The sequence below is a fragment of the Streptomyces sp. CNB091 genome (genome assembly GCF_000377965.1).
The window spans coordinates 1,648-114,863 of sequence record NZ_KB899009.1; the positions used below are offsets into that span (position 1 = coordinate 1,648).

Below are 113,216 nucleotides of genomic sequence, written 5' to 3' on the forward strand. Positions count from 1 at the left end.
GGCGGGACCACCCCCGCACGCGCGGGGACCACACGATCAGCCCGGTGGTGTGGGCGTCTGAGGCGGGACCACCCCCGCACGCGCGGGGACCACTTGGTGTACCGCTGGCTGTGCCCGCATTCCTCGGGACCACCCCCGCACGCGCGGGGACCACCGCGAGTGGGACGACGCCCGGCCACCGGCGACGGGACCACCCCCGCACGCGCGGGGACCACGACACCCTCCTTCTCCGGTTCGTTCAGCGCCTGGGACCACCCCCGCACGCGCGGGGACCACAGCTTGGTGAACAGGATGTCGCCGGGCTTGGCGGGACCACCCCCGCACGCGCGGGGACCACTGGTGGGCGGTGGGCCTCTCGGAGCACGCCCAGGGACCACCCCCGCACGCGCGGGGACCACTGAGTGCGCCACTGGGCGATCGGCTCGGGCTGGGGACCACCCCCGCACGCGCGGGGACCACACGGCCGGTGTCGGGCCGCAGGAGCGGAGCGAGGGACCACCCCCGCACGCGCGGGGACCACGATGTAGACGAGGCAGCTACGACGCACGCCAAGGGACCACCCCCGCACGCGCGGGGACCACAGTTCGTGACCTGCGGGTTTACGTGGCGACGGGGCTGAATTTACCCACTTCTTTAGAAAAGGACATATCCCCCAACCCCGAAGGCGAATCGTGCTCGGAGAGCGCTGTGCGGCAACAGCCATTCTGCCTCTCTTCAGCCGTAGCAGGAGCCCCCCTGAGGGAGAGCCGTGGGCGCCGTGGCGACCACGAAGCGTGGCCGCGACGTTTCGTGGACGTCCAGGCCCGCGTCTTCCAGCAGCTTCACCGCGCGGTCGGCGATGACCTTGGTCGTGGGAATGACGGTGAGCCGGGAACGGAGTCGGCGCATGTGGTTCGTGGCATGTCCGGTGCGGCGGACTTCGGCGATGCTGACCGTGGAGATGGCGGCCGCGTACCCCTCGGCTTCGGCGACCTTGCGTGTCAGCGTCGTCCTGCGGTCCTGGTCGGCCGGGAGGGGAAGTCGCTGCGCGTCAAGGACGAGGAGGGGTGCGAGGGAACGCCGGGGCTACTCGCCGTGCCATGTTCGGCGGGCCTCCTCGATCTCCTCGGGAGTGAAGGGGCCGTGTTCGTCCTCGTACGCCTCGATGATCTCTCTGGTTTTGGTCAGGGCGAGGGCGTGTTCGGCGGGGTCGGAGGCGAAGTCAGAGAACCTCCGCGCGTCTGTGCGGGCTTCGATTTCGCCGACAAGTGATCGGGGGGTGGTGGCGGAATTCTTGACGGTGGTCTCGTCCGGAGGCGCGTGCTCGGTAGCCATACCTGCGTTATCTCATCAGCAGTAGGGCTACTGCCCCGTCGCGTTCTTGCGGCCGTGCGTCCCGGGGCACATGCAAAAACCCCCTTGATTGCGTCTCCGCAGATCAAGGGGGCTTTGTAAGAGCGGTAGCGGTGGGATTTGAACCCACGGTGACGGGTTACGCCACACTCGCTTTCGAGGCGAGCTCCTTCGGCCGCTCGGACACGCTACCGAGAGAGAGCTTAGACCATCCCGGGGCGTGGACAGAAATCGGTTCTCGGGAACGGGGCCTCGCTTGGTCGGGCAGCCGGGGCGTACCTGGTCAGGGGCGGTGCATCCGGGGCATTACCGGTCAGGGGCGGGGCCGTGCCGGTCAGAGCGTGCGGAAGAAGGCCGTCAGCTGTTCGGCGCACGTGGCCTCCAGTACGCCGCCGATCACCTCCGGGCGGTGGTTGAGGCGGCGGTCGCGGACGACGTCCCAGAGGGAGCCGGCCGCGCCCGCCTTCTCGTCGCGGGCTCCGTAGACGACCCGGGTGACGCGGGACTGGACCAGGGCGCCCGCGCACATCGTGCAGGGCTCCAGGGTGACCACCAGCGTGCAGCCGGTCAGGCGCCACTCGCCGTGGGCCTCGGCCGCCCGGCGCAGGGCCAGGATCTCGGCGTGTGCGGTCGGGTCGCCCGTGGCCTCGCGTTCGTTGTGGGCGGCGGCCAGCTCGGTGCCGTCGGGGCCGAGGACGATGGCGCCGACCGGCACATCGCCGGCCGACGCCGCCCGCCCGGCCTCGGCCAGGGCGCGGCGCATCGGTGCCTGCCAGGGGTCGCGTACGGGGTCGGGCTCGGGTACGCGTACGGGATCCGGGGCGGGCTCGGGTGAGGGGTCCGGCGGTCGTGCTGTCACCCGCGGACCCTAACGGACGGGACGGTACGGACGGGGCACGGGACAGGTGGTGAGGGAGGAGCGGGTGTACGGGGCCGGGCTAGCGGACCGACTCCAGGACCTCCGCCGCTCCCACGGCCTCCGCGATCTCGGAGAGTGCGTCGGTCTGCAGGGTGAGCAGCTCCTTCTCGGACAGCCCGAGGTCGGCGAGGATCCCGAGCTCGCCGATCGGTCCCGCCGGCACGGCGTCCGGGTCGGGGCCGTCCTCGTCCGGGTCGACGGCTGCGGGGGCGGGTCGTTCCGGTTCGCCGTCCTCGGTGCCGTCGAGGTCGACGAGCTCCTCCAGGGCGGCGATCTCGTCCTCGGCCCCTGGTTCGCGGCCGAGCACTTCGTCGGTGAGCAGGATCTCCCCGTACGAGGAGCGGGCGGCGGCGGACGCGTCCGAGACGTAGATTCGGGGGTCCTCCTCACCGTCCACCCGGACGACGCCGAACCAGGCGTCCTCCTGCTCGATGTAGACCAGGACCGTGTCCTCGTCCACCGAGACCTCCCGGGCCAGATCTGTCAGATCGGACAGGGTCTCCACATCGTCGAGCTCTGTATCGCTCGCTTCCCACCCGTCTTCGGTGCGCGCGAGCAGTGCGGCGAAGTACACCGTGACTCTCCCACTGGTCATAGGCGAATCGGTCCGGCGGGAGGGCGAACGGTGATCCGTCCGTCCTGCGCCCCGCCCAACCGGCATCGTGGCAGAAACAAGCGCTGTACGAGACCTCTTCGGCCGTTGCGTCGGCCATCAGTTCCAGGAGTGCCTGGTCGGCCGTCGCCCTGACGAGGCGATCGGCGGGGGGAGTGCGCCGGTGGAACGGGGAGTGGTACGAGGAGGATTCACCAACGGAACGTGCGCATCCGCATCTGTTGCCGCATACGGGCCGCACGGGCCCGGCGCGGCTGCACGCGGTCGCGCAGCTGCTTGGCCTCGTGGAGCTCACGGAGGAACTGGGCGCGGCGACGTCGGCGGGCGGCGTCACTCTCCTGCGCGTCCTCGACGTCACTCGCCGCGCCCTCCGCGTCGCGCCCGTCGCGCGGCCCGCGCGAGGCCGGGTCGCGCCGCAGTTCCCCGTCAGCCATCGACACACCACCCCAGTGCTGGGTCCGTATGCCCCCACCTTCCCCCCGAACAGGTGGTTGATGCCAGCGCAGAGTGCCGGGCGGGCGCGGTTACTGTTGACACATGCGGATCCACGTCGTCGACCACCCGCTGGTGGCGCACAAACTCACCACGCTGCGCGACAAGCGCACCGACTCCCCGACCTTCCGGCGGCTCGCCGACGAGCTGGTCACCCTTCTCGCCTACGAGGCCACCAGGGATGTGCGCACCGAGCTGGTCGACATCGAGACCCCGGTGACGCCCACGACCGGGGTGAAGCTCTCGCACCCCCGGCCCCTGGTCGTCCCGATCCTGCGGGCCGGTCTGGGCATGCTGGACGGCATGGTGCGGCTGCTGCCGACCGCCGAAGTGGGCTTCCTCGGCATGATCCGCAACGAGGAGACGCTCCAGGCGGAGACGTACGCGACCCGGATGCCCGAGGACCTCTCCGGTCGCCAGGTCTACGTCCTGGACCCGATGCTGGCCACCGGCGGCACCCTTGTCGCGGCCATCCGCGAGCTGATCAAGCGCGGGGCCGACGATGTCACCGCCGTCGTCCTCCTCGCGGCGCCCGAGGGCGTCGAGGTGATGGAGCGCGAGCTGGCCGGGACCCCCGTCACCGTCGTCACCGCCTCCGTCGACGAGCGCCTCGACGAGAACGGCTACATCGTGCCGGGCCTCGGCGACGCGGGCGACCGGATGTACGGCACGGCCGAATAGGTCACGGCCGAATAGGACACGGCCGCATAGGTACGGACGCCTCGCCGTACAGGTGCGGACGCCGCCGAACAGGTAGCTACGTCGCCGAGTGGATTCGGACGCCCGAGTGGGTTCGGACGCCGAATTAGCTCGGAGGGCAAGGGCCCGGCGGACAGGGCCATTCCCCGTTTCCCCGTTCCACAAATTCGCGCCCCGTGCCGGCACCGTACGGATACGTACGGTGCCGGCACGGGGCGTGAAACCGTGTGCGGGCTCAGACAGGAGCGCGCGTGTGCGGGGTTCAGCAGGAGGAGGACGGGGCCGGGGCCGGCTTCGTCAGGGCCGCCATCGCGGCGGTGGCCTCCTGCGGGGTGCTGAACGCCTTGAACTTCGTCCCGAGGATCAGGTCGACCTCGCCCGTCCTGCGGGTGTCGGTCTTCTGCACCGTGCCCGCCAACTGGGTGCCGAGCACCGTGAAGCTGCCGTTCGTCGCGGTCGGTGCGCCGAGAAGTACGCCCGTGCCGGGCACCTTCTTGTCGTACGCCTTCGTCGCGTTTCCTACCTCGCCGATGGTGAAACCGCGTTTCTTGAGCTCCTCGGCGGCGGACTTGGCCAGCCCGCTGCGCGTCGTCGCGTTGTAGACGTTGACCTTGATGGCGGCCGGCTTCGGCAGCACCTTGGCGGAGGCCGCCGACGGCTTCGGGGTGGGGCAGTCCCGCTTGTGGTCGGCCGCGCTGGCGCTCTTGTCGCCGCCGGTGAAGACGTCGATGAGCTGCAGCGTGCCCCAGCCGGCCAGGCCGAGGGCGACGACGGCTCCGATGCCCGCGAGGACCAGCCTGCGGCGGTGCGGGGGGCGGCGCATACGGGGATAGGCGTCGCCCGTGATGCGGTACTTTCCGCCCATGCCGGGGGGAGTGAGCATGCTCATGGAGGCAGCGTAATGCGGCCCCGTGTCCATGCGTACAAGATGATCAACGTACGACACCCGGATGAGCGTGAAACCACCCGAAAGGCCCGGATCGGGTAGCGGTGGGGTGCGAAACCCGGGTGGGGTGTGCGGGCGCCCCTCGCGGAGGTTGCTCGCGGGGGTGTGCTCAGGTAGCCGGGGGCGGCGTCAGCCCAGGTCGAGGACGCGGGCGTGCAGCACCTGGCGCTGCTGGAGCGCGGCCCGGACCGCCCGGTGCAGGCCGTCCTCCAGGTAGAGGTCGCCCTGCCACTTCACGACGTGGGCGAACAGGTCGCCGTAGAACGTGGAGTCCTCGGCGAGGAGGGTCTCCAGGTCCAGCTGGCCCTTGGTGGTCACGAGCTGGTCCAGGCGAACCGGACGCGGCGCGACATCCGCCCACTGTCGGGTGCTTTCCCGGCCGTGGTCGGGGTATGGCTTCCCATTTCCGATGCGCTTGAAGATCACACGGAAAGCCTACCGGGCAAGGGCCACCGGGCGCAGCCAGGGAAGCTCACCGCGATGACGTCGCAAAGGGTGCATAGCGCCGCATTGGGCTGGATAACCGGGCAGGTGACGTGGGAGCCGCGGGAGGCCCGCGGGCGGCGGAGGTCGCGGTAGTGGGCCCGGGGCGGAATCCGTGGGGATTCCGCCCCGGGCCCACTGGTGGTCCGTCGTGCGGGCTCGCTCGCGTTCCGTCGCCTACGGGACTGCCTTCGGGACTGCCTACGAGACGGCTTGTGGGACGGCTTGTGGGTCGGCTGTGGGCTGCTCGTGGGACGGGCCCGTTTCGGGGCGCCGCTCCTACTCCGCGACCCGGCCGTGACCCTCGCGCAGGCCGCCGCCGCTGCCGCCGCTGCCACCGCTGCCGGGCGTACCCGTGCCGGTGTCGGGGGTGACCGGGCGGGTCAGGGAACGCAGGTCGTGGGCGTACGTTCCGACCGCGTTGGCGATCACATCGATGTTGGTGTCGAAGTGACCCATGCCGATGTTGTCCAGGTCGTCACAGGCCGCGTGGTAGCAGGGGTCGTACGCGATCCCCGCCTCGCCGCCGAACACCTCGGCCTGGGCCGCCGTCTTGATGCCCTCCGCCCCGGTGTCCGTACCGCCGGACGGGATGCCGACCTCGATGAACGGTCCGTAGTCCGAGCGGCCGGTGAAGTCCGTGCCCTCGTGCGGCTTGCCCTTGCCGTCGAGGAACTCGTTGATGTCACGCTCCAGTTGGGCCGAGCCCTCCGGGCCCGGGCCCTCGCCGACCTCGTCGGAGTTGTCGCCGTCGAAGACGAACTGGACGCCGTTCGGCGAGGCGATCATGTCGAAGTTCAGATAGAGCGCGATCTGCTCGCGCTGCTTCTCGGAGAGCGCCGCGACGTACTTCTCCGAGCCGATCAGGCCGTTCTCCTCGGCCGACCACCAGGCGAACCGCACCTTGTTGGCGGGCTTGCTCTTCGACTTCGCCAGGTCCAGGGCGACTTCGAGCAGGCCGGCGGAGCCGGAGCCGTTGTCGTTGATGCCGGGGCCCTCGGTCACCGAGTCGAGGTGGGCTCCGAGCATCACCGTCCGGGCCGTGCTGCCGCCGGGCGTCTCGGCGATGACGTTGCGGGTGGGCCGGTCCTCCTGGAGCTCGCGGATCTCGAAGGAGACCGTGACCTCGCCGCCCGCGGCGTCGGCCGCCAGTTTCTCGCCCTCCGCCTGGGTGAGGCCCCCGGTCGGGATCCTGCCCGCCGCGACCTCGCCGAGCGTGCCGGACAGGACGCCCTCGACGTTGTTGTAGATGACCGCCCCGGCCGCGCCCGCGTCCGCGGCGGCCGCCTGCTTCTCGGCGAAGGAGCAGCCACCGCGCTTGATCAGCGCGATCTTGCCGGTGAAGGTCGTGGACGCGTAGTCGGTGGCCTCGCAGCCCGTCGTCCCGTCGACGGGCACCGCGACGAGCGCCGCCGTCAGGCCGCCGACCTCGGTCGACGGGGTGTACGTCATGGCCTTGATCGTGACGTCGCGGGGCGTCGGCGTCACCACGGCGAGCTTCTCGGCCAGCGTCTCGGTGTAGGTGAAGCGGAAGTTCTCGTACGAGACCTTGTACCCGGCCCGCTGGAGCTGGCGGTAGACGTACGCCGCCGAGGCGTCGTGGCCCAGCGAGCCGGCGGCGCGGTGGCCGTCGGTCGAGTCGGCTATCGCCTGGAACTGCTGGAGGTGGCGGTAGGCGTCGCGTGCGGACGCCTTCCGGACCAACTCCTTCGACAGCTTGGCCGCTTCCTTACCGGGGTCGTGCGGCGCGGGGCGTCCGGGGTGCGGGGACGCGGCCAGGAGGAGCGGTGTGGCCAGGGCGGTGGCGGCCACGACAGCGATGGCTCTGCGACGTGTTGCGTGCACAGGAGTCCTTCCGGTCTGAACGGCTGGTGCTCTGGGCGGCTCAGTACCTGAACCGCCGGTGCTCCGAGCGGCTCAGTACCTGAACGGCTGAACAAATGTGCTGCGAAAGCTAGCGAGTGGGGTGACCGCCTGTGAACAGATGTGGCCGGATTCGATCGGTGAGAGGGAGGTGTCGGCCTGATTCGGTGCTCGACCACGTCACTCGCCCGACCACGTCACTTCTCCGTCGAGCGCCGGATCAGGCCGACCGACTACCTGCCCGACTTCTCGTTCGGTGAGCCGCCCGGCTTCCTGGGCGAGGGCCCGCTCGGCTTCTTCGCCGGCCCTGCCGCTTTCTTCGCCGCTTTGGCCGCGGCCTTGGCCTCCTGCTTGTACGCGCGCACCTCGACGAGCGACTCCGGGCCCGTGATGTCGGCGACCGACCGGCGCGATCCGGCCTCCCCGTACGGGCCCGCCGCCTCCCGCCACCCCGCCGGCCGTACGCCGAGCTGCTTGCCGAGCAGCGCCAGGAAGATCCGCGCCTTCTGTTCGCCGAAGCCGGGCAGTGCGTTGAGGCGTTTCAGCAGCTCGTCGCCGGTCGCCGCGTCCCGCCACACGGCGCTCGCGTCACCGTCGTACTCCGCCACCAGGTAGCGGCACAGTTGCTGCACCCGCTGGGCCATGGAGCCGGGGTAGCGGTGCAGAGCCGGTTTCGTGGTGAACAGTTCGGTGAAGGCGTCCGGGTCGTAGGCGGCGATCCGCCCCGCGTCCAGGTCGTCGGAGCCCATGCGTTCCGCGAGGGTGTACGGGCCCGTGAACGCCCACTCCATCGGAACCTGTTGGTCCAGCAGCATGCCGACCAGAGCGGCCACCGGGCTGCGGCCGAGGAGCTCGTCGGCCTCCGGATTCTGGGCGATCCGCAGGGTGATGTCCTTGCCGCTGTCGCTCGTGGTCATGCTGCCGATCATCGCGAGCACGGCGGACGACGGCGACCGGTACTGCGCCGATGGCCTCTCCCTGTCGGCCGAAGGGAGTAGGGAGGCGCGCGGCGGCCGGGGTGTGCGCGTCCGTCCGTGTCGCCGCGCTGCCCGATGAGGCAGCTCCGGATGCCCCGGCCGGGCCGGGGCGCGGGCTGGACGGGCCGGGGGCCGCACCGTAATCGTGGAATGCCGAGGACAGCGCGGTCAGGGGAGAGATGAGCATGGACGCGCACGACATCGAGCAGGAACGCCACGAGCACCATGAGCACCACGGGCACGGTGGACACCATGGACACGGTGGGCGGGAACAGGGCCACGAGCGCGACGAACAGCGTGGCGAAACCGCCGCGGAGGCCTCCGGCGAGCAGGCCCACCACGTCTTCCGGGCCGCCGCCGCGGGCCGGGCCGATGTGGTCGGAGCGGCCGGGATGGGGCTGCTCCAGCGGACGGCCGGCAACGGGGCGATCGGGGCGATGGTCCAGCGTTCCCGGTCCGGGGCCGCCCAATCCACCGCCGAGCAGACCGAGCAGACAGGGCAGGCGGCGCAGACGGCGCAGTCGGCGCAGGCCGAGGCACAGCGGTCGCCGGTGCACGACGTGGTCTCCTCGGGCGGTTCGCCCCTGGACACCGACACCCGTACGGACATGGAGAGCCGGATGGGAGCGGACTTCTCCGACGTGCGCGTCCACCACGACTCCGCCGCGCACGAGTCGGCGAAGGGCGTCGGGGCGCACGCGTACACCGTGGGCAACAACGTGGTGTTCCAGCGCGACGCCTACGACCCCGGATCGCCGCAGGGCCGCACCACGCTGGCCCATGAGCTGACCCATGTGATCCAGCAGCGCAACGGCCCGGTGGAGGGTACGGAGGCCCCGGGCGGCATCCGGGTCAGCGACCCTTCGGACCGGTTCGAGCGTGAAGCCGTCGCGAACGCGGACCGAGTGCTGTCCGATCCCGCGCCGGAGGCCGCACCGGCCCCGGCCGACCCCGTGTCCGCCCCTGCGCCCGCCGCCTCTGTCTCCGCCCCCGCCTCCGCCTCCTCCGTGCAGCGGGCGGCCACGGAGGAAGAGGACGAGCAACCCGCCGACGTACAGGGGTCGTTCGTGCAGCGTGCGGAGGAGAAGAAGCCGGGGGAGGAGGAAGAAGAGGAGGAGAAGCCCCCGGCCTGAGGGGAGTCCGCTTCAGCCGGCTGGTGGGTCGGCTGGTCGCTCGGCCGGTGGGCCGGTGGGCCGGCGGGTCGGTGGGTCGGTGGGTCGGCAGGTCGGCGGGTCCGCGGGTCGGTGGGTCGGCCGGTCCCGGCGCGGGCTTCAGCCCGCCGGGGTGTCCGGGCGCATCGTCCCGCCCAGGAACATCGAGGACGAGCACCGCGAGGGGGCCGGGGCGCCCACCGGCTTGCCGACCCGCCTGCAGTCGATCGTCATCGTGACCTTGCCGCCCGCGGGCACCAGGATCGGGGTCACGAAGTGGTAGTCGGAGTCGCGGAAGTTCTCCAGACCGAGGCTCAGGACGCGGGTGTCCTCGCCGGCCGTGACGGTGACCGTACCCGCGTCACCCTGCGGGTTCTGCACCACGATGTCGGTGAGCTGGAAGGTGTGGCCGGCCGGTACCTCCAGGGCCGTGCCGGTGTTCGGGCCGCCGCCCACCCCGTCCCGCACCCGGACCTGCGCGCTGGTCGGGGCGCCCGCCGCCGCGTCACCGCCCCCGCCGCTGCCGTTGCCGTTGCCGCCCGAGGCGGACGGACCCGGCGACGGAGTGGGGCTTGCCGCGCCGCCGCCCGTGCCCGCACCGGCGGGGTCGCCGCCTCCGGAGCCCGCGCCGCCCTGCTCGCCGTCGTCCGGGGCCTTGCTCTTGTCGGCCGCGGCGGCCGACCGTACCGCCTCGGGAGTGACCGCCTCCCGGGCCGCGGACTTCACCGCCGGGCGCAGCAGCGCGTACCAGAGTCCCACCAGGACGAGGAGCAGCAGAGCGGCCGTGAGCAGGGCCCGGGGCAGCCAGCGCGGCAGGATCGGGTCCTGCTGGTAGGAGCCGTCCACCAGCACCGGGGCCGGCGCCTCCTCGCCCTCGGGCGGCTGCGGGGCGGCGAACACCTGGAAGGCGTGCGTCACCGGCGTACCGCGCCACATCCGCTGCGCCGGGCGGACCCGCAGCTTCGCGAACTCCGCGTGGCCCGGCTCGATCCGCAGCTCGGAGGCGGCGAACACGACCCGCGCCTGTTCCGTACCGGGCTGGGCCCCGAGCCGTACGGTCACCGGGGTGTTGCCGCGGTTGTCGACGGCGAACTGGTGCCGTCCGCCGCGCGAGCCGTTCGAGCCGCGCGGGACCAGCTCGGCGGTCGTCTCGGTGAACGGCATGACGGTCACCCGGCCCTCGGGCACCACGGTGTCGCTCCGGTCGCCGGTCGGCATCACCCGGATCCCGAACGTGCTCTCGCCCGCGAGGACCGTCGCTTCGCGCGGCGGCCGCATGACCAGGGAGACGGTTCCGGAGTCGCCGGGGTACAGGGAGAGGACCGCGGGCTCGATCGCCGACCAGGCGGCACAGGTCCCGACCACCTCGAAGTGGTACTCCTCGACGGTCCGGCCGGAGTTGAGGATCTGTAGGGGAAGGGTCGTCTCCTCGCCCGGTACGACGGTGACGGACGGCGCGTCGAGGCTTGCGGTAAGACTCATACGCGGACCGTAGGACCGGGCCGGAGGACGGGCACCGGTCACGGAGGAACACTTTCGGGCAGATGCGATGCCCGAGGTAACCTTCTAGTTTCCTCACGGGTAAGAACGGGAATCTCTAGACCGCCTCACAACGGCTGGGGCGGACGAGTACAGCTGTGGAGCTTGTGCCTGCAGTGTGATGCTTCCGGCTGGTGCCCAGGGGGAGCATTCGCATGGAGCGCATCACTGTCGTTTTACGCGCGCAGGACCCGATTTCCCAGGCCGGAGTGGCCAGCCAGCTGCGGGCCCGCCCCGAGGTCGCTGTCGTCGACCGGGACGACGGGGAGCCGGCGCCCCAGGTCGTGGTCATGGTGGTGGACGCCGTGGACGACGAGGTCCTGCGCGTCCTGCGCAACATCCAGCGCACCAGCACCTGCCGCACGGTGCTGGTGACCACGGACATCGACGAACAGAAGCTGGTGAGCGCGGCGGAGTGCGGGGTCGCGGGGGTCGTCAGGCGGTCCGACTCGACGCCGGACCATCTGGTGCAGGTCATCGGCACGGTGGCGCGGGGCGAGGGGCATCTCCCCTCCGACCTGCTCGGACGCCTCCTCGAAGAGGTGGGCAGGCTCCAGGGGCAGGTGCTCGGTCCGCGCGGTCTGCACTTCACCGGGCTGGCCGCGCGTGAGGTGGACGTGCTGCGGCTGGTGGCCGAGGGGTACGACACCGCGGACATCGCGACGAAGCTGGCGTACTCCGAGCGCACGATCAAGAACGTGCTGCACTCGGTGATGACCCGTCTGCAGCTGCGTAATCGCTCCCACGCGGTGGCGTACGCGATGCGTCAGGGGCTTATCTGACGGCTGGTCCGTCCGAGGGCCGCTCTACGAACGCCTCTGCACCATCGGGCAGTTCGGCCTTCCCGCGGAAGTGGCTCGTCTCTCTCCGCACGCGGCCTGCCGGTGCGCGACGGTGGCTTCCGGGTATCGGGCGTGGCGCGGGGAGGGGAACGCTGTGCGGTGGTTTCAGCCAGGAACGGGACCGCGGAGGCGAGCGGCCGGGCTCGTTCTCCTGCTGCTGGCCGCCGGTCTCGCGCCCGCGTCGGGCGTGAGCGGTGTGGCGTCCGCCGTGCCCGTGCCGCCGGAGCCGTGGGTCACTCCGGCGACGCTGGAGGAGGCGCTCGACCCGGGCGGTTCGACGGGCGTGGACAAGCGGGTGCGGACCCCGGCGATTCCGCCGAGGCCGGATGTGGTGCTGCTGGTGGACGGTACCGGAAGCATGAAAAAGCCGATCGAGGACGTGCAGACGGGCCTGAAAGACATCACCGAGACGGTTCTCGCGGAACAGCCGGACTCGCGTTTCGCTGTGGCCACATATGGCGACGAGATCGACGACCCGACGGCGGAGTTCGAAGTGCTCCAGGAACTGACGGACAACATGACGGACGTCCAGCTCGGGGTCGACCAGTTGGACACCTCGCGAGGATTCAAGAGCAAGGGGCCGTCCGAGGATTGGATCTACGCCCTGTGGAAGGTCGCGGGCGGCGCGGACGGCAAGACGGTCTTCCGCGAGGGGGCGAGCCCCGTGGTCGTCCTGGTCGGCGACGCGTCGAGCCACGACCCGAGTAACGGGATCCCGTTCCAGGAAGCGGTGTTCGCCCTTCAGGACGCAGGCGTACGCGTCATCGCCGTCGACGTGACGACGGAGGACGGCGATGGGCTCAACGGCGACGGTTACAGCAGCCCCACCTATCAGGATCCCTATCATGAGCCTGACCAGGCCAAGCGGATCGCCGCCGCCACCGACGGCCGCATGCTGAGCGGCATCCCGGACGACGGGGTGACCGAGGCCGTCATCGAGGGCTTCGAGAACCTGCCCACGTCTGTCGGCTATCGCTTGGACGCCTGCGACCCGCATCTGACCGTCGCCCTCGACCCGCCCACCCGGCAGCTCACCAGCGGGGAGACCGCACACTTCGCGGAGACCGTCGATGTGTCTGAGGACGCCCCGCAGGGCACGACGCTGACCTGCACCGTGCAGTTCCTGCTCGGCACCCAGGTGCCGGGGACGGACACGGTCGGGCCCGCCGCCGTACCCGACCCCGACTTCCAGCAGAAGATCAGCATCGCCGTGAACGACGTCGACGTGCCCGTCGTCACCGTGGACGACCGTACGGCCAGGGCGCCCGACGACGACGGCGTCCGCATCGACTACACGGCCACGGCGACGGACCCGCAGGACGGGGCACTGCCGGTGACCTGTACCCCGCCGTCCGGATCGCTCTTCCCGGTCGGAACGACGATGGTCACCTGTTCCGCGACGGACTCGGCGGGCAACACGGGTGCGGACACGGCCCGGTTCGAGGTGCTGGAACCCGTGGTCCCGCCGGACCCGCCCGCCCCGCCGCCGCCGCCCCCGCCCCCGGCCTCCGACCTCGCGGTACGGGCCGATGTCAGCCCGGACCGTACGTACGTGGGGCGGCCCGCCACCGCCCGGTTCACGATCACCAACGCGGGCCCGGACACGGCGACCGGTGTCGTCCTCGGGGCAGCTTGGCCGAGGACGGACGAGTCGAAGGACCGGAGCCTGCCCGGCCTGAGCCGGTGCACGGCGGCGCAGCCCTGCACGATCGCCGCCGGGGAGCGGGTCGTGGTGACGCAGACGGCGACCTACCGGGCGGCGGTCACCGGTGATGTACGGGCCACCGTGCGCGGCACCCTGCCCGACGGGCGGGCGGCGAACAACCGGGACGTGGACCGGCTGAGGGTCCTCAAGCCCTCGCTGACGGTCACCCCGCAGGTGGCGAAACCGGGGCAGCCGGTACTGGCCCGGGGCAAGGACTACCCGCCGGGCGAGACCGTACGTTTCACGTGGAACATCGGCATCACCGCGGACCGGTCCGGCGTACGGGTCGGCCGGGACGGCACCTTCGAGGTGCAGGTGCTGGTCCTGCGCAAGGACACGCTGGGCCCGCGCGTCCTGCGGGCGGAGGCCCGCGATCTGCCGCGCCTGCGGAAACCGGTGCTGGTCGTACAACACAACCTGCAACCACCGGACTTCGCGGGCCGCTCATGAGTTCATTCTTCGCGTCGGAGGCGGTCACCGGATGATCCATGAGGTGGACGACGTCCTGCGGGCCCTGATCCGGGCCGAGGTGCTGGAGGGCCGCCAGATCGCGGTGGTCTTCGACGCCCCGACCCGGGAGTGGGCGGCCAAGGTCAACGCCCCGATGGTCAACCTCTACCTCTACGACATCCGTGAGGACATGCGGCGGCGGGAGCGCGGCCTGCACAACGAGTACGACGAGCGCGGGGCGATCGTCGCCCGCCGTCGCCCGCCGCGCTTCTTCAAGCTGTCGTACCTGATCACGGCGTGGACGAAGCGCCCCGAGGACGAACACCGGCTGCTCTCCTCCCTGCTGGCCTGTCTGCTGCGGTACGAGGCGCTGCCGCCGGAGCGGCTGGCGGGCTCGCTGGCCGAGGTCGGGGCCGCCGTCCCGATGTCGATCGCGCTGCCGCCGCCGGAGGACCGGTCGTTCGCCGATGTGTGGAGCGCGCTCGGGGGCGAGCTGAAACCCTCGCTGGACCTGGTGATCAGCGTTCCGGTGACGGCCTCGCCGGTCTACGAGGCGGGCCCGCCGGTGGGCGACGAGGGGCTGCGGGCGCAGTTCGGGGACGTACCCGCGCCGGGTCCCGGGGAGGGGACGGGTGCGGGTACGGCGGAGGCGCAGCCGGGCCGGCCGGGGCTGCCGGTGTACGGGTCGCGTCCCGGGCGGCCGGTCCGGGAGCCTTCCTCCGCGCCCTCGGGCGGGGCGCACGGGCGGGCGGTATCACTGCGGATCACGGAGCGGCGGGGCACGCCACCTGAGGGGCGGGGCGCGCCACCTGAGAGACGTGAGAGACGGGGTACGCCCTCTGAGGATGGGGACGTATGACGGCGCCGGCCGGCGCCGGCCCGGACCTCCGCCATCTGCTCGCCCGGGCGGCGGCCGTGGAGCGGCGCATCCGGCATGCGGTGGAGCTGAGAAGGAGCAACGATCCGGACCCGGACGACGACTTCCGGGGGCTTTACCTGACGGACGAGAGCATCGTGCGGCTGCTGGACGAGGAGGGTGCGAGGGGGTTTCCGGCGCTGGACGGTGCCTTGGCCGAGGGTTCGCCGCCCGGGGAGGCGGCCGTCGAGACGGAGAAGGATTCCCGACTGGCGGTGCTCGCACAGGAGTTCGGGCTCACCCCGCTGGACACGGAGATCCTGCTCATCGCGCTCGTACCGGATCTGGACGACCGTTTCGAGGCGTTCTACGGCTATCTGAACGACGACGTGTCCCGGCGCCGCCCGTCCATCGGGCTGGCCCTGGGGCTGTGCGGCGCGGCGCTTTCCGACCCTGCGGCCCGTGCCCGGCTGGCAGCGGGGGCGCCGCTCCGGGCCGGTGGGCTACTGCTGGCGGAGGACCTGCACCGCCCGTTCCTGAGCCGGGCGCTGCGGGTGCCGGACCGGGTGGCCGCGCACCTGCTGGGCGACGACACCCCGGACCCGCGACTGGCGGACCTGCTGGCCCCGTGGCAGGCCGTGCCCGGGGTCGGCGACCCGGCCCCGCTCGCCGGAGTCCTCGCCGACGGCGTCCGGCTTGCCTACCTGAGCGAGGACCAGGGCGGCGCGGGCACGGCGCTCGCCGCGTCGGCGCTGACACGGGCGGGCCGGGGGGTCCTGGGCCTGGACCTGGCCCGGCTGGCGGAGGACCCGTCGCCCGCCGAGGCGGTGAACGCCCTGGTCCGGGAGGCGCGCCTGACGGGGGCCGGCCTGGTCTGCGCGCCGTTGGACGCGGTGTCCAGGGAGCGCCCGGGGCTGCTGAGGCTCCTCACGGCCACCCCGGTCCCCACCGTCCTGGTGGGCCGGGCGCCCTGGGACGCGTCCTGGTCGGTCGCCCCGCCCCTGCTGCTGCACGCGCCCCGGGTGGAGCCGTCGGCGCGGGGGGCGCTGTGGCGGGACGCGTACGAGCGGGTGTCCCCGCTTGGGCACGCGCCTGGCCACGCACTCGGTCAGGCGCCTGGCCACGCACTAGGTCAGGCACCTGGCCACGCACTCGGTCAGGAGCCCGACCGCGCATCTGGGGGCGGGGACGGTCACGGGGCCGGCCACACGCCTGGGACTTCCGCGCCGCTCCCGCCCACCATCGCCCCGGACCAGCTGCTTGCCCCGTTCCTCCTCACCCCGGAACAGATCACCGGAGCTGCCCGCTCAGCCGCCCAGGCGGCCCGGCTGGCGGGCGGCGAGCTCACCGCGGACCACGTACGGCGGGGGGCCCGCGCCCAGAACGCGGCGGGCCTGGACCGGCTGGCCCGCCGCATCGAACCCACGGTGACCTGGGACGACCTGGTCCTCCCGCCCGACACCCACACCCAGCTCCGCGAACTCACGGCCCGCGCCCGGCACCGCGACCGGGTGCTGGGGGAGTGGGGGATGCGGCCGGGCGGGGGCCGGGGCCGGGGGGTATCGGCACTGTTCGCCGGCGACTCCGGCACGGGCAAGACGATGTCGGCGGAGGTGATCGCCGCGGACCTGGGGCTGGACCTGTACACGGTCGACCTGGCGACGGTGATCGACAAGTACGTGGGCGAGACGGAGAAGAACCTGGAGCGGATCTTCACGGAGGCGGCGGGCGTGAACGGCGTGCTCCTCTTCGACGAGGCGGACGCGATCTTCGGCAAGCGCTCGGACGTGAAGGACGCGCACGACCGCTACGCGAACGTGGAGAGCGCTTATCTCCTGCAACGCATGGAGTCCTTCGACGGCCTGGCCATCCTCGCCACCAACCTCCGCGCCAACCTGGACGACGCCTTCACCCGCCGCCTGGACCTGGTCATCGACTTCCCGGTCCCGGACCCCGAACAACGCCTGCTCCTCTGGGACCGCTGCCTGGGCCCGACCCTCCCGCGCGGCACGGACCTGGACCTGCCGTTCTGCGCCGAGAACTTCGAGCTGGCGGGCGGCAACATCCGCTCGATCGCGGTGACTTCGGCGTACCTGGCGGCGGAGGCGGGGGGCGCGGTGACGATGGAGACGGTGATCCACGCGATCCAGCGGGAGTACCAGAAGCTGGGGCGGCTGACGCTGGCTTCGGAGTTCGGGCCGTATTTTGGGCTGGTGACCTGAGGCGGAATCGGAAGGTGGGGGCGGCCCCGGGGGCGGGGAATCAGACTTTGACGATGCGGACGCGGTCGCCGCAGAGCATGGTCAGGTCCTCGGGATCGGAGGTCAGGATCACGGCCGGCTTCGGAGCGTGGAGTGCGGTGGCCGCGACGACGGAGTCGATGGCGTACTTGTGCCCATGAAGGCCCGCGTCGACGAGCAGGGCCATCGCCGTGCGCCCGATCTCCTCGGTGACCGGTTCCACGTTCAGCCGTGACACGGCCCAGTTGAAGCGGGCTGAGTTCACCCGCGCGTGGTGTGCCTCGATGAGCGTGAGGATGCTGGTCACGACCCGCATGTCCTCCTGCTCGGCCCCGCGTACCAGGGCCATGACCTGGCGGTCATCGGCGACGACCTTCGACAGCCCTTCGCTGTCCAGGACAAGGGTGCCCGGCCGGTTCATCAAGCCGCGCTCCCTACGCCGCCGTTGGCATCCCCGCGCAGCAGGGCACGGGCGGCATCGATCTCCGCCGGGCTGAACTCGCCGTGCTCCGTCTCGTGAGCCGCGGTCAGCTCCGCGAGGTTGTCCCGCTCGATCTGGCGCTGCACGGCGGCGTCCACGTAGGCGGAGAACCCCCGCTTTCCAACGCGCGCGCGGACGGCGGCGATGTTGCCGGAGTGCAGGCTGACGGAGACGTTGGAGGTGGGGCCTTCACCGGGTCTGTAGGTGACCTCTTCACTCATGGGTCCATTCTAATACGTCTTCTAGTAGAAATAGTTCTGCGCACACGCATGGCGCGACTGGGCGGCAGGGGCGAGGGGGCCTGCCGCCCAGCCGCGGAGCACTCTGTGGCTTGCCGAAACGCGACGGGCGGGCGCTCATGCGAAGGGCACCAGTCTTTCGTCCTCGAAGTATCGGAGAACCCTCTCGGGGTTTCCGGAAAGCAGTGATGTCACGTCGCTCTCCTGGACAAGAGGGTGTGCGTACTCAGGTGAATCGGTCAGCCCCAACCCAGGACGACATAGGCGATATTCCTGTTTCTTCTTGTAACAAGAAACAGGAATCCCTTGGGCATGCAAATGATGAGTGAGCTTCCATTCCAGTTCGTCCGACCTCAGTACGCGACAGCCGCGTTCTATCAGGCTGGGAAGCAGTTTCCTGTAGGAGTGCTCGGACAAGGGGTTGCCCGTGACATCGAGGTTCTTGAGCCGGGGAGCGCTCATCAGCGGTGAGGTGTCAGTAATGAAGTTCCGTGGGATGTAGCAGCTGAGAAGAGGCAAGGTGGAAATGTCCGTGACCGACTTCAGTCCGCTGTCCCGAATGGTCAGGGTGTCCAGAGCTCGGAGGTCTTCAGCTTCGTTTAGTTTCACCGGATCACACCCGACCAGGATCAGCACTTCGATGTTGCGACACTGCTGCCATCCGGATAGATTCCTTGCGCCACGAATATGCAAGTCTGTGATGCTGTCGTACTCCTCTTCGGTGAAAGGTTCATCATGTCCGATGGCACGTACCAGTGACTTGCGCAGAGCGGGGTCCTGAATGGCGCTCATGCTATTTCCTCAGATCACGTGGTGTGGGCTTCTATGAGTTGGGTCAGCTTGCGACGGAGGCGCTCGAACGACTGCTCCTGCGCTGCCCCCAATTCGTCGATATCGAAAGGCTGGCGCTGCTGGTTGGCTTCGCCCACCCGATCGGCTTCGATGTTCACAGACTTGTAAGTTGCCATGATCTTGAGCTTCCTCTGGGCTGGAGTGAAGTCTGATGTGTCCCCATCCCACATAAGCTTTCCCTCTTCAAGTAGAGCGCGTAGCTTCTCAAGGAAAGCGACAGGCTCTCCCTGGGGGTTGTTGCCCATGAAGTCGGTAAAGTAACCCCGTAGGCTGTCATGCCACTTCTTGTCGCGCCCATTGAATATAGGGTTTCCGTCTTGTGTCATGAATGCACCCACGTGTGCATCCATGTCGTGACTTTCTACCGTATCTACGCTGTCGGTGAGGCGTACCTCCCAGATGACGTCGGTCGTGAGCGACCGCAAAGCGTCCTGCAGTTCAATCCAGCCGGACGAGGTCTGTGTACTGCCCCGCGCCATGTCGGCTTCGAGAATCTTGATCATGAGGTTGGTCGGTATCCATTCATGGTGGCCGTCCTCAAGGGCGCGGAACTCTCCCTTGAGCCACTTCCGATGTGGGTTCTCCCCTGGTCCGGGCTCATCCCAGAGGCGCTTGAGGTCGTCCCAGCTGACCCCTCCTGACCGACCTGATTTTGCCATGCCCTTGAGGAACGCGATGAGCTTTCCTCCTCCTGCTGCCACTTTGAGCTTTGGGTCCACTTCACGCTTCGGGGTGGGCAGAGAGGAGAACCTGCCGTACTGGATGTCCTCGTTGAATGTCAGCCTGTCGAGCTTGGCCTTGAGATCAGGATTTCCCTTGATCTCGTCCTTGGCCCCGGACTTGAGCTTTTCTTGCGCCCCCTTGCCTATTTTTTCATAGAAGGCGGAACGTGTTGAATGTAACGGATCCGGGTTCAGGGAATGGAGGGCGTATTGCTTAAAGGCGTCCGAGTCTGCCCCCTTCTTCCTGTTCTTGCCGCCATTCATTGACGGGGTGAAGTACCCCATAAGGTTTTGGTGTGTCGATTCTTCCTTCAGGTAGTTGATCGCTTCGGTTTCGAATCCGTTGAGTTTGGATTCTGATTCCCAGGCGGAAGTCGCGCTGAGTTGCGATTTCCACCAGTATTTCTTCAGCTCCTCGGCGAAGGTAATCCCGTATGCGGGAAGGTGTACGTCTATATTCGGTACGATCGCCTTTCCCGCCACGCTCTGCGGGCTGGCCTTCGCGATGATGGTCGTCTCACCCGCGCCGTCGGCGGAGTGTTTGGCGTGCAGAGATTTCAGCCCCTTCGGGCGAAGCTGCGTGGCAATTCCGGCGACGACATCGTCCAGCTCACTTCTTTTGGAGAAGGGAGATGAGGTCGGCTCCGCCAGCAGCCTGCGGGCCTCTCGTTTAACATCGAGGCTCTTCTTCGTCTCACCGGTGGGGTCGGAATCCTTGGAAGGCTTCTTCTTGTCTCCCTTCTTTCCTCTGAGCTTCGCCCACAGCGCCTTGCCCTTCTTGGCGATGAAGTCGACGATCTTGTCGATGGCTCGCGTGACCGGTCGTGATACCGACTGGAAGACCGACTTGACCTTGTTGGCCAGGCCGCCGATGCCCAGCAGGGCGGCGAGGAAGCCGATCAGGAGGGGGACGCTCGTGGCGAGGGCGGATTCGATGAGTTTGGGGACGCCGGCCTGGCCGCCGTTGGCGATGGCGATGACCGCGTCCAGGACCGCGTTGACGAAGTCCGCGATCTGGGCGCCCTGCGTCACGATGAACGTGACGATGTCGATGATTCCCTTGACTGCTCGGACGAACGCGGAGGCGGGGTTGAGCAGGGAGATGATCCAGGTGATGCCCGCGATGAGGACCGTGGGGATCAGGTAGGTCGTCAGCTTGCCGAGGATGGTGGCTTTGAGGTCGCCCGCCTCGGCCTGGATTTCCTTGACCGCGCCGGCCGGGCCTTCGGCGGCGAGGTTCTTTGCCACCGGGACCGAGGTTTCGACCGCGCTCATCGCTTCGTCGGGGACGCCCTTGCGGGTGACGCGGGTGCGGATGTTGTCCCAGGTCAGGCCGAGCATCGAGCCGATGAGCTGGATGATTCCCTTGAGGTCGAACTTGGCCGGGAGGTCCAGGCCCGCCTTTACCGCGGTGCCCAGCAGCCAGGAGACGACGCCGGTCTTCAGGTGGTCGGCGATGTTCGTGATGAAGAGGTTCAGGCCCGCGCCGACCGCTTTCACCAGGTTGCCCAGGAACCCGATCGGGTCCTGGATGATCTTCATGATCGCGGAGGCGGCCTTGGCGAGGATGCCCAGGAGCAGGTTCTTCAGCTCGTTGATCGTCTTGATGGCGCCGACGATGGCGTCCTTCGCCTTGTCGATGAGGCCCTTGTTGGCCTCCTGGAGCTTTTTGATCTCCTCGTCGATCTTGTTGAGGGCGGCTGTGTACTTCTGGGCCAGGTCCTGGACCAGCTGTTCCGACTTCTCGTCGACCGTGGCTTCCAGGTCGTCGAACTTGCCCGCGAAGTCCTTCGCCGCCTCCTCGCCGAACTGCTTCAGGTCGGCGGGGAGTCTGTCGACCTCGGCCTTCAGCTCCGTGCGGCCCTTGGCTATGCGGGCCTTCGCCTTGCCGAGTTCGGCGCCGATGATGTCGGCTACCGAGGAGATGACCGTCTGCATGCGGGAGACGTAGAGCTTGCGGGACTCCTGGTAGAGGTCGTTCGCCGCCTTCGGCAGGCCGGCGAACTTGTCCTTGACCCAGCGGACCTTGCCCCGTATGCCCGAGTACCGCTTGTCCTTGTACTTCTTCATCCGGCTCTTGTGGTCGGCCGTGAACGCGTCCCGCGCTGACTTCTCGCCCGACGTGAACGCCGAGTCCACCTTCTTGTCCAGGCCGGACAGGGTGTCCTCGACGTCCTTCTTCGTGCCGTCGTAGACCTTCTGGAGTTTCGCCGTGACCTCGGCGCGCTTCTTCTCGTCCTTCGACTTCGTGTCGTTCTTGCCGCCGTCCACCTGTTTGCCGGCGGTGGCCCGGGTCGCGGTGAGTCCCGCCATCGCCTGGGCTCCGGACGCGGCCGCGTTCTCCTTGGCGGTGGAGAGCTGCTGGTCCTCCGCCGCCTTTCCCTTCGCGGGGGCCTTCGCCGCGTCCGCCTCGGAGGTCTTCTTCGCCGACAGCGCCTCGTTGAACTCCGGTTCGTTGCCCTTGACCAGCTGTTCCTCGGTGACCTCGGCGTCCGCCATCGCCTTGTCGTTCTCGGCCGGCCCCTCGGAGAAGTCCGTGACGGCCGCCGGCTGCTTCTCGGGGACCGCGTCCGTGGCGGACGGTGCGCCCGGGTTGCCGGGAGCCTGGTCGGGGGAGAGCGGGGTGACCTGCTTGTCCTTGGCGGCCGAGGTGTCGGGCGGGGCCTTCGTCGCCGTGTCGATGTCCTTGGCGGACGAATCCTTGCCGTCGGTGACCTTGCCGTCGACCTCCGCCTTGACCTGGTCCGCCTTGCCGGACTTGGCGAACTTGTCGGCCTCGTCGAGGTTCTTGGGGGCCTGGGAGTCGATCGCCTTGTTCACCGCGTCGATGAACGCCTTCTTGTCGAACTCCCCGGGCTTCGCCGCGTTCATCTTCTCGGCGTTCGCCGCCTTGCCCTGGGCCTCCTTGTCGTCCGGCGGGGCCACCGCCGCGTCCTGCGAGGCCTTCGACTCACTGGCCGCCGGGGCGTGCGCGGCGAGCCGGGTCTTCTTCCCCGCCACATCGGCCTTCACCCTGCGGAACCCCGCCGCCTGCGCCGGGGACGGCTTCACCGGCGCCGTGTACCGCTGGGCGACCAGCCGCGACACCGCCCCGTTCCCCGCCATCCGCTGGAGCCGTTGGATCGAGCGGCGGTCGGGGCGGCGACCGGGGGGCGTGGCCGTGGCCGCCCGCTCCGTGCGCGGCGCTTCCGAGCGGGAGAGTTCGAGGGCCGGGGGGACCGAGGAGGAGGATGAGGATGAGGAGGAGGAGGAGTCCAGGGCCGGAGGGTGTGCCGCCGTCCCGTGGTCTGGAGCGTGTACGGCGTCGAGGGTCGGGGCGCGTACGGCGTCCTGACGCGGTGGCGTCGCGGACGGCTTCTCCGGAACCGCCTTCATCCGCCCTCCCGCCCCTCCCGCCCCCGCCGGCCAGGAGGCCGCCCGGATGGCCCGGGCGGCCCGGATGGGGGGCATGCGTGGTGGTCGCCACCGTGCCGGGGAATCCGGGGACGTACGCAGCGCGCGCGGACCGCGTACGGGGCAGAGAGGGGCGGCACTCGTGGCGCGGTGGCGTTGCCTCATCGGGCAGCCCTCGATGCGCGGCGGGGCGGCCGACCGTCCGTTCCCGGTGATCGCCGCAGTGGCGAGAATGGCCCGCGTCCCACGGTCGAGCAGTGCGTCCAGGAGTGTGTCGAGGAGAGGCCTTATGCCGTCGTACCTGTCCCCCGGCGTCTACGTCGAAGAGGTCGAGTCCGGATCCCGGCCGATCGAAGGGGTGGGCACCTCGGTCGCCGCCTTCGTCGGCTTCGCGCAGAAGGGGCCGTTCGACGAGGCGACGCTGATCACCAACTGGAGCCAGTTCGTCGCCACGTTCGGCGACTTCGTCGACGGCACCTACCTCGCGTCCTCCGTCTACGGCTTCTTCGCCAACGGTGGCGGCGTCTGTTACGTCGTGCGCGTCGACGACGGCACGACAGCGGCGCACGTCGGGGCCGAAGAGCGCGAAACCGGGCAGGCCGGGGAGGCCGGGCAGGCCGGGCAGGCCGGGCAGGCTGGCGAACTGCCCGTCGGCGCGGAGGTCCCGGTCGGGCCCTACGCCGTACGGCCCCGGCCCGGCGTGAGCGGGGAGATCAGCGTGGAGGTCGCCCCGGTGGAGGGCGACGACCCGCCCGCCGACGTCTTCCGTTTCCTGGTGAAGCGTGACGGCCAGGTCGTGGAGACGTACCCCGCCGTCACCACCAAGCGCAGCAAGGACAACGTCGCCACCCGCGTCAACGCCAAGTCCGAGCTGATCGAGGTACGGGAGTCCGGGCGCGGCGCGGCCCCCGCACCGCCCGCGCCGCAGACGGTGGTCCTGGCCCCGGCCGCCCCCGCCGCCGGCAGCTCCGGTGCGATGGCCCCCGAGGTGTACGTCGGGGACGCCGACCGCCGTACGGGGCTGGGCGGCCTGGAAGCGGTCGACGAGGTGACGATGATCGCCGTGCCCGACCTGATGAGCGCGTACGAACGCGGGCTGCTCGACCTGGAGTCGGTCATCGCCGTCCAGCAGGGGCTGATCACCCACTGCGAGCTGATGGGCGACCGGGTGGCCATCCTCGACCCGCCGCCCGGGCTCACCCCGCAGCAGATCCGCGGCTGGCGCACCGGGCAGGCCAACTTCGACTCCAAGTACGCCACGCTCTACTACCCCTGGATCAGCGTCGCCGACCCCGCGTCCGGCCGCGCCGCCCTCGTACCGCCCAGCGGGCACATCGCCGGGGTCTGGGCGCGCAACGACGATACGCGGGGCGTGCACAAGGCCCCCGCGAACGAGGTCGTCCGGGGAGCCGTCGCGCTGGCGACCCAGCTCACCAAGGGCGAGCACGACCTCCTCAACCCGATCGGGCTGAACTGCATCCGCGCCTTCCCCGGCCGGGGCATCCGGGTGTGGGGCGCACGGACGCTGGCCTCCGACCCCGCCTGGCGGTATCTGAACGTCCGGCGGCTCTTCAACTACCTGGAGGAGTCGATCCTCGCCGGTACGCAGTGGGTCGTCTTCGAGCCGAACGACGACGCCCTGTGGGCCCGTGTCCGGCGCACGGTCTCGGCGTTCCTCGTCAACGAGTGGCGCAAGGGTTCGCTGTTCGGGCTGACCCCCGAGGAGGCGTTCTACGTGAAGTGCGACCGCGAGACGAACCCGCCGGAGAGCATCGACGCGGGGCAGGTCATCTGCGAGATCGGGGTCGCCCCCGTCAAACCGGCCGAGTTCGTGGTGTTCCGGCTCTCCCAGCTGACCGGCGGCAGCGGTGGTGTCGACGAATGACCGGCCACCGCCCCCGTTGATCGCTGACAGCCCGTTCCTGAGTCCGGCGTAAGGAGTCTGCTGTGCCACTTCCCGATCTCGACAGTTCCGTCGGGCATTCCTTCGGCCTCGAATTCGACAGCGTCATCATCAAGCAGATCACCGAGGTCAGCGGTCTGAAGATGGAGCAGGACGTCATCGAGCTGAAGCAGAACACCTTCGACGGCAAGTACGCCATCAAGAAGCTGCCCGGCCGCCCCAAGGCGGGCGAGGTCACCGTGACGCGCGGCCTCACCGAGGACAACAGCTTCGAACGGTGGATCAAGGACTCGCGGTTCGGCCGCATGACGAACGCCCGCCGCAACGGCGCCGTCATCGTCTACGACTACGAGGGCCTGCCGATCAAGCGCTACAAGCTCATCAACGCCTGGCCGAAGTCCCTGGAGATCGGCACCCTGAAGGCCGGCGACACCTCGGTGCTGACCGAGAAGCTGGCGATCACCTACGAGGCCATGGAACTCGACTGATGCGCCGCTCGGTCCAGTTCCAGAGTCCGGAGCAGGTCGACGCAGGGGCGGCCGGTGCGCGGGGTGGCCCGGGGACGCGCCAACAGGAGTCGCTGCGCACGGAGTTCGGCTTCGAACTGCCGCGCGGTTACGTCGACGAGTCGGGGGCCGTCCACCGTACGGGCGTGATGCGCCTCGCCACCGCACGCGACGAGCTGGTCCCCCTGCGGGACGACCGGGTCAGGGAGAACTCCGCCTATCTGTCGGTGGTCCTCATCTCGCGGGTCGTGACGCGCATCGGCACGGTCGAGGACATCCACCCCGGTGTCATCGAGGATCTGTTCGCCTCCGACCTGGCCTTCCTCCAGGACTTCTACCGCCGGATCAACTCCGAGGGCCACACCCGCGCCGCCGTCACCTGCCCGTCCTGCGACGAGGAGTTCGCGGTGAATCTCGCCGGTGGCCGCCTGGGGGAATCGTGACGTACGCGGCCGACCTGCTCTACGAGGAGGTCGCGTACCTCGCCTACCACTTCCACTGGCCGCTGGACGACCTGCTGGACCTGGAACATCCGGAACGCCTGAAGTTCGTCGCCCAGGTCGCCCGCCTCAACGGGCACTGAGGCCCTGCCCGACGGCCGGGCGGGATACACCGCGCAGGGGAGGACGAGGAGCTCATGGGGTTGATGTCCTGGCTGCGGGGCGGCCGCGGCGGTGCTGACCGCTCCGGCGATGCGCCCGCCCTCGTCCCTGCGCCCGTGCCTGTGCCTGTGCCGGTGGCCGATCGTGGCGAACGGGTTGACCTGAACCGGTTGGAGCCGATCCAGCGGGTGGTGTCCGGGCAGCAACTGACCGTGGGGCCGAGGGAGTTCGAGGCGTCGCTCGCCACCCGTCAGGACACCGCGCTCGGGACCCCGCTCGGGCATCTGGTGAGTCCTGACGCTCCGGCCGGGCTGGTGCGTGGGGTGGGTGTGGCGGAGTCGGCCCCGTCGTCGCCGTCGCCGTCGTCGCCGTCGTCCGTCGCTGCTCAGCGGTCCGTGGACATGCCGATGCGGGGGGCGGTGACCCACTTCAGGCGAGTGGGCGGGCCCGAGGCCGTGAGGGGGATGGTGTCCGCGCCCGAACCCGAACCTGTACCCGTACAGCGTTTGTACGGAGGTGAGCACTCGGCCCTGACGTCCGTCGCCGGGGGCGCGGAGGAGCTGCCCGAGCGCCGTCTGGTGGGGGAGCGGCCCGTCGTGGCGGAGCCCACGCCTCCGGTACCGTCGCCCGAGCCGCTGCCCGCCCCGGCCTCCGGCGGCGCCGGCGTCGGCGTCGGTGTTCAACGGGCTGCGATGCCTCCGGCGGGGGAGCGGCCCCGGCGGGCTCCCGGGCTCGGTGCGCCGTTGCCCGGTCTGCCGCCGACCGCCCAGCGGCGGGCCGCCTCCGGCCCGGAAGCCCCCGGGAGCCAGGTTCCGCCTGCTGCCCCGGCTGTGCCCGGTCTGTCCGATGACGTTCGGGCAGGGGGATCGGACCAGTCCACTGCCCCCTTGCTCGGTGACGATCCGCTGGTGGGAGAGGTGTCCCGGGGCCGTCCCGATGACCTGGCAGGGGGAGCGCCTGCTTCTGCCGGTGGGGCGAGCGATGACGGTGGGGCGAGCGATGCGGGTGACGCCGGGAGTATCGGTGGTGCCGGGAGTATCGGTGGTGCCGGTGGTGCCGGGAGTCTCGTGCAGCGGTCGGACGGGCCGCCTGACCTCTCCGGGCCGTCCCCCGCGCTGCCCGTCCTGCCTGCCCTGCCTTCCCCGGCCGCCCCGTCCGACACCGGGCCCGTCGTCCCCCTCCTGGGCGACCGGCCCCTGGTTCCACGGAACGTCGACGTACAGCGTGCCGCCGAGCCGGGTTCCGGGCCCGCCGGGGGGCCCGCGCCGGAGCCGGGCGGTTCCGCCCCGCCCCCCGAGGGCGTACCGGTCCGGTGGACCGGGGCGGAGGGCGGGGGGCCGGTGGCCGGTCCCGGTGTTTCCCTGGGGCCCGCGCCCCCGTTGTCGTCGGCCCCCGTCGGCCCGCCTTCCCTGGCCTCCGGGCCCTCCGCCTCCCTTCAGCGACGGGCAGTCGGCGGGCCTCCGGTGCCCAGCTCGGTGGCGCGTTCCCTGCCGGGTTCCGGCAGTGTGCGCCGGTTGCCCTCGGCCGGGGCCGTGGCGGTGGCGGCCGGGGTGGCGCAGCGGATGACCGACGGCAGTGTCGTGTTCGGGGGCGCGCCGGTCTCCGGCACCTCGCGGCCGGTCGTCCAGCGGGACTCCGAGGTCGCCGAGGTCGTCGAGGAACCGCCGCCCGAGCCCGACCCCGTAACGGAACCGGAGGATGGCGTGGAGCCCGGGCCCGGGCCCGTAACGGAGACGGGGGGCGGAGCCGGGGGTGCCCCGAAGGACGGCGCGGGGGCTCCTGCCGTCACGGACGAGCTGGTCCGGGCACTGTACGCCCCGCTGAGCCGGCTCCTGAAGAACGACCTCCGGCTGGAACGCGAACGCGCCGGTCACCTCATCAACACCCGCCATTGAAGACTGGGTTGAGGCCCACAACAAGCCCGAACCTTCGGCTGCTCGACCGAACTGAGAGGTACGTGTCATGGCCACCGCCCAGGACAGCGACCCCGCCGTCAGCGTCTGTTTCGTCGTGACGATCGACGACATCGAACTCGGGTCGTTCAACACGTGCGAGGGCCTCGGCTGCGAAGTCGTCCTCGAAACCCGGGAGGAGGGCGGCAACAACGGGTATCTGTGGCAGCTGCCGACCCGCCTGAAGTACAGCAACGTGAAGCTGTCGCGCCCGCTGACCCGGGAGACGGAGAAGGTGGCGCGCTGGTTCGCCACGATGACCACCGGGTTCAGCCGGAAGACCGCGCACATCGAGGCGCGGACCGGGGACGGCCAGAAGGTCGCCCAATGGGGGCTGCTGGAGGTCGTGCCCGTGCGGTGGACCGGGCCCTCGTTCACGCCCGAGTCGCCGAAGGTCGCGATGGAGACCATCGAGATCGCCCACCACGGCTACGTGATGGAGGGCTGAGGACGATGAGCGCTGCGGGTCCCATCGCGTTCAGCGCGGCCGGTACGTCGGGGGTGGCCTCGGCGGCGAAGGGCGGCTCGGCGCGGCCCAAGCTGGAGCACGCCTACCTGGAGCTGCGCACCCCGCCGACCGGGGGCGGGCTGACGCCCGGCGGGCCGTGCGGGCGGATCGACTTCCAGTTCAACCCCAAGGAGCTGAGCCTGACCAAGGCGGCCTCCTGGAAGCGGAGTCCGGCGAAGGGGGCGAAGAGTTCGGGCCCGCCGGAGTACCAGGGTTCTCAGCCCAGCAAGCTCACCGTCGAGATGTTCTTCGACGCCAGCGACACCCAGGACACCCGGGTCGTCACCTCGGTGGAGCAGCTCTTCGCGTGCTGCGTGCCGACGGACGAGACCCGGCAGCAGCAGCGGTCGTCCCCGCCGTGGGTCGTCTTCCACTGGGGCGGCCTGACGGGGTTTCCCGGTTACGTGAGCCAAGTCGCCGCCAAGTACACGCTGTTCACGACCTCCGGCGTGCCGATCCGGGCGGTCTGCCAGGTCACCATGGAGGAGATCAGCGGCGAGACGCCCGGCCAGAACCCGACCTCGGGAGCGCTGGCCGCCCGGCGCGTCCACCGCGTCGGCTCGGGCGACTCGCTGCCCTCGCTCGCCCACCGGGAGTACGGGGACCCCGGGGCCTGGCGGGTGATCGCCGAGGCGAACGGGATCGACGACCCGATGCGGCTCGCCCCCGGCACCCAGCTCCTGCTGCCCGCCCTGGACGAGCTGGCCCGGCTCAGGGAGCCCTCGGGCCGGGACGCCGCCACGGCCGGCCGGGGCAGGGGGCGGGGCTGATGGCGCAGCAGGGGGTTTCCACGGCGCTGACGGTGGAGTTCGGCGGTGCGCCGCTGCCCGCGAAGTTCGTGAACACCCTGGTCGAGGGCTATGTCGACGACAGCCGTACGCTCCCCGACCTGTTCCTGCTGCGGTTCCGTGACCCCGACCGGGTGCTGCTGGAGCAGGCCGGGCTGAAGATCGGCACCGAGGCCCGGCTGCTGGCCCGCGCGGGCGGCGGCACCGAGCCGAAACCGCTGCTGGAGGGGGTTGTCACCGCGCTGGAGGTGGAGCTCGACGAGTCCGGCACGTTCACCGTCGTCCGAGGGCTCGACGAGTCGCACCGGCTGTTCCGGGGCCGCCGGGTGGCCAGCTACCAGAACATGACCCTCGCCGACATCTGCGGCCAGGTCGCCCAGCGTGCCGGGCTGAAGCCGGGACCGGTCGACATCGCCGGGCCCGTACTGGAGCACATCGCCCAGCCCAACATCACCGACTGGGAGTTCGTGCGCGGCCTCGCGGAGGAGGCGGGCGCGCAGGCGTACGTACGGGACGGGCAGCTGCACATCACGAAGCCGGCGGAGGCGGGCGGAGCGCCCGACGCCTCGGCGCGCGCCGACCGCGACCCGCTCGTCCTGGAGCTGGGCAGCAATCTGCTGCGCTGCCGGGCCGGGGTCTCGGCCGCCGAGCAGGTCTCCGAGGTGGAGGTGCGCGGCTGGGACGTCCGGGCGAAGCAGCCGCTGGTGGGCCGGGCCCCGGCTGGCTCGTCCCCGACGCTGGAGCTGGGGGTGACGGCGGCGGAGGTGTCGGCCCCGTTCGGTGAGGCCCGGTTCGTGGTGACCGACGCGGCGTACGGGGAGCAGGCCCAGGTCGACCAGGCGGCGAAGGCGCTGGCGGAACGGATCGCCGGGTCGTTCGCGGAGCTGGAGGCGGTGATCCGGGGCAACCCGGAGGTGCGGGCGGGCAGCGCGGTGGCGCTGAACGCGGTGGGCGCGCCGTTCGAGGGCCGGTACACGGTGACGACCTCGCGCCATGTCTTCGACGCCGTACGCGGGTACGAGACCTGGATCACCGTATCGGGGCAGCAGGAACGGTCCCTCTTCGGGCTGACGGGCGGCTCCCCGGTGGCGGCGGGCGGCTCGCGGTGCGCGGGGCTGGTCAGCGGGACGGTGACGGACACGCAGGACCCGGAGGGGTCCGGGCGGGTCAAGGTGCGGTTCCCGTGGCTCTCCGACGAGTACGCGAGCGACTGGGCGCGCACGGCGCAGTCCGGCGGTACGGGGGGCGGCGAGGCGTTCATCCCGGAGGTGGGCGACGAGGTGCTGGTCGGCTTCGAGCACGGGCATCTGGACCGGCCGTACGTCCTGGCGGGGCTGTACAACGGGCAGGACCGGCCGGGGGGCGGCGGGGGCGGGGGCACGTCTGCTGCTGCTTCCGGTGTGCCTGGTGCGTCGGGTGCGTCGGGTGCGTCGGGTGCGTCCAGTGCTTCTGGTGGTGCGGGAGGCGCGGGAGGCGGGGATGCACTCGTCGATCCCACCACCGGTGCGGTGAACCGCCGGGCCTTCGCGTCGAAGAGCGGAAACCAGCTGGAGCTGCTGGACGCGGCGAACGGCCCGCAGGGCGTCCGGCTCCGTACCGGGGACGGCAAGCTCACGATCGACCTCGACCGCAAGGGCACCGCCATCGTCATCGGGAGCGACGGCAGCGTGACCATCGAGGCCAAGGAGCAGGTCTCCATCCGGGCGACCGACGGCGTCGCCCTGGAAGCGGGGCGCGGGGTGCTCGAACTGAGCGGCGAGAGCGTCACGTTGACCGCGCGGAAAGGCGTGTCCGTGGATGGCGGCACCGGGAAGGTCGGCATCGCGGCGCAGGGCCCGGTGGAGGTGCGGGGCGGAGAGGTGTCGGTCGACGGCAGCCGCCGAACGGAGATCAGGAGCGGAGGCTCGGTGCACGTCAACGCGCCCATGATCAAGCTCAATTGACGGCGCGGCAGCTATCACACCTACCACGTCATCCACCGCGTACGGGAGGAGCACGCAGCATGTCAGACGCAACAGCCGCTCCGGCAGCCCGGGTCGGCGACCCCACGGGCCACCCCGGCACGGTCGGGCCGCCCGGGGTCCTGTCCGTGCTCATCGGCGGGAAGCCCGCCGCCACCGTCGGGACCGCCCACCTGTGCTCCTCGCCCGCCGCTCATCCGCCGACCGTCCTCGCGCCGCCCGGCAGCGCGACGGTGTTCATCGGCGGACAGCCGGCCGCCCGCGTCGGTGACCTGGCGGGCTGCGGCTCCCCGGTGCTCTCCGGCTGCCCGACCGTACTGATCGGCGGGTGATCCGGACCCATGGGACAGCAGTTCATCGGCGCGGGCTGGGCGTTCCCGCCGCGTACGGACGCCACCGGGTCCATCGCCCTGGTGCGCGGCGAACACGAGCTGGAGGAGTCGATCCGGCTGATCCTGGCGACCTCGCCGGGGGAGCGGCCCATGCGGCCGGAGTTCGGCTGCGCGGTCAACGACTACGTGTTCGCCCCGGCGGACGCGGGAACCGCCGGGCAGCTCGCGTACGAGGTGCGGCTCGCGCTGGAGCGCTGGGAGCCCCGGATCGAGGTGACCGAGGTCGTCGTCCGGTTCGACGAGGCGGACAACGGCGTCCTCTACATCGACATCGGCTACACCGTGCGCGGCTCGAACGACCCGCGCAACCTCGTCTTCCCGTTCTACGTGATCCCGCAGCACGCCGAGTCCACCGAGGCGTCGGCCGACGAGCCGGAGGCGGGCGCGTGACCCGTTCCCGTACGCACGAAGAGGAGGCGAGGGCGTGACCCTGCCCAGCCCGCATCTGGACGACCGCACCTTCCAGGGCCTGGTCGACGAGGCGAAGCGCCTGGTGCAGCAGCGCTGCCCGGAGTGGACCGACCACAACGTCTCCGACCCCGGGGTGACGCTGATCGAGGCGTTCGCGACCATGGTCGACCAGCTCGTCTACCGGGTGAACCGGGTGCCGGAGAAGAGCTATCTGACCTTCCTCGACCTGATCGGGGTACAGCTCCACCCGCCGACGGCCGCCCACACCGAGGTGACGTTCCGGCTCTCCGCCCCCCGCCCCGAGCCGGTGCTGGTGCGCGCGGGCACGGAGGTCGCCACCGTCCGTACGGAGACGGAGGAGGCGGTCGTCTTCACCACCTCCGAACCGCTCTCCATCGTGCCGTGCGCCTTCGCCCACCTGGCCACCTGGCCCTCGCCCGGGGAGGCCGTGGACCGGACCGAGGAGCTGACGCTCGGCCGGGACGTGCCCGTCTTCGGTGCGAGGCCCGCCCCCGGCGACTGCCTGTACGTCGGCCTGTCGGCCGCCGTGCCCGCCGGCGTCCTGGCGCTCCGGCTGGACTGCACGGTGGACGGCGTCGGGGTCGACCCGGCACGGCCGCCGATCCTCTGGGAGGCGTGGGACGGGGCCAGTTGGGCGGCCTGCGAGGTGGAGAAGGACGACACCGGCGGTTTCAACCGGTCCGGCGAGCTGATCCTCCACCTCCCGCGCACCCATGTCCCGGCGGCCGTCGTCCGCCGCACCGGGGGCTGGCTGCGCTGCCGGCTGATCGAGGCGGAGCCGGGCCAGCCGACGTACATGGCGCCGCCCGTCGTGCGCTCCATCACCGCGTTCACCATCGGCGCGACGGTGGCGGCCGAGCACGCCGAGACCGTCACCGACGAGGTGCTGGGCCAGGCGGAGGGCGTCCCCGGGCAGGTGTTCCGGCTGGCCAGGCCGCCGGTGGTGCCGGGGGAGTTCGTGGTCGAGGTGACCGACCCGGCGGCGCCCGACGCCGTCGCCGGCTCGGACGTCACCCGCTGGGGCCGGGTCGACGACTTCGCGCACTCCGGCCCCGAGGACCGGCACATCACGCTCGACCCGAACGCGGGGCGCGTCGAGTTCGGTCCCGCCGTACGCGAACGGGACGGCTCCGTACGCCATTACGGCCGGGTCCCGGTCAAGGGCGCCACCGTCCGGGTCCGCTCCTACCGCAGGGGCGGGGGGCTGCGCGGCAACGTCGCCCGCTCCACGCTCCGCGTCCTGCGCAGCGCGATCCCGTACGTCGCCCGGGTCGAGAACCGCCGGCCGGCGCTCGGGGGCGTGGACGGCGAGAGCGTCGACAGCGCCCGGGTGCGCGGGCCCATGACCCTGCGCACCCTGCACCGGGCGGTCGTCCCGCACGACTACGAACTCCTCGCCCGGGAGATCGCCCCGGACGCGGCCCGGGTCCACTGCATCCGGGCCGGTGCGCAGGACGGCGGCGCGGAGGCCTCCGACGCGGGCGGGGTGCGGCTGCTCGTCGTCCCCGCCGGGAGCGGCGACGAGCAGGGCCGGATCGAGTTCGACGAGCTGATCCCGCCCGCGAACACGCTCGCCCTGATCGCCGGACACCTGGACGCCCGGCGGCCGATCGGGGCCCGGCTGGTCGTCGAGCCGCCGTTCTACCAGGGTGTCACCGTCGTCGCCCTGGTCCAGGCGGAGCGCGGGGCGGTCACGGAGAAGGTCCGGATAAGCGCACTGGCCGCGCTGTACGGGTACTTCAACCCACTCACCGGCGGGCCGGCCGGGGGCGGCTGGCCGTTCGGCAGGCCCGTCCAGTCCGGGGAGGCGTTCGCCGTGCTCCAGCGGGTGCCGGGGGTCGACCTGGTGGAGGACGTCCGGCTGTACCGGGCCGACCCGGTCACCGGCGAACGCACCGACGCCACCGCGAAGATCGCGCTGGACCCGCACGCGCTGGTCTTCAGTTACGAGCACCAGCTCCGGGTGAGGGGGGCCTGATCCGATGCGTGACGGAATCCCGGGGCTGCCGACCCCGCACCCCCTGATCGACCGGCTCCCCGCCGTCTACCTGGAACAGGACTTCCTCCAGCGCTTCCTGGCCGCCCTGGACGACGTCCTCGCCCCCGTCCTCCTCTCCATCGACAACCTGCCCGCGCACCTGGACCCGCGCAGCGCCCCCGACGACTTCCTCGACTGGCTGGCCCAGTGGGTGGCCGTCGACCCCCACGAAGGCAGCCCGCCGGAACTGCGCCGGGCGGCGGTGCGGGGCGCGGTCGCCCGGCACGCCCGGCGCGGCACGGTGGGCGGCCTGGCGGAGGCGCTCCGGCTGGAGACCGGTACGGAGCCGGAGATCGTCGAGAGCGGCGGCACCGCCTGGTCGACCGGGCCCGGCACCCCGCTGCCGGGCCAGGACCGCCCTTGGGTGACCATCCGGATCCGGGCGTCCGGAGGCGGAGGTGACGGGGGCGGAGGTGGCGGAGGTGACGGAGGCGGTGACCGGGCCGGGTCCGGGTTCGCGTCCTGGTCCGGGTCACCGCCCGGGTCCGCGCCCGGATCCGGGTCACCGCCCGGACCCGGACCCGGAGCCGGCGTGCGGCAGCCGGACCGGGGCCGGTTGGAGGAGTTGATCGGCGCGGAGGTCCCGGCGCACGTCGGATTCACCCTGGAGCTGCTGTGATCTGCGACGAGTGCGGACACCGGAACCCGCCGGGGCGGGAGTTCTGTGTGGCGTGCGAGGCGTTCCTGGGGTGGGAGGAGGGGGAGACCTCGCCCGCGTCGAACGTGTCGCCCGCGCCCCAGGGGCCGAACGCGACTGCTGGTCCGCCTGCTGCTTCCGCCGGGCAGCCGGGGCCGCCCGGGGTGCCTGCTCCCGCGCCCGGGGCGCCCGTGGCGGGGAGGCCTGCCGCTTCCGCCGGGCCGCCCGCTTCCGGGCCGCCCGCTTCCGCCGGGCCTGCCGGGGTGCCCACACCCGGGGTGCCCGCGTCGGGGAGGCCTGCCGCTTCCGCCGGACCACCGGTCTCCGCCGGGCCTGCTGGTTCCGGCCCGCCCGCGTCTCCCTTCGTGACGCCGCCCGCGCCCGCCCCCGTGGCGTCCCCCGCGCCCATGCCCGCGACGGCTCAGCCGCCCCTGGCGCCCACGACGCCCCCCGGGCGGCCGACGCCACCGCGGGCAGCGGCCCCCCGGCGTCCGGGCGAGGGGCCGCCCGGCCCGGCTCCCGGGCCCGACGCGTGGCCGGACGGCGGGCCGGGGCCCGCCACCGAGCCGCCCCGCCCGGGACCTGCCGGCGCGCCGGTCGTCTGCCCCAGCTGCCGTACGGAGAACGCCCCGGGCCGCACGCTGTGCGTCCGCTGTGCTCTGCTCCTGGACCCCGGGCCCGCTCCCGAGGGCCGGCTGCCGTGGTGGCGGCGGATCCTGCGCCGCCGGCCCCGGCAGGCGCGCGTGGCGGGGGCGCGTCCGCGGCGCGGGTGGCGGCGGCCGAGGGTCGGGCTGCCCATCGTGCTGATCCTGCTGGCGGTGGGGGTGTGGTTCGCGCTGCCGCATCTCCCGGGCCTGTTCGGCTTCGCCAAGGAGGAGACCGGAACCCCGGAGTCCGTGCCGCCCGCTGTCTGCCGGGGCTCCAGCGAGGCGGGCGGGCACCCGGCGGCGGCGGCGTTCGACGGGTTCAACAACCGTTACTGGGCACCCGAGAAGGCCGGCGAGGGCGTCGGGGAGCACCTGGAGTGCGAGTTCGCGCAGCCGGTGCGGATGATGAAGATCGTGGTGTTCTCCGGGACGTCGGCGCGCCAGAACGAGTTCCTGACGCAGGGCCGCCCGGCGCGGCTCACGGTCGAGCTGACGTCGAAGGACGGGGAGAAGACCGACCGGACGATCCGGCTGCGCGACCAGGCGGGCCAGCAGACCTTCGACGTACGGGGTTCGGACACGGTCAGGGCCCGGCTCACGGTCGAGTCGGCGTACGGCTCGGGGAAGGACCGGCGTACGGCGGTGGCGGAGATCGAGTTCTTCGGCCGACGGGAGTGAACGGGCGCGGAGGGCCGGCGGGAGTGAACGGGCGTGCCGGAAGGCCGGCGGGAGTGAACGGGCGTGCCGGAAGGCCGGCGGGAGTGAACGGGCGTGCCGGAAGGCCGGCGGGAGTGAACGGGCGTGGCCGGAAGGCCGGCGGGAGTGAACGGGCGTGGCCGGAAGGGCTCGGGCTCCTACGGGTCCAGCCGGTCGGCGCGCATGCGCAGATAGCGGGCCTCGGGTTCGCTGAGCGTGCCGTCGGCGGCAGCGCGGTAGGCGGCACGGGCGGCGGCCGGCTCCCCGGCCCGTTCCAGGAGATGCCCGCGTACGGCGTCGAGGCGGAAACGCGGCTCCACCGCCCCCGTCAGGGCGTCGACCGCCGCCAGCCCCGCCCGGGGCCCGTCCACCATCGCCACGGCGACCGCCCGGCCCAAGGCGGCGGCGGGGTCGGGGGTGCGCCGCACGAGGACGTCGTAGAGGGCGAGGATCTGCGGCCAGTCGGTGTCCTCCGCGCGCTCCGCCTCGTCGTGGAGGGCGGCGACGGCGGCCTGGAGCTGGTAGTCGCCGGCCGGGCCCTGGGCGAGCGCCTCCTCGGTCAGGGCGGTGCCTTCCGCGATGGCCGTACGGTCCCAGAGCGTCCGGTCCTGTTCGTCGAGAGGGACCAGCTCACCGTCCGGCCCGGTGCGCGCCGGGGTGCGCGCCTCCGTGAGGACCATCAGCGCCAGCAGCCCGGTCACGCGCCCCTCGTGGGGCAGCAGCCGGCGGACGGCGCGGGTCAGCCGGATCGCCTCGCGCGCCAGGTCCGTGCGGGTGAGGTCGGGGCCCGCGGTGGCGGTGTAGCCCTCGTTGAAGATCAGGTAGAGCACCTGGAGCACGGCGCCGAGCCGCTGGTCGAGGTCCTGGGCGTCCGGCCGCCGGAACCGCGTACCCCGCAGCGTCCGCTTGGCCCGGCTGATCCGCTGCGCCATCGTCGCCTCCGGCACCAGATGGGCGCGGGCGATCTCCGCCGTGGTGAGACCGCCGACCGCGCGGAGGGTGAGCGCGATCTGGGCGGCGGGGGAGAGCGCGGGGTGGCAGCAGAGGAAGAGCAGGGTGAGCGTGTCGTCCTCGGAGGGGGCCCGGCCCGTGCCGGAGGGGCCTTCCCCGGGCGGCGGCGCGAGAGACGCGTCCGCCGGGGTGAGGGCCGCCGCCGTCTCCTCCCTCCGGCGACGGGCCTCGTCGCTGCGGAGCCGGTCGGTGAGGCGGCGGGAGGCGACCCGGATCAGCCAGCCGCGCGGGTTGTCGGGGACCCCGTCCCGCGGCCACTGCTCGGCGGCCGCGATCAGGGCCTCCTGGACGGAGTCCTCGGCCGGGTCGAAGTGCCCGTACCGGCGCACGAGCGCGCCGAGGACCTGCGGCGCGTGGCGGCGCAGCAGGTCCTCGATGATGACGTCGGCCGTACGTTCCATCCGCGTCCTCGGGTGGTGCGTCAGTCGTCGATCCCGCCGTCGACGGGCCGGATGAGCACCGGGTAGTCGGGTGCCCCGGCCGGCTGCGGACAGCGTGCCACGCGGGCCGCGATCTCGGTCACCCTTTCCAGGCTCTCGCAGTCGAGCACCCAGAACCCGGCGAGCAGCTCCTTCGTCTCGCTGTACGGCCCGTCCGAGACCACCGGACGGCCTTCGGCGTCGACGCTGACGGCCCGGCCCGAAGCGGGCTCCCGCAGCCCGTAGCCGGTGACCAGCTCGCCCGACTCGGCGAGGTCGTCGTTGATGCTGCCCATGTAGGCGAACATCTCCTGCATGGCCTTCTCGTCCCAGGCCGGGCTGTCCGCGGTGCCCTTGCCGGTCTGCGCGTCGTAGTCCGCCTGGCTGCCCTGGACCATCACCAGATACTTCATGACCGTCGCCTCCTGGTCGCTCGTTCGCTCGGTGGTGTTTCTTCCTCTTACACAGGGACGTCGGGGCCGGTGCGGGGTTCTCGACACCACGCGCGAAGTTTCTCGCGGATTCACCCGCCGGAGGGGCCGGAAGGCGAGGTTCAGTAGAGTTCGGCAGCGTTGCCCTGCGCCTTACGCTCCGTCTCCTCCGTCCCCTCCTCTGCCTCCATCTCCTCCTCTGCCTCTGCCCTCTGCCTCTGCCTTCTCCCGCCGCGCCGAACGAGGTCCCGACCGTGTCTGCCGCCCCCGCCCCCGCCGCTCCCCCGCACCCCGTCTCCGTCGTGGGGATCGGCGCGGACGGCTGGCCCGGCCTGTCCGGTACGGCACGGGAGGCGCTGTGCGCGGCGGAGGTGCTGATCGGTGGGGCGCGCCAGCTGGACCTGCTCCCGCCGGAGTGCGCTGGTGCCCGGGTGGCCTGGCCTTCCCCGCTGCGACCGGCCGTCCCCCGGCTGCTGGCCGAGCACCGGGAGCGCCGGATCGCGGTGCTGGCGAGCGGGGACCCGATGTTCTACGGGGTCGGGCGCGCGCTGGCGGAGGAGCTGGGCCCGGAGGGGCTGCGTGTGCTGCCGCATCCGTCCTCCGTCTCGTACGCCTGCGCGCGCCTCGGCTGGCCGCTGGAGGACACGGAGGTCGTGACGCTGGTGGGCCGTCCGGCGGCGCGCCTCGCGGCGTCGCTGTACGAGGGCCGGCGCCTGCTGGTCCTGAGCGCGGACGCGAGCACCCCCGCGACGGTCGCCGCACTCCTCACGGAGCGCGGCTTCGGCCCCAGCGGGCTGCGGGTGCTGGAACGACTGGGCGCCGAGGACGAGGCGTACGTGGACGGCGTGGCGGAGACGTGGGAGCACCCCCCGGGAGACCGGCTGAACGTCATCGCGATCGACTGCCGGGCGTCGGCGGAAGCGCTGCGGCTGGGCACGGTGCCCGGGCTGCCGGACGAGGCGTACGAGCACGACGGCCAGCTCACCAAGCGCCACATCCGGGCGGCCACGCTGGGAGCGCTGGCGCCCGCGCCCGGAGAGCTGCTCTGGGACGTGGGCGGCGGCTCCGGCTCGATCGCGATCGAGTGGCTGCGGGCGCGTCCGTCCTGCCGGGCGGTGAGCGTGGAGCGGGACCCGGTACGGGCGGAGCGGATCACCCGTAACGCGGAACGCCTGGGAGTCCCCGCGCTGAAGGTCGTCACGGGCCCGGCCCCGGCGGCCCTGGCCGGACTGGAGGCGCCGGACGCGGTGTTCATCGGTGGCGGCCTGACCGCGCCGGGCCTGCTCGACGCGTGCTGGGAGGCGTTGCGGCCGGGGGGCCGGCTGGTCGCGAACACGGTGACGCTGGAGTCGGAGGCGGTGCTGGCCGAGCGGCACAAGGCGCACGGCGGCGAGCTGGTGCGCCTCGCGGTGGCCCACGCCGTCCCGGTCGGCGGCTTCACCGGCTGGCGCCAGGCCATGCCCGTAACGCAGTGGTCGGTTATCAAGCCCCCGGCTTCCGGGGCACGTTCGCACAAGGGAGATCGATCATGACGGTGCACTTCATCGGCGCGGGCCCGGGCGCGGCCGACCTGATCACGGTGCGCGGCGCCCGGATCCTCGCCGCCAGCCCGGTCTGCCTGTACGCGGGCAGCCTGGTCCCGGTCGAGCTGCTGGCCGAGTGCCCGGAGGACGCCCGCCTGATCGACACGGCGAACCTGGACATCGAGCAGATCACGGCCGAGCTGGTCCGGGCCCACGCGGACGGCCACGACGTGGCGAGGCTGCACTCGGGCGACCCGTCGGTGTTCAGCGCGGTGAACGAACAGATGAAGCGCCTGGACGAGGCGGGGGTCCCGTACGAAGTCGTCCCCGGCGTCCCCGCGTTCGCCGCTGCGGCCGCTGCCCTGAAGCGCGAGCTGACGGTCCCGACCGTCGGCCAGACGGTCATCCTGACCCGCGTCGCGCAGCGCGCCACGGCCATGCCGGAGGGCGAGGACCTGGCCACGCTGGGCCGCAGCGGCGCCCTGATCGTGCTGCACCTGGCGGCGCGGTACGTGGACCGGGTGGTGGAGGAACTGCTCCCGCACTACGGGGCGGACTGCCCGTCGGCGGTGGTGGCGATGGCGTCCCGCCCGGACGAGATCATCCTGCGGGGCCCGCTTGACTCGATCGCCGAGCAGGTGAAGGCGGCGGGGGTGATCCGGACGGCGGTCATCATGGTGGGCCGGACCCTGGGCGCGGAGCAGTTCCGGGACAGCCACCTGTACGCGGTGGGGCGGGACCGGGGGGAGAGCTGAGGGGTGTGCGGAGCGCGCGCTACGAGGCGGGCGCGGGCTTCTTCCGGCAGGACCGGCACGATGAGACGGGTGTCGGCGTCGACGACGACCTGGTGCTTCGTGGAGTATCGAATGGTCCTTCGACTGCTTGGCCGGCCACCGTCTTCCCACCGTGTGGTCGCGGTGGGAAGCCCACTCCTCCGAAGGGCGACCTCCTATGAGTTCGACGCACGGTATCGAAGTCCCCGACGCCCTGGTGGCGTCGTACACGAGGAACGGGGGCGCAGAGGAACGCGCCTGGATCGGCCGGCTGCCCGCACTCGTGGCGGAGCTGCTCGACCGATGGGCACTGGAGCGCGACGGCGACACCAGGTCCGGTGAGGCTTCACTGGTGGTGCCGGTACGCCGCACGGACGACGCCCGCGCCGCGCTCAAACTCCAGATGCCCCGAGAGGAGACGACCGCCGCGCTGATCGGGCTGCGGGCGTGGAACGGCGACGGCATCGTGCGGCTCCTCGACCACGACCCGGAGAGCAGCGCCATGCTGCTGGAAAGCCTGGACGGCTCCCGCACCCTGGCTTCCGTCGAGGACGACGACGTGGCCATGAACGCCTTGGCCGGACTCATGGCCCGGCTGCATTCCGTCTCGGCGCCCAAGGGCCTGCGCGGCCTCGGTGACGTCGCCTGCGACATGCTGGCGTCCGTGGCGACGGCCGTCGCCGCCCTGCCGGACCCCGAGGACCGGCGTCGTCTGCACGGCTGGGCGTCGGCAGTCGACGAACTGGCCGGCGAGCCCGGCAACCGGATGCTGCACTGGGACCTGCACTACGACAACGTGCTCGCCGCCGAGCGCGAGCCGTGGCTGGCCATCGACCCCGAACCCCTCGTCGGCGACCCGGGCTTCGACCTGTGGCCGGCGCTGGACACCGGCTGGGAGAAGCTCGTCGCCACCGGGGACGCTCCCCGGGTGGTGCGGCGCCGCTTCGACCTGCTGACCGAAGCGCTCGGGCTGGACCGCCAACGCGCGGCCGGCTGGACCCTGGCCCGGCTGCTGCAGAACACGCTGTGGGACATCGAGGACGGGCGGACCACCATCGCCCCCTCGCAGACCGCCGTGGCCGATGCGCTGCCCCGCCACTGAACAGGCTGGTCAGTCATGCCTGCCGGTCTCCGCCCGCCGGCCGTCGGCCATCTCGATCAGGGCGAGCACCGCGGCGTGGCGGTCCTCCTCGGCGCCCCGCGGTTGGGCCCCGTCCGGCGCGGCGCCGGTCTGCCGCCGGCGGTCTTGCGGACGTCGTCCGGGCACCGGACAGCCAGGCCGTTCCAACGCACGTACTCGGGTGTGTTCACGTGTTCCTCACCTCATGACAGCTGAGGTGGTCGGGGCCTTCGGGGCTGTACAGGGCGCCTGCGAAGTCGGTGAGGGTGTGGAAGTCGGTCTCGCGCAGCGTAGTCACCTTTCACGTGCCCGTGCCCGGCGGCGAGCACGTCGCTGCCGGGCACGGGCACGGGTAAGGGGCCAAGCCCCTGGCAGACGCCTCGCGCGTCAGCCCTTGATCTCGATCTCGCCGTTCTTCGACGTCGAGGAGTCCGCCTCCGGGGCGTCCGAGGCCGTGGGGGCGGGCACCGTGCCCACGCGGCTCTTCAGGTTCTGGAGGAGGGACGTCATGTCCACGCCGGTCGTCGAGGTGAGCAGTTCCATGCCCTGCGCGACGTTGTCGGTGACCGTGCGGGCGAGCTGGCTCGCGCCGTCCGTGGAGATGACCGTCATCTTGTCGATGGCGCTCAGCGGCTCGGAGGCCTTCGCCACCACGCTCGGGAGGACTTCGACCAGCATCTGGAGGACGGCCGCGTCGCCGTACTGGGCGAACGCGTCGGCCTTCTTCCGCATGGCCTCCGCCTCGGCCGCACCCTTGGCGGCGATCGCCGCGGCGTCCGCCTCACCCTCGATGCGGACCGCGTCGGCCAGCGCCGAACGGTGCAGCTTCTCGCCCTGGCCGGTCAGGCGTGAGCGCTCCGCGTCGGCCTCGGCCTCCTTGACCTGGGCGATGCGGCGGGCCTCCGCCTCCTGCTCGGCCTGGTAGCGGGCGGCGTCGGCGGGCTTACGGACCTTGGTGTCCAGCTCGCGGTCGGTCAGCGCGGCCTGGCGCTCGGCGACCTTCTCCTGCTCCTGGAGGACTTCCTGCTGGCGGGCCGCCTCGGCGAGCGGGCCGGCGGCGTTGGCCTTGGCGGCCGCGGCTTCGGTCTCGGCCTTGATCTCGGCCTGCTTCAGGTAGTACGTCCGCTCGGCGATGGCGATCTCCTCGGCCGCCTTCAGCCGGGCCTGCTCCGAGGCCCGCTTCGCGATGGCCTCGGCGATGTCCGCCTCCTGCTTGGCGCGGGCGGCCTCCGGGCGGCCGAGGTCCTCCAGGTAGGAGCCCTCGGTGGTGATGTCCTGGATCTGGAAGGCGTCCAGGATCAGGCCCTGGCCGGAGAGGCTGGCCTCGGCCTCCTCCGCGACCTGCCCGGCGAACGCGGCCCGGTCCCGGATGATGTCCTCGACCGACATGCGGCCGACGATCGCGCGGAGCGCGCCGGAGAGCACTTCCTGGGTGAAGCCGACGATGCCGTCCTGCTGCTGGAGGAAGCGCTGGGCCGCGGCGCGGATCGCGTCCTCGCTGCCGCCGACCTTGACGATCGCGACGCCTTCGAGGTTCGACTTGACGCCGCGCAGGGTCACCGCGCCGCGCACGGCGATCGGGATGTGCCGGCTGGACAGGTCGAGGGTGAACTTCTGCTGGACGAACGGCACGACGAAGACGCCGCCGCCCACGACGACCTTCTGGCCGCTGTTGTCGATGCTGGTCTGTCCGGTGACCGGATCCGTCGACTTCTTGCCGCGGCGGCCGGTGATGATGAACGCCTCGCTGGGCCCGGCCACCTTGTAGCGCGTGATGACGACGAGGCCGAGCAGAACGAGGAGTACGACGATGCCGATGACGGCGATGACTACTGGACTCATGTGATGTGTCCCCCCTGCCTCCCGTGGGGGACGGCAGATTGTTGTGGAGCGGGGCGGTGCTGTGGAGTTGAACGGCGCGGTGTGGTGCGCAACGGTGGGGATCAGTGGGATCGTGGGGTTACGTGGTCAGCGCTCCACCGGGCGGACCGCGACCGACGTGGTCGACAGTGCCTCTTCCACCCAGATCTCGGTCCCGCGCGCGACGGGCGCGGCCGACTTGGCCGAGTACTTCACGGGCTGGCCGCCCAGTCGCAGCAGCACCTCGCCGTAACCCTCGGCCGGGATGGCCGTCACGACGGACCCCGAGGTGCCGATCAGGTCGGAGCCGCGCGGGGTGGCGTCCGTCTGGTCGCGCATCAGGGCCTTGCTGAGTTTCCAGGTGAGCCAGGCCGCCACCAGGCCGGCGGCGACGCCGATGACCGTGGCCACGAGCGTTCCGGCGCTCGTCGAGCCGAGCACGATCGCTCCGCCGAAGCCGAGCATCGAGATGAAGCCGGCGATGACCGGAAGCGACAGCAGCCCGTCGAAGAGGCCGTCGAGCACACCGTCGAAGAGCCCTTCGAGGATCCCGCCGAAGATCAGGGAGAGCGCGAGCAGCACGATCCCCGCAATGCCGAGACCGAGAAAGATGGTCACGCGATCACTCCCCTGTTGCTCCCGCTGCCGACTTCCCCCGAACGTTTTCCGTCGATCTGGCTGGATGATCCCATACAGCACCTTCTTCGGTCACTGCCGGATTCCGGCAATCTTTATGCGTCTTTGATGCCGGACAGGCGGTCCGTGAGCGTGGTGAGCGACTGGAACGTCGCACCGAGCAGGGCCACGTGCTTCCAGCGCAGGACCCCGTCCGGGCCGATGAGGAAGACCGCCCGCCGCACCCCGATGCCCGGTGCGGAAACCCCGTACGCCCTGGCGGTCTCCCGGCCCTCGTCGGCCAGTAGCGGCATACGCAGCCCGAAGGAGCGGGCGAACGACTCATGGCTGTCCACACCCTGTGGACTGATTCCCCAGACGTCGGCGTCGAGGCCCTCGAAGGCCTCCATGCCCGAGGAGTACGAGCACAACTGCTTCGTGCAGACGCTGGTGTTGTCCCCGGGGTAGAACGCCAGCACCACGGACCGGCCGCGTGCGGCCGACAGCCGGTAGTCGGCACGCTCGAAGGCGTCGCCCGACAGGACTCCGCCCGGGAGAGTGAAGTCCGGTGCTGCGCTGCCGAGTTGAGGGCTTGATGGCACGATGTCTCTTTCTGTGTCGCGTGTAAGAATTGTCCCGTATGTGCCAGTGTGTCATCTCATTGGTCAAGACCAATCTTGGAATGATTTCTTCCGCCTGGAGCCGCTGCCTAGCCTTGCATCCGTGGCCCAGGAGGGCGTTTTCCTCCTGTTCGGGCCTTTATGTCTCTGTGTCCGCACCAGCTCAGGGAGAATCATGTCCACGTCTCGACGCTTTGCCGCAGCGGCCGCTCTCGCGGCGGCCCTCGGATCAGGGATCGCGTTCGCTCCGCCGGCGCTGGCCGCCGCGGAGTGCACGGCCGGTTACACCTGCCTCCACTACAACTCCCACTACCAGGGGGGAATCTACAAGCAGTGGGGCCAGGTCTCCGACTACGCGGGGAAGACGTACGTCGCCAGTACGAACGGCAGTGCCGGCGCCGGCCAGACGGTCAAGAACAACGCCGCCTCGGTCAACAGCTTCGACTACAACAAAGAGTTCACCGTGTACTACAACCGCAACTTCAACTGTGAGGTTGCCTGCCAGACGATCGGCGTCGCCGGGGCTCAGAACCTCAACGCCTCGCTGAAGAACAACAACGCCTCCGGCAGGCCCACGGGTCTCTGACGGGTTGGGCCGGTGGGCCGCGCACCGTGCGCGGCCCACCGGCCACCGCCGGTCGCCGGCCTCCGGCCATGTGCGCCGTCGATCCCTCCGGCCGCGTCGTCCCTTCCTTCCTCGGGAGTCCTCAGTCATGCGCATCGCACGTCTCGCCGGTCCCGCACTGGTCTGTCTGCCCGTCCTGCTCCTCACCGGATGCGGGGACGACGGCGCCGGCCGAAAGGGCGACGCGAACGGCGTACCGGCTCCTCCGCTCGGCGCCGTGCAGAAGCTGCTCACCACCGACCATGTGACCCTGCCCGTCGAGCCCTATCTCCTCTCCCCCGATCAGCGGCTCCAACTGCTCAAGGCGCACGACGCGTTGACCGTACGGTGCATGGACCGCTTCGGCTTCGACCACCCGAGGCCCGTACGGCAGAAGGACCCCGGCATCCCGGACCGGCTCGCCCTGTGGCGTTACGGAGCCAATGACCCCGCCGACGTGGAGATCAACGGCTACACCCGGGGGAACAAGAGGACTCCGCGGACCGCCGAGAGGCCGCCGGAACCCGTAGCCGGGTCGATGACCGTTCTGACCGGGGCGGAGGGCAGCGAGAAATTCGGTCCGGGCGGCCAGACGGTCAACGGGCGGAAGGTCCCCGAACACGGCTGCTTCGGCGAGGCGAACAAGGCGCTCACCGGGTCGGTCGAGCGGCTGGCCGACGACTCCGAGGTCGCGGTCAACGCCAACATCGACTCCGTGTTCAAGGCCGCCGAGGACGCGCGGGTGACTGCCGTGTTCAAGCAGTGGTCGGCCTGCATGAAGAAGGAGGGATTCACGTATGCCACGCCCCTCGAACCGTTGAACGATCCTGCGTGGGACCGCAATGTCACGGCGTCGCAGGAAGAGATCGCGGTGGCGGTGGCCGATGTCCGCTGCAAGCAGCAATACAACGTCGTCGGCGTCTGGAACGCCGTGGACGTCGCCTACCAGAGGCAGTACATCGAGGCGAAGCCCGAGGTCTTCGCCGAGGTCAGGAAAGAGATAGCCGGCTGGATGGACCGCGCGGCCGGCATCCGGACCAGCTGAGCATCCGAGGGGTCACGTACATGGACGAGTCGCGCCCCGGCACGGTCGGGAACACGGGCGGGAACACGGGGGACGAAGCCCTCGATACCGAAGGCGCCGAACCGGGCCAGCGCCCGGCCACCGCCTCCGGGCTGGCAGGACGCCGACGTTGGGTGCTGGCGATCACCATCGCCGCCGTCGTCGTGTCGGCCTCCGGCGTCGTCGCCGCCGCCCGCATCCAGTCCCCGGCCGAAGCCGCCGCGGCGGCCGACCCACCGCCCCCGGATGTGCTGACGGTCCCGGTGGAGAAGCGTGTCCTCAAGGACACGGTGATCATTCGCGGCACGGTGGCGGCGACCCAGGTCGTCGAGGTCGCTCCCGAGGGGGCCGGCGGGACTTCGGGTCGGTCCGTGGTGACCGGCATGGCCAAGGGCGTCGGGGACGCCGTCCGGGCCGGTGACGTCCTGTTGGAGGTTTCCGGCAGGCCCGTCTTCGCCCTACCGGGAACGGTGCCCGCCTACCGGGACCTCAAGCCGGGAACCCGGGGCAAGGACGTCGGGCAGCTCCAGCGGGCGCTGCGAGCCCTCGGCCACAGCACCGCCCCCGATCGGCCCGGTACCTTCGGGCCCGGAACCGGCAGGGCCCTGTCCGGTTTCTACGGCAAGCGCGGCTACGAACCGCGAGCGGCGCGACCGGACGGCGAGGAGGCCCTGGTGGCGGCCCGGCAGGCCGTCATCGACGCGGAGCGTCTGGCGCAGGACACCGCGGCCGCTGCCGCCCGGGCCGGCCGGCCCACATCCCCGCGGGCAGCCCGCGATCGTCCTTCCGCGGCCACCGAGGATGCCTCGGCCACCGAGGCGAGCCCCGGCGCCAGCGGCGACAACACGGCCTCGGAGCTCGGAACCGCCGCCGCACGGGCTGCTCAGGACCTGGCCAGGGCCCGCGGCGCACTCGCCGAGGAGGAGCGGCGGCAGGGGCCGTCGTTGCCCGTCGCCGAGGTCGTGTACGCCGCCGGCTTTCCGGCCCGGGTGGAGTCGGTGTCCGTAGCGGTGGGCTCGACACTGTCCGGCAGCGCGATGACGCTGTCCAGCGGCGAACTCGTCGTGGCGGCCCACGTCCCCGAGTCCCAGGTGGGGCTGCTCAAGGTCGGCCAAGGAGCCGAGATCTCCTCGGAGCTGGACCGGAAGCCGATACCGGCCGGGATCTCCTTCGTGGCGGACGCGCAGGACAGGGCGGAGACGGAGAACGGCGCGGGGGAGGAGCCCGAGGAGCCGGACCCCCGCGCCGGTTCACGCGGCTATCTGGTCCGGGTCGAGGCGAAACGTCCGCTCGCCGACGCCCTGTCGGGCCGCGAGGTGAGGGTGACCGTCGCCGCCGCACAGAGCAGGGGGAAGGTGTTCGCGGTGCCGGTCACCGCTCTGGTCTCGACTCCCGACGGATCGAGCGCGGTCTCCGTGATCCGCGCCGACGGGAGGCGGGACCGGGTGAAGGTGCGGCCCGGGATGGAGGCCGACGGGTTCGTCGAGGTCGGACCCGTGGAAGGTGACGTCCTCGACGCGGGGGATCAGGTCGTCGTCGGCATCAGGCCGTCGGAGGGCGGCCGGGAGGGTGCCGGGTGAAGGGCTTCAGACGGATGCGCGCGTCGACCGGGGGCGGGGTCGGGAACGGTCACCGGGGCGAGGCCGGGGTCGCCGGGGAGGAAGGCGCACCAGGAACGACGGCCCTGAGCGGCACGGGCCCGGAAGTGCCCCCCGTCATCGAGTTCCGGGGCGTCGAGCTCACCTATCCCGGCCCGCCTCCGGTCCCTGCGCTGCGGCGGTCCGACCTGCGTATCGAGAAGGGCGAGTTCGTCACGGTCGTCGGGCTCTCCGGGTCGGGCAAATCGACGTTCCTCAACATCGCCGGACTGCTGGACTCGCCCACCGCCGGGGCCTATCTCCTGGACGGCATCTCGACCCGCGAGCTGAGCGACAAGAGGCGTACGGGGCTGCGGGGCAATCGCATCGGGTTCGTGTTCCAGTCGTTCCACCTGCTGCCTCACCGCACAGCGCTGGAGAACGTGGCGCTGGCCATGGTCTACACGGGCGTTCCGCCCGCCGAGCGGCTGAGGCGTGCGCGTACGGCTCTGGACCGGGTCGGTCTCACGCATCGCGTCGACTCCCCGCCGACCCGGCTGTCGGGGGGCGAGCGGCAGCGCGTCGCCATTGCCCGCGCGCTGGCGGGCGACCCCTCTCTGCTGCTGTGCGACGAACCCACGGGGAACCTGGACTCCGGCAACGCCCACAAGGTGATGGAACTGCTGGCGGATCTGCACGCGGACGGGCTGACCGTGGTCGTCATCACCCATGATCAGCAGGTGGCCGAGCGAGGTGGGCGAACCGTCACGATCAGGGACGGCCGGCTGAGTGCGGCACGGGAGCCGAGGCCATGAGGATCTTCACGCGCGGAAGCTCGTGGGCCCGGTGGGGTCCGGCGGGGCCGGACTCCACCGGTCTGTCCGTCCGCGATCTGATCGCCGAGGCCACCGCGGGCATACTGCAACGGCCCGCCCGCTCTCTCCTCACCGCCCTCGGGACAGTGCTCGGCGTCGGCGCGTTCGTGGCCGTGCTGGGGCTCACGGCCACCGCTGCCGCACAGATCGACGCGCGCTTCAGCGTCCTGTCCGCGACGGAGGTCGGCATCGAGGACGTCTCGGCCGGCACGGACGACGTCGTCGGCACCGCTTTCCCCCCGGACGCCGACGCACGGCTGGCCGCGCTCAACGGCGTCCGGGCGGCCGGAGTGCACTGGTCGGTGCAGCTGCCGGCCGATGTGAGGCTCTCCACCTCCCTGGCCACGGACGCGGGGGCGGAGCAGCCCTCCGTCACCGCTGCGACCCCCGGCGCTCTGGAGGCTGCGGGCGCCCGGCTGCGGGAGGGGCGGCTCTTCGACGCCTACCACGAGGAGAACGCCTCCGAAGTGGCACTGATCGGCCAGGGAGTCGCCGACCGGCTGGGCATCACCACGCTGGAGAATCGGCCCACCGTCTTCCTGGGGACACGGCCTTTCACGGTGATGGGCATCCTCGGTGGGGTGGACCGCAAGACGGAGACCTTCATGTCCGTCGTGCTGCCGCGCTCAACTGCCCAGCAGGCGTGGGGGCTTCCCAAGGAGGGCGTGTGGATGATCGTGTCGACCGAGCTGGGAGCCGCCTCCCAGATCGCGCACGGGGCGGCTCATGCCCTGCGGCCCGACCATCCGGAGTACTTCTCCGTCGTCCCGCCGCCGGACCCCAAGGAGCTGCGGGGCGATGTCTCCACCGACCTCAGTCAGCTCTTCCTCGTGCTCGCGGGGGTCTCCCTGCTGATCGGCGGGGTGGGCATCGCGAACACGACGCTGGTGGCGGTGCTGGAGCGGACCGGCGAGATCGGCCTGCGCAGATCGCTGGGAGCCCGGGCACATCACATCACCGGCCAGTTCCTCGCCGAGTCCGGAGCACTGGGCACGCTGGGCGGCCTCGTCGGTACCTCGCTCGGAGCCGTGACCGTGCTGGGGGTCGCGCTGAACCGCGAGTGGACTCCTGTTCTGCACCCCGGCGTCGTCGCGGCGGCGCCGCTCATCGGACTGGCCACGGGGCTGATGGCCGGCCTCTATCCTTCGTGGCGTGCATCTCGCGTGGAACCCGCCGAGGCCCTTCGCCGCTGAGACGGGGGCGACGGCCCCGTGATGACACCTGAGGTCTCGTTCGGATCAGAGATGCCCAGGCCCATCCGGAGCGGCCTCGGCGCCGAATACGGGGCGAGGGGGCAGCGCGCCCCGCACCCGCACCTGGAGGTACGCGTGGCCCAACGACCGCCGTCGGCAGCGGTTCTCGTTCTGCACGGGGGGCGCGAGAGCGGTACGGGCCCCCCGCCGTCGGGGCTGCTGAATCTGCCCGGTACCCGCATGCGCCCCTTCGCCCGTGCCGTCGCCCGGGCCGCCCGCGCGGCCGGTGACGACATCCTCGTGACGCGGGTGCGGTACGTCCACCGGGGCTGGAACGGCGCCCGCGCGGACCCCTTCCACGACGCCGTGGCCGCCCTCGACGCGCTGCGGGAGCAGGCGGGCGATGAGCTGCCGGTGGTGCTCCTGGGGCATTCCATGGGGGCGCGCGCCGCCCTCCGCGCCGCCGGGCATCCCCTGGTGCGCGGCGTCGTCGGGCTCGCCCCCTGGTGTCCGCCGGGGGACCCGGTCACCCAGCTCGCGGGCCGTGACGTCGTCCTCGTCCACGGCAACCGGGACCGGATGACCAGCCCCCAGGCCAGCCAGTCCCTCACCGCGCGGGCCCGTCGCGCCGGAGCCCGTAGCTGCATGGTCACCGTCCGGGGCGGCGACCACGCCATGATCCGCCGGGCCGCCGCCTGGCACCGGCTCACCACCGCGCTGGTCACCGGACTGCTCGGTTCCGGCAGTCTGCCGGGCCCGGTGGCCGAGGCCCTCGCCCTGCCGCCCACCGCCGAGGCCACCGAGGGCACCCTCGACCTGGACGCCGATCTCGGCCCCGGCTTCGGCCCGTATCCGGACCGGGCGGGCGCCCCGCGCTGACCGGCCTCGCTGCGGATGCGGGACGGGAGCGGGCGACCGACGATGGAGGTCCGGGAGCCGGGAGCCGACGACGGCGGGAGGCACGCTCTTGCAGGCCGACACGTGCGACGACGGGATGCCGTCGTCCTTCGACCCGGGGACCGTCGCGGCCCTGTTCGACGGGAACCCGGCCGCCGTCGCGGTCCTCGACCACGATCTCCGCTACACCTACGTCAACCCGGCCCTCGAACGGCTCATAGGCCTCTCCGCCGGCTCCCAGATCGGGCGGACGTTCTCCGAGGTGCTGCCCGGGCTGCGCGGTCAGACCTCCGCTCTGCGCGAGGTCCTGGCCGACGGGAAGCCCCATGAGGAGACGATCCAGGGGCAGACCTGGGCGGCGGACGGGGCGGACGCGGTGGACGGCGAGGACCAGCGGTTCTGGCGTGCCACGTACAGCCGCCTGGACGTGGACGGGGAGGCGTGCGGTCTGATGGCGATCGTCGTCGAGATCACCGACCTCACCCGCCAGCGCGAGGAGCTGGAGGAGGCCCGCGGTCACATCGCCCTGCTCAGCACCGCCGCCGTCCGGATCGGCACGACGCTCGACATGGACACCACCTGCCGGGAGCTGGCCGCCTTCGTGGTGCCCGACTTCGCCGACGTCGCGGCGGTCGACGTGTTCCCGTCCGAGGTGGGCCACTCCGTACGCCGCCCGGAACCCGGCGTCGTACGGCTCCGGCGGGCCGCGGTGCGGGGCGACGGCGAACTCGACGAGCAGGTGCAGCGGTTCGGTCACCCCGGGGAGTACGTCGACTTCCCGGCGGACTCCGCGGTGCCCCGCTGCCTGGCGGAGAACGAGCCGGTCCTCGACGACTGGGAGGACCACAGCAGCGGGCGCGACGCCGTCACCGCGGACCGGATCAGCGCCTCCCGGGCGCTCGGGCTGCGCGAGGCGCTCATCGTCCCGCTCTCCGCCCGCGGCCGGCCGCTCGGCGCGCTCACCCTCGTCCGGGCCGACGGCTCGCCGGCCTTCAGCGACCAGGACGTGGCCGTCGCCCGCGAACTCGCCGTCCGGGCGGGCGTCGACCTCGACCACGCCCGCCGCTACGACCACGAGCACAGCATCGCCCGCGAGCTCCAGCGCTCCCTGCTCTCCGAGCCCCGGGGGCCCCACCCGCACGTCGAGATCGCCACCCGCTACCGCCCCGCCGACGAGGGCGTCCTGGTCGGCGGGGACTGGTTCGACGTCGTGCCGCTCAAGGACGGCCGACACCTCAAGGCGATGGGCGACGTGATGGGCCACGGGGTGGAGGCGGCCGTCGCCATGAGCCAGTACCGCTCGCTGCTGCGGCTGCTGGCCGAGGACGACCTGCACCCCCACCAGATCCTGGAGCAGCTCGACACCATGGTCGAGCGGTCGGGCCTGGACCGGGCGGCGACCTGTCTGCTCGCCGTCGTCGACCGGTTCGGCGGGGTGTGCGAGGTGGCCAGCGCGGGCCATCTGCCCCCGGTCTTCATCGACCCGGATCCCGCCGGGGCCCGGGTAGTGCCGGTGCCGGTGGGGCCGCCGCTCGGCACCGGATTCGGCGGGTACCGGACCACGTTCGTGCCCTGCGGCCCCGGGACCGTGCTGTTCATGTACACCGACGGCCTGGTGGAGCGCCGGGGCGAGGACATCGACGTGTCCGTGGGGCGGCTGGCCTCCCTGACCCTCCCGCGCGGCGGGCATCTGGAGGACCTGCTGGACCAGGTGCTGGACCGGTTCGGCGAGGACGCGGAGGACGACATCGCCGTGCTGGCCTCCCGGATCCGCGAGGGCCCGCCGGTGGTGCGGCCGACCCCTCCGGAGTGACGAGCGGCCGAGTGCCGAGCGGCGGACCGGGCTGCTGCTGGGGCCGGACCCGTTTGCTCCTGCGGGGTGGACCGGCTTCCTGCCCGGGACCGCACCGGCTTCCTGTCCGGGGACCGCACCGGCTTCCTGCCCGGCACCGGACCGGCTTCCTGCCCGGGACCGGCCCGGCCCGCTGCCCGAGGCCGCGGGGTGTACCGGGTCAGCCCAGTTCGAGGCTCGTGATGCCGTACAGGCCGGTCCGGTCGATGACCGGTTCCGGGCCGCTGTACATCCGCGCCGTGTCGAACGACGGGGTCAGGCCCAGCTCCCCCGCCAGCCGCACCGCCGCCGGGTTGACGTCGGGCACGTCGATCGCGACCGGGGTGCCCGGGGCGGTGGCCGCGAGCGCGCCGACCAGGGCCGCCGCCACCGCGGGGGACGCGGCGTACAGGGGGCCGATGCGGGACGCGGCGCGGCAGGCCCGCAGCACCGCGAGGCCCTGGAGCTCGCCGTCCCGGACCGCTGCGAGGGCCGTGCGGCCCGGGGCGGTGATCCAGGAGGCCAGGAAGGTGTCGCGCGCGGCCGGGAAGTACCGGCGGTCGTAGGCGGCGAGCAGGTCGAACGGCACGCTCCTGGCGTCGACCAGTTCGGTGCCCGGCGGCGGCGCGACGTCCCTGGGAGGCGGGGGCGTGCCCTCGTACCGTGCGTTGCTCCAGCAGGTACGGAAGCCGGAGCGGCGGTAGTTGTCCTGTTGCGCGGGCACCCCGTCCAGCCCGACCGTGCGCCCGGCGAGCCGGGCCGTGCCGGCCTGCCAGGTCCGCAGCCCGTAACCCTGCCCGCGCAGATGGGGGCGGGTCAGGTAGAAGCCCAGGAAGCCGTGGTCGCTGCCATAGCGGACGACGGAGACGGAGGTGACCGGTTCGCCGTCCAGCCGGCCGAAGAGGAAGCCGCCGGGGTCGGTCGCGAAGAACACCCCGCCGTCGTTCAGGCCCGGGTTCCAGCTCTCCTCGTGGGCCCACTCGCCCAGCGTCACGATGTCCTCGGCGCGGGCCGCGGTGATCTCGAAAGGTTTCGGCACGGCACAGTCGTACCCCGGCGGGAGGCTGTTCAGTGGCCCGGGACAGGGCGGTTTCCGGCCTTTCGGGAGAAGCTCGCGTCGGGTCGGTGCCCGGGTCGGTGGTCGGGTCGTGCTCGGGCCGCCTCGGCCCGGCACGCCGGGCCGGTGTTCAGGCCGCTTCCGGGTTCTCCCGGCGCCGGCCCCGCAGTTGACGCAGTACGAGGGCGGCCGAGGTGATCAGCGGCAGCAGACCCGCCACCGCGTCGGCGGTGTTCAGCTTGTCGTGCGAGCCCTTGGCCCGGCGGACCTGCTTGGAGGCCCTGATGACCGCGAGCGCGCTGCTGCCCAGGCTCAGCACGAGCCCGGCCTTGCTGCCGCGCAGGCCCTTGGCGGGCGCGGACCGGTTCTTCGCCATCGGAGGTACCTCCAGCCTGCGGGCCGCCCCGTTCGCGGGCAGCCCTCCCCGTACACGTAACCGGGTGTCCGCCGCCCCCGCAAACGGGACGGCCCGCGCGGGCGAGGTGCGCGGACCGCGCACCGGGCAGTGCGCCGCGCGCTGACCGGGTGACGCCGGTCCGGGCGCGGGGCAGTGCCTGGCGCCCGGTCCGCCGACGCCGGTCCGGGCGCCGTCGGACTCGGCTCGGACGGATCGGACTCAGACGAACACGTACGCCACGGTCGTCGCCGCGCCCAGGCCCGCGCCCGCCACGGTCTGGGCGACGGTGTGATAGCCGAGGGCGACCCGGGACCAGCAGACCGCCGTCGTCACCGCGTACGCGGCGATCCACCAGGGGGAGTGCACGACGGCGAGGAGGGAGACGGCCGCCGAGGCCACCGCCGAGTCGACCGAGATCTTCCACACCGTGTTGACGGCCAGCAGGCCGATCGTCATCACCCACAGCGCGAGCATCGCGACGAGGATGCCGGTGGGCGCGTTCCCCAGCACCATCACCACCGAGCCGGCGCCGATCGAACCCAGGATCACGAAGAAGATCGGCGCCCGCTTGGTGCGGTCCACCACATGGCGGTCGCCCCAGGTGCCGCGCCCGCGCTCCCACTCGATGTACCCCGCCGGTATCAGTCCGGCGCAGAGCGCCCCGAGGAACCCCCAGACCAGTCCTGTCCAGTCGCCTGCCGCCGCCAGGCCGATGGAGAGCATCCCGGCCAGCAGGACGTTGCGGGGCTGGAGGGCGTCGGTGACGGTGCGCGCCACGGAGGCCGTGCGGGCGGAGGGGGTGGGGATCCCCTCGCCGGTCGTGGTGCCGGTCATGCGCTCGTCTCCGTCGTGCGGGCGGTGTCGGCCGTCGCGGCCGCGAGGACGGCGCGGGCGCGCTCCTCGTCGACCGTCCGGTAGGCGGCGGCGACCCGGACCAGCCGGGCCACCTCGCCGTCCTGGTCCGCCGCCTGCTGGGCGGCGACCGTCGCGGCTGCGCCGGCGGGCGCCCCGGAGTCCTTCGCGAGCAGGGCGGCCCGGATCCAGTAGGCGTCCGTGAGGGACTCGGCCCGGCGCGGGTCGTCCGTGTCACGGGCGGCTGCCCCTTCGGCGGCGGCGAGCAGCCCGTCGGGTACGTAGTGGCGCAGTTTCTCGGAGGCGTCCGCGATGTCGGCGGCCCAGCGGTCCACCCGCAGATCGGCCGGGACGTTGAACCGGGTCAGCTCGCGGGCCAGCGGGGCGGGCGGGTCGAACGGCTGGTCCGGGAACGCGGCCATCAGCTCGTACCAGAGGGCGTGCAGCCGGACCTGGGCCCGCCAGAGCCGGGCCCGGCGGGCGCCGGCCGCGAAGGCGGGGACGGACGCGCCGAGGGCGAAGAAGGCGAACAGCACCAGCTGCGCGGCCTCGGTGACCTGGTCGAACCGCAGGGCGAACGCCTCGCTCGGCTCGTCCACCACGCTGATCCACAGGAAGAGGGTGCGGCTGACGGTGTAGCCGACGCCGATGAACATCGCGAACGTCATCATCCCGAGCCCGATGCGCAGATGGCGGCGCCGGGTGTCGAGGGTGGCGAGCGCCCACTGGAAGGCGCACACGGCGGACGCGGCCCCGAGGTAGAGGTAGAAGACGCTCATGTAGAGCGTGGCGCCCCACTCCCCGGCGTGGTCGGAGACGAAGCGGTCCGAGGGCTCGGAGCGGTCGACGACGGTGAAGAAGAGGACGGTCAGCAGGATCAGCGTGGCGACGGAGGCCTTGGCCGCCAGCTTCTGGACGAGCCGCGCGAACCGTACGTGGCGGGGGACCGCGCCCTCTTCGGGGTAGCTGCCGTAGATGGCCACGATGTAGCTGAGGATGGCCAGAATTGCCACGGTGGCGGTGTAGTGCTTGATGAGGACGGCGAGGTCGGTGACGGCGCTGTTGTTGAGGCCGATGCGCACCGCCTCGGTCTTCGTCCACAGGGCGACGGCGAATCCGGCGTAGCAGCCCCACAGGGCCCGGCGTCTGCGATCCTCCTCGTCGCCCCACAGGGCAGCGGGCATACGCCACAGGGCAACGGCCGTCATCAGGCCGGCTATCAGGTAGCCGGCGAGATCGAGGGGGGTCACGGCGGTGTTCGTCCTCGGGGTCGGGAGCGCGGGGCGGGGGGCCCGCGGGTGGTCCGGTGGCACGTGTCAGGCGTCGCCGGACCGTCTTCCGGGGAAGAGACCGCGCCGTCGGTGGGCCACCGGGCGGGACAGGGAGTTGTCCAGCCGCCCCACCATGTCATCGGTGGTGAGGTCCCGCGCCATCCGGGGGATCAGGGAGGCACCGAATTCGGCCATGCGTTCGTCGTGTGTCGCGTACTGCGCACGGGCCTGGACGGTGCCGCCGCCGGAGGCGAAGGACGCGGCGGCGGCCGGGGAGATCATCCGGGCGATCAGCGAGGTGTCGAAGACCGGGAGGAGTGTGCGGAGCTGTTCCGCGTCGAGCGTCGTCCCGTGGTCGAACCACTCGTGGCACAGCTCGTGCAGGATCACGTGCTGGGTCTGGTAGGCGGTCGGCCGGCGGCGGTAGAGGACGAGGCTGGTGCCGCCCGCCTTCAGGCGCAGTCCGCAGGCGGCGTTGACGCGGGCGAGGCGGTCCGGCATCTCGTGCAGCCGGATCGTGCGCCCGCTCGCCTCCTCCATGTTGGCGACGAGCTTCTCCAGCGTGAAGGGAACCGGGATGGGCAGGTCGGCCAGCCCGGCCTCGCACTCTTTCCGCAGTTTCCGCAGGGACATGACCAAGACGCTACGCTGCCGGACCCGCCGGGCGGTGGTTCGAGGCGGAATCGTTGCCGCCGCTTTCCCCTTCCGGCCCGTCCCTCTCCCGGGCCGCGTCCTCCAGCAGGGACAGGGCGAACCGCAGCAGTTCCGGCGGGAGCCCGTCGTCGTCCAGGCCCCGGCCCGCCAGGCCGCTGATCTCCCCGGTGCGCCGCTTGGCCAGGAACTGGAGTCCGGCGACGACGTCGTCGACGACCTCGGACTCCTCCTTGAAGAAGCGCCAGTCCACGCCGAACCCCAGGCCGAGGGCCTTGAGGATGTCCTCGGAGGGCTGGGTGACCTTGCCGGCCAGGATGTTGGAGAAGTAGCTGTGCGACAGCGAGCCGCCGCGGTCGCGGACCAGCTCGGCGAAGACCCGGCCCGAGATCTTCTGGCCGGGGAAGGTCTTCTCGACCATGTACTCGACTTTTTCCCGCAGCGAGCCGAGGCGGGGAAGCTCGTCCGGACCGGGGGGTTCGACGGGTTCCGGACCGCGTTCGCCGCCGTCGTCCATGGCCATCCGGGCCTCCACGATCACCTCGGAGTCGGAACTGAGCTTGCGCAAACACTCTACGTCACTGTTAACTCGAAAAAACACGGGCAGGGGACCACGAGGGGAGTCCCTTGCCCGTGAATGATCCTGTGCCCCGCGGTGCCCGGAACGGGCTCCGGACAGGGGTGTAGCCCTTCACGACGGGGGATGCGTGAAGGGCTACGCGTGCATTATGGCCCCACGGTCCTCCCCGCGACAACTGACCGGTCGGTCAGTGATCCATGGGCGTAGGTCGGCCGCGTCCTTCCCGGTGGTCCAAATCTGTTCCGGCCGCGATAGACATGACCTTGCCCGGCGATTAGGGTTTCTTGTGCAGTCACGTGAAACAGCTGTACGCAGCAGAGGCGCACCCCGCAGGCGTACGGCGCCCGGCTCCTCCGGTCGCGCGTGACGGAAGAGGTGCAGATGCCCCCGGAGACCCCCTCGCACGCCACCGACCGGCTCGACGACGACGATTACCCCGCCTACACGATGGGGCGAGCCGCGGAGATGATCGGTGCGACGCCGGGGTTCCTCCGGGCGATCGGCGAAGCCCGGCTGATCACTCCGCTGCGGTCCGAGGGCGGCCACCGCCGTTACTCCCGCTACCAGTTGCGCATCGCCGCCCGCGCCCGCGACCTGGTCGACGCCGGCACGCCCATCGAGGCCGCCTGCCGCATCGTCATCCTGGAGGACCAGCTGGAGGAGGCGCTGCGCCTCAACGAGCAGTTGCGCGGCCGGTCCGCCCACACCGGCGGCCCGGCTGAGCGCTGACGGGAGCTGGCGGGAACTGACGGGAGCTGACGGGCTCCGCGCCGCGGGCCGCTCGGGTTCTCGCGCGGCCCCGGGGAGATATCTGCATGCGTCAGCACAGAATTTCGCGCAATGCGCGATGAGGCTTTTCTCTTCCCGGTCTGTTCCGACACGGCCGGTGATATTAGGCACCCGCCTCTCCCGGTCCCATCGTGCTAGTGTTGATCTCAGTTGCAGTTGTGGTTCCCAAAAACTTCAAGTGTTCTTGCCGGTCGGATGTCGGCGGGCGCACTTTTGTATTTCCGGTGTACTTCCGGACGGGGTAATCATCGCGGCGACGTGGGGTCCGCACAGTGTGGGCCCGCGGGCTCTGCCCCTAAGGAGATATGACATGGCTACTGGCACCGTGAAGTGGTTCAACGCGGAAAAGGGCTTCGGCTTCATCGAGCAGGACGGCGGCGGCGCCGACGTCTTCGCTCACTACAGCAACATCGCCGCCTCCGGCTTCCGTGAGCTGCAGGAGGGCCAGAAGGTGAACTTCGACGTCACGCAGGGCCAGAAGGGCCCGCAGGCCGAGAACATCACCCCCGCCTGATCACTCAGGTAGTACTGCGCAGCTGGGGCCCGCACCTTGGGGTGCGGGCCCCGGCTCGTTGTCGTTTCCGGGGCCCGCTCTGCGCGCCCCCCGACGAAGCCGCGTCCGGTGCACTGTTTCCCGGCGGCCGGGCTTCGTTTTCTTTTGTCATTTCATCGGCTCGTTCTTGCGATTCTGGGTGCCGTTCACGGTCGCTTCCCGAAAAAGAATCCCTCGATACGTGCCCCATCGAGGAAAGGTTCTAGATGAACCGCGAACGCACGCCCCGCTCGAACGACCGATTCTCCCGCACCCGCTCCGGCGGCGGTGCCCCCCGCTACTCCGGTGGCGGCGGCGGCGAGCGCCGCGCCGCGGGCTTCGGCGGCGGACCCAAGCGCTCCGGCGGTTCCGGCGGCTCCGGCCGGTCCGGTGGCTACGGCCGCCGCTCCGCCTCCGGCGTCAAGGGCGAGTTCGCCCTGCCGGTGACCGTCACTCCGGCCCTCCCCGCCGCCGAGACCTTCGGCGAGCTGGAGATGCCCGCACCGCTGAAGGCGGCGCTGGTCGCCGAGGGCATGACCGTGCCCTTCCCGATCCAGGCGGCCACCCTGCCGAACTCGCTGGCCGGCCGGGACGTCCTGGGCCGCGGCCGCACCGGCTCGGGCAAGACGCTCGCCTTCGGCCTCGCGCTGCTGGCCCGCACCGCCGGCCGCCGCGCCGACGCCAAGCGCCCGCTCGCCCTGGTCCTCGTCCCCACCCGGGAGCTGGCCCAGCAGGTCACCGACGCGCTCACCCCGTACGCGCGGTCGCTGAAGCTGCGCATCGCCACCGTGGTCGGCGGCATGTCCATCGGCCGCCAGGCCAGCGCGCTGCGCGGTGGCTCCGAGGTCGTCGTCGCGACGCCGGGCCGCCTCAAGGACCTGATCGAGCGCGGCGACTGCCGGCTGGACCGGGTGACCATCACCGTCCTCGACGAGGCCGACCAGATGGCCGACATGGGCTTCATGCCGCAGGTCACCGAGTTGCTCGACCAGGTGACCCCGGACGGGCAGCGGATGCTCTTCTCGGCCACCCTGGACCGCAACGTCGACCTGCTGGTGCGGACGTACCTGAAGGACCCGGTCGTGCACTCCGTCGACCCGTCCGCCGGCGCCGTCACGACGATGGAGCACCACGTCCTCTACGTCCAGGGCACGGACAAGTACGCCACCACGACCGAGATCGCGGCCCGCGACGGCCGCGTGATCATGTTCCTGGACACCAAGCACGCGGTGGACAAGCTCACCGACCACCTGCTGCACAGCGGGGTCCGGGCGGCCGCACTGCACGGGGGCAAGTCCCAGCCGCAGCGCACCCGCACCCTGGAGCGCTTCAAGACCGGGCACGTCACGGTGCTGGTCGCCACCAACGTCGCGGCGCGCGGCATCCACGTCGACAACCTCGACCTGGTCGTCAACGTGGACCCGCCGAGCGACCACAAGGACTACCTGCACCGCGGCGGCCGTACCGCCCGTGCCGGGGAGTCCGGCAGTGTCGTCACGCTGGTGCTGCCGAACCAGCGCCGCGAGATGACCCGGCTGATGGCGGACGCCGGGATCACCCCGCAGATCGCCCAGGTCCGCTCCGGCGAGGCCGAGCTGAGCCGGATCACCGGCGCGCAGACGCCCTCGGGCGTCCCGGTCGTCATCTCCGCCCCGGCCAAGGAGCGCGGCAGCAGCCGCGGCGGCGCGTTCATGGGCCGCGGCACCAAGCGCGGCGGCAGCGGGGCACCGTCCCGGGGCCGTCGTCCCGGCGTGCCGACGCCCGAGGCCCGTGCGGCCGCCACGCAGCGCCGGAACAACCGCGCCGCGTGATCCGTGCGGCCGGCGGTCCGCCGCCGGCCGCCCCGTACGCCCGGCGATCCCCCCGTCGGCGCGTGCACCGGGCCCCCCGCCCGGGCTCCCTTACGTCCCCTTCGTGCACTCGACACGTCCCCCGTGCACTCGACCCCTGTTGAGGAACCATGCGCTGTGTCATCGCCCGCTTCCCCTTCGATCTGTTCAAGAACGAGGTGGAGGACTCGATGAAGGGCATCAAGCCCGAACCCGTCACCGGCGACGCGGTGGTCATCAGCCGCCGGGTCTACCCCGTCAAGCAGGTGGGTGAGGTCATCACCCGCCAGGACCGCCGGGACTTCAGCTCCGCCGAGGTGGTCCGGGCGCTGTCCAAGCTCGGCTTCACCTGCCGCACCGCCGAGTCGGCCGTGCCGGCTCCGGCCCCCGCCCGTACCCCGCTGGAGACGGCCTCCGCGCTCCTGGGGACTCCGGCCGAGGCGCGGAGCGAGACTCCCGAAGCGGTGTCCGCACCCCGGGCCGACGGGGTCTGAGACCTGTTTCCCCGCCCCGCGACGCCGACTTCGGGTGTCGCGGGGCGTGCGATGATCGCCGCCATGATGAGGAAGCTGACGGTGTTGGGTGTGACCGTGGTGGCGTGCATGCTGCTGCCCGTCTCCGCCGCGTACGCCGACGAGACACACACCAACGCTCACAACGGCCCGCAGGTGGCCCTGATCTCGACGGGCCAGATCGACGATCCGCTGGAGGACGTGCTGGAGCACGTCGCGGTCCTCGGCGACAACATCATCGTGGACTGAACCTCCCCTGGGACCTCCCCTGGGACTTCCCCTGGGACTTCCCCTGGGGCTTCCCCCGGGGCTTCCCCCGGGATCTCCCCCCGCTCCCGGCCGTTCGGCGTCTCAGGACGCGCGGGCGGCCGGTGGTTTCTGCCGGGCCCACTCCATGCGCGGCTCCAGCAGCGGACGCAGCAGCCACCGGACCGGGGGCGTGCAGAGCAGGGTCATGATGACGACCGCGCCCACGGTGACGGCGACCGTGCCCATCGTGGTGTCGAAGAACGGGTCGTCGTAGAAGCCGCCGTACCGCAGACCCCGGACGACGAAGCCGTGGAGCAGGTACCCGTACAGCGTGCAGGTGCCGAGCGTGGTCATCCAGCCGCGGCCCTTGGGCACCCAGGCGAGGAAGCACGCGCCCAGCACGATCGCGGCCGCGAACAGCAGGAGCGTGGCGGTCGGGCCCGTCCACTCGGAGACGCTGAGCTCCTCGGTGCTGTTCTTCCGGAAGAACCACGAGGTCGACGTCCGGGGCACCAGCCAGTACGCCAGCAGCATCCCGGCCACGAACACCGGCACCGAGGCGACCCGCACCCAGGTGGCGCGGAGAGCCGTGAAGTGCTCCGGGCGCAGCCGCAGGCCGAGTACGTAGAACGGCAGGAACTGCAGGATGCGCTGGATCTGGAGGCTCCCGTCGGCGGCCGGTGACACCGTCGCCAGGGCGGCGATGGCGAGGGAGACCAGCACGGGGAAGCGCACGGTCTGCCAGAGCGGGGTGGACAGCCGCCAGAGGAACAGGGCGGGCAGGAACCACAGCAGCCAGTAGGGCTCCAGCAGCGAGAGGGCGAACTCCGGGTCTCGGGTGGCCCGGTGGAAGAGCGTGTAGAGGATTTCGAGCAGGACGTAGGGCACCAGCAGGCCGGTGACCAGTTTCCACACCCGGTTCGGCCGCAGGTCGAAGTTCCGTGAGAAATAGCCCGCTATCAGGATGAACACCGGCATGTGGAACGTGTAGACGAAGGTGTACGCCGCTTCCACGAGGCGGCCGGGGGGCAGGGGCTCCCACGCGTGCCCGACCGCCACCAGGACGATCGCCAGGTACTTCGCGTTGTCGAAGAAGTGGTCGCGGCCGCCGTCGGGCGGCGGCGTTCCGGTCGCCGGGGCGCCGGCAGCGGCGGTGGGGCGCGGCTGCTCGGAGGTGAGGGGGGAAGACATCCTGACACCCTAGAACGCGGAGGCGTTCCCTCCGGCCCCTGTGGTGTGCGTCACTTCTGGTCGCCCCGCTCGGGCGGCCGCGCGCCGCCCGCGGTGGCCAGGTACGGCAGGCTGTCGGTCTGGGCCAACTCGTACGGCCGCTACGCCGGGGCCGGGGTGCGCGCAGGAATACCCGCACCGCGTCGACCGGCGGGGCCCGGGACGTCCACTGCCCGCACCGAACCGGTGTCCTGAAGAGGTGCCCGACCCGGGGTGCGGGGGAGCAGGGCGGGGGGCGAAGGGTGTCATAGCGGCTGATTCCGGGGTGTTCCTTGCTATACACGAGCGATGGAGCACCCCGGGACCCTCGTCCTGATCATGGCCCTGGCGGTTCTCGCCCCGCTGCTCGGTTACGCGACCGGGCGGTGGCTGCCGGTCCCCGTCGTCATCTTCGAGATCGTGCTCGGTGTTCTGGCCGGGCCGGACGTGCTCGGCTGGGCCCACCACGACCAGGTCATCGACACCCTGGCCGACCTCGGGCTCTCGATGCTGATCTTCCTCGCGGGTTACGAGATCCGGTTCGCCGAGGTCCGCGGCTCCACCCTGCGCCGGGCCGGCGGGGCGTGGGTGCTCTCGTTCGCCGCCGGGCTCGGCGTCGCGCTGCTGATCAGCGGGGCGGACCTGGCGAAGAGCCTGGTCATCGGCACCGCGCTGACCAGCACGGCGCTGGGCGCGGTGCTGCCGATCCTGCGGGACTCGGGGCGGCTGGAGGGACGGTTCGGGTCGGTGGTGATGGCGTTCGGGTCGGTCGGGGAGTTCGGTCCGATCATCGCGATGGCCCTGCTGTTCAGCGGCCGGAGCCCGGGTGCGGCGGGTGCGGTGCTGGCCGTGTTCGCGGTCGTCACGGCGGGGGCGGTGTTCTGGGCGATGCGGCCCCGGCCGCCCTGGTTCGCCCGGCTCATCGCCGTGACCCTGCACTCCAGCGGCCAGTTCGCGGTCCGCTTCGTGATGCTGCTGCTCGCCGGGATGCTGGGTCTCGCCCACGTCTTCGGCCTGGACACCCTGCTCGGCGCGTTCGCCGCCGGGATGCTGACCCGGCTCGTCCTCCAGGGGTCGGTGCCCGGGCGCAGCGGGGAGATCCTGGAGCGGATCGAGGCGATCGGTTTTGGCTTCCTCGTGCCGTTCTTCTACATCGTCACGGGCATCGACTTCGACCTCGCGGCGCTCCTGGACGGCGGGCGCCCACTGCTGCTCCTGCCGGTCTTCCTGCTGCTGTTCCTGCTGGTGCGCGGGGTTCCGGCGTATCTGCTGGCCCCGTGCGACCTGGCGGGGCGGCCCTCGCGGTCCGCGCTCGGGCTGTTCGCGTCCACCTGTCTGCCGCTGGTGGTCGCGATCACCGCGATCGGCCTGGACGAGAAGGTGATCGGGGCGGGCGAGGCCGCCGCCCTGGTCGCCGCCGCGATGGTGTCGGTGCTGGTCTTCCCGCTGCTGGCGTTCCGGCTGCTGCGCCGGGAGAAGGGCGACGGGGGCAGGGCCGTGCCGGGCCGGACGGCGGAGACCGGTGAGGCCTGGTGAGACCGGTGAGGCCAGTGAGGCCGGTGAGGCCGGTGAGGCCTCGTTCCGGATGAAGCGCCCCCACCGGTGACCTGTCACCCGAACGGCCCGCTCCCCTGCGAAGCCGGAGGCCGGACCGCAGGGTGGAGTGCATGTGGTCCCGCCGAATCGTCCTGGGCGCTCTGGTCCTGCCCCTGGCCCTCCTGGTGTTCGGGGACGGCCCGGCGTTCCGCGCGCCGGGGCCGGAGCTGGCCTCCGGGCCCCGCCCGCCGCGCGGACTGCCGCAGCCGGCCGTCGTCAGCCGCCGGGAATGGCACGCGGACGAGGAACTGGTCCGGGAGGGACCGCAGTACACGGGCGCGGCGCGGGCGGTGTTCGTCCACCACACCGGCAACCCCAACGACTACGACTGCGCGGACGCCCCCCGCCTGATCCGGGCCGTCCAGGGCGACCACGTACGGCAGGACGGCTGGGACGACATCGGCTACAACTTCCTCGTCGACCGCTGCGGCACCATCTACGAGGGCCGCGCCGGCGGGGTCGGCCGCTCGGTGCTCGGCGCCCACACCAAGGGGTTCAACACCGACACGGTCGGCATCGCGGCGATCGGCGACTTCGGCGCGGGGGCCGAGGTCCCGAAGCCGATGATGGACGCGCTGGTGAAGCTGGCCGCCTGGAAACTGCGGCCCGGGGCGGATCCGCTGGGCATGGTCGACCTGGTCTCGACGAACGACGAGAGCCGCTTCGACGAGGGCCAGGTGGCCCGGCTGCACGTCATCTCCGGGCACCGCGACAGCTTCGAGACCCGCTGCCCCGGCGACGCGCTCTACGGGCTGCTGCCCGAGCTGCGGGAGCGCGCCGCGAAGCTGCGCGCCGCCGCCCCCGGACACTCGGCTTCGGCCCGGCTGCGCCCGTACGTCTGAGCCTCGCGGGGCGTGGGGGGCGAGGCTACCGGGAGACGAACTGCGCGAGCATCGCCTGGACCTCGTAGATGTCGACGCCCTTGGTGAACGTCTTCTGGAGCGGCACCGGGTTGCCCGAGATCCAGATGCTCAGCTCGGCGTCGAGGTCGAACGTCCCGGCCGTCTCCACGGAGAACTGCGTGATGCTGCGGTACGGGACGGAGCGGTACTCCACCTTCTTGCCGGTGATGCCCTGCTTGTCGACGAGGATCAGCCGCCGGTCCGTGAACAGGATGCTGTCGCGGATCAGGAGGTAGGCGGCGTGGATCTGCTCGCCGTGCCCCAGCAGCCGTGCGTAATCCTGCTGGGCGGTGGCGGGGTCGATCGTGTGGGCGTTGCCGAACAGTGCCATGGGTTCCCGTCTCTATGTGGTGTCGTACTGGAGTACGTGTACGGCGCGGTTCTGGTTCCCGTGCGGGGCCTGCCGGTCTCCTTCTCCAGCGGGCTTCTACAGCGGGACGACCGTCGCCTCGGTGGCCTTCACGCTGGTCCAGACGGTGCTCCCGTCGGCGATGCCGAGCTCGGCGGCGGCCCCCGGGGTGATCTCCGCGACCAGGTCCGGGGCCTCGGCCGAGGTGATCAGCAGCCGGAGCCGGCTGCCGCCCGAGGTGATCTCACGGACGGTGCCGGGCCAGACGTTGCGGGGGGAGCCGGTGGGCCTCTCCCGGTGTACGGAGACGGCTTCCGGCGCGATGACCGCGAGGGCGTCCGTGCCCGCCGGGAGGGGTTCGGCGACCACGAGGTGTCCGCCGCCCGCCAGGGCCAGGCCGTCGGCGGTGGCGGTGCCGGGCCAGGCGTTGCGGCCCAGCATCCGGGCCACCCAGGGCGAGCGCGGGCGCCGGGTGACCTCGGTGGGCGGCTCGTCCTGGAGGACCCGGCCGTCCTCCAGCACCAGGACCCGGTCGGCCAGCGAGACCGCCTCGACCGGGTCGTGGGTGACGATCAGGCAGACCCCGCCGAAGTCCGCGAGATGGCCGCGCAGGGTGTGCCGGACCCGGGCCCGGGTGGTCTGGTCGAGGGCGGCGAGCGGTTCGTCGAGCAGCAGGAGGCGGGGGCGGGCCGCCAGCGCGCGGGCCAGGGCGACCCGCTGGGCCTGGCCGCCGGAGAGCTGGGCGGGCTTCCGGTGGGCGAGGTGGCCCACCCCGAGGCGGTCCAGCCAGCCCTGGGCCTCGCGCCGGGCCGCGGCGCGCGGGACGCCGTGGGCGCGGAGCCCGTACGCCGTGTTGGCCAGGGCGCTCAGGTGCGGGAAGAGCGCCCCGTCCTGGGGGACCCAGGCGACGCCCCGGCGGTGCGGGGGGAGTGCGGTGACGTCGCTGTCGCCGAGGCGCAGGGTGGCGTGCGCGCGGGGCGTGAGGCCGAGGAGGGCCCGCAGGAGCGTCGTCTTGCCCGCGCCGTTGGGGCCGACCACCGCGATGGTGGTGGAGCCCGGGGCGTCCAGCGTGAGGCGCGTGAAGCCGGTGACGTCGGCGTGCAGCGGCCAGGGCTCAGGCTCGGTCTTCGGCCGCGGGTCGGCGGCGGGCCCGGGGAGCGGGCCCGGGGCCGTGGCCGCCGGTTCCTCCGGGCGTGCCTCCGCCGTCCGGCTCGCCGGGTCCCGGTGGCCGGTCGCCGCCGACGGGCGGTCGCCCGGGGTCCCGGTCCACCGGCCGCGCAGCGCGATGAGCACGATCATCGCGATGGCCAGCAGCAGCAGGGACACCGAGGTGGCGGCCTCCGGCGAGTCCTGGAGCAGCAGGTAGACCTGGAGCGGCAGGGTCTGCGTGGTGCCGGGGAGGTTCCCGGCGAAGGTGATGGTCGCGCCGAACTCGCCGAGCGCCCGCGCCCAGGTCAGGGCGGCTCCGGCGATCAGCCCGGGGGCGACCATCGGCAGCGTCACGGTGCGGAACACCCGGACCGGCGAGGCCCCCAGGGAGGCCGCGGTCTCCTCGTACCGGGGGCGCAGCCCGCCGAGCGCGCCCTCCAGCGAGATGACCAGGAACGGCATCGCGACGAACGTCGCCGCCAGCACGGCCCCCGACGTGTGGAAGGGGAGCGTGACGCCGAAGGTGTCCTCCAACCAGGGGCCGAGCAGCCCGCGCCGCCCGAACGCCAGCAGGAGGGCGACGCCGCCGACCGTGGGCGGCAGGACCATCGGCAGCAGCACCAGCGAGCGGACGAACGCCTTGCCGGGGAACGGCGCCCGGGCCAGCAGCCAGGCCAGCGGCACCCCGAGCAGCAGGGAGAGCCCGAGCGCCCACAGGGAGACCAGCAGCGAGAGCCGCAGCGCCTCGGTGGTGGCCTCGGCGGTGAGGTGGGCGCCGAGCTCGCCCCAGGAGGTGCGGACCAGGATCCCGGCGAGCGGCAGCATCAGGAACGCCACGGCCAGCAGGGCGGGCACCGTCAGCAGCAGGGGTGCGCGGGCCCCTGCGGTGCGGCGGCGGCCGGGACGTTTCATCGGGTGACCTCGTGGGGCTCGGAGACGGTGCGGTGCCCGGCAGGCCCGCCGGACGGGACGGCCCGTCGGACGGGACGGCCCGTCGGACGGGACGGCCCGTCGGACGGGCCTGCCGGGCGGACGGGCCTGCCGGGCGGTACGGGACCTGCCGGGGCGTGGGGCGGTTACGGCTGCTGGAAGCCCGCGCCCCGGAGGATCTTCTGCGCGGCGGGCGTGGAGAGCCAGGCGACGAACGCGGCGGCGGCCTCGCCGTGCCGCGACGTCTTCAGCGTGGCGGCCGGGTAGGAGGCGATGGCGTTCCGCGCGTCCGGGATGTCGATCGCGTCGACCTTGTCGGTGGCGGTCGCGGCGTCGGTCCTGTAGACGAGCCCGGCGTCGGCCTCGCCGAGCGAGACCTTGGACAGGACCGCGCGCACGTTGGGCTCCTGGGAGACCGGCTTCACCTCGATCCTCTGCGCGTCGAGGATCTGCGCGCTGTAACGGCCCACCGGCACTTCGGGGGCGGCCAGGACGACCTTCAGCTTGGGGTCGGCGAGGTCCTCCAGGCTTTCGACCTTCTCCGGGTTGCCCTCGCCGACGGCGATGACCAGGCGGTTCCTGGCGATGACGGTCGGCTTCCCGGTATCGCCGGAGAGGCCGTCCATCGTCTTCGTGTCGGCGGTGACCAGCGCGTCGGCGGGGGCGCCCTGCCTGACCTGGGCGGCCAGTTCCTGGGAGCCGGCGAAGGAGAACGTCACCTTCGTGCCCGGGTTCTCCTTCTCGTACGTGGCTCCCGCCGCCTTGAAGACGTCCGTCAGAGAGGAGGCGGCCAGCACGGTCAGGTCGGCCTTCGGGGCGCCCTTCGCGGCTGCCGAGCCGCTGCCCTCGCCCTTGGCCGGGCCGGAGTCGTCGCCGCAGGCGGCGAGCGGGATCAGGAGGGCGGTGGTCAGGACGGCGGCGGCCGCGCGGCGGGGGCTGACCACACGGCGGTGGTCGATCAGCGGGGACATGAGGGTCGGGCTCCTTGGATTCTCGTCGTCGGCCGGTCTCAGACGCGGTCGATGTGCACGCTGGTCGACTTCACCCGGGCGGTCGCCCGCATGCCGACCTCAAGACCCAGCTCCTCCACCGCCTCCCGCGTCAGGAGCGAGACGAGCCGGTGCGGACCGGCCTGGATCTCGACCTGGGCCGCGATGTCGCCGAGCTTCACCGCGGTGACGATGCCCGGGAACGCGTTGCGGGCCGAGGTGTACACGGCCTCGTCCTCGCCGCCCGTGCCCTGGCCGACCTCGATCGAGAAGGCTGCCAGCGCGCGGCCGTCGATCAGGCGGCGGCCGGCCTCGTCGCGATGGGTCGCGACCCGGCCGGCGTCCGCCCAGCGGCGTGCGGTGTCGGGGCTGACCCCGAGAAGTCGTGCTGCCTGGCCGATTGTGTAGGACTGCATGTGCGACACGCTAGGCCATATGGGCTTGCATTTACCATTCTCTGGACGATGATCCATCGCAGGTGCGAGGCGTGTCGGAGGAACGTACGGAGGAACGTACGGGTGGGGTGTGGGGAGCCTGTACGGGCGAGCCCGGGTACGCGCCGAGACCCGCCGGGCGCGCGTACGGGCCGCTCCGGTTCTCCGGTCGCGGCCCGTACGGTGTGACGGCCCCCGGTCAGGTCACCGGGCTCGTCGCCGGCATCTCGCCCTCGGTGGTGGTCACGTCGACCACGGTGAACCAGGCGCCCTGCGGGTCGCTGAGCGTCGCGAACCGGCCGAACGGGCTGTCCGTCGGCCCGTACCGCAGCACCCCGCCCCCCTCGGTCGCCTTCGCCACGGCCGCGTCGCAGTCGGGCACGGCGAAGTAGACGTTCAGGTACGCGGGTACCTCCGGCGGGAAGTCGTCGCCCATCGCCATGCGGCCCAGGACCGTCTCCCCCCGGACGTCGAACAGGGAGAAGTCCATCGACTCGTCGTCGAACTTGCGCACGGTGTAGGGGAAGACCGAGGGGTAGAACGCGTCCGCCTTCTTCGGGTCCCGGGTGTGGACCTCGCCCCAGCAGTACCCGCCGGGCGCGCCCATCTCCGTCTCGAACCCCTCGTGGCCGCCGGCCTGCCAGATGCCGAAGACGGCTCCACCGGGGTCGCGGGCCAGGGCCATCGTGCCGAAGTCGTCGACCCGCATCGGCTCCATCAGTACCTCGCCGCCGTTCGCGCGGACCTTCTCCGCGGTGGCCGCCGCGTCCGGCGACGCGAGGTACAGGCACCACGCCGAGTGGCCCTCCGCGCCCGGCATCGGCGGGACGACGGCCGCCGCGGCCTTTCCGTCCGCGTACGCCTGCGTGTAGTCGCCGAACTCCGACGCACTATCGCCGAACGTCCAGCCGAGTACGTCACCGTAGAAGCTCTTGGCGCCCTCGACGTCGGCGAACATGGCGTCCGCCCAGCATGGAGTGCCCTCGGGTTGTACAGCCATGGTGCCGGTCCTTCCCTGGAGTCCTTGTCGTCGGCCCCGCCCGTACGGCCCCCTGCCCGCACCGGCCCCGCACCGGCAACGCTAGTCAGCCGGGGGCCGGTCCGCGCGTCGGGCGCTGGACCACGTATCTGGACGTGGCGGTGGCGGACGAGCGCCTGGAGATCGGCTGGACCTGGTACGGCCGGGCTCACTGGCGCTCGCCGGTGAACACCGAGACGAAGCTCCTGCTGCTGACGCACGCCTTCGAGGAGCTGGGCATGGGGCGCGTCCAGCTGAAGACCGACCACCGCAACGAGCGCTCGCAGGCGGCCATCGCCCGGCTCGGGGCGCGGCGCGAAGGGGTGTTCCGGAGGCACCGGCGGCGGCCGGACGGGAGCTGGCGGGACAGCGTCTACTTCTCGCTGCTGGCCGACGAGTGGCCGGCGGCGAAGGCGCGTCTCACCGCGCGTCTGGCCGCGGGCTGAGAGCGCCTGGCCGCGGGCCGAGAGGGCCGGGGCTTCCGGTCAGGCCGGGGCTTCCGGTCAGGAGGAGCCGGTCCGGTGCCGGGCGGGCCGCTCTTGCGCGGCGTACTCCGCGCAGTCGGGGTTCTCGCAGGGGCCCGCGCGCCAGACGGGGACGAAGATCCCGAGGGACTTGTGGCGGTGGATCTCGGAACGGACGGGCTGCTTGCAGGTCGGGCACATGAAAGCGGCCCGCTGTCGGGTGTCACGCTCTTTGTTCGCCATTTATTCACGATAGGCGGGGCGGGAGATTTTGGAAAGTCTTTCCCTTTGCGTTGCCGATGCATGGCGTCTCGCGTTGCCGTGAAAAGGGCGTTGCTTTCCGTGACCCTACTTGTCCGTATCGCTTTCGGAGGCGTCGGAGGCGTCGGACGCGTCCGTGGGGCCCGGGCTCTTCGCCGGACGGCGCATGCTCAGGGTCACCGAAACGGCCAGAATGACGATGATCACCGCGAGGCTCACCGGTGACGGAATCTCCGGGATCGAGGTGCTGATCATCTTGTGGGAGGCCTGGAGGAGGAGCTTGACCGCGATGAAGGCGAGGATGACCGCCAGCCCGTGGCTCAGGTAGTGGAACCGGTCCAGCAGCCCCGCCAGCAGGAAGTACAGGGCCCGCAGCCCCAGGATCGCGAAGGCGTTGCTGGTGTAGACGATGAAGAGGTCGTCGCTGACCGCGAGCACCGCGGGCACGCTGTCGACCGCGAAGATCAGGTCGGCCGCCTCGATCGCGGCGACCACCGCGAGCAGCGGAGTGGCGACCCGCCGCCCCTCCTCGCGGACGACGAAGTGCGTCCCGGAATAGTGCTCCTGGACCGGCATCACCTTCCGCAGCAGCCGCACCGCGAAGCTTTTACCGGGGTCGAAATTCTCCTCCTGGCCGCTGAGGATCTTATAGCTGCTGTAGAAAAGGATCGCGGCGAAGAGGAAAAGGACGAAGGTGAAGCGGTTGACCACCGCGACGCCGAGGGTCAGGAACACCGCGCGGAACACCAGCGCGCCGATGACGCCGAAGAAGAGCACCCGGTGCTGGTACTCCCGGGGCACCTTGAAATACGCGAAGATCAGCGCGAAGACGAAGAGGTTGTCGACCGAGAGGCTCTTCTCCAGCAGCCAGGCGGTCGTGTACTCCGTTCCGGCGGTGCTCCCGAGCGTCAGGAAGACGACCGCACCGAAGATCAGCGCGAGGCTCACCCACAGCGCGCTCCACAGCCCGGCCTCCTTGAAGCCGATGACATGCGCCTTGCGGTGCGCCAGGAGGTCGACCGCCAGCGAGACGACGACGGTCACGGCGAACACGATCCAGAGCCACACCGGTACGTCCACGCCGGAGACCTCCCACTCGGGTTTTTACGAGTGTGCCCCGCCCGCCCCGTCGCCGCCCGCCGGAGAGCGCCGGGTGGCCGCCGCGACCGAGGCCATCAGCTCCGCGTCGAGGAACGAGGGGTCGGCCAGCCGGGTGGCGGCGGCGTAGGAGTTCAGCAGCGCCTTGGTGACCCGCAGCGCGGCCTCCGGGCGGCGGACCACCGGCTTCGCCCAGGCGGCGACCGCGGCGTCCAGCTCGGCCTCGGGCACCACCCGCTGGAGCACCGACAGCTGGTGCGCCTCGGCGGCGTCGAAGGCCCGGCCGGTGAGGATCAGCTCGCGGACCCGGGCCGCGCCCACCTCGTGGATCAGCCGGGGCAGCAGCCCGCCCCAGGCGGTCGGCAGCCCGAGCGCCAGCTCCGGCAGCCGGAAGGCGGCGGTGTCCGCGCCGACCCGCAGATCGCAGGCGAGGGCCAGCGCGAACCCCGCGCCGACCGCCTTGCCCTGCACCCGGGCGATGGTCACCGCCCGGCCGCCGGAGATCGCCTCGCAGACCCGGCGGGCCTTCTCCCCGGCGACCCGGATGCCCCGGCCGGTGGGGTCCTCCTCCAGCCACTCGGCGAACTCGGCGCGGTCCCCGCCCAGGCAGAAGTCGTCCCCCGCGCCGCTGAGCACCAGCACCCGCACCTCGGGGTCCGGGGCGGCGACGATGTCCAGCAGCTCGTCGAGCATCGCCTCGGTCACCGCGTTGCCGGTGTCCGGCGCGTGCAGCTCCACGTACAGGACGGGCCCCTCGCGCCGGGCGCGTACCGTCGGCGGGCGGTCCTCGGAGCGGCCGGCCGGGGTGAGGAACTCGGGGAGCGAGAGCTTCACAGGGCCACGCCCAAAGAGGTGATCCGTCTGAAGACCATCCGGGGGGCGTACACCGGCCGCGAGACGGTGTGCAGGGTGGGGAAACGATCCAGCATCCGCGCCAGCAGCGTCCGCGCCTCCAGCTTGGCCAGCGCCGCGCCCAGGCAGTAGTGCACCCCGCCGCCGAACGTGAGGTGGCTGCCGCCGCGCAGGATGTCGAAGGCGCCCGGGTCCGGGTTGCGCCGCGGATCGTGGTTGGCCGCGCCGTACAGGACGTGGATCATGCTGTCCTTCTTGATCGGGACCCCGGCCAGGACGGTGTCCTCGGCGGCGATCCGCGTGTTGATGTGGATGGGCGGGTCGTGGCGCAGGACCTCGTCGACGGCCGCGTCGACGTGCTCCGGGTACTTCCGCAGCCACGCCCACCGGCCGGGCTCGGTCAGCAGGGAGGTCATCGAGGTCAGCAGCGTCGCGGTGGTCTCCAGCGAGGCGATGGTGACGAACATCGTGAGCCGGTAGAGGATCTCGTCCGCCCGCTCCCGGTCCGGCTCCATCGCGTCCCAGGTGTGGATCCAGCCGGTCAGCACGTCGTGGCGGGGCTCCGCCCGGCGCCGGGCGACCAGACCGGTGAAGTAGGCCCGCAGCCGCATGGTCGCCTCCTCGGAGACGGCGAGCTGCGACTTGGTGGGGAGCAGTTCCTGGGCGAACACCTGGTTGTGGGTGATCTCCAGGATGTCCGGGTAGTCCTCGGGCGGGATGCCCAGCCACGAGCCGACGGTCATGACCGGCAGCTGCTCGCTGACGGTGGAGACGAAGTCCGCCTCGCCCCAGCGGAGCTTCTCCGCCAGCTCGTCCAGCAGCCGGTCGGCGTCGCGCTCGACGTCGGGGGTGAGGCGTTCGATGGTGGAGCGGTCGAAGAGATTGCCCAGGGAGCGGCGCTGGCAGGTGTGCTCGGGGGCGTTGAGCCGGGCGAGCGTGGTGGTCATCTCCCGGGTCGCTATGGCGTCCCACTGTTTGGAGTCGTCCTGCCGCTGCTGCCAGGCGAGATCCGGGGCGAGCCAGTTGCGGCCCCGGAGCACCTGGCTGCAGGCGTCGAAGCCGGTGACGAAATACCCGTTCCACGGAGCGCGGACGACGTCACCCATCGCCCGGAGCTCCGCGAGTATTCCGTAGGGCTCGGCCTGTCCTTCCGGGGAATTGAGTCTGCGGAGCAGACCGATGACCGCGCGCCGTCCGTCGGGCGTCCTGGTTGTACCGCCAGTGATGCTCACGCAGAGTTCCTCGACCTAGGCCCGTGGTTACCGCACTGAACCTACCCCTCCGGATATCGGCGCCAAGCATCGTTCTCTGTTGCCCCCGTCACATGCAATCGTCACTAAATGCCCGTTGTCATATGCGAATTGTCGGCCTGTGGGTCATACGCGGAACACGTCGAGGAACGAACTCCACCAGCCCTTCTGCTTCTTGGCCGGCTCCCCGGCGTGACGGGGCGTCACGGAGGGCGCGGAGGGTGCGGAGGGGGTGTTCCGGAACGGGTCGGGCAGCTGGGCCGAGGTCGGGGCCGGGGGCTGCGCCCCGGTCCCCGCGCGCCGCGCGGCCGTCGGGGTGAACCGTACGGGCAGCGCGACCAGGGCCCGGTGGAACGGACCGGGCCGCCAGGCCACACCCGAGGCGGGCACGGCCAGCGCGAGGTCCGGGACGGTGTTGAGGATCTTCTCGATCGCGGTCAGCGCGATCAGCGTCGCGGGGGACTTGGCCGGGCACACGTGCGGGCCCGCGCCCCAGGCCAGGTGGGCGCCCTTGCTCAGGGTCTGGCGGGCGTCGGTGAGCCCGGGGTCGCTGTTCGCGGCGGCGAAGCTGATCAGTACGGGGGTCTCCGCCTTGAGCACGACCCCGTCCAGCTCGATGTCCCGCACCGGGTAGTGCGTCGCGTAGTTGGCGATCGGCGGGTTGTTCCACAGGACGTCGTCCAGCGCGTCCTCGACGAGCAGCCCGGAGCCGCGCCGCTCGGGCGTGCCCGGCGCCTCGCCCGCGAGCATCAGCAGCAGCGCGTTGCCGATCAGATTGCGCTCCGGCTCCACGCCGGCGCCCATCAGCATCACCAGCTGGTCCTTCAGCTCCTCGTCCCGCAGCCCCGCCGGGTGCTGGATCAGCCAGGAGGTGATGTCCTCGCCGGGCTGGCGGCGCTTGATGGCGACCAGCTCCATCAGGCACTCGGTCAGCTCGGTGTTGGCGCGGAGCACGTCCTCGCCGTCGAAGATGGCGGACATCGAGCGGGTCAGCCGGTCGCCGATGTCGCCGGGGCAGCCGAAGAGCTGGTTGAACAGCAGCAGCGGCAGGAGCTTGGCGTACTCGTTGAGCAGATCGGCGGTGCCGCGCTCGATGAACTGGTCGATCAGGTAGTCGGCGATCCGCTCGACGTCCCGGCTCAGCCGGGAGCTGTTGAGCCGCGACAGCGACTCGGTGACCGCCTTGCGCAGCCGCAGGTGCTCCGCGCCGTCGGTGAAAAGGCAGTTGGGCCGGTACACCATCATCGGCAGGACGGGGCTGTCCATGGGTACGGCGCCCTCGCGCAGCGCGGCCCAGCGCCGCGAGTCCCGGGCGAACAGCGCCGGGTTCTGGAGCACCCGCAGCGCCGCCTCGTGCTGCACGATCAGCGTGGCCTCCACCCCGGGGGCCAGCTCGATGGGCGCGGCGGGGCCGTGTGCCCGGGACGCGTCGTAGAAGCGGTGCGGATCGGCGGCGAACTCCGGTCCGTACAGCGACGTCTGCTGCTGGTGCATGGGGCACCCGGCGGGCGCGCTGTACGGGGTGGCTCCCGGCTGCGGGTCCATGTCGGCTTCCTCGGTGTGATCGCGGGGCCCGGTCGGCCCCGGCTCGGGATACGTCTGGGGTGGGTCAGGCCGCGTGCGCGAGAAGGTGGCGGACCAGGGTGATCAGGGCCTGCGCGGAGGAGTTCTGGTCCCGGGCGTCGCAGAAGACGACCGGGGTGTCCGGCAGCAGGTCGAGCGCCTCGCGCAGTTCGTTCTCGGCGTGCTGCGAGTACGGGTCGAAGCTGTTGACGGCGACCGCGTACTCCAGGCCGTACGTCTCGACCAGGTCGATGACGGGGAACGTGTCGGCGAGCCGCGCCGGGTCGACCAGGAGCAGCGCGCCCAGCGAGCCGCGCGCCATGTCCTCCCACAGCTCCACGAACCGCTGCTGGCCCGGCGTGCCGAACAGGTACAGCACCAGTTCGTCGCTGAGAGTGAGGCGCCCGAAGTCCAGGGCGACCGTCGTCGTCTTCTTGTCGGGGGCGCCGCGCAGATCGTCGACCTGGGCCGCGGCCTGCGTCATCCGCTCCTCGGTGCGCAGCGGGGTGATCTCGGACAGTGTGCCGATCAGCGTCGTCTTGCCCACGGCGAAGTGCCCGACGACGAGGATCTTCGCCGCGCGCTGCACCGCGTCCGGCACATAGATGCTCTCAGCCGAACCGGACTTGGAGTCCATGCAACACCTCTTCGAGGATCTTCCTGTCAACGAGCTGGGCAGGCGGCGGCGCCTTCCGGCGCAGCAGATGTCCCTGCTGGTTTAAATCCTGGAGCAGGAGACGGGCCACCCCGACCGGCAGGCCGAGGTGGCCGGCGACCTCGGCCACCGACAGATAGCCGCCGGAGCACAGCTCCCAGATCGCCTTGACCTCGGGGCTGGGGTTCGGCGGCGGCTGCCGGTCGGGTGCGAGGGTGACCAGGGTGACCAGGGAGAGGTCATCCGCGTCGGGCAGCCCCCGGCCGCCGGTGATGACGTAGGACCGGACGAACCCGCTGCTGACCTGCTGCTCCTCGCCCGGCGCCGTCATATCTCGCTGCTCGCGTTCTGGCGGGGCGGCGTGGTCATCGCCTTCCCCAGTGCGGTGACCTGCTGCTGCATCCGGAAGGACATCGCCTCCATGTCCACGTCGGCGGCGGCGGTGGCGGCCAGGTAGGCGCCGGTGCCGGCGGCGATCAGGAAGATCCAGCCGTCCTCGTACTCCAGGAGCGTCTGCCGCCAGCGGCCCGGCTCACGGGTTCCGATGAAGGGGGCGACGGCCCGGCTGAGGGACTGCATGGAGCTCATCGCCGCGGCGACGGTCTCCGCGTCGTCCCGGCCGATCTCGCTGGAGTTGGCGAGCAGCAGGCCGTCGGCGGACACCAGGATCGCGTGCCGGGCGCCGGGTACCTGGAGCAGGTCGTTGAGCACCCAGGACAGATCGGGGTTCACTGGAACTCGGGTCCTTCCGTCGTCGTCGTGTCGCGTCCGGACCGGGTGCCGCGCTGGAACGCGCCGAGTCGGGAGGCGGTCTCCTCGTTGCTGCGCACGGGCTCCGGTTCCGCCGATGGCACGGCGGAGACCGGGCTCTTACGACGACGCTTCGGCAGCCCCCCGGCGGTGGTGGTGATCTGGGCCAGCGGCTGGGTGGCGGTGTCGGGCTGCTGCGGGGCGGGCGGGAAGAGCGGGGTGGGCGCCGGAGCCGGGGTCTGCCACTGGTCGGCCTGCCGCACCGCCCGCTGCTCCTGTGGCGGGTAGGGAAGGGCCGCCGCTTCGGGGGCTTCGACGGGCGCCGCGGCCGGCGGCGCCTCGGTGGTGAGCAGTTCGTCGGGGATGAGGACCACCGCGCGTACGCCTCCATAGGGGGAAACGGAGTCCACCGAGACCCGGAAGCCGTAGCGGGCGGCGAGCATCCCGGAGACGGCGAACCCGAACTGCGGCGGGATGCCCAGGCTGGAGACGCTGATCGCGGCCTGGGGGGAGAGGAGTGCCGCCGCGCGGTCCTTCTCCTCCTGGCCCATGCCGAGGCCGGCGTCGTCGACGATGAGGCAGACGCCCGTCGGCACGGCCTGGATGTTGATCTCGACCGGGGTGCCGGGGGCGGAGTAGTTCGTGGCGTTGGCGAGCAGTTCGGCGAGGACCACGGCGACGGGTTCGACGGCCCGGCTGACCACGGAGAAGTTCACCTGGCCGTTGACCCGGACCCGGTCGAAGTGCCGGATACGGCCCTGGGCGCTGCGGGCCACGTCGAAGACGGAGGCCACGGTCTCGCGCCGGCCGAGCCAGCCGCCGCAGAGCACGGCGATGCCCTGGGCGCGCCGGCCGAACTGGCTGTTGGCGTGGTCCATGGCCATCAGGTCGGCGAGGATCCCGGGGTCGTCGCCGTACTTGCGCTGGGCCTTCTCGATCACGACCTGCTGTTCGTCCGCAAGGCCCTGGAGGGTGCGGACGGCGGCCTTGAGGACGGCCTTGGTCTCCTCCTCGGCGTCCTTGCGGACCTCCGCCAGCTCGGTGGACTGACGCTGGAGCAGACCGTTGTGGACGACGTGGATTTCGTCCCGTTGGTGCAGGAGCGCGTCGCGCTCCTGGCGCAGCTCCGCATGGTGTCTGCGGAGCTTGACGTTGGTCGCGCGAGCCCGCAGAACGGCACCCACGGCGACCAGTGCTACGACAACCAGCGCCCAGAAGACGGGGCCCTGTGGAAATGTCATGAGACTCACTTCAAGTGCCATGGCGGAAACGGCTTGACACCCCGTCAGGCGGCACGCAGCCAGGGCTCGTTCGCCACGACCGTGCGCCGCTTCGGGAGGTGTCCCTCCGAAGGTGGGGCCGAGGTTTCATCCCTCCCGGAATGCCCCCATACGCCATCAGCCCACTGGAAGTAAGATGATCTTATCATCGGCCGCGCGGTGAAATGTCAAGGCCGCCACGCCAGTTGCGGGTCGACTCACAACGTTCACATTGCGGAGATGCGGAGGACGGCAACCGGTCGCCGCTCGCGGGAGGTTGGTGAGCCCGGTGAGCCCGGTGAGCCCGGTCAGCCCGTTGAGGCCCGGAGCTCCAGAGACCACGCGTGGCGGCGGACGGTGTCGGGGGCCGCGCGGCCCGCGAGGATGTCGCAGAGCAGCTCGGCGCAGGCGCGCCCGTAGGCGGCGGGGCGCAGGTCGACCGCGGTGACGGGCGGCTCGGCGCCCCGGGTCGCGGTGCCGTCGACGCAGGAGGCGACGAGGAGGCCGCCTCCGAGCGGGGCGTCCTGGTGGGTTCCGTCGGGTGCGCTCTGCCCGGGGGTTCCGTCGGGTGTGCCGCCCGGGTGGGTTCCGTCGGGTGCGCCGCCCGGGTGGTTTCCGGCGGGTGTGCCGACCTTTCGGCCGAGGGCCGCCGCCGCGCGCAGGACGCCGGGGGTGGAGCCGTCGGGGGCGCAGATCACGGCGTCCACGGCGGGGTCGGCGGCGAGCAGTGCCCGGGTGGCCGCTTCGGTCTCGGCCGGGGTCGCGGCGAAGGGCACGGTGCGCAGGGTCACCGCCACCCCGTGGGCCCGCCCCCAGGATTCGGCCGTCGCGCGCAGGGCGGTCGCCCAGGCGGAGGAGCCGGACGGGGCGAGGAGTGCGGGGCGGCGGGCGCCGCGCTCGGTGACATGGTCGAGGAGGGCGGTCAGCGAGGCGGCGTTGTCGCAGACCACGGCGGAGCTGGGGCCGGTGGCCGGGCCGAGGTAGCGCTCGCCGGTCACCACCGGGACGCCCGCGTCGAGCAGCCCCGGCACCGCGCTGTCGCCGGCCTCGGGGTCGATCACCAGCAGGCCGTCGACACGTGAGGCGATCCGCCCGCCCGCCGCCCCCGAGGGGGCGAGCAGCACCATGTCGAGCCCGTCCTCCTGGGCGCGCTCGACCGCCCCGAAGGCGAGGTTCATGTAGTAGTCCAGCCGGGTCGCGGTCGCCGGCAGATGCAGCCCGACGGCTCCGGTGCTGGCGCGGCGCAGTCGCCTGGCGGCGCTGTTGGGGCGGTAGCCGAGCCCCTCCGCGACCGCGCGAACCCGGTCCCGGGTGGCTTCCGCGACCCGCCCCGAGCCCTGGAGCGCGTCGGAGACGGTGCTCTTGGAGACCCCGGCGGCGCGGGCGACATCGAGCAGGGTCACGGTCCGGGAGGTCACAGGGGTGAAGTCTAGACGTTCGCCGTCCGGTGGGACGGAGGGTTGCCGGAACGTTCCGGCAGGGTTAGATTCGCGTCGGTGCCGGAACGTTCCGGCACGTACTCTCCGCCTCGCGCCCGCCCCGTCGGCCCCTCCCTCCCCAGGAACCCGCCATGCGTCTGATCACCGCGTACGACCCGCCCGCTTCCCCGACCCGGACCCGCCCCGCCGAGCGCGCGCCCCTGCGCGTGGCGGCGGTCCAGCAGCGCTGGCACCGGGACCCCGCCGAGCACCGGGCCGCCCTGCTGGAAGGCATCCGGATCGCCGCGGCCGAGGGCGCCCGCGTGGTCTGCCTCCAGGAGCTGACGCTGTCGCCGTACTTCGCCGTCGTACGCCGGTCCGACCACCCCGAGCCGGCCGGACCGGAGGAGCTGCTGACCGGCCCCACCTTCACCTTCGCGGCCGAGGCCGCACGCGAGCACGGCGTGTACGTGCACGCCTCGCTGTACGAGAAGGCCCCGGCGCCCACCGGTGAGGACGACGGCCTCGGCTACAACACCGCGATCCTCGTCGCCCCCGACGGAACCCTCGCCCAGCGCACCCGTAAGACCCACATCCCGGTCACCGAGGGGTATTACGAGGACGACTGGTTCCGCCCCGGCCCGGCGGGCGACGACGCCTTCCCGCTGGTCACGGTCGACGAGGCCCGCTTCGGCCTGCCGACCTGCTGGGACCAGTGGTTCCCGGAGCTGGCGCGCGCCTACTCGCTCGCCGGGGCCGACGTCCTCGTCTACCCGACCGCCATCGGCTCCGAGCCCGGCTTCCCCGGCTTCGACTCCCAGCCGCTCTGGCAGAAGGTGATCACCGGGAACGCCATCGCCAACGCCACCTTCATGATCGTGCCGAACCGCGTCGGCGCGGAGAGGGGCCTCACCTTCTACGGCAGCTCCTTCGTCGTGGACCCGTACGGCCGGGTCCTGGCACAGGCCCCGCGCGACGAGCCCGCCGTGCTGGTCGCCGATCTCGATCTCGACGCCCGCCGCGACTGGCTGGAGCTGTTCCCGTTCCTGACCACCCGCCGCCCGGACGCGTACGGTCCGCTCACGGAGACCGGCCTCTTCACGGGGTGACCGGCGGCTCCCGTCGTCCGGGTCGCGCGTCACCCCGCCTTCGCGTAGCGGCTGTGGGGCGCTCCAGTTTCAGCGTCCCGGCAGAAGTCCTCCCGGGCGCTGACCGATACGTAACCGAAACAGACCCGCGCGGTCCCCGAAGCAGCGCTCTGACCGGCCGGAAGCACGGCTCGCGGACGCTGGGGGCGTACCCGACCCCCGGTGTACGTGACGTTGGGAGAACCGTGCCGTGCTGAGCATCCGGAGGGGCGGCCTGGACCCCCGCGAGGCGAGGGGCGCCGGTGGGCCGGTGAGCCCCCACGAGGCCGTGGACGGTGGCGAGGCCGTCGGCACGGGCCGGGGCCCCGGCTCTCACGAGGCTGTGGGCGGCGGTGGGGGTCCCGGCTCCCACGAGGCTGTCGGCGGCACCGGCGGGGGCATCGACACCTCCACGTGCCCCGGCACCCACGAGGGCTCCGTACCCTCCCCGGCGCCGGCCGCCCACGTACCCTCGGCCGCCCACGTACCCCCGGGCCCCCGGACGGCCGAGGCAGGCCGCCCCCGCCGCCCGGGCCGGCTGCTCGCTGCCGTCGCCGTGCTGTGCGCCGTGCCGATGGCGCTGCACGCGTGGGTCCCGAACGCGGGAGTCAACGCGGGCAGTCTCTTGCAGACGCTGCTGCCCTGGACCGGCCTCGGCGTACCACTCCTCCTCGTCCTCGCCGCCGTACGCCGGTCCCGGACCGCAGCCGTGGCGGTGCTCGCGCCCGCCGTCGTCTGGGGCACGCTCTTCGGCGGCGCGCTCACCGACAAGCGCTCGGGCGGCGGCGGCCTGACGGTGGTCAGCCACAACGTGAACGAGGGGAACACCGACCCGGCCGGCACCGCGCGCGCACTCGTCGGGGCGGGCGCGGACGTCCTGGCACTCGAAGAGCTCTCCGACGCGTCGGCGACCGTCTACACCCGCGAACTGGCCCCCGCCTATCCGCACCACGCGGTGATCGGCGGGGTCGGCATCTGGAGCAGGTACCCGCTGGCGGACGTGCGGGCGGTACCGATCATGCCGTGGACCCGCGCGCTGCGCGCCACGGCCCGGACCCAGGACGGGCCCGTCGCCCTGTACGCGGTCCACCTGGCGTCGGTACGGGTCTCGGCAGCCGGTTTCACGACGGGCCGGCGCAACGAGGCGGCCCGTGAGCTGGCCGCCGCGCTCCGGGCGGAGCCCGCGCCCCGGGTCGTGGTGCTGGGCGACTTCAACGGGACGTACCTGGACGGTGCGCTGGCCCCGGTGACCTCGCAGCTGCGTTCCGCGCAACGGGAGGCGGGCGACGGGCTCGGGTTCACCTGGCCCGCCGCGTTCCCGGTGGTCCGCATCGACGACGTGCTCGTGCGGGGAATGACCCCGCGCGCCGCCTGGACCCTGCCCGCCACCGGCAGCGACCACCTTCCGGTGGCGGCCACGCTGGGCCGGTGACCTTCCCGCAGCGGCCCGGGGATCTCCCTGCGGTGGCTCCGGGGATCTCCCTGCGGTGGCTCCGGGGATCTCCCTGCGGTGGCTCCGGGGATCTCCCCGCGGGGGCCCCGGTGACCTCCCCGCGGGGGCCCCGGTGACCTCCCCGTGGCGGCTCCGGGGATCTCCCCGTGGCGGCACGGGTGACCCGGACCGCCGCCCTCCCCCGACTACGATGCGAGCGACCGATGACCTCGAACGCCCAGGTAGGCAGCGTGTCCGAAGCCCGGCGTCCGGCCCCGTCCACGGCCCCGGCCCCCGTCAGCGTGCTCGTGGTCGAGGACGACGCCACCATCCGCCGCGCCGTCCAACTGGCCCTGGAACGCTACGGCTACCGGGTCGGCGTGGCCGCCGACGGGCTCAGCGGCCTGGAGGCCTTCCGGGCGGGCGCGCACGACCTGCTGATCCTCGATGTGATGCTGCCCGAGCTGGACGGCATCGGGCTCTGCCATCGGATCCGCGAGGAGAGCCCCGTCCCGGTCCTGATGATGTCCGCGCGCGGCGACGCCCTCGACGTGGTCGCCGGCCTGGAGGCGGGGGCCGACGACTACGTGGTCAAGCCCGTCGACACCGCCGTCATGGTCGCCCGGATCCGCGCCCTGCTGCGCCGCGCCACCTTCCGCCCGGAGGCGGAGGGCCCGGCCGGGAGGCCCGGCCGGGCCGACCACATCCTCGTCTTCGGGGACCTCAGTGTGGACACCCTCGGCATGGAGGTGCGCCGGGCCGGCGAGACGGTGTCGCTGACGCCGACCGAGCTCCGCCTGCTGCTGGAGTTCGCCGCCGCGCCCGGCTCGGTGCTCGACCGCCGCCGGTTGCTGCGCGAGGTATGGGACTACGGCTGGGAGGGCGACACCCGGGTCGTCGACCTGTGCGTACTGCGGCTGCGCAAGAAGATCGGCAGCGGGCGGATCGAGACCGTCCGCGGCTTCGGCTACAAGCTCGTCCGCGGCTGAGCGGCCGGCGGACGCCGTGGACTTCCTCAACCCCCGCGCCCTGCGCTGGAAGATCGCCGCCCTCGCCGCCGCCGCGTGCTGCGCGGTCGCGGCCGTCGTCGGCTTCCTGGTGCACGACGCGACCCGGGAGCGCGGGCTGCGCGTCGGCCACGACCGGACCCTCACCCGGCTGATCGCGGCCGAACGGGAGTACGGCCGTACGGGGAAGGCCCCGGCCGACGTCGACGTACGGACCAGGGCGGAGCTGCCCCAGCCGCTGGCGCGCGATCTCGCCGAACACCGTCCGGACACCGACGGCGGGTACGCCACCTGGTACGACGTCGAGCCGCCCAACTGGTACTGGATGTGGGGCGCCGTGGCCGTCGGCGAGGATCGGATCCTCGTCGTCCGGGACGACATGAGCACCGAGGTCCGCAGTCTCCAGCTGCTGGACCGCAGCATCGTGAAATCCGTTCTCGCCGCCCTCGTCTTCGTCGTCCCGCTCGCCGCCCTCGCCACCGAGCCGATCAACCGGCGGCTGCGCCACGGAGCCCGTACCGCCCGCCGTATCGCCGACGGCGACCTGGACGCCCGCATCGGCCCCGGCGGGCGGGCCCGCGACGAGATCACCGAGATGTCGGCGGCCGTCGACGACATGGCCGGCGCCCTCCAGCGCAAGCTGGAGACCGAGCGCCGCTTCACCGCCGACGTCGCGCACGAACTGCGCACCCCGCTCATGGGCCTGGTCACCGCCGCCGGGCTGCTGCCCGACGACGAGGAGGCGACCGTTCTCGTACGGGGCCGGCTGCGAGCCCTGAACGCGCTGGTCGAGGACCTGTTGGAGATCTCCCGCCTCGACGCGGGCGCCGAGCGGGCCCGCCTCGACCCGGTGCCGCTGGGCGAGCTGGTCGCCGACGTGGTGCGGCGTACGGGCACGGACACCCGGGTCGACGTCGGGGCCGCCGAGGTGGTGGAGACGGATCCGCGCCGGGTCGAGCGGATCGTGGTCAACCTCGTCACCAACGCCCACCGGCACGGCGCGGCCCCCGTCGCGGTGACCGTGACCGGGGCGCGGATCGCCGTACGCGACCACGGCCCCGGTTTCCCGCCCGACCTGCTGGAGCGGGGCCCGCAGCGCTTCCGCACCGGCGCGAGCGAACGCGGCCGGGGGCACGGTCTCGGCCTGACGGTCGCCCAGGGCCAGTCCGCGGTGCTCGGAGCCCGGCTGACCTTCGCGAACGCCCCGGGCGGCGGAGCGCTCGCGACGCTCGACCTGGCCCCGGCCCCTCGTCCGGCCTGATACGGAACCGATACGCACTCTCGCGGGGGCGGAAACGGCGCCGTACGGGTGCGGAAGAACGGCTCCTCGAAGGTGACAGACGTGACAGACGTGACAGACGTATGGGAAACCGCACCGGTCTGGTCCTCGGGGTCGTCCTGCACCAGCGCGCCGGCACCACCCCCACCGAGGGCAGCACCGCCGCCCACGAGGCCGGCCGCGCCCTGATCACCGCCATCCGCGCGGGCCTCCCGGCAGATGGCGGTGATCAGGGCATAGGCGCAGGGGCGAGGCCTCGCGGGTCAGCGCAGGGTCTTCAGCATCTCCGCGGTGAACGGGGTGATGTCCGAGGCGCGTCCGTGCAGGGTCTTCGCCGCCCATTCGGGATCGGCGATCAGCGCCCTGCCGACGGCGACCATGTCGAACTCGTCGCGCTCCATCCGGTCCAGCAGCTGCTCGATGCCGGTGACCTTGGAGTCGTTGCCCTGAAACGCGCTGAAGAAGTCGTCGTCCAGGCCGACCGAGCCGACGGTGAGGGTCGGCCTGCCGCTGATCTTCTTCACCCATCCGGCCAGGTTCAGGTCACTGCCCTCGAACTCCGGCAGCCAGTAGCGGCGGGTGGACGCGTGGAAGACGTCGACACCGGCCTCGGCCAGCGGTGTGAGCAGGGCGTCCAGCTCCTCCGGTGTCCCGGCGAGCTTCGCCTCGTAGGAGTCCATCTTCCACTGGGACATCCGGAAGAAGAGCGGGAAGGCGTCGGAGACGGCGGCGCGGCAGGCCGCCACGATCTCGGCCGCGAAACGGGTCCGGGAGACCAGGTCGCCACCGTAGGCGTCGGTACGCCGGTTGCTTCCGGACCACAGGAACTGGTCGATCAAGTAGCCGTGGGCGCCGTGCAGTTCGACGCCGTCGAAGCCGAGGCGCTCGGCGGCGGCCGCCGCGTCGGCGAAGGCCGCGATGACGTCGTCGAGGTCCTGCTGCGTCATGGCGCGCCCCTTGGGCTCGCCGCTCAGGGACAGGCCCGAGGGGCCGACCGGCTCGGCGTCCGGTACGGGCCCGGCGCCTTCGGTGCGGGTGACGCCCACGTGCCACAGCTGCGGGATGATCGCGCCGCCCGCGCGGTGCACGGAGTCCGCCACCTCTCCCCAGCCCGCGAGCGCCGCCTCGCCGTGGAAGCGCGGGACCCGGTCGCTGGTGCCCGCGGATGCGTGGTCGACGTAGGTGCCCTCGGTGATGATCAGCCCGACGTCGCCGGCGGCCCGCCGGGTGTAGTAGTCCACGACGTCCTGCCCCGGCACGCCGTCCGGGGAGAACTGCCGGGTCATGGGCGCCATCGCGATCCGGTTCCGGCTGGTGAGCCCGCGGACGGTGAACGGGCGGGAGAGGGTGTCCGCCGCGCGGGCTGCCGTGCCTGTCACGCCGGTCGGAGCGTGTGCCGTCACGTCTGTCACGTCGGTTTCCTGTCGATAGCCGGGGGTGTCCACCCGGCGCCAACACGCTCCGACCGCGTGGGAATCCCGGCACCGGCCCCGACCCGGGTAAAGTCTGGGCAAAGAACGGAGTCAGCCTCCGGTGACTGGGTGACTGGGTGACTGGGTGACTGGGTGACTGGGTGACTGGGTGACTGGGTGACTGGGTGGCCGGGTGACTCGGTGGCCGGGTGGCCGTCGGCGCGGCGGGGCACAGCGAGACTGTGACCTGAGCCACTCCCGATCACCGCTGAATTCACCGTCCGCCGCCGGTCATATCCCCGACACCTCCCGGACGGGGAGGGCATGACAGACGGGACGCCCCATGACCGACGCCGTGAAGGGCCCTGCCAGTTACTTCCCCTCGATCGAGAAGAAGTACGGCCGCCCGGTCTCCGAGTGGAAGGCCCTCATCCGCGCCTCGCCGCTCACCAGGCACATGGAGCTGGTCGCCTGGCTCAAGTCCGACCACGGACTGGGCCACGGCCACGCGAACGCCCTGGTCGCGCACACCCTTGCCGAGGGCAAGGTTCGCTGACCCGGTCTCCCGGCAGCCCTCGTTTGTCGCCGGCTCCCTGCAGCTGTGTCCGCGGTCGGTAACCGAGGCATCCCACCGGAGCGTTCGCCCGTCTGGATGGGCGAACGGAATCGGTGGGCGGACGGCATCGGTGGGTGCACGGCAGTGCACGGCATCGGTGGAGACAGCGAAATGGGGCGGGCGGACATGGGCAAGCACAAGGGAAGGGCATGGCACAGCCGGCTCCTCGCGGCGGCGCTCGGCGTGACGGCGCTGGCCGCCGCCACCTCGGTGTGGACCGCACAGGCCGACACCACCGGGGGGCGGCCGTCGGGAAGTGCCGCCTCGCCGGACGAGCGGGACCGGCCCGTGGCCAAGGTGGCGGCGGACATCGCGCACGCCTCGGACAGCGGGGAGCGGGGCGTCAACATCACCATCGACGACGGACCGGACCCGGTCTGGACGCCGCAGGTGCTGCGCCTGCTGAAGGACGAGGGCGTGAAGGCCACGTTCTGCATGGTGGGCACCCAGGCCCGGGCGTACCCGGACCTGGTCAAGCAGGTCGTGGCGGACGGCCACCGGCTGTGCAACCACACCGTCTCGCACGACACCACCATGGACACCAAGTCCGAGGCCTACCAGTCGCAGCAGATCCTGGAAGCCGAACGCATGATCATCAAGGCGTCCGGAGGCGTCCGGTCGCAGTACTACCGGGCCCCGGGAGGCGCTTTCACCCCGTACAGCCGGCAGCTCGCCGCATCCCACGGGATGCGACCGCTGGGCTGGAACGTCGACACCAAGGACTTCGAGCAGCCCGGCGCGGACACCATGGTCGCCACCGTCAAGCGCGAGATCTCCAACGGGCCGACCGTCCTCTTCCACGACGCGGGCGGGGAACGCTCCCAGACCTTGGCGGCTCTGCGCCAGGTCCTGCCCTGGCTGGAGGAGCAGGGCTACTCCTTCGGGTTCCCCGTGCGTTGATCGAGGCCCGCCCGCCCCGCCCGCCCCGCCCCCGTCAAGGCCGTTGACAGCCGGTACAGGACCTCAGCCGGCCCAGACGACCGGACTGTCGCTGTACGTGTCGCCCTCGTCGAACTGAGCGGCCGTGACCGGTGCGCCCTTCGTGGCCGTGAGCGAGCAGGTCTCGTACGAGGCGCCCTTGGTGGTGAACTCGCGGGGCGCGCTCTCCCTGTCGCACTTGCCGGGGATGTCGCCGATCAGCACGACCCCCGTGCCCGCACCCCCTTCGAGCACACCGTCCAGCTTCAGCGACGCGTAGGACAGGTCGGTGCCGCCGACGTTCTCCACCTTCATCTTGATGAAGTAGGGCGTCATCCCCTTCGCCTTGTCACCGAAGGCGGCCATATCGGCCTCGGCGCCCTTCTCGATCGCCGTGACGGTCACGGCGATGGTGCCCTTCTTGTCACTCGTGTACGCGAACGGCAGGACGGCCCTGTCGCCGACCTTGAGCTCGGTGCCGGGGGCGGCGACGTCCCCCTCGCCCCCTGCCGGAGCGTCGCCGTCACCGCTGTCGGCGGCGGGGCTCTCGCTGCCCGCCTCGCTGTCCGGCTCGGACGGGGCCGGGGCCGGGGCCGACGCCGTCGGTGAGTCCTTCGCCGCGGGCTCCCCGTCCTCGTCGCTGCAGGCCGAGAGCCCGAGCCCCAGGGAGACCACGGCGGCCGCGGACACGATACGTCGCTTGTGCACTACTACTACCTCACTGATCACGAGAACTGTTCCGTCGTTGACGCGCAGGGTGTCCTAGCACGGAATACGGCTGGTACACGCCCGGGGTGACGCCGGAAAGAGCACGTGCGGTTCCGTGCGATGCCGTGCCGTGCGGTGCGATGCCGTGCGGTGCCGTGCCGTTCCGTGCCGTGCGGTGCCGCACGATGCCGTGCCGTGCCGTTCGGCGAGGCTCAGCGGATCCTGTCCCGCACGACGGCCGCCTCGTCGGCCAGTCGCCGCCCGGTGCCGGCGTCGCCCGCCGCGTCCCGCAGCCCGGCGAGCTTCTCCAGTACGCCCGCGAGCAGGTACGGGTAGTCGATTCCGCGGGCCACCTCGACCGCGCGTTCCCCCCGGCCGATCGCGGCCGGCAGCTCACGCGGACCGTACAGGCGGGCATCGAGCAGGTCGATGAGGCCCCGCGTCTCGAACATGGGGTCGTGGAGTGCGTGCGCGATCTCGACGCCTTCGAGGAGACGGCGGCGCGCCTCGGCGTACTCGCCCCGGGCCAGGTGGAGACAGCCCCAGGCGTGGGCGGTGTAGAACGTGCCGGACGACCCGATGTTCCGGGCGCACTCGCCCAGTTCGGTGAACGACTCCTCGGCCTCCGCGGTCCGGCCGAGTGCGAGCTGTGCCTGGCCGAGCCAGTAGGTGTCCCGCGCGATCAGGGTCCGGATGCCCTGCTTCCGCGCCCCGTCGATGATCTCCGTGAGGACCGCCGCCGCGCGCTTAGGCCGACCCGCCTGCAGATGAGCGAGGCCGACCTGGGAGTACGCGTGCAGGGCCGCGGCCGGCTGCCCGCCCGCGTCGAGCCGTACGAAGGCCTCGCGGCCGGCGGTGATCGCCTCGGTCAGCCGGCCGTTGGGTACGAGGAAGAACGGCGCGTTGCTCAGCGCCTCCAGATAGCCCCGCTGGTCCCCGATCCGCTCGAACAGCTCCATGGCCTCGGTGTTGGACTCCTCGGCCGGACCGTAGTGGCGCCGGGTGTAGAGCAGGCCGGCCATCGAGATGAGCAGTCTGGCCCGGCCCCGCAGATTGCCCGCGGCCCTGGCCAGGCCCATCGCCGTCTCGTAGCACTCCTGCCAGTCGTCGAAGTACCGCTCCGTCTCGAACAGCGCGTGCCCGCCCACGGCCAGTTCCCAGCAGAGCTCGTCCCTGCCCAGCTCGGCGGCCTGCCGCACACCTGCCACCAGGGGGACCCGTTCCGCGTCCAGCAACCGCATCGGCGGCACGGAGGGCGGCAGGCTCGCCTCCACCAGCGCCGGATGCCACCGGTCGGCGTCCCGCTGGAACATGTTCTGTCCCATGTGGTCGCGGTCGGCGATGTCCGTGAAGGCCAGGAGCGCGCTGAGGACGCGGACGACGGCCCCGCTCCGGGCCGCCACCGGCTCCTCCGCCTCCGCGCGTTCCCGGGCGTACGCGCGGATCAGGTCGTGGAACCCGTAACGCGCCTGGCCGTTGGGCGTTCCGGTGACGTCGAGGAGGTGGACGTCGACCAGCTCGTCGAGGAGTTCCTGGGCCGCCGGCAGCCCGGTGTCGAGCGCGGCGGCCGCCGCCCAGAGCGGGAAATCGGGCGCCTCCAGCAACCCGAGGAGCCGGAACAGCCGCCGCGCCCCGGGCCGGATCCCCTCGTAGCTCAGCCCGAAACTGGCCCGTACCTCAAGATCGCGATAGCGCAGGGCGTCCAGCCGGTGCTGTTCGTCCGCCAGCCGTGCCACGAGATCCGCCGGGCGCCAGTGCGGCCGGGACACCAGGAGCGCCCCGGCGATGCGCAGTGCCAGCGGCAGCCGCGCGCACAGCCGTACCAGGTCGGACAGCTCCGCCGGGGCGGCCGAGGCCAGCCGGCCGCCCGTGCCGCGCAGCATGGCCAGACTGTCGGCCTCGGACATCTCGCGGAGCTCGACCCGGTGCGCACCCCCCAGGCCGGCCAGCCGCACCCGACCGGTGGCGATGACGCCGCAGGTGCCGCTCGTCGGCAGCAGGGGCGCCAACTGCTCCTCGTCGTACGCGTCGTCGAGCACCACCAGGATCCGCCGCTCGGCCAGCATGCCCCGATAGAGGTCCGTGCGCTCCTCCGGATCGTCCGGCACCGCCGTGGCGGGCACTCCCAGCGCCCGCAGGAAGCGGCCGAGCACCGTGGCGGGGGAGACCCGCTGCGTACGTGCGCCGTCCAGCGCCGCGAACAGCTGACCATCGGGGTACGCGGACCGCAGCCGATGCGAGGCCTGCACCGCGAGGGCGGTCTTGCCGACCCCGCCGGGGCCCGAGATCGTCACCGTGGCGGCCGGTTCGTCCGCGGCGCGGTGCGCGCGGAGCCGGGCGTCGATCTCCGCCAACTCCGCGCGCTGCCCGCTGAAGTCGCCGAGCGCCGGGGGCAGCATCCGGGCGCCGGTGACGATGCGCCGGCCCTGTTCCCGGCCCGGCTCCTGGTCCTGTTCCCGGTCCGGTTCCTGGTCCTGTTCCCGGTCCGGTTCCTGGCCCTGTTCCCGGTCCGGTTCCTGGCCCTGGTCAGGTTCCTGGCCCGGCTTCCCGCCCGGCTTCCCATCCGGCTTTCCGCCCGGTTTCGCGTCCGGAACCGGCCGGTCCAGTGCGGGGTCCTCGCCGAGGACGGCCCGGTGCAGGTCCCGCAACCTGTGCCCGGGCTCCACGCCGGTCTCCTCGGCCAGGACCTCACGGACCTGGAGGTAGGCCTGCAGCGCGTCCGCCCCCGCCGGCCGCAGCGGTACAGCGCGAGCATGAGCTGGGCCCACATCCGCTCGCGGAACGGGTGCTCCATCGTCAGCCCCGTCAGCTCGCCGAGAAGCTCGCTGTGCCGGCCGAGCCGCAGATCGACGTCGATCCGCTCCTCGACCACACCGAGCCGGAGTTCATCGAGGCGCGTGGCCCCCGGGCCCAGCGCCGGCAGATCGGCGACCCCGGCGAACGCGGGCCCCGCCAAAGCCCCAGGGCCTCCGCGAAGAGCCGCCGCGACCGCTCGCGTTCACCCGCCGCCAGCGCGGTCCGGGCCGCGTCCGTCAGGTCCTCGAAGCGTGCCGCGTCCACCTCGGCACGGTCGGCCCGCAGTACGTAGCCCCGTCTCTCGCGGGCGATGCGTCCCGGGTCGCCCAGGCGGTGCCGGAGCCGGTGGACGTAGGTCTGCACGTTCTTGGCGGCGCTCTTCGGCTGTTCCTCGCCCCAGACCGCTTCCACCAGCGCGTCATCGGAGACCGGTCGGCCCGGTCGGCTCATCAGGACCGCCAGGAGGATCCGACCTTTCGGCGTGCCCAGTTCCAGCGGTACGCCGGCCCGCCACACGGTCAGCGGACCCAGCACCCCGAAGGCCACAGCTCCTGCCCCCCACCTTCGACCGCCACTGTAACGGCCACCGTCCGCGTCCGGCCCGACGGAGCCGCCAGGTGGTGCGAGGCGGGCCGTTCCGGGGTGGGGCTGATGCTCAGGGGTTCGCACCCGCCAGTAGAGTTCGATGCTTGTTCGATTCGATGCGAGGTGGGGGGACGGATGGTGGGCACACAACTGAGAGACGTCGCACAGGAGTTGGCGACGGTGCTGTGGCGGGAGCACACCCTGTACCGGGAGCGGTCCGGGGGGATGGTCATCCGGGGTGAACACGTACGGCGGTGGATCAGCCTCGCTCCGGCGGGCGGCCGGGACGAGATTCTCGTACGCGCGGGCCGCATCCTGGACGGCGGCACCACCGCTCCGGCGCGTTCGGAGGCCGTGGTGCCCCTCTCCGCCGGTACGGGCGTGCTCGCCGCGACCTGCCGGCGCCTGCTGGCCGACGCGGCGGCCGACGCGGCGCGGCCCGCTCCGGACCGGGCGGACACGGGGCGGTCCCGGCGGTCCCGGCGGCCCCGCAGGTCCGCGCGGCGCAACGGCAGGGGAAGGCACACCGGTTTCAGCTCATGGGTGATCCTCGTGTGCGTCGCCGGTGTGATCGCCCTGTTCGCCTACACCTCCGCGATGCACGGGTGACGTGACGTGACGTGACGTGACGTGACGTCACGTGACGCGGGGCGGGGCGGGGCGTCGGCAAGGAGCTACCCGGACCGGGGCCGCACCGGTGAATGTCAGTACCCACTGGCAGGATCCCGTGCCATGACCGCACCGATCAGTGAGTCGTGGACGCGCATCGAGAACTGGCTGGCCGAGCACGCGCCGACGACCTACGGGGCGCTGGCGCCGCCCGCCGATCCGGCGGATATCGCCGCGACCGAACGGGACATCGGCCACCCGCTCCCGAGGCCCCTGGTGACGTCGCTGCTGCGGCACGACGGCCTCCGCGACCAGGGAGGGGAACTGCTGCCCGGGTTCTACAGGCCGATCGGCGCACGCCGGATCGCGGACGAGTGGCGGCGCCTCACCGTGTACTACGACAGGCGCACTGCGGAGGAGGTCGGGGACGACGAGGTGGACTTCGACTTCATGGGCAGGGGGTTCAGCCGCGTTCTCTACGGACATCCCCGGTTGATCCCCATCGCACGGGACGTGGGCGGGGACTACCTCGTCCTGGATCAGCGCCCGGAGATCGACCGCGGGCGTGTCCATCAAGCCGAGGCCGTGGAGGGCGTCACGCGTGGATCCCATGAGGTGTGGGCGTCCCTGCCCGTGCTCATGGAGGCCGTAGCCGCGTCGCTGGAGACCGGCCGGCCCGTCGAATACTTCAGGCCCGAGGTGGACGAGCAACAGCGGCTGCGGTGGAACGTCATACCGCTGCCCGAGGACCGGGCCATGGAGGACCGGGCTGTGCGTCAGCCATGACGAGGGCACCCGCCGCCGGCCGACGACGTCAGTGAGCGGCGCGTGTCAGCGCGTGGCGTCCCGCTCCGCCGACCACATGGCGGACCGGTGAACCACGGGACCGTCGACGCGGACCGCCCCCGCCGCCCAGGCGGCCCAGAGCAGTTCCTGGCACCCGAAGAAGGGTTCCCCCCAGCTGTCCACCCAGAGGTGGACGCGGTCCGGCCCGACCTGTGTGGCGTCCCACCACGCCCAGCCCCGGGAGCTCTCGTCGGGAGCGAAACGGTGCAGCCAGTCGTGGAGCTCCCACGGCCGGCCGCCCCCGGTGTGCGTCACGTACCCGTCGCGGCCGGCCCGTGCGAACTGCGGGGCGGACCGCTTCCCGCTCCCGGGACTCACAGCGGTGAACCAGTCCGGTACACCGTCGACCGGGAGGTCCTCCTGCTCGAAATCCGCGGTGCGGCCCAGCCGCACCGCGGCGGATAGCACCGACCGCAGGCGCCGCCCGTACGCCGCCGCGCCCCCGGAGACGTCAACGGCGAAGAGGGCGAGAACGGGCGGCGCGAGGGCGGCACTCGGGCGGTCCCGCAGGCGCTGGAGTTCGGCGGCCAGGCTGTCGGTGGTGTGGGTGTGCGTCATAGGAGGAAGTACACCCTGCCCGGGCTACGCGACGACTCGGCTACGGGCGGGGGTCACGAGGTCGCCCCCATGTCGTGGAAGACCTGAAGCATGGTGAGGACCTTGCGATCCTGGGCGATCCAGGCGGAGAGCCCTTCCGAGTCCAGGACGACGGTCTCGATGCGCTCGCTCACACGGCACCCGCGCCCTCGGAGGTGCCGGCGTCGCTGAAGATCTTCACGTTCGCCTCAGCGAGCTCCTCGTCGCCGAAGGGCCCGTTCTCGTCCTTGTGACGGCGGAGGTCGTCGCCCAGGAGCTGGCGCCGGATCTGGGTCAGGGCCGGCGCCGCTCAAGGGCAAGCGAAAGGCCCTGGCCATCGACCAGGGCCTCTGTCAAAGAGCGGATGACGAGAATCGAACTCGCGAGGACCGTGGTCAGCCGCTGATCCGGAATGCCGGCACGAACGGACGAGACGGCCTTGTTGCCGGCGGCTGCCGCTGGTCGCGGTGTGGAGAAGGCGAGAAGGCGGTGCCGCAACGCGACTCACTGTGGTGCTTCGCTTGATACCCGGGCCTCATGCAGTGCGAGAAGCTCGCCGAGGTCATTGGCGATCATGACCTGGGCGAGGCGGCCGGCAACGGCCACGACCTGCGGCCAACTGTCGGCGCGCAGGTATTCCGCGTCCCTTTCGTTCGGGGCCTCCGACTGGACGGTGTCGAGCGCGGCGCCGAGCTGCCGCATGAGTGCGACCTCTTCCTCGGTACGCAGGCCGATGCCGAGGTACCGCTCTGGGTGGTCGGCATCGCAGAAGTCGTCGAACAGAGTGTGGAAGATGTGGTCCAGGTTCTCGAATGTGGACGGATCGAGCCATACATCGTGCTGCCAGGGCGGATTGGCCAGCGCCAGCACCGCCGGTACGAGATGGATCCGAACGCGTGCCGTAATGAGCATGTCATCGTCCACCCGGCGGATCCTAGCGGTCGTGCACTCGTGGGGCGTCCACGCTCCACGAGTGCACGGAACATGGGCGGGATGCACTGGGGTCTCGTCTTGTGGTGCCCGTCTCCTGCGGGAGTGCCCCGATTCGAGCATCGTTTCCCATGTTTCAGCCCCGTACGGAGCAGGTCCGTGTGCGCCTCAGCAGCACCGCCGACGGGTCTTCGTGCCCCGTGGGCCGCTATACCGGCGCGGCCCCCTGTGGGAAGGCGCTGCGATCACAGGTCGTCCGCAGTGCCGACTACGGCGGGACCGCAGTTGTCAGGGAGGTTGGCTGCGATCAACTCGTAGGCCTCTTCGACAGTGTCGGCCACACCGATGAGGGTCTTGTCGGATCCGCGGCGCACTCGATAGCCGCCCGCGCTTTGAGGGAAAGCCGTTCCCACATCACGTGACCACGGGTACTGGGTGCACCGGCTCAGGTACAGGACGCCGTGGCTGACCATGGGCCAGAGCTCGCGCAGCGACGGGTGCTGGTAAGCAGCTCGGGGAACGGCCGGATTGATGAGGTCCGTGCCGGAGGACAGGATATCGGACCAATCTGCTGCCACGATCTCAGCCGCACTTCGGGACTTTTCGTTGCTCGCCATGATTTTCGTTACCTCAAGTGTGCCGGCGGGTTCGACAGGTCTGGTTGTATCTCGGGAATATTCGGCTTGGGTACGGTGACTTCCTTGTGTCCCCCTTCCTTGTTTCGGGTGTGCCGCGAGCACGCCCAGGTGGACCATTGCCGCGTACTTCATGGCTTCGATCGCTGTGGCCGCGTTGTCCAGCGCGCCTTGCCCCAGTGCCCGTTGAGCGCGTCGAGGGCTTCACCGCTGCCGGAGGACAGCAGGCGTTGCACGTGCTGGTTGGCAAGGTGACCGTCGTCCTCGACATCGTCGGCGAACTCCCGGAGGGCGTCGGCCGTGTCCCGGTACGCGTCTTCGTCGACGTTCGGCCAGTTGATCCCGATGAGGTCAAGCATGGTGTCGGCCCAATCGGGCACGGTTACAGCCACAGTGCGAAGTCCCCCCGTACAACGCCGCGTTCACTGAATGCAGATGCGAACAGGATCTCATTTCCGGGCCGTGATACCAAGATCGTTTAAGTTTGGCGTGCATGGGCGGGCAGGCAGCTGCGAGGTGAAACTGTTGACGTCTGGCGCCCGGTTTCTCGCGGCGGGGCGCGGCGGCGAGGCGACGGAGGGGAGGCCCGTACCCTGAGGGGGCGTCCCGGCGGAGGTCGGGTGTCGGAGGGGCGCGGCCGCTGGTTGGCCGGTCCGTACTGAGGGCGCGCCACCTGGTCCGGACCTGGTGCGCGACGCCTGAACTGGTCCAGACAACAAACAAGGCCCGGGTCGATGACCTGGGCCTCAGCCGTGGAGCGGGTGACGAGAATCGAACTCGCGCTCTGAGCTTGGGAAGCAGCGGTGCTTGGGCTACCTGAGGAGATCTGACCTGTGCTTTCCCGTCGGGCGAGGTGTATGGCTACGCGTTCTGGAAACCGTACGTGACCGCTGTTGTCCGCTCTGCTGGGCACGGATGGGGCACCAGGGCAGCGGTGCGGCGGACCCTGGCAGGGGGTTGCTCGGTGGTGGTCCGGCGAGTCAGAGTCAGAGCCGGATGGATGCGGACTGTGTGCCGCGGAGTTGGATCATGTCGGACCCCGCGAGTCGGCCTGAGCCAATCGAGAGGCCCCAGGCAGTCCGATCGACGTCCGGCGGCCCTGTTGAGATCGCCGCTCCCCACGCGGGCCCCCTACAGGCCAAGGGGGATGACGTCCAGAGCGGCAAGCGGCCCCGCCAGACCGATGGCGACCAGGGCCGCGGCCATGACGAGGGACAGCAGGCAGACACAGCCGGCGAAGATCAGAGTTCCCGTGGTGCGGCGGCCGATCTGGGCCGTGTCCCAATCTGGGGCGGGATCGTGGAGGATCTCCACTCGCTCGCCGGACGTGTAGTCGTCGGTGAGGCGCCGGGTGCGCCTCTCGACGTCGGTGAACTCAGAGGTTCGGGCGTACACCCGGCGCCCCTCGACGAGGACGCCGCGGGTGCGCAGCTGCCATGCCTCCCGGCCCATCTCCCCTCGCGCGCGCACCCCGTGGCCGACCGGCACCGCGATGGAGCCGACCAGCCAGCATCCCAGCGCGACGTAGCACTCGCGCGCGCCGAGCAGGCCGGTCGTCAGCATCAGCGCGGCCGCCAGCAGGTAAAACCCCACAGACAGCCGAAGCACCGTACGGCTCCGGCCCCGCGACGGCTTTTTCGGCGGGGCCGGTGGGGCCGCCACGTCGGCCTCGGCAGGCGACGCGTCCGATGTCATGCGGGCAGTCCAGAGCTTGATTCAAACGACAGGCCCTAGCTGGGAGATCATGGTTTTTCATCTTATATTTGGATAATGCGCTCAACAGAGGTCACGTCTTCCCCCGCCAGGTCGACGGAGACCGCAGGATGAAGGACTCCGGAAGGCTGGAGGCGCTGCGGCTGGCGGGGCTGACCGCGGCGGCCGACCCCGGCATGGACCGCTTCGCCCGGTTGGTCACGCGCGTTCTCCGCGTTCCGGTGTCCCTGGTCTCGCTGCTGGAGGCCGACCGGCAGGTGTTTCCCGGGATGGTCGGATTGTCCGGGGTCTGGGCGGCCCGGCGCGAAACCCCCTTGAGTCACTCCTTCTGCCAGCACGTCGTCGCGGACGGCAAGCCGCTGATCCTCAGCGACACCCGGTCGTCTCCCCGCACCTGCGACAGCCTCGCCATCCCCGACCTCCAGGTGGTCGCGTACGCCGGTATGCCCCTTACCGACGCGGACGGGCATGTCCTCGGATCGCTCTGCGCCATCGATCACGAGCCTCGCGAGTGGACGGCGGACGAGATGCGCGATCTTGAGGATCTGACCGCGGCCTGCTCGATGGAGCTGAGGCTGAGGATCGCCTCGGAGTTGATCCAGCGGGACCGCGACCACGCCGGCCTCCTTCTGCGCGCGGCCATCGAGCTCGCCCACGCCCGCGATCTCACAGATCTGACCCGGCGCCTGCGCCACCTGTTCCAGGGGCCGGCCGAGCCCACGTTCGTGGGCCTGCTCCTGGCGGACGGCGGAAAGCTGTGGCGCGTGATCGACCCGGAGGACATACGGCCGGTGGAGAGCGCCATCGACCATCTGGAGTGGGACGCCTCCTTCCCCAGCGCCCTGGCCATGCGCGAGCAACGCGCCGTCTTCGTACCGGACCGCCCCACGCTTCTGCGCGGCTTCGGGCCCGAGGCCGTCGCCGGGTACGACTCGCTGGGTCTGGAGTCCGTGATGTGCGTTCCGCTGCCGGACCGGCGCGGTGTCCTGACGTGGTGCTGGTCCCGCCCCCACGTGCTGGCGCCGACAGAGGAGGCCGTCCTCACCACGGTGGCGGGTTACGTGAGCCAGGCGGTGGAGCGTACCCGTTTCGTGGCCAACCGGCTGAGCACCGCAGAGCAGCTGCAGGCCGCGATGCTCACCGAGCTGCCGGACGTGCCGGGCCTGGAGATGGCGGCCCTGTACCTGCCGGCCGCCGACCAGGACATGGTCGGCGGCGACTGGTACGACGCGTATCCGCTGCCGACGGTGCCGCCCGCGACCCGGCCCGCCCTGATGGTCTCGATCGGCGACGTCATCGGGCACGACGTCCAGGCCGCCACAGTGATGGGCCAGATCCGCAGCATGCTCCGACAGGCGAGCCTCGACGACCCGGCCCACTCTCCCTCCGCCGCCCTCGACGCGGTCGACCGAGCCATCGGCACCCTGCCCCTGGGTCTGGGTGCCACAGCGGTCCACGCCCGCCTCGACCTCGACGACGGTCGGTGGCGGCTGACGTGGTCCAACGCCGGACATCCGCCGCCGCTGCTGCACACGCTGGAAGGGGGCGTCTTGTCCCTGGGCGACCACGATCTGCTCCTCCTCGGCACGTCGGAGGGCGACCCGCCCCGCCACGACCACACGCGCGACCTCCCGCCGGGCAGCGTGCTCCTCCTCTACACCGACGGCCTGGTCGAACGCCGCGACGCGGACATCGACGTCGGCACCGCCCGCACGACTGCCGTGCTCGCCCGCGACCGCGACAAACCCCTGCCCCTCCTCCTGGAAGCCCTTTCCGAGGGCCTGGCGGACATCCCGCAACGGGACGACGTGGCGGTACTCGCCGTCCGGGTCACCCGGACGGAGCTATGACGGAACGCCGGCTCCTGATAAGCGCGGACCTCACGCGCCGTTACCCGTGCCACGGCCATCCGCAGCTGGAGAACGTCGGCTGCCGCGACTCTCTGAGCCACGGCTCCGGCCATCGCACTCGGGACCGCGGGCGTGACAGCGTCGGCGCCCTCAGGGAAGCCGAAACCCGGCCAGCGGCAGCGTCGAGAGCTTCTTGTTCGGAGAGCCCTGGGGTCGGGCACCATCAACCGTGATGGCGACAACATCCTCGTACAGCTCCACCGTGTGGCCGACAGCACCGGACCGGGCGAGGCACCCTGGCCCGGTACCCGGACACACCCCGGCTCCGTACGGGCGGACATTCATGATCGACAACCGCTGGACAGCCGGTCACGCGCTTGCCGGCGCCCATTGAGTCGGGGATCAACGCACAGCCGAATTCGAGGTCATGATGTGCGCGATCCTCTCCGACCCCGAGTGCGTACCGAGCGTGCCTAGCCGGGCCCGGCGCTGGGCGCCCGATACGGCAGAAGTCGCCGATACGCTCCGAGCACCTGCGCCGTAGCCTCCGGAGAAGGCGGAGGCTACGGCGCAGGTGCTCGCTTTCTGGGAGCAAGATAAGGGCCAGTGGGCCTTCCCGGTCAAAGATGTCCTCGCTCAGTTCCGGTCAGGGAAGAGCATGTAGACGAGTCCAGACAACAAACAAGGCCCGGGTCGATGACCTGGGCCTCAGTCGTGGAGCGGGTGACGAGAATCGAACTCGCGCTCTGAGCTTGGGATCAGCGGTGCTTGGGCCATCAAGGATGCCCTGACCTGCGCTTTCCCATGAGGCGGCTGAGATGGCCCTGGTCTGTGGAAGCCGCACCTGACCGCTGTTGTCCGCTCCGATGGGCACGGATGGGGCACGAGCAGAGGGGCCAAGGGGCCCTCATGACCAAGCCGAGCAGTCCTCCAGCGAGATCTCCCCAACGGCCGCGTCCGTGACAGCCTCCAGGTCCGGGTTATAGGGGCGAATGTCGGGAAGCGGGGTGCAGAAGGTGACGTTGGAGGTGAGGAGAGCCTCCTCGATATCGGCGAAGGACAGGGAGACGTACGCCTTCACCTGAGTCTCACCGAACTCCTCCTGCGCTTTCCGAAGGCAGGCGCACACGTACGCCAGGCACCTCCGGACGAGAAGGGGCATACGTTCGTCCGGTGCGGCCGGGAGGTCGTAGTCGGTCACCCCCCTCCCGTTGATCGTCGTCGGCGATCAACTCGTATGCCTCTTCGACGGTGTCGACCTCCCCGAGGACAGACTTGTCCGACTCGCGACGCACTCGGTATCCACCCTTGGCCAGCGGGTAGGCCGTACCTACACCACGTGGCCAGAGCCACTGGGTGCACCGGACATCAGACCACTCCGCCGCCACTATCGCGGCCGCGTTTCGGGGCTCTTCGCTACTAGCAGGTGTGTTCATAGGTCGTGAACAGACCCGTCGATGGCCGGCCCGCAGCCTTCGGGAAGGTTGGCGGCGATTAGGGCCACCGCCTGCTCCACCGTGTCGGGCTCCCCCAGAACCGTGCCGTCGGACTGGCGGATCACCATGAACCCGCCACCGCCGCGTCGGAACAGGGCGCCCACGTCTCGGGTCCACGGAGAACGGATGCATCGGCTGAGATACAGGGCGCCGTGGCTGACGATGGGGAATAGTTCACGCAGGCGCTGGTCCGCATATGCTGCCCGGGGCATGGCGGGATTGATCAAGTTGGCTTCGGAGTCGAGGATGGTTCTCCACTTCTCCGCGACAAGCTCCGCAGCTCGCTCAAGGTCCTCGTTGTTCGTCATTCTGTGCATCATTCCTTCCTGGGCTTGGGAGGTTGTATCTCGGGAATATCAGGCTTCGGGACATCGATTTTCTCATTCCCTGAGTACCAGTGGATCTCCTCCCAGGGGCGCCCGAGCGGATCGGGCTCGTTGAACATCACATCTGACTCGTACATGCGCACACTCCGTGCGACGACGCTCATTTCCCATGCCGTCCCCAAACCTGGGCCCGGCAGGTTACCGGGCATCGGGCCGAACGGCTGCCCGTTCCGGGCGGCGGTCTGGAATGCATCCACGATCGTCTCCGGGGTATTCCAGTTGCCGTACTCGCCTCTACTGTTCGGCATCCCGTCGAGCGTGATGGACAACGTGGTGTTGCGGTCGCCCACTGCGGCCATGACGTTCGTCATCCAGACGGGTCCGCTCTGCTCGACCTCGGCGTAGTCGTCCCCGTTATAGGTGTGAGCTCCTGGATCACCGTTGGCGCGGAGATGCTCGGCCAGTGAGTTCGAGGCGTTGGTGGGTTCCTGATTCACCCCCAGTACCACACTGTGCTTGTGCTCCCCGCTCCGGTGCGGGCACCCCGCAAGACCCAGCGGGTCGATCCACCGCGTCGGGTCGTCGACATAGGTGACCGCGTTCGGGGCCGGGGTCAGACCGAGCGGGTCGGGGGAGAGGTAGCGGCCCGACTCGGGGTCGTAGTGGCGGTGGCGGTTGTAGTGGAGGCCCGATTCCGGGTCGAAGTACTGGCCGGGGAAGCGCAGGGGGGTGTAAGCGTCGGCGTCGCGGTTCCACGACGTGGCTCCCCACAGGGCGGAGCGGGTGCGCCACGCCACCTCACCCTGTTCGTCGACCAGTTCACGAGGCGCGCCGATGAGGTCGGTGATGATCGCGAAGAAGCGGCTGTCGACTTCCGTCTGGTCGACGAACCGGCGTTCCACCTGGGTCACCGGCTTCACGCCGTCGTGGTCCCAGGTGACGGCGACGGAATCCGCGGAGCCCGTCGTGAACGTGGTCTGTTCGCAAAGAGTGTCGCCGTCCCAGGTGAACGCCACCTCCTCGGCCACCGTCGCCCCGTCCTCGGCCAGGCGCTGCTTGGCCGAGCGCCGCCCGAGGGCGTCGTAGAGGTAGCGCCAGCGCGTACCATCCGGCGTGGTGACCGAGACGAGGCGGTCCTCCGCGTCCCAGCCGTAGTGCCAGGTCTCGGGCTTGCGGGAGAGACGGGTCTTCCGGCGCAGGATCACTCGGCCCTGGGCGTCGTGCTGGTACCGGACACGGCCGGCACGGGTGATGCGCGTTCCGGCGTACTCGCGCGGCCCGGAGGCGTCGCCCGCACCGGGCCAGGATCCATTGGTCTGGTTCCCGGCCTCGTCGTACGCGTACTGCTCCGACCAGTTCTCCGCCGTGACGCCGGTGACCCGGCCGTCACGGGAGACCTCCAGTCGCTTGCGGCTCCCGGTCAGCTCGTCGGCGGAGGCGAGATGGCCGTCGGGGCGGTACGTGTACGTGCGGCGCTGGAGGACCCGGTCACCGGTCGTCCGGACGAGCTGGTCGATCAGGCGCCCCGCCTGGTCGTACGCGAGGTCGACGGCCAGCGCGTCACCGATCCGGCGGCCGGTCTCTCGACCCGTCTCGTCGAAGTGGAAGCCCAGCCGGTGGCCGGAGGCGGTCAGCTCGGCGGTGCGACCGACCGGGAAGGACCAGGAGCTGACGGCACCGGACGGGGTGACGCGACGGGTGCGCCGCCCGGTCTCGTCGTAGGTGTTGACCAGTTCGCGGCCGCCGCACACCTCCCGGAGGACCCTGCCCGAGCTGTCGCGGACGAAGGAGAGGTCGGTGTCGGGCCCCGTCGCCGAGGCGAGGCGGCCGTGGATGTCGTAGGTGAAGCGGGTGACGCTCCCGTCGGCGTCCTTGGCGGTGACCCGGCCCGCGAGGTCGCGTTCGTAGTGGACCGTCTGGCCGAGTCCGTTCGTACGAGAGAGGAGTTGGCCGCAGGAGTCGTGGAAGTAGCGGAGGGTGCGGCCGTCGTAGTCGGTCTCCGCGCTGGTGCGGCCTGCCGCGTCGTAGGTGTACTCCCAGGTCAGGCCCTGGGGGTTGGTGACCCGGGTCAGGCGCAGCTCGGTGTCGTGGGTGAACTCCTGGCGTGCGCCGCCCGGTGTGGTGCGGGCGGAGACCAGATCGAAGTGGGTGTATTCGAAGCGGGTCTCGCCGCCGGTCGCGTCGGTGTGCGCAAGGCAGTTGCCCTCTCCGTCGTACGTCCACGACTGCTGTGAGCCGTCGGGTTCCGTCCGGCGGGCGAGCTTCCCCTCGACCGTCCACTCCAGCTCGGTGGTGCGGCCTTGGGGATCAGTGATACGGACCGGGCGTCCGAATGCGTCCCGGACGTAGCGGGTGACCGTACCGAGCGGCCCGCGGACCGCCAGCGGCAGACCGGCCGCGTCACAGCGCAGCCGGTCCAGCGCGCCCAAGGAGTCGTCGACTCCGAGGAGCTGGCCCTGCGGGCCGTGAGTGAGGCGGGTCGTCGTCCCGTTCGGCCGGGTGAAGAGCGTCGGGTTACCCCGGTCGTCGTACTCCTGCCGCGAAGTCCCGCCGTCGGGGCCGGTGACGGCGGCCAGCTGGTTCAGCTCGTTGTACTCGACCCGGGCGACGGTGCCGTCGGGGTGCTCGACCCGGGCCGGGTTTCCGTGATCGTCGTAGGTGTACGTGGTGGTACGCCCGAGGGGGTCGGTCCGGGACAGCACACGGTCGTACCGGTCGAAGCCGCGGTGGGTGACGCCGCCCAGCGCATCGATCTCCGCGACGGCCTGGAGCCGGTCGTTGAACTGGTGGACCTTGGTCGCGCCGAGGGAGTCCGTGTACCGGGTGACGCGGTCGCCCGTCTCCGGATGGACGTCGTACGCGAACGTCGACGACAGATAGCCGCCCGGGCCGACCGTGCGGAACACGCGGCCGGCATCGTCGTACACATAGCGGAACGTGGAGTCGTTACGGTCGGTCCACGAGGTGATCCGGTCGTCCGGGTCGTACGTGAAACGCAGCGGCAGACCGGATGAGTTGATGACGGCATCGAGGTTGCCGAGGGTGTCGTAGCCGTAGCGCATGACCGTGACGGGACCGTCCGGCGTACGCAAGGACAGTTCCCGTACGCGGGAGTCCTCGACGGCCAGAGCGACCCGGTAGCCTCCGGAGTGGACGACGGCGGTCGGACTGCCGTCCCCGAGGCGGGCGAAGTCGATCCGGTTGAGGTTGCGGTCCTCGATCTCCCTGAGCCAGTAGGCGGGGGACGCGTTATAGGGGCCGCCGCGGAAGGAACGCGTCAGCCCTGAACGGGGATCCGTGACGAGATAGGTGGTTTCACTGTTGCCCTGGCCTCCGTGCCGGATCGGCAGCCGTGGGCCTTCCACGGGGAGTACCCCGTCGTCGTCCTCGGGCAGGGGCAGCCGCGGATAGACGAGGAGTGAACCGTCCTCCCGGGACCACACCGCGCCCCCGCCGAGGGGGTCCAGCTCGATCCGCTCGTCCAGCGTGGAAGCCCAGCTGCGCCCGAACCACTGGCCGTAGCGGTAGCCGGAGAGATGGGTCCGGCGTAGGACCAGGGGAAGGACTCCGGGCAGGGCCAGATCGGTCTGCGGGAGGGTCATCTCGCCGGTGGCGACATCCACCGGGTCGTTCTCGCAGGTCTTCTTTTCCAGCGAGATGGCGTTGCGGCGCGGCTCGTCCTTGGCGTTCTTCAGCGCGTCGGCCTTGGTGCGGGTGGAGTTCCGGGGTGCATCGGGGCGCGAACGGTCTCTCTCGTCGCCCTTCTGCACCTTGACGCCCTTGGACATCATCTCCTTGATGTCCAGTTCGATCTTCTTCTGGTTGTCGGAGATCTCCTTGACTGCCTTCGGCAGTGCCTTGCCGACGTGGTCGCCCATGGCCTTGTTGGCCTTGCCGAGCGCTTTCATGGCCTTGTCGATCACGGGGTCCAGGGCGCCGGCGATGTCGTCCTTGCCGCGGGTGCGTCCGTGGGACGTCTTGGCCTTGGAGAGCTTGCCCGCGGTCCTGCCGTGCACGTTGACGCTGACGAGGTTCAGCTGGGTACCGGCGCGCGTGTGCTCCGAGTGCTCGATGTGCACGCCCTTCCCGGGCGCGGGGCCTGGACCGGAGCCACCGGCCGAAGCGAGTTGGAGGGAATCCTTGGCACCCGCCACCCCTTCGTTGAAGCCTTCCTTGCCCGACTGACCGACCTGGTTCATGTCGACGCCGTCCTGGAGGCCGAGAGCGTTGGCACCGACCTGTACGGCGAGGTCCGCGGCCATGTTCTCCAGCGCGGCGACGGCCGGCTCGGTCAGGGCGGAGACGATGTAACCGACGACCTCCTCCATGCACTCCTTGATGATCCGGCGGATGGCCTGTTGGGCGACCGCGATGGCCGCCCCACCGATGAGCATGGAGAGCCCGCCGGTCACCGGTATCAGCGCCATGGAGATGCCGGCCTTGCCTGCCAGCACGCCCAGGTGGACGATTGCCGCGTACTTCATGGCTTCGATCGCCGTGGCCGCGTTGTCCAAGGCTCCGGCGATCGTCCGCGCACCGCCGGCCAGGTCCTTCACGTGCTTTTTCTGAACCTTGCCCCAGTGGCCCTTGAGCGCGTCGAGAGCTTCGCCGCTTCCGGAGGACAGCAAACGTTGCACGTGCTGGTTGGCAAGGTGACCGTCGTCCTCGACATCGTCGGCGAACTCCCGGAGAGCGTCGGCCATGTCCCGGTACGCGTCTTCGTCGACGTTCGGTCAGTTGATCCCGATGAGGTCAAGCATGGTGTCGGCCCAATCGGGCACGGTTACAGCCACAGCGCGAAGTCCCCCCGTACAAAGCTGCGTTCACTGAACGCACGTGCGAACAGGATCTCATTTCCGGGCCGCGTCACCAAGATCGTTCACAGTCGGCGGGTACGTGCGAGCGGACAGCTGCGAGGTGAGACCGTGGACACCCGGAGCCTGGGCTATCGCAGCGAGATAGGCGGCGCCGGGCGGTGGGAGGGGGCCTCCGTGGGCGGCTGCGGGGAAGCCCACGGTTCGAGGTGAACTGCGGAGGGTCGCCCGGAGGTTGTCCGAGTCGCACGAGGGCGCACGGCCTGCCCCGGATCTGGTGCACGACACCTGAAGTGGTCCAGACAACAAACAAGGCCCGGGTCGATGACCTGGGCCTTAGTCGTGGAGCGGGTGACGAGAATCGAACTCGCGCTCTGAGCTTGGGAATCAACGGTGCTTGGGCTGCCAGAGGGGGCCTGAACTGGGGTTTTGCAGCGGGCAGGTGGATGGTCCCTTGTCTCTCAGAGCCGTATCTGACCGCTGTTGTCCGTTCTGCTGGGCACGGATGGGGCACGTCGACTGTGGGGCATCAGTCTGAGGTTCTGTGCTGGAGCGGGTGACGGAAAACGGAACGGGAGCCATCTGTGCTGCAGATGCTCCGGTGGCGTAGACGTCAGGCCCAGAAGGCTTCGGTGACGACGATCTGGGGATCGGCGTGGCGCCGCATGAAGGTGTAGATGAGCCAGCCGCGTCCGCCGGCCAGGTCCACGATGTGGGGGCCGCCGGGGCTTGTGGAGGCCAGAGGTCGGACGGTCATCCAGTGCGGGAGCGAGGCGTCGGCGTCGATCCCCCGGAAGTAGGGGTCTTCGGCTGTGATCAGTTCCGCACGGGCACTCATGATCAGGTCACTGCCTTCGGCGGGCATGTTCTGGAAGTCGTGCTGCGCCTGTTTCGTCCAGTCCATTTGCCAAGGCGGCCGGAGTGGTTCGTCGATCACTCTCCGGGCTTCCTCTCAGCGGCTTCGTGCCGGAGGCGGCTGTACTCCTCCAGAAGCCGAAGGGACTCCTCGGGGTCCTCGGACTTGGCGGCGCGGGCTTCGAGGTCGCGAAGGTGCGAGTCGAGGACGGGATTCCGGGCGATGGCGTACTGCGTCCACCACAGACGCATGAAGGCGGGCACGGGCGTGATGTTGAAGGCGTCGCCGATGACGCGCTTCCAGTGCGCCTCAAAGTCCGGGAGAAGGTGCGGAGTGTGTTCCTGAATCGCCAACCGGAGTGCTTGAGGCGTGTGTTCGGGCATGGGCGGCAACCGCAGGGGTTCCCCCTCGTACCCATCGAAGTGGAGTGCGTGGGCGGGCATGGTTCGTGCTCCTTGGTGTGGAGGGTGGGTCAGGCCGCCTCGTGTCGGTCCTCGTGCGACTGGCGCCCGCGGGCCATCTGCTCGAACCACTCGGCCGGCACCAGGTAGGCGACCGTCTTTCCCTTGCGGGTGATGGCGGCGGCCTCGCCGGCGATCCGGGTCCGGTCCAGGATCTCGCCCATCCCCTTGCGCAGGTCGATGGTTGTGTACGTCTTCGTCTCCATACGCTCAAGCGTATAGCAACTATCATAGTTGGCATATGTGCCCGTAGGGTGCGACGGCTGGAGGAAGCCAACGGGCACATCGGGTGCAGAGCGGGCGCCGGGTGCCTGATCGGGCTTGTTGCAACAAGAAGCCCCCGGCCGCTGGCCTGGGGCTTCATGTGGAGCGGGTGACGAGAATCGAACTCGCGCTCTGAGCTTGGGAATCAGCGGTGCTTGGGCCTCTGGAAGGGCTCTGACCTGCACTTTCCTGCGAGGAAGCTGGGATTGTCATGGCCTCTGGAGGCTGTACCTGACCGCTGTTGTCCGCTTTGCTGGGCACGGATGGGGCACGAGGGCGGCGATGCAGCGGGCCCTGTCAGGCGGGGTGCTTGGGGGTGGGCCGACGCGTCAAAGAGGGATGACGCGGATCTGGTTGCGACAGAGTTTGGTCATGTCGTCGCTGTCGGGCGTCAGGGGGCGTCCCGATTCGGCTGGCGAGAGACCTCGGGGGCCGTGCCGCCGATGGGCATGCATGTGCCTTGGGTTTCTGGCCACGCTTTCCAAGCGCGCTCTGTTCGCCTGCGGCTGGATCACCCCCTGCCGTGACGACCTGATCAACCGTGACCCGAGTCTCCTTGGGCGGTCAGAGAAGCACATGCGCGAGTCCCGGCTCTTTCCTTTCCTCCGGCGAGGCGTGAGTATGAGGGCATATGCGAGGAACACCGGTGACCGGAGCTTCGTCGGAGGGGACTTCGGACGGGGTTTGGCGGCCCTATATAGACCCTCCGCTGATTACTCCCTGGATGATCAGGCCGGGAGCCGGCGAGCCGGCGGACGAAGCGCGGCTGCGTCGATATCTCCTTGCTCTCGTCGAGCGGCGAGCCACTCCCGTCCACGTCGCGGTCGCCTTTAACGCCGTGTACTTCGGCTTCGACACGGACGCCGCAGGATACGCGGGCGGGCCACTGGACATCGGTGACTTTCCCTCGGTCGCCCTCGGCGACGAGATGGCGGCGTTACCGGTCGGCGCGATGATCAACGTACGGACCGGCGGCGATCTGTTGCCTGCGGAGATCGTCTACAAGGAGGGTGCCCACGAGGCACTCGGCGTCGAGGGCGATATACCGGGCTGGTTGTCGGGTGCCCCCGCCGGTGCACAAGGGCCGGACCAGTTCGACGGGACGAAGGACACCTCGCTGCGCGAGCGACTGGTCTTCGACGCCGACGCGTTCGGGCCCGGGCTGGCTGCTTCCGGTGCACGCCTGAACAGGCTGATCCGCCGCGGCACTATCGACGCGCACGGGTCCTTGGTCATCAACAGTCTGTACGAACGTTCCGGCGACGGACCGCCTGAGAGCGACCTCGACGATACGTCGTATTACCTGCGCTATCTCATGACGCGCGGCAGGGAGCAGTTGGACAGCTCCCTCGCCCCCATGCCACTGCCCTTGATGCTGCCTCCCGGCGCCACTTCGCAGGACAGGGAGGCGGGACTGCGGAACCTTGTGAACGTGGTCCGGCGCGCTCTCGCATCGCTGCCCGGGATTCGCCTGTGGGGGGAGTACGCCTTCACCCGCGCCGCGATGGCGGACCGCCTCGCCGACGGCGGACCGCTGGGACGTGACGCCTTGGAGACACTCGCTCGGTCCGTGGCCCGCAGCGCGGCACCGATCGTCAGCCGGGGGACAGCGGTGCGGAGACGGCCGGTCTACACCGCTCTCGGGCCCGCACTGTGTTCTCTGCCCGAGGCCGCGAGGCTGATGCGGGGCACGGGGTACCCCTCGGCCGTCCTCCACGCCAACGTCGTACTTATGGACCACGTACGGCGTGAGGCCGACGAGAAGACGGGCCTGCTGCCCACCGGCGTCCGGGTCGCCCTCGACGACCGCTGGCAGGGCGGCGGAGTGTGGCGGGCCGAGCACGTGGGGGACGGTCCGGCGTCGGACGTGCTCCGGGGGGCCTCGGAGGAGCCGACCGGGCGGGGGTGGGCGGAATGCCGGGAACGCCAGGCTCCGAGGGCGCCCGTGGTGGAGCCGGAGCTCGGAGACTCGGACCCAGGGATGCCGTGGCCGGACGAGCCCGATCTCGGGGGACCTGTTCTGGTTCACGAGGGGACGGGCCGGCTGGAGTGGCAGCAGCCCCTGCGCGCCCGACAACTGGAGGGCGGCTACCTGCAGATGCCTCCGGCTGTGACGACCGGGCAGGGCACCGCGCAACGGCCCGGCCGCGCACCACGCGACGGATCGGGCCTGCTGCCGAGTCCGGGTCCGAGCCCGGACGTCGTCTTTCGCCTGGAGCACGACGGTCAGCCGTCCTTCGTACAGCGTGTCCGGATGGGCGAGGAGGGATGGCTCGTCGGACTGCACTGGCCGTCCACCTGCTTCCCCGGCATCCTGCTCGACCTCGCCTGGCAGCGCGGCAGCCGGACCGTGGAGGCGCGGACGACCGCGCTGATCCGGCCGAGGACCGTCGACGGGGAGTCGATCGAGTACCGGTACGACCAGCGGGTGCGCACGAGGGACGGCGCGCGGCAGCTGCCACCGGATGACACACCCCTCGGACGGACCCGGTGGCTGGTCATGACGGCGGTACGGAGGTTCGGCCTGCTGGATGTCGTCGGCCGGGCCATGCTGGCCCGTGAACTGCTGGCCCCGGCCCTGCTTCTGGTCATGACCGATGCCCCGGAGGACCCCACGGCCGAGCTGGTGGACGCGGCGGTAGTCGAACTGCTTGCCGCCGGGGCGCTGACCTGCCTGCCAGGCAGCCAGGGCGACGACGGGCGGCCGCACCACCCGACACGAATCGGCGAGCGCTTCGTCGAACTGCTCTGCTACACACCACAGGTGGTGGAGGACCGCCCCCGAGGTCACGGGGATACGGGGGACGGTGCTTCGCAGGTCCGTGCGAAGACCGTACATCATGTTCCGGGATCTTTACGCTACATAGGCCATTTGGGGTACGAAGCGAGCCCGGAACAGCGACGCTTGTTCCGACAGGACTTTCTGAAGTTCGGCCTCGTCGGCAGCCCTGAGCTGCCCCCCGGCTACACCTACGTACGGCCGCATCAACGGGGCTGCTGAACGGCCGCTCCCGCCCCATCAGTTCGCAGGAGTTCGTGTGACATCACCCCGTCATGGAATGCACTTGTGCAGAGAGTCGGACGTGCCGTTCTCCGTGGCGGGGGAGGCGTCGGACACGCCGGCTCTCACCGACGCCCTGGAAGCGCTGGCCCAGGCGCTCCGTGCCCTGCCGTCGCCGGTCGGTGCGGCCATTGAGCAGCTTCAACAGGCTGACGTGGAACACGCGTTGAACTCCACGCCGATGCAGTGGCGACGCCACATCCTCGGCGCGCTGCGGATTCCGGTGGCGGGCACCCGCGTGAGCCCGGCCCTGTGCCGTGATGTGCTCACGCGGATGAGCCGGGACCCGGTCTCTGCCAAGTCACGCCATGCGGCGCGTCACTTGACCCAGCCACTCCTGAACGACCTTCTGGTGGCCGCTGATTCGGGTGAACCGCTCACCCGGCGCTGGAGTCCGGTCCTGCTCCGGCTGGCCGGGTGGGTGCATCTGCGGGTCAGCGAGGAGGACGGGGCGCTGTGGCTCTGGGCCCTTGAACAGTCCTGGATGACAGACGGTTTGCCGCCCAAATCGATCGCGGCGGTGCGTGAGGCCGCCCGACGCGTGGCGGAGCTCGCCCCGGCGCCGCAGCCTCCAGGAGCAGAGAACGACTCCACCGGCTCCGGCACGGAACCGGCTGTGACGGCGGCCCCACAGGAGCCCGTGGACCATGAGGGGAGCGTGGGGCTCCAGCCCGACGCCGCCGCGCTCACCGTAGCCGTCGAGCGGGTGGAACGGGCGCTGGCGGCCGCCCGCGAGCCGGTCCGGCGGCTTGCCGACTCGGTGTCCGCGCAGAGTCGTCCGGCCGACTCTGACCTCGTCTCGCTCCACGAGCTCACGGCGGCGTTCGATGACGCGCTGGCTGGATTCAGGACCTTCGGCGCAGAGCCTGCGCCCGACCTCGGCAGCCTGCGCGAACGCGCGGTGTCGGTGGCCGAGACCCTCGCTTCCGAAGCACTGCGCACCCGGCTTGCCGACGTGGACGGGCTGCGCCGTGCGCCAGGGTCCGCCTCCGCCCTGTCCGCCGCCGTGTCCGAAGCCCGGGAGGCCGCCCGTGCGCTGCTGGCCCGAGCCGATTGGTCCCAGCAGGACAGCTCGGATGCCGAGGCCCTCGGGATTCTCCTGAGGATGGTGGAACTTGCCCACAGCGGCGAGGAACGCTCGGCCGAGATCCTCGGGCTTCTCCAGGAGATGTCCGCGAAGGCCCCCGCGTTCCTCGTACTGGCAGCGCAGTGCGGGGATCTGACTCTCGGGCCCGCCCCGGACGCCGATCTCGCCTCCTCCCCCGGAACAGACACGGAGCCAGCCCAGGACACGACCGCGGACGGGGCGGCAGGAGCGGTGGCGGAGCCTGCCGCGGGAGGGGGAACGGGAGCGGATTCCGAGCCCGGCGAAGCAGCCCACGCCGATGCCGTACGGGCTCACGGCGACCTCGACACCTCCGGCCCGCACCCGCACGGGAGCCCCCGTACGACGGAGCCTGGTCCGCCGAGGCCCGGGGCCCCCGCAGACCGTGGCGTCGCATCCGGACCGCGCCGGGACCCCGCCCCGGGGGAGGACCGGCAGCCCGCCGAGCTCCCGGCACAGCCCGAAGCGCCGTCCCGCTCCACCGAAGCGGCGGACGGTTCGCTGCTCACTGCCGCACGGCACCGGCCCCCGTCCCCTGCCCCCGCTTCCGCGCAGCCCCCCGCTTCGAGCGCCCACCTGCCGCAGCAGCGCCCGCATCCGGCCGGGAAGACGGACCCAGCGCTCGGGTCGGGTGAGTCCCCGGAGGCCGTCCTCGCCCCCTTGGTGGCCGAACACCGCTACGGGGCCGCCGCGGCGCTGGCCGAGCAGAACGCCGAACCCGTATGTCGTTCCGCCGCCCTGCGGATCTCCGCGTACGCCCTCGCGCTGCGTTCCTCCAGCGGAGAGTGCGCCTCGCGGGTACGAGCCGAACTGGCCGGGATCGACGTCGACGCCCTCGTCCGAAGCCGCCCCGACGCGGCTCTCGTCACGGCCGCTCTGCTGCGGGTCGTACTCGTGACCGGGGACGCTGAGACCAGCGCCCCGCTCCAGCAGGTGGCCGCCGTACTGCCGCCGAGCCTCGTGTCCGTGGCCGACGAGGTCTCACGGTGCGCGCTTCAGTCCATGCTGCTGCATTCCCCGCCGCTCGCCCTGGCGCGCGGCACGGCCGAACTGGAACGCTTCCTCCAGGAGGCCCGCGAGGAATGCCAACAGGGCTTGGACCAACTGCCCCGCATCCGGTTCAACCGGGCCACCGAAATCACCCGGCTCTGGCTCGCGCCCTCTGGACTCATCGGCAGCCTGCTCCAGCGGGCCGCCGACGACGACAGGGACGGCCTGGACGAGGTCGCGGACGGCGTGCGGAAGCTGGCCAACGGGTCTGCCCTCCAGGACGAACTCAACGAGGTCGACCGCAGGCTGATGAGATCCAGCAGGAGCCGACTGGAAGGCCCCGCCAGGCAGAATCTGCTTCGGCTGATGAACGACCGACTGCGTTCGGTCGACAAGTGGGTCGTCGCGGCTCGCGCGCTCGACGTCGGAGCGAACGACTGGAGCGTCGACCAGGTCCAGGCGATGCGCGCGGCCGTGCTGGCTCTGCGCGACCACGTGTTGGACGACCTGTCGGCGCAGTCGCTCGCTGATGACGCCTACACCCAGGCCGCCATGCGAGCGGCAGCGAATTCGCTGCGGCTCACCTTCGATCTGCTGTCGGGCGACACTCGGCTCGATCCCGCCGAGTATCCGGCGGAAGTCGTCCTGGGCAGGGACCTCTTGAAGCTTCCCGGCGTGCGGGTGGAAGAGGCGACGGGGCGCGTGATTCCACCTGAACTGACCGCCGAGAGAATTATGGAGAGCGCCCGACGGTCGTGGCTGGACGTCATCGACAGCCATCGGGCGGCCGAACGGTTCGACCTCGCGGCTCATCTCCTGGGTCTCTCAGAGATGCGCCTCCTGCCGCCTGGCCCGAACGGCCACGAAGAGCTGACCGACGAGAGCGTGCACCTCGCGGTGGGGGAGGCGGCACGGCACACGGCGGCCGCTCTGGAAGGCAAGCGGCGGGTACTGGAGGACTCGCTGCGCCGCACGCGCGTCAACGGCGTCTTCAAGGAAGAGGAGGAGCGCGACTTCGAACACCGCCTTCAAGCACCCGCGTTGACCACCAAATGCGACCTCGCCTCCGCACGGCAGCGGCTCGACGGATTGTCGGAGGAGCTCGAACGCGCCCATGCGACGGCCACGGCCAAGCTGCGGGCGCGGCTCATGGAGATCCCCGGTCTGAAGGCCGAGGACTTCGCACGGGTGACTCCTCTTCTCGACGACGGCGATCTGCTGACCGCCGAGGAGCTGATCTCCCACCTGTCCAACGGCGAGAGCATCCCCGACACGCGCTACGGGGACCACCCGCTGAACGCCTTCTTCCCCTCGGTGCCCGATGCCCTGCCCCAGGGAATCACCGAGGAACTCATTCGGGCGGTGCGGAATCGGCAGCGCTTCCAGAACCTTGACGCACTGGACTTTTCCGCCATGTCCCAGGAGTTCACCGATCAGGCGGCCAACGGCCTCGCGGGATGGCGAGAGATGGCCTCACGACGGGGCGTCAGGAGGACGGAGGGCCTGAGTGAGGAGAACCTGCTGATGCCGGCGCTCCGTCTCATCGGTTACCGAAGTCTGCGTAAACCGCAACGTGACCGCCAGCGCAGCACGACACCCGAACACCGGTTTCTGGACCTCCAGGAGGTCCGGTACACGGGAGAAGCCCTGGTGCCGTCCTTCGGGTCCGCC

The 113,216-nt window shown here is 71.4% G+C and carries 102 protein-coding genes, 1 tRNA gene, 4 pseudogenes and 1 CRISPR repeat array (1 of these 108 running past the window's edge); of the genes and pseudogenes, 48 read left to right on the forward strand and 59 right to left on the reverse strand.

The annotated features are described in order from the left end of the window. Positions 1-3: 3 nt before the first annotated feature. Positions 4-581: a CRISPR direct-repeat array (repeat unit 29 nt; unit sequence GGGACCACCCCCGCACGCGCGGGGACCAC). 133 nt (positions 582-714) lie between these two features. From D581_RS1000000141405 to D581_RS0129755, 6 genes are all read right to left on the reverse strand, one after another. Beyond that, positions 715-888, reverse strand: a complete 174-nt coding sequence (locus tag D581_RS1000000141405) for a hypothetical protein (RefSeq protein WP_018960777.1) — start codon at positions 886-888, stop codon at positions 715-717. A gap of 177 nt (positions 889-1,065) precedes the next feature. Beyond that, the gene (locus tag D581_RS0129735; RefSeq protein WP_018960778.1) at positions 1,066-1,314 is read right to left on the reverse strand and encodes a hypothetical protein; all 249 of its coding nucleotides are present in this window, start codon (positions 1,312-1,314) and stop codon (positions 1,066-1,068) included. 123 nt (positions 1,315-1,437) lie between these two features. Beyond that, positions 1,438-1,525 (reverse strand) — tRNA-Ser (locus D581_RS0129740). Between the two features lie 141 nt (positions 1,526-1,666). Next, positions 1,667-2,095: a tRNA adenosine(34) deaminase TadA gene (gene tadA, locus D581_RS0129745; RefSeq protein WP_018960779.1), complete on the reverse strand. Its 429-nt coding sequence runs from the start codon at positions 2,093-2,095 to the stop codon at positions 1,667-1,669. Between the two features lie 175 nt (positions 2,096-2,270). Then, a complete protein-coding gene (locus D581_RS0129750; protein ID WP_018960780.1) occupies positions 2,271-2,825 on the reverse strand; it encodes a tRNA adenosine deaminase-associated protein in 555 nt (184 codons plus the stop codon). Between the two features lie 230 nt (positions 2,826-3,055). Continuing rightward, the gene (locus D581_RS0129755; RefSeq protein ID WP_026291032.1) at positions 3,056-3,298 is read right to left on the reverse strand and encodes a hypothetical protein; all 243 of its coding nucleotides are present in this window, start codon (positions 3,296-3,298) and stop codon (positions 3,056-3,058) included. A 103-nt stretch (positions 3,299-3,401) separates the two neighbouring features. Between D581_RS0129755 and upp the strand changes: the two genes are divergently transcribed. Further along, the gene (gene upp, locus D581_RS0129760; RefSeq protein WP_018960782.1) at positions 3,402-4,037 is read left to right on the forward strand and encodes a uracil phosphoribosyltransferase; all 636 of its coding nucleotides are present in this window, start codon (positions 3,402-3,404) and stop codon (positions 4,035-4,037) included. 280 nt (positions 4,038-4,317) lie between these two features. Here upp and D581_RS0129765 read toward each other — a convergent pair whose 3' ends face one another. The 4 genes from D581_RS0129765 to D581_RS0129780 form a co-directional block, all read right to left on the reverse strand. After that, on the reverse strand, positions 4,318-4,920 hold the full coding sequence (locus D581_RS0129765) for a LytR C-terminal domain-containing protein (protein ID WP_018960783.1): 603 nt from the start codon (positions 4,918-4,920) through the stop codon (positions 4,318-4,320). A 210-nt stretch (positions 4,921-5,130) separates the two neighbouring features. Beyond that, positions 5,131-5,427 carry a type II toxin-antitoxin system VapB family antitoxin gene (locus D581_RS0129770; protein WP_003967677.1) on the reverse strand — a complete coding sequence of 99 codons (297 nt, stop codon included), beginning with the start codon at positions 5,425-5,427 and terminating at the stop codon, positions 5,131-5,133. Positions 5,428-5,763: 336 nt separating this feature from the next. Next, positions 5,764-7,329: a M28 family metallopeptidase gene (locus tag D581_RS0129775; protein WP_486585891.1), complete on the reverse strand. Its 1,566-nt coding sequence runs from the start codon at positions 7,327-7,329 to the stop codon at positions 5,764-5,766. Between the two features lie 251 nt (positions 7,330-7,580). Then, positions 7,581-8,264, reverse strand: coding sequence for an HhH-GPD-type base excision DNA repair protein (locus D581_RS0129780; protein WP_051114659.1), 684 nt, complete (start codon positions 8,262-8,264; stop codon positions 7,581-7,583). 239 nt (positions 8,265-8,503) lie between these two features. On the opposite strand from D581_RS0129780, the gene D581_RS0129785 reads away from it, so the two are divergent. Next, positions 8,504-9,457: an eCIS core domain-containing protein gene (locus tag D581_RS0129785; RefSeq protein ID WP_018960786.1), complete on the forward strand. Its 954-nt coding sequence runs from the start codon at positions 8,504-8,506 to the stop codon at positions 9,455-9,457. Positions 9,458-9,595: 138 nt separating this feature from the next. On the opposite strand, the gene D581_RS0129790 is transcribed toward D581_RS0129785, so the two are convergent. After that, a complete protein-coding gene (locus D581_RS0129790) occupies positions 9,596-10,957 on the reverse strand; it encodes a hypothetical protein (protein WP_018960787.1) in 1,362 nt (453 codons plus the stop codon). A gap of 212 nt (positions 10,958-11,169) precedes the next feature. Here D581_RS0129790 and D581_RS0129795 point away from each other — a divergent pair, with 212 nt between their 5' ends. The 4 genes from D581_RS0129795 to D581_RS0129810 all read left to right on the forward strand — a co-directional run bounded on the left by D581_RS0129795 (position 11,170) and on the right by D581_RS0129810 (position 17,089). Continuing rightward, positions 11,170-11,796 (forward strand): helix-turn-helix transcriptional regulator, encoded by a 627-nt coding sequence (locus D581_RS0129795; protein ID WP_026291033.1) that lies wholly within the window; start codon positions 11,170-11,172, stop codon positions 11,794-11,796. A 154-nt stretch (positions 11,797-11,950) separates the two neighbouring features. Next, the gene (locus D581_RS0129800) at positions 11,951-14,011 is read left to right on the forward strand and encodes a VWA domain-containing protein (protein WP_078625962.1); all 2,061 of its coding nucleotides are present in this window, start codon (positions 11,951-11,953) and stop codon (positions 14,009-14,011) included. A 31-nt stretch (positions 14,012-14,042) separates the two neighbouring features. Further along, positions 14,043-14,870, forward strand: coding sequence for a Pvc16 family protein (locus D581_RS0129805; protein ID WP_018960790.1), 828 nt, complete (start codon positions 14,043-14,045; stop codon positions 14,868-14,870). Beyond that, positions 14,867-17,089: an AAA family ATPase gene (locus D581_RS0129810; RefSeq protein ID WP_018960791.1), complete on the forward strand. Its 2,223-nt coding sequence runs from the start codon at positions 14,867-14,869 to the stop codon at positions 17,087-17,089. The genes D581_RS0129805 and D581_RS0129810 overlap by 4 nt, the downstream gene beginning before the upstream one ends. A gap of 40 nt (positions 17,090-17,129) precedes the next feature. Here the strand turns inward: D581_RS0129810 and D581_RS0129815 are convergent, their stop codons facing one another. The 4 genes from D581_RS0129815 to D581_RS1000000142305 form a co-directional block, all read right to left on the reverse strand. After that, positions 17,130-17,528: a hypothetical protein gene (locus tag D581_RS0129815; protein ID WP_018960792.1), complete on the reverse strand. Its 399-nt coding sequence runs from the start codon at positions 17,526-17,528 to the stop codon at positions 17,130-17,132. Continuing rightward, complete coding sequence (locus tag D581_RS0129820) at positions 17,528-17,809, reverse strand: hypothetical protein (RefSeq protein ID WP_018960793.1); 282 nt, start codon at positions 17,807-17,809, stop codon at positions 17,528-17,530. Before D581_RS0129820 ends, D581_RS0129815 begins: the two co-directional genes overlap by 1 nt. A gap of 135 nt (positions 17,810-17,944) precedes the next feature. After that, on the reverse strand, positions 17,945-18,619 hold the full coding sequence (locus tag D581_RS1000000141410; RefSeq protein WP_158688644.1) for a leucine-rich repeat domain-containing protein: 675 nt from the start codon (positions 18,617-18,619) through the stop codon (positions 17,945-17,947). A gap of 14 nt (positions 18,620-18,633) precedes the next feature. Then, positions 18,634-22,488: a phage tail protein gene (locus D581_RS1000000142305; RefSeq protein ID WP_486585892.1), complete on the reverse strand. Its 3,855-nt coding sequence runs from the start codon at positions 22,486-22,488 to the stop codon at positions 18,634-18,636. A gap of 595 nt (positions 22,489-23,083) precedes the next feature. Here D581_RS1000000142305 and D581_RS0129830 point away from each other — a divergent pair. From D581_RS0129830 to D581_RS1000000142315, 13 genes are all read left to right on the forward strand, one after another. After that, on the forward strand, positions 23,084-24,679 hold the full coding sequence (locus D581_RS0129830; protein WP_018960794.1) for a phage tail sheath subtilisin-like domain-containing protein: 1,596 nt from the start codon (positions 23,084-23,086) through the stop codon (positions 24,677-24,679). Positions 24,680-24,741: 62 nt separating this feature from the next. Beyond that, positions 24,742-25,185: a phage tail protein gene (locus tag D581_RS0129835; RefSeq protein ID WP_018960795.1), complete on the forward strand. Its 444-nt coding sequence runs from the start codon at positions 24,742-24,744 to the stop codon at positions 25,183-25,185. Continuing rightward, positions 25,185-25,646, forward strand: coding sequence for a hypothetical protein (locus D581_RS0129840; RefSeq protein WP_018960796.1), 462 nt, complete (start codon positions 25,185-25,187; stop codon positions 25,644-25,646). Before D581_RS0129835 ends, D581_RS0129840 begins: the two co-directional genes overlap by 1 nt. Then, positions 25,643-25,786, forward strand: coding sequence for a DUF6760 family protein (locus D581_RS1000000141740; protein WP_007457431.1), 144 nt, complete (start codon positions 25,643-25,645; stop codon positions 25,784-25,786). Before D581_RS0129840 ends, D581_RS1000000141740 begins: the two co-directional genes overlap by 4 nt. Before the next feature lie 1,524 nt (positions 25,787-27,310). Beyond that, positions 27,311-27,700 carry a hypothetical protein gene (locus D581_RS1000000141415; RefSeq protein WP_158688645.1) on the forward strand — a complete coding sequence of 130 codons (390 nt, stop codon included), beginning with the start codon at positions 27,311-27,313 and terminating at the stop codon, positions 27,698-27,700. A 67-nt stretch (positions 27,701-27,767) separates the two neighbouring features. Next, positions 27,768-28,205, forward strand: a complete 438-nt coding sequence (locus tag D581_RS0129855) for a phage tail protein (RefSeq protein ID WP_018960797.1) — start codon at positions 27,768-27,770, stop codon at positions 28,203-28,205. Between the two features lie 5 nt (positions 28,206-28,210). After that, positions 28,211-29,035, forward strand: coding sequence for a CIS tube protein (locus D581_RS0129860; protein ID WP_018960798.1), 825 nt, complete (start codon positions 28,211-28,213; stop codon positions 29,033-29,035). After that, positions 29,035-30,996, forward strand: coding sequence for a VgrG-related protein (locus tag D581_RS0129865; RefSeq protein WP_018960799.1), 1,962 nt, complete (start codon positions 29,035-29,037; stop codon positions 30,994-30,996). Before D581_RS0129860 ends, D581_RS0129865 begins: the two co-directional genes overlap by 1 nt. A 59-nt stretch (positions 30,997-31,055) precedes the next feature. Then, entirely contained in the window at positions 31,056-31,346 is a 291-nt protein-coding gene (locus D581_RS0129870) for a PAAR domain-containing protein (protein ID WP_018960800.1), read from the forward strand. A gap of 9 nt (positions 31,347-31,355) precedes the next feature. Beyond that, positions 31,356-31,796, forward strand: coding sequence for a GPW/gp25 family protein (locus D581_RS0129875; protein ID WP_018960801.1), 441 nt, complete (start codon positions 31,356-31,358; stop codon positions 31,794-31,796). 34 nt (positions 31,797-31,830) lie between these two features. After that, entirely contained in the window at positions 31,831-33,816 is a 1,986-nt protein-coding gene (locus D581_RS0129880; protein ID WP_018960802.1) for a putative baseplate assembly protein, read from the forward strand. A gap of 4 nt (positions 33,817-33,820) precedes the next feature. Beyond that, positions 33,821-34,495 carry a phage tail protein gene (locus D581_RS1000000142310; RefSeq protein WP_018960803.1) on the forward strand — a complete coding sequence of 225 codons (675 nt, stop codon included), beginning with the start codon at positions 33,821-33,823 and terminating at the stop codon, positions 34,493-34,495. Positions 34,496-34,920: 425 nt separating this feature from the next. Then, positions 34,921-35,838 (forward strand): NADase-type glycan-binding domain-containing protein, encoded by a 918-nt coding sequence (locus D581_RS1000000142315; RefSeq protein WP_486585893.1) that lies wholly within the window; start codon positions 34,921-34,923, stop codon positions 35,836-35,838. A 176-nt stretch (positions 35,839-36,014) separates the two neighbouring features. Here D581_RS1000000142315 and D581_RS0129895 read toward each other — a convergent pair whose 3' ends face one another. Both D581_RS0129895 and D581_RS0129900 read right to left on the reverse strand, forming a co-directional pair. After that, positions 36,015-37,268, reverse strand: coding sequence for a sigma-70 family RNA polymerase sigma factor (locus D581_RS0129895; RefSeq protein WP_018960805.1), 1,254 nt, complete (start codon positions 37,266-37,268; stop codon positions 36,015-36,017). 20 nt (positions 37,269-37,288) lie between these two features. Next, entirely contained in the window at positions 37,289-37,699 is a 411-nt protein-coding gene (locus D581_RS0129900) for a YciI family protein (RefSeq protein WP_018960806.1), read from the reverse strand. 272 nt (positions 37,700-37,971) lie between these two features. Here D581_RS0129900 and D581_RS0129905 point away from each other — a divergent pair, with 272 nt between their 5' ends. From D581_RS0129905 to D581_RS0129915, 3 genes are all read left to right on the forward strand, one after another. Further along, on the forward strand, positions 37,972-39,249 hold the full coding sequence (locus D581_RS0129905; protein ID WP_026291037.1) for a bifunctional cobalt-precorrin-7 (C(5))-methyltransferase/cobalt-precorrin-6B (C(15))-methyltransferase: 1,278 nt from the start codon (positions 37,972-37,974) through the stop codon (positions 39,247-39,249). Further along, the gene (cobM, locus tag D581_RS0129910; protein ID WP_018960809.1) at positions 39,246-39,995 is read left to right on the forward strand and encodes a precorrin-4 C(11)-methyltransferase; all 750 of its coding nucleotides are present in this window, start codon (positions 39,246-39,248) and stop codon (positions 39,993-39,995) included. The genes D581_RS0129905 and cobM overlap by 4 nt, the downstream gene beginning before the upstream one ends. Before the next feature lie 196 nt (positions 39,996-40,191). Further along, the gene (locus tag D581_RS0129915) at positions 40,192-41,115 is read left to right on the forward strand and encodes an aminoglycoside phosphotransferase family protein (RefSeq protein WP_018960810.1); all 924 of its coding nucleotides are present in this window, start codon (positions 40,192-40,194) and stop codon (positions 41,113-41,115) included. 405 nt (positions 41,116-41,520) lie between these two features. On the opposite strand, the gene D581_RS0129925 is transcribed toward D581_RS0129915, so the two are convergent. The 3 genes from D581_RS0129925 to D581_RS0129935 form a co-directional block, all read right to left on the reverse strand. Next, entirely contained in the window at positions 41,521-42,975 is a 1,455-nt protein-coding gene (locus tag D581_RS0129925; protein WP_018960812.1) for a flotillin family protein, read from the reverse strand. A 126-nt stretch (positions 42,976-43,101) separates the two neighbouring features. Further along, complete coding sequence (locus tag D581_RS0129930; RefSeq protein ID WP_018960813.1) at positions 43,102-43,611, reverse strand: hypothetical protein; 510 nt, start codon at positions 43,609-43,611, stop codon at positions 43,102-43,104. A 113-nt stretch (positions 43,612-43,724) separates the two neighbouring features. Next, positions 43,725-44,210: a peroxiredoxin gene (locus D581_RS0129935; RefSeq protein ID WP_018960814.1), complete on the reverse strand. Its 486-nt coding sequence runs from the start codon at positions 44,208-44,210 to the stop codon at positions 43,725-43,727. A 193-nt stretch (positions 44,211-44,403) separates the two neighbouring features. On the opposite strand from D581_RS0129935, the gene D581_RS01000000137885 reads away from it, so the two are divergent. The 7 genes from D581_RS01000000137885 (at position 44,404) to D581_RS0129970 (ending at position 52,250) form a co-directional block, all read left to right on the forward strand. Then, positions 44,404-44,814: a hypothetical protein gene (locus D581_RS01000000137885; RefSeq protein WP_018960815.1), complete on the forward strand. Its 411-nt coding sequence runs from the start codon at positions 44,404-44,406 to the stop codon at positions 44,812-44,814. Between the two features lie 127 nt (positions 44,815-44,941). Next, the gene (locus tag D581_RS0129945; protein ID WP_018960816.1) at positions 44,942-45,877 is read left to right on the forward strand and encodes a hypothetical protein; all 936 of its coding nucleotides are present in this window, start codon (positions 44,942-44,944) and stop codon (positions 45,875-45,877) included. Positions 45,878-45,897: 20 nt separating this feature from the next. Further along, on the forward strand, positions 45,898-47,475 hold the full coding sequence (locus D581_RS01000000137890) for a hypothetical protein (RefSeq protein ID WP_018960817.1): 1,578 nt from the start codon (positions 45,898-45,900) through the stop codon (positions 47,473-47,475). After that, positions 47,472-48,287, forward strand: coding sequence for an ABC transporter ATP-binding protein (locus D581_RS0129955; RefSeq protein ID WP_018960818.1), 816 nt, complete (start codon positions 47,472-47,474; stop codon positions 48,285-48,287). The genes D581_RS01000000137890 and D581_RS0129955 overlap by 4 nt, the downstream gene beginning before the upstream one ends. Then, complete coding sequence (locus D581_RS0129960; RefSeq protein WP_018960819.1) at positions 48,284-49,540, forward strand: ABC transporter permease; 1,257 nt, start codon at positions 48,284-48,286, stop codon at positions 49,538-49,540. Before D581_RS0129955 ends, D581_RS0129960 begins: the two co-directional genes overlap by 4 nt. Before the next feature lie 135 nt (positions 49,541-49,675). Further along, positions 49,676-50,419: an alpha/beta fold hydrolase gene (locus D581_RS0129965; RefSeq protein WP_026291039.1), complete on the forward strand. Its 744-nt coding sequence runs from the start codon at positions 49,676-49,678 to the stop codon at positions 50,417-50,419. A gap of 115 nt (positions 50,420-50,534) precedes the next feature. After that, a complete protein-coding gene (locus D581_RS0129970; RefSeq protein WP_106434482.1) occupies positions 50,535-52,250 on the forward strand; it encodes a SpoIIE family protein phosphatase in 1,716 nt (571 codons plus the stop codon). A 199-nt stretch (positions 52,251-52,449) separates the two neighbouring features. On the opposite strand, the gene D581_RS0129975 is transcribed toward D581_RS0129970, so the two are convergent. From D581_RS0129975 to D581_RS0130000, 6 genes are all read right to left on the reverse strand, one after another. Continuing rightward, positions 52,450-53,307, reverse strand: a complete 858-nt coding sequence (locus tag D581_RS0129975) for a GNAT family N-acetyltransferase (protein WP_018960822.1) — start codon at positions 53,305-53,307, stop codon at positions 52,450-52,452. Between the two features lie 148 nt (positions 53,308-53,455). Further along, positions 53,456-53,701: a hypothetical protein gene (locus tag D581_RS0129980; RefSeq protein WP_018960823.1), complete on the reverse strand. Its 246-nt coding sequence runs from the start codon at positions 53,699-53,701 to the stop codon at positions 53,456-53,458. A 240-nt stretch (positions 53,702-53,941) separates the two neighbouring features. Continuing rightward, a complete protein-coding gene (locus tag D581_RS0129985) occupies positions 53,942-54,556 on the reverse strand; it encodes a hypothetical protein (protein WP_018960824.1) in 615 nt (204 codons plus the stop codon). Then, positions 54,553-55,824: an MAB_1171c family putative transporter gene (locus tag D581_RS0129990; protein ID WP_018960825.1), complete on the reverse strand. Its 1,272-nt coding sequence runs from the start codon at positions 55,822-55,824 to the stop codon at positions 54,553-54,555. Before D581_RS0129990 ends, D581_RS0129985 begins: the two co-directional genes overlap by 4 nt. A gap of 66 nt (positions 55,825-55,890) precedes the next feature. Continuing rightward, positions 55,891-56,478 carry a hypothetical protein gene (locus D581_RS0129995; RefSeq protein WP_018960826.1) on the reverse strand — a complete coding sequence of 196 codons (588 nt, stop codon included), beginning with the start codon at positions 56,476-56,478 and terminating at the stop codon, positions 55,891-55,893. A gap of 10 nt (positions 56,479-56,488) precedes the next feature. Next, positions 56,489-57,064, reverse strand: a complete 576-nt coding sequence (locus D581_RS0130000) for a hypothetical protein (protein ID WP_018960827.1) — start codon at positions 57,062-57,064, stop codon at positions 56,489-56,491. Positions 57,065-57,457: 393 nt separating this feature from the next. Here D581_RS0130000 and D581_RS0130005 point away from each other — a divergent pair, with 393 nt between their 5' ends. The 5 genes from D581_RS0130005 to D581_RS0130025 all read left to right on the forward strand — a co-directional run bounded on the left by D581_RS0130005 (position 57,458) and on the right by D581_RS0130025 (position 60,987). Continuing rightward, the gene (locus D581_RS0130005; protein ID WP_018960828.1) at positions 57,458-57,805 is read left to right on the forward strand and encodes a MerR family transcriptional regulator; all 348 of its coding nucleotides are present in this window, start codon (positions 57,458-57,460) and stop codon (positions 57,803-57,805) included. Positions 57,806-58,175: 370 nt separating this feature from the next. Further along, positions 58,176-58,379, forward strand: coding sequence for a cold-shock protein (locus D581_RS0130010; RefSeq protein WP_015609674.1), 204 nt, complete (start codon positions 58,176-58,178; stop codon positions 58,377-58,379). Positions 58,380-58,624: 245 nt separating this feature from the next. Beyond that, entirely contained in the window at positions 58,625-60,208 is a 1,584-nt protein-coding gene (locus D581_RS0130015; protein ID WP_018960829.1) for a DEAD/DEAH box helicase, read from the forward strand. Between the two features lie 149 nt (positions 60,209-60,357). Continuing rightward, positions 60,358-60,720, forward strand: a complete 363-nt coding sequence (locus D581_RS0130020) for an SCO5918 family protein (protein WP_018960830.1) — start codon at positions 60,358-60,360, stop codon at positions 60,718-60,720. Between the two features lie 51 nt (positions 60,721-60,771). Beyond that, a complete protein-coding gene (locus D581_RS0130025) occupies positions 60,772-60,987 on the forward strand; it encodes a hypothetical protein (RefSeq protein ID WP_018960831.1) in 216 nt (71 codons plus the stop codon). Between the two features lie 102 nt (positions 60,988-61,089). On the opposite strand, the gene D581_RS0130030 is transcribed toward D581_RS0130025, so the two are convergent. Beyond that, positions 61,090-62,178 carry an acyltransferase family protein gene (locus D581_RS0130030; protein ID WP_018960832.1) on the reverse strand — a complete coding sequence of 363 codons (1,089 nt, stop codon included), beginning with the start codon at positions 62,176-62,178 and terminating at the stop codon, positions 61,090-61,092. 327 nt (positions 62,179-62,505) lie between these two features. Here D581_RS0130030 and D581_RS0130035 point away from each other — a divergent pair, with 327 nt between their 5' ends. After that, positions 62,506-63,732, forward strand: coding sequence for a cation:proton antiporter (locus D581_RS0130035; RefSeq protein WP_018960833.1), 1,227 nt, complete (start codon positions 62,506-62,508; stop codon positions 63,730-63,732). Between the two features lie 131 nt (positions 63,733-63,863). Beyond that, positions 63,864-64,634, forward strand: coding sequence for a peptidoglycan recognition protein family protein (locus D581_RS0130040; protein ID WP_018960834.1), 771 nt, complete (start codon positions 63,864-63,866; stop codon positions 64,632-64,634). A 25-nt stretch (positions 64,635-64,659) separates the two neighbouring features. Here the strand turns inward: D581_RS0130040 and D581_RS0130045 are convergent, their stop codons facing one another. The 5 genes from D581_RS0130045 to D581_RS0130065 all read right to left on the reverse strand — a co-directional run bounded on the left by D581_RS0130045 (position 64,660) and on the right by D581_RS0130065 (position 69,545). Then, complete coding sequence (locus tag D581_RS0130045; protein ID WP_018960835.1) at positions 64,660-65,025, reverse strand: PH domain-containing protein; 366 nt, start codon at positions 65,023-65,025, stop codon at positions 64,660-64,662. Positions 65,026-65,121: 96 nt separating this feature from the next. Next, entirely contained in the window at positions 65,122-67,104 is a 1,983-nt protein-coding gene (locus tag D581_RS0130050) for an ABC transporter permease (protein ID WP_018960836.1), read from the reverse strand. 164 nt (positions 67,105-67,268) lie between these two features. Further along, positions 67,269-68,093, reverse strand: a complete 825-nt coding sequence (modA, locus tag D581_RS0130055) for a molybdate ABC transporter substrate-binding protein (protein ID WP_018960837.1) — start codon at positions 68,091-68,093, stop codon at positions 67,269-67,271. Positions 68,094-68,131: 38 nt separating this feature from the next. After that, positions 68,132-68,527 (reverse strand): TOBE domain-containing protein, encoded by a 396-nt coding sequence (locus D581_RS0130060; protein ID WP_018960838.1) that lies wholly within the window; start codon positions 68,525-68,527, stop codon positions 68,132-68,134. Between the two features lie 217 nt (positions 68,528-68,744). Then, positions 68,745-69,545, reverse strand: a complete 801-nt coding sequence (locus D581_RS0130065) for a VOC family protein (protein WP_026291040.1) — start codon at positions 69,543-69,545, stop codon at positions 68,745-68,747. A 116-nt stretch (positions 69,546-69,661) separates the two neighbouring features. Between D581_RS0130065 and D581_RS01000000137895 the strand changes: the two are divergent. Continuing rightward, positions 69,662-70,009, forward strand: a pseudogene (locus D581_RS01000000137895) (GNAT family N-acetyltransferase); the annotation flags it as partial. 57 nt (positions 70,010-70,066) lie between these two features. Here D581_RS01000000137895 and D581_RS01000000137900 read toward each other — a convergent pair. From D581_RS01000000137900 to D581_RS0130120, 10 genes are all read right to left on the reverse strand, one after another. After that, the gene (locus D581_RS01000000137900) at positions 70,067-70,270 is read right to left on the reverse strand and encodes a hypothetical protein (RefSeq protein WP_032753274.1); all 204 of its coding nucleotides are present in this window, start codon (positions 70,268-70,270) and stop codon (positions 70,067-70,069) included. Between the two features lie 105 nt (positions 70,271-70,375). Then, a complete protein-coding gene (locus D581_RS0130080; RefSeq protein ID WP_018960842.1) occupies positions 70,376-71,368 on the reverse strand; it encodes a TerC family protein in 993 nt (330 codons plus the stop codon). A 24-nt stretch (positions 71,369-71,392) separates the two neighbouring features. Next, complete coding sequence (locus D581_RS0130085) at positions 71,393-72,220, reverse strand: enoyl-CoA hydratase/isomerase family protein (RefSeq protein WP_018960843.1); 828 nt, start codon at positions 72,218-72,220, stop codon at positions 71,393-71,395. After that, positions 72,217-73,344 carry a cytochrome P450 gene (locus tag D581_RS0130090; RefSeq protein ID WP_018960844.1) on the reverse strand — a complete coding sequence of 376 codons (1,128 nt, stop codon included), beginning with the start codon at positions 73,342-73,344 and terminating at the stop codon, positions 72,217-72,219. Before D581_RS0130090 ends, D581_RS0130085 begins: the two co-directional genes overlap by 4 nt. 270 nt (positions 73,345-73,614) lie before the next feature. Next, positions 73,615-75,033: a cytochrome P450 family protein gene (locus D581_RS0130095; protein WP_018960845.1), complete on the reverse strand. Its 1,419-nt coding sequence runs from the start codon at positions 75,031-75,033 to the stop codon at positions 73,615-73,617. 64 nt (positions 75,034-75,097) lie between these two features. Beyond that, positions 75,098-75,688 carry a GTP-binding protein gene (locus D581_RS0130100; RefSeq protein WP_018960846.1) on the reverse strand — a complete coding sequence of 197 codons (591 nt, stop codon included), beginning with the start codon at positions 75,686-75,688 and terminating at the stop codon, positions 75,098-75,100. Then, positions 75,663-76,037 carry a DUF742 domain-containing protein gene (locus D581_RS0130105; protein WP_018960847.1) on the reverse strand — a complete coding sequence of 125 codons (375 nt, stop codon included), beginning with the start codon at positions 76,035-76,037 and terminating at the stop codon, positions 75,663-75,665. Before D581_RS0130105 ends, D581_RS0130100 begins: the two co-directional genes overlap by 26 nt. Continuing rightward, positions 76,034-76,438 (reverse strand): roadblock/LC7 domain-containing protein, encoded by a 405-nt coding sequence (locus tag D581_RS0130110; RefSeq protein ID WP_007452160.1) that lies wholly within the window; start codon positions 76,436-76,438, stop codon positions 76,034-76,036. Before D581_RS0130110 ends, D581_RS0130105 begins: the two co-directional genes overlap by 4 nt. Then, on the reverse strand, positions 76,435-77,697 hold the full coding sequence (locus tag D581_RS0130115) for an ATP-binding protein (RefSeq protein WP_018960848.1): 1,263 nt from the start codon (positions 77,695-77,697) through the stop codon (positions 76,435-76,437). Before D581_RS0130115 ends, D581_RS0130110 begins: the two co-directional genes overlap by 4 nt. A 326-nt stretch (positions 77,698-78,023) precedes the next feature. Continuing rightward, positions 78,024-79,133: a LacI family DNA-binding transcriptional regulator gene (locus tag D581_RS0130120; RefSeq protein WP_018960849.1), complete on the reverse strand. Its 1,110-nt coding sequence runs from the start codon at positions 79,131-79,133 to the stop codon at positions 78,024-78,026. Between the two features lie 152 nt (positions 79,134-79,285). Here D581_RS0130120 and D581_RS0130125 point away from each other — a divergent pair, with 152 nt between their 5' ends. The 4 genes from D581_RS0130125 (at position 79,286) to D581_RS0130140 (ending at position 83,960) form a co-directional block, all read left to right on the forward strand. Further along, on the forward strand, positions 79,286-80,242 hold the full coding sequence (locus tag D581_RS0130125; RefSeq protein WP_018960850.1) for a carbon-nitrogen hydrolase: 957 nt from the start codon (positions 79,286-79,288) through the stop codon (positions 80,240-80,242). Between the two features lie 556 nt (positions 80,243-80,798). Further along, complete coding sequence (locus tag D581_RS01000000137905) at positions 80,799-81,692, forward strand: endonuclease/exonuclease/phosphatase family protein (protein ID WP_469225751.1); 894 nt, start codon at positions 80,799-80,801, stop codon at positions 81,690-81,692. 224 nt (positions 81,693-81,916) lie between these two features. Next, positions 81,917-82,681, forward strand: coding sequence for a two-component system response regulator CseB (gene cseB, locus D581_RS0130135; RefSeq protein ID WP_018960852.1), 765 nt, complete (start codon positions 81,917-81,919; stop codon positions 82,679-82,681). A gap of 16 nt (positions 82,682-82,697) precedes the next feature. Then, the gene (locus D581_RS0130140) at positions 82,698-83,960 is read left to right on the forward strand and encodes a sensor histidine kinase (RefSeq protein WP_018960853.1); all 1,263 of its coding nucleotides are present in this window, start codon (positions 82,698-82,700) and stop codon (positions 83,958-83,960) included. A 281-nt stretch (positions 83,961-84,241) separates the two neighbouring features. On the opposite strand, the gene D581_RS0130145 is transcribed toward D581_RS0130140, so the two are convergent. Further along, a complete protein-coding gene (locus D581_RS0130145) occupies positions 84,242-85,357 on the reverse strand; it encodes an NADH:flavin oxidoreductase (RefSeq protein ID WP_026291041.1) in 1,116 nt (371 codons plus the stop codon). 376 nt (positions 85,358-85,733) lie between these two features. Between D581_RS0130145 and D581_RS0130150 the strand changes: the two genes are divergently transcribed. Then, positions 85,734-85,946, forward strand: coding sequence for a DUF4287 domain-containing protein (locus D581_RS0130150; protein ID WP_018960855.1), 213 nt, complete (start codon positions 85,734-85,736; stop codon positions 85,944-85,946). Between the two features lie 186 nt (positions 85,947-86,132). Further along, the gene (locus tag D581_RS0130155; RefSeq protein WP_026291042.1) at positions 86,133-86,906 is read left to right on the forward strand and encodes a polysaccharide deacetylase family protein; all 774 of its coding nucleotides are present in this window, start codon (positions 86,133-86,135) and stop codon (positions 86,904-86,906) included. Positions 86,907-86,969: 63 nt separating this feature from the next. Here D581_RS0130155 and D581_RS0130160 read toward each other — a convergent pair whose 3' ends face one another. From D581_RS0130160 to D581_RS1000000142320, 3 genes and pseudogenes are all read right to left on the reverse strand, one after another. Continuing rightward, on the reverse strand, positions 86,970-87,632 hold the full coding sequence (locus tag D581_RS0130160) for a hypothetical protein (RefSeq protein ID WP_018960857.1): 663 nt from the start codon (positions 87,630-87,632) through the stop codon (positions 86,970-86,972). Between the two features lie 212 nt (positions 87,633-87,844). Then, entirely contained in the window at positions 87,845-90,400 is a 2,556-nt protein-coding gene (locus tag D581_RS01000000137910; protein ID WP_026291043.1) for an NB-ARC domain-containing protein, read from the reverse strand. 14 nt (positions 90,401-90,414) lie between these two features. Then, positions 90,415-91,259: pseudogene (locus tag D581_RS1000000142320) on the reverse strand (AfsR/SARP family transcriptional regulator); the annotation flags it as partial. On the opposite strand from D581_RS1000000142320, the gene D581_RS0130175 reads away from it, so the two are divergent. Together D581_RS0130175 and D581_RS0130180 are read left to right on the forward strand one after the other, a co-directional pair. Then, positions 91,149-91,622, forward strand: coding sequence for a hypothetical protein (locus D581_RS0130175; RefSeq protein WP_051114658.1), 474 nt, complete (start codon positions 91,149-91,151; stop codon positions 91,620-91,622). The pseudogene D581_RS1000000142320 and the gene D581_RS0130175 sit on opposite strands and share 111 nt — an antisense overlap. Positions 91,623-91,745: 123 nt before the next feature. Next, positions 91,746-92,408, forward strand: coding sequence for an SMI1/KNR4 family protein (locus D581_RS0130180; RefSeq protein ID WP_018960859.1), 663 nt, complete (start codon positions 91,746-91,748; stop codon positions 92,406-92,408). A 45-nt stretch (positions 92,409-92,453) separates the two neighbouring features. Here D581_RS0130180 and D581_RS0130185 read toward each other — a convergent pair whose 3' ends face one another. The 6 genes and pseudogenes from D581_RS0130185 to D581_RS0130210 all read right to left on the reverse strand — a co-directional run bounded on the left by D581_RS0130185 (position 92,454) and on the right by D581_RS0130210 (position 96,202). Beyond that, positions 92,454-93,026 carry a hypothetical protein gene (locus D581_RS0130185; protein ID WP_018960860.1) on the reverse strand — a complete coding sequence of 191 codons (573 nt, stop codon included), beginning with the start codon at positions 93,024-93,026 and terminating at the stop codon, positions 92,454-92,456. Between the two features lie 62 nt (positions 93,027-93,088). After that, a pseudogene (locus tag D581_RS1000000141745) lies at positions 93,089-93,199 on the reverse strand (DNA-binding protein); the annotation flags it as partial. A 349-nt stretch (positions 93,200-93,548) separates the two neighbouring features. Then, entirely contained in the window at positions 93,549-93,968 is a 420-nt protein-coding gene (locus D581_RS0130195; RefSeq protein ID WP_018960862.1) for an SCO4402 family protein, read from the reverse strand. 251 nt (positions 93,969-94,219) lie between these two features. Further along, positions 94,220-94,591 carry a DUF6193 family natural product biosynthesis protein gene (locus D581_RS0130200; protein ID WP_018960863.1) on the reverse strand — a complete coding sequence of 124 codons (372 nt, stop codon included), beginning with the start codon at positions 94,589-94,591 and terminating at the stop codon, positions 94,220-94,222. A gap of 114 nt (positions 94,592-94,705) precedes the next feature. Continuing rightward, positions 94,706-95,001 (reverse strand): annotated as a pseudogene (locus tag D581_RS0130205) (hypothetical protein); the annotation flags it as partial. A gap of 739 nt (positions 95,002-95,740) precedes the next feature. Next, a complete protein-coding gene (locus D581_RS0130210) occupies positions 95,741-96,202 on the reverse strand; it encodes a hypothetical protein (RefSeq protein ID WP_486585894.1) in 462 nt (153 codons plus the stop codon). 230 nt (positions 96,203-96,432) lie between these two features. On the opposite strand from D581_RS0130210, the gene D581_RS0130215 reads away from it, so the two are divergent. After that, on the forward strand, positions 96,433-98,172 hold the full coding sequence (locus tag D581_RS0130215; RefSeq protein WP_018960866.1) for a SpoIIE family protein phosphatase: 1,740 nt from the start codon (positions 96,433-96,435) through the stop codon (positions 98,170-98,172). Between the two features lie 907 nt (positions 98,173-99,079). Here the strand turns inward: D581_RS0130215 and D581_RS1000000141420 are convergent. The 7 genes from D581_RS1000000141420 to D581_RS0130245 form a co-directional block, all read right to left on the reverse strand. Further along, on the reverse strand, positions 99,080-99,373 hold the full coding sequence (locus D581_RS1000000141420; RefSeq protein WP_018960867.1) for a hypothetical protein: 294 nt from the start codon (positions 99,371-99,373) through the stop codon (positions 99,080-99,082). After that, the gene (locus tag D581_RS1000000142325) at positions 99,261-99,608 is read right to left on the reverse strand and encodes a DUF6193 family natural product biosynthesis protein (RefSeq protein WP_469225701.1); all 348 of its coding nucleotides are present in this window, start codon (positions 99,606-99,608) and stop codon (positions 99,261-99,263) included. Before D581_RS1000000142325 ends, D581_RS1000000141420 begins: the two co-directional genes overlap by 113 nt. Next, positions 99,605-99,976: a DUF6193 family natural product biosynthesis protein gene (locus tag D581_RS01000000137920; protein ID WP_026291045.1), complete on the reverse strand. Its 372-nt coding sequence runs from the start codon at positions 99,974-99,976 to the stop codon at positions 99,605-99,607. Before D581_RS01000000137920 ends, D581_RS1000000142325 begins: the two co-directional genes overlap by 4 nt. Before the next feature lie 8 nt (positions 99,977-99,984). After that, on the reverse strand, positions 99,985-104,697 hold the full coding sequence (locus tag D581_RS1000000138720) for a DUF6531 domain-containing protein (protein WP_018960869.1): 4,713 nt from the start codon (positions 104,695-104,697) through the stop codon (positions 99,985-99,987). Between the two features lie 724 nt (positions 104,698-105,421). Continuing rightward, positions 105,422-105,712: a hypothetical protein gene (locus D581_RS0130235; RefSeq protein ID WP_018960870.1), complete on the reverse strand. Its 291-nt coding sequence runs from the start codon at positions 105,710-105,712 to the stop codon at positions 105,422-105,424. A gap of 29 nt (positions 105,713-105,741) precedes the next feature. Next, positions 105,742-106,107: a hypothetical protein gene (locus D581_RS0130240; protein WP_018960871.1), complete on the reverse strand. Its 366-nt coding sequence runs from the start codon at positions 106,105-106,107 to the stop codon at positions 105,742-105,744. Between the two features lie 29 nt (positions 106,108-106,136). Beyond that, complete coding sequence (locus D581_RS0130245; protein ID WP_018960872.1) at positions 106,137-106,331, reverse strand: type II toxin-antitoxin system Phd/YefM family antitoxin; 195 nt, start codon at positions 106,329-106,331, stop codon at positions 106,137-106,139. Positions 106,332-107,113: 782 nt separating this feature from the next. Here D581_RS0130245 and D581_RS0130250 point away from each other — a divergent pair. Both D581_RS0130250 and D581_RS0130255 read left to right on the forward strand, forming a co-directional pair. Beyond that, positions 107,114-109,390 carry a hypothetical protein gene (locus tag D581_RS0130250; protein WP_018960873.1) on the forward strand — a complete coding sequence of 759 codons (2,277 nt, stop codon included), beginning with the start codon at positions 107,114-107,116 and terminating at the stop codon, positions 109,388-109,390. Between the two features lie 82 nt (positions 109,391-109,472). Then, positions 109,473-113,216, forward strand: the 5' portion of a protein-coding gene (locus D581_RS0130255; protein WP_018960874.1) for a hypothetical protein. It continues 2,415 nt past the right edge of the window; the window shows 3,744 of its 6,159 coding nt (coding positions 1-3,744); it begins with the start codon at positions 109,473-109,475; its stop codon lies beyond the right edge, outside the window.

What these genes read in the sequence shown, in the direction of transcription:
- D581_RS1000000141405 (WP_018960777.1), bottom strand. Translation starts at nt 888, where the DNA reads ATGCGCCGACTCCGTTCCCGGCTCACCGTCATTCCCACGACCAAGGTC.
- D581_RS0129735 (WP_018960778.1), bottom strand. Translation starts at nt 1,314, where the DNA reads ATGGCTACCGAGCACGCGCCTCCGGACGAGACCACCGTCAAGAATTCC.
- tadA (WP_018960779.1), bottom strand. Translation starts at nt 2,095, where the DNA reads ATGCGCCGCGCCCTGGCCGAGGCCGGGCGGGCGGCGTCGGCCGGCGAT.
- D581_RS0129755 (WP_026291032.1), bottom strand. Translation starts at nt 3,298, where the DNA reads ATGGCTGACGGGGAACTGCGGCGCGACCCGGCCTCGCGCGGGCCGCGC.
- upp (WP_018960782.1), top strand. Translation starts at nt 3,402, where the DNA reads ATGCGGATCCACGTCGTCGACCACCCGCTGGTGGCGCACAAACTCACC.
- D581_RS0129765 (WP_018960783.1), bottom strand. Translation starts at nt 4,920, where the DNA reads ATGGGCGGAAAGTACCGCATCACGGGCGACGCCTATCCCCGTATGCGC.
- D581_RS0129780 (WP_051114659.1), bottom strand. Translation starts at nt 8,264, where the DNA reads ATGACCACGAGCGACAGCGGCAAGGACATCACCCTGCGGATCGCCCAG.
- D581_RS0129785 (WP_018960786.1), top strand. Translation starts at nt 8,504, where the DNA reads ATGAGCATGGACGCGCACGACATCGAGCAGGAACGCCACGAGCACCAT.
- D581_RS0129790 (WP_018960787.1), bottom strand. Translation starts at nt 10,957, where the DNA reads ATGAGTCTTACCGCAAGCCTCGACGCGCCGTCCGTCACCGTCGTACCG.
- D581_RS0129795 (WP_026291033.1), top strand. Translation starts at nt 11,170, where the DNA reads ATGGAGCGCATCACTGTCGTTTTACGCGCGCAGGACCCGATTTCCCAG.
- D581_RS0129805 (WP_018960790.1), top strand. Translation starts at nt 14,043, where the DNA reads ATGATCCATGAGGTGGACGACGTCCTGCGGGCCCTGATCCGGGCCGAG.
- D581_RS0129810 (WP_018960791.1), top strand. Translation starts at nt 14,867, where the DNA reads ATGACGGCGCCGGCCGGCGCCGGCCCGGACCTCCGCCATCTGCTCGCC.
- D581_RS0129815 (WP_018960792.1), bottom strand. Translation starts at nt 17,528, where the DNA reads ATGAACCGGCCGGGCACCCTTGTCCTGGACAGCGAAGGGCTGTCGAAG.
- D581_RS0129820 (WP_018960793.1), bottom strand. Translation starts at nt 17,809, where the DNA reads ATGAGTGAAGAGGTCACCTACAGACCCGGTGAAGGCCCCACCTCCAAC.
- D581_RS1000000141410 (WP_158688644.1), bottom strand. Translation starts at nt 18,619, where the DNA reads ATGAGCGCCATTCAGGACCCCGCTCTGCGCAAGTCACTGGTACGTGCC.
- D581_RS0129830 (WP_018960794.1), top strand. Translation starts at nt 23,084, where the DNA reads ATGCCGTCGTACCTGTCCCCCGGCGTCTACGTCGAAGAGGTCGAGTCC.
- D581_RS0129840 (WP_018960796.1), top strand. Translation starts at nt 25,185, where the DNA reads ATGCGCCGCTCGGTCCAGTTCCAGAGTCCGGAGCAGGTCGACGCAGGG.
- D581_RS0129855 (WP_018960797.1), top strand. Translation starts at nt 27,768, where the DNA reads ATGGCCACCGCCCAGGACAGCGACCCCGCCGTCAGCGTCTGTTTCGTC.
- D581_RS0129860 (WP_018960798.1), top strand. Translation starts at nt 28,211, where the DNA reads ATGAGCGCTGCGGGTCCCATCGCGTTCAGCGCGGCCGGTACGTCGGGG.
- D581_RS0129865 (WP_018960799.1), top strand. Translation starts at nt 29,035, where the DNA reads ATGGCGCAGCAGGGGGTTTCCACGGCGCTGACGGTGGAGTTCGGCGGT.
- D581_RS0129870 (WP_018960800.1), top strand. Translation starts at nt 31,056, where the DNA reads ATGTCAGACGCAACAGCCGCTCCGGCAGCCCGGGTCGGCGACCCCACG.
- D581_RS0129875 (WP_018960801.1), top strand. Translation starts at nt 31,356, where the DNA reads ATGGGACAGCAGTTCATCGGCGCGGGCTGGGCGTTCCCGCCGCGTACG.
- D581_RS1000000142310 (WP_018960803.1), top strand. Translation starts at nt 33,821, where the DNA reads ATGCGTGACGGAATCCCGGGGCTGCCGACCCCGCACCCCCTGATCGAC.
- D581_RS1000000142315 (WP_486585893.1), top strand. Translation starts at nt 34,921, where the DNA reads ATGCCCGCGACGGCTCAGCCGCCCCTGGCGCCCACGACGCCCCCCGGG.
- D581_RS0129895 (WP_018960805.1), bottom strand. Translation starts at nt 37,268, where the DNA reads ATGGAACGTACGGCCGACGTCATCATCGAGGACCTGCTGCGCCGCCAC.
- D581_RS0129900 (WP_018960806.1), bottom strand. Translation starts at nt 37,699, where the DNA reads ATGAAGTATCTGGTGATGGTCCAGGGCAGCCAGGCGGACTACGACGCG.
- cobM (WP_018960809.1), top strand. Translation starts at nt 39,246, where the DNA reads ATGACGGTGCACTTCATCGGCGCGGGCCCGGGCGCGGCCGACCTGATC.
- D581_RS0129915 (WP_018960810.1), top strand. Translation starts at nt 40,192, where the DNA reads ATGAGTTCGACGCACGGTATCGAAGTCCCCGACGCCCTGGTGGCGTCG.
- D581_RS0129925 (WP_018960812.1), bottom strand. Translation starts at nt 42,975, where the DNA reads ATGAGTCCAGTAGTCATCGCCGTCATCGGCATCGTCGTACTCCTCGTT.
- D581_RS01000000137885 (WP_018960815.1), top strand. Translation starts at nt 44,404, where the DNA reads ATGTCCACGTCTCGACGCTTTGCCGCAGCGGCCGCTCTCGCGGCGGCC.
- D581_RS0129945 (WP_018960816.1), top strand. Translation starts at nt 44,942, where the DNA reads ATGCGCATCGCACGTCTCGCCGGTCCCGCACTGGTCTGTCTGCCCGTC.
- D581_RS01000000137890 (WP_018960817.1), top strand. Translation starts at nt 45,898, where the DNA reads ATGGACGAGTCGCGCCCCGGCACGGTCGGGAACACGGGCGGGAACACG.
- D581_RS0129960 (WP_018960819.1), top strand. Translation starts at nt 48,284, where the DNA reads ATGAGGATCTTCACGCGCGGAAGCTCGTGGGCCCGGTGGGGTCCGGCG.
- D581_RS0129970 (WP_106434482.1), top strand. Translation starts at nt 50,535, where the DNA reads ATGCCGTCGTCCTTCGACCCGGGGACCGTCGCGGCCCTGTTCGACGGG.
- D581_RS0129980 (WP_018960823.1), bottom strand. Translation starts at nt 53,701, where the DNA reads ATGGCGAAGAACCGGTCCGCGCCCGCCAAGGGCCTGCGCGGCAGCAAG.
- D581_RS0129985 (WP_018960824.1), bottom strand. Translation starts at nt 54,556, where the DNA reads ATGACCGGCACCACGACCGGCGAGGGGATCCCCACCCCCTCCGCCCGC.
- D581_RS0129995 (WP_018960826.1), bottom strand. Translation starts at nt 56,478, where the DNA reads ATGTCCCTGCGGAAACTGCGGAAAGAGTGCGAGGCCGGGCTGGCCGAC.
- D581_RS0130005 (WP_018960828.1), top strand. Translation starts at nt 57,458, where the DNA reads ATGCCCCCGGAGACCCCCTCGCACGCCACCGACCGGCTCGACGACGAC.
- D581_RS0130010 (WP_015609674.1), top strand. Translation starts at nt 58,176, where the DNA reads ATGGCTACTGGCACCGTGAAGTGGTTCAACGCGGAAAAGGGCTTCGGC.
- D581_RS0130015 (WP_018960829.1), top strand. Translation starts at nt 58,625, where the DNA reads ATGAACCGCGAACGCACGCCCCGCTCGAACGACCGATTCTCCCGCACC.
- D581_RS0130020 (WP_018960830.1), top strand. Translation starts at nt 60,358, where the DNA reads ATGCGCTGTGTCATCGCCCGCTTCCCCTTCGATCTGTTCAAGAACGAG.
- D581_RS0130025 (WP_018960831.1), top strand. Translation starts at nt 60,772, where the DNA reads ATGATCGCCGCCATGATGAGGAAGCTGACGGTGTTGGGTGTGACCGTG.
- D581_RS0130030 (WP_018960832.1), bottom strand. Translation starts at nt 62,178, where the DNA reads ATGTCTTCCCCCCTCACCTCCGAGCAGCCGCGCCCCACCGCCGCTGCC.
- D581_RS0130035 (WP_018960833.1), top strand. Translation starts at nt 62,506, where the DNA reads ATGGAGCACCCCGGGACCCTCGTCCTGATCATGGCCCTGGCGGTTCTC.
- D581_RS0130040 (WP_018960834.1), top strand. Translation starts at nt 63,864, where the DNA reads ATGTGGTCCCGCCGAATCGTCCTGGGCGCTCTGGTCCTGCCCCTGGCC.
- D581_RS0130045 (WP_018960835.1), bottom strand. Translation starts at nt 65,025, where the DNA reads ATGGCACTGTTCGGCAACGCCCACACGATCGACCCCGCCACCGCCCAG.
- D581_RS0130050 (WP_018960836.1), bottom strand. Translation starts at nt 67,104, where the DNA reads ATGAAACGTCCCGGCCGCCGCCGCACCGCAGGGGCCCGCGCACCCCTG.
- modA (WP_018960837.1), bottom strand. Translation starts at nt 68,093, where the DNA reads ATGTCCCCGCTGATCGACCACCGCCGTGTGGTCAGCCCCCGCCGCGCG.
- D581_RS0130060 (WP_018960838.1), bottom strand. Translation starts at nt 68,527, where the DNA reads ATGCAGTCCTACACAATCGGCCAGGCAGCACGACTTCTCGGGGTCAGC.
- D581_RS0130065 (WP_026291040.1), bottom strand. Translation starts at nt 69,545, where the DNA reads ATGGCTGTACAACCCGAGGGCACTCCATGCTGGGCGGACGCCATGTTC.
- D581_RS01000000137900 (WP_032753274.1), bottom strand. Translation starts at nt 70,270, where the DNA reads ATGGCGAACAAAGAGCGTGACACCCGACAGCGGGCCGCTTTCATGTGC.
- D581_RS0130090 (WP_018960844.1), bottom strand. Translation starts at nt 73,344, where the DNA reads ATGGGTGACGTCGTCCGCGCTCCGTGGAACGGGTATTTCGTCACCGGC.
- D581_RS0130095 (WP_018960845.1), bottom strand. Translation starts at nt 75,033, where the DNA reads ATGGACCCGCAGCCGGGAGCCACCCCGTACAGCGCGCCCGCCGGGTGC.
- D581_RS0130100 (WP_018960846.1), bottom strand. Translation starts at nt 75,688, where the DNA reads ATGGACTCCAAGTCCGGTTCGGCTGAGAGCATCTATGTGCCGGACGCG.
- D581_RS0130105 (WP_018960847.1), bottom strand. Translation starts at nt 76,037, where the DNA reads ATGACGGCGCCGGGCGAGGAGCAGCAGGTCAGCAGCGGGTTCGTCCGG.
- D581_RS0130115 (WP_018960848.1), bottom strand. Translation starts at nt 77,697, where the DNA reads ATGACATTTCCACAGGGCCCCGTCTTCTGGGCGCTGGTTGTCGTAGCA.
- D581_RS0130125 (WP_018960850.1), top strand. Translation starts at nt 79,286, where the DNA reads ATGCGTCTGATCACCGCGTACGACCCGCCCGCTTCCCCGACCCGGACC.
- cseB (WP_018960852.1), top strand. Translation starts at nt 81,917, where the DNA reads ATGACCTCGAACGCCCAGGTAGGCAGCGTGTCCGAAGCCCGGCGTCCG.
- D581_RS0130150 (WP_018960855.1), top strand. Translation starts at nt 85,734, where the DNA reads ATGACCGACGCCGTGAAGGGCCCTGCCAGTTACTTCCCCTCGATCGAG.
- D581_RS0130155 (WP_026291042.1), top strand. Translation starts at nt 86,133, where the DNA reads ATGGGCAAGCACAAGGGAAGGGCATGGCACAGCCGGCTCCTCGCGGCG.
- D581_RS0130175 (WP_051114658.1), top strand. Translation starts at nt 91,149, where the DNA reads ATGGTGGGCACACAACTGAGAGACGTCGCACAGGAGTTGGCGACGGTG.
- D581_RS0130180 (WP_018960859.1), top strand. Translation starts at nt 91,746, where the DNA reads ATGACCGCACCGATCAGTGAGTCGTGGACGCGCATCGAGAACTGGCTG.
- D581_RS0130185 (WP_018960860.1), bottom strand. Translation starts at nt 93,026, where the DNA reads ATGACGCACACCCACACCACCGACAGCCTGGCCGCCGAACTCCAGCGC.
- D581_RS0130200 (WP_018960863.1), bottom strand. Translation starts at nt 94,591, where the DNA reads ATGGCGAGCAACGAAAAGTCCCGAAGTGCGGCTGAGATCGTGGCAGCA.
- D581_RS0130215 (WP_018960866.1), top strand. Translation starts at nt 96,433, where the DNA reads ATGAAGGACTCCGGAAGGCTGGAGGCGCTGCGGCTGGCGGGGCTGACC.
- D581_RS1000000142325 (WP_469225701.1), bottom strand. Translation starts at nt 99,608, where the DNA reads ATGAACACACCTGCTAGTAGCGAAGAGCCCCGAAACGCGGCCGCGATA.
- D581_RS01000000137920 (WP_026291045.1), bottom strand. Translation starts at nt 99,976, where the DNA reads ATGACGAACAACGAGGACCTTGAGCGAGCTGCGGAGCTTGTCGCGGAG.
- D581_RS1000000138720 (WP_018960869.1), bottom strand. Translation starts at nt 104,697, where the DNA reads ATGGCCGACGCTCTCCGGGAGTTCGCCGACGATGTCGAGGACGACGGT.
- D581_RS0130235 (WP_018960870.1), bottom strand. Translation starts at nt 105,712, where the DNA reads ATGGACTGGACGAAACAGGCGCAGCACGACTTCCAGAACATGCCCGCC.
- D581_RS0130240 (WP_018960871.1), bottom strand. Translation starts at nt 106,107, where the DNA reads ATGCCCGCCCACGCACTCCACTTCGATGGGTACGAGGGGGAACCCCTG.
- D581_RS0130245 (WP_018960872.1), bottom strand. Translation starts at nt 106,331, where the DNA reads ATGGAGACGAAGACGTACACAACCATCGACCTGCGCAAGGGGATGGGC.
- D581_RS0130250 (WP_018960873.1), top strand. Translation starts at nt 107,114, where the DNA reads ATGATCAGGCCGGGAGCCGGCGAGCCGGCGGACGAAGCGCGGCTGCGT.